The organism is Clostridium sp. YIM B02500 (assembly GCF_022324665.1).
In the GTDB taxonomy this organism is placed as follows: Bacteria; Bacillota; Clostridia; order Clostridiales; family Clostridiaceae; genus Clostridium; species Clostridium beijerinckii.
The window spans coordinates 173,015-288,357 of record NZ_JAKGTE010000003.1 but is presented as its reverse complement, the minus strand read 5'-3'; the positions used below and the strand labels follow the sequence as shown (position 1 = coordinate 288,357).

Below are 115,343 nucleotides of genomic sequence, written 5' to 3'. Positions count from 1 at the left end.
CAATTTCTCTACTGAATTTCTGTAAACTAACTCTGCATTATCTCCCGCTTTCTTTCTTAGACCTCTTGCCTTGACTACTTTCACTAATCCATACATTACTACTGCAATTACAGCTATAGGTACCAATGTTCTAATTCCTATTCCATTTCCACTGGCAAATCCTAATTTTGAGCAAACAACATACATTGATACCATCAAGAATAATACTACTCCACAAGCTTCATAACGATATTTCCATGGCTTAATATCTACTACTTTATTGTCTTTTAACACATATTCCTTTTCTCTTGGTTTTATTTTACCAATAATTAGCATAATCATACATGTGATTACAAATAAGATTCCTAATTGATGAAGGAAATGCATTTCTGGTTTTATTATTAATTGAAGTGTTCCATAAGTTAATACAAAGAATACTATTGATATCTTTGCTGCTATAGCTGGAACCTTTTTAGTTACATAACCTATAAATACTATTGTGAATATAGGCACATTGAAGAAACCATTTACTGTTTGTAAGTATTGGAATAAGCCTTGTGGCGCATACATTATAAATGGTGCTATAGTCATTGAAATTATAGCTAATACAAGTCCAAATATCTTACCCTTTGATATTATTTCTTTATCAGATTTTCCTCTTCCAAATACAGGACTATATACATTTAATGCAAATAAGGTAGATGCACTATTTAATACTCCATTAAATACACTTAATACTGATCCAAACATAGCTGCTGCAAAGAAACCAATTAAAGGTTTTGGCAATACATCGTTTACTAGTCTTGAATATAATAAGTCTGGATTTTCAACACCTGCTCCATATATATGAAAAGCTACTATTCCTGGAACTATAACTATTAATGGTGTTAATACTTTTAAAAGTCCCGCAAAAATTATTCCCTTTTGCCCTTCTGCTAAATTTTTAGCTGCTAATGCTCTTTGAATGATTGCTTGATCAGTTCCCCAATAATAAAGGTTAACTAAAAGCATACCTGTAAATAAAGTTCCAAAAGGTATAGGATCTTGTGATGTTCCTATTGCATTGAATTTATCTGAATGATTAACCAATATATTTGATAGTCCTGTAGAAAAGCTGCCATGACCAAAATATATTATTCCGAATACAGGTACCATTAATCCGCCAATAGCTAGTCCTATACCATTTAATGTATCGGATACAGCAACTGCTTTTAATCCCCCAAGTATAGCGTAAACAAATCCTATTATACCGATAACCCAAACCATAATCCAAATACTAGCTGTATAGCTTATTCCAAAAGTTTCTTGAACATTAAATATTTGAGCTAATGCAATAGCTCCTGAATAAAGAGTTATTGGAAGCAAATTAGAAACATAACCTAATAGAAATAATATTGAAACTATCTTTTTAACACCTGAATCAAAACGTTCTTCAAGAAAATCAGGCACAGTTGTAACCCCTTGTTTTAAATATCTTGGAAGTAAAAATAAAGCTACAATTACAAGAGTAATACCAGAACCTACTTCCCAACCCATAACACTCATATTACTTGAGTAAGCTTGAGCACTCATCCCTACAAAATTAGATGCACTTAGATTTGTAAGTAGTAAAGATGCCCCTATCACACCACCTGTTAAACTACGTCCACCTAAGAAATAAGAATCCTTTGAATTATTTTTTTGCCCCTTTAGCTTACGATAAGTAATTGTTGCTACTAGTGCGATACAAAATAAAAATGAGATAACGGTTAACATGCTTTTTCCTCCTTTAAAATCACGAACGTTTACATCCTCTACAGAATTCCACCATTACTTTTAATAAGTGCCCTAAATATAAACTGTTCATATTTCCGTAAACTACAGTATGTTATTGTTTTCTGTAATCGTTAATCACATTATATTGAAATCGTTCCATTATAAAAATCTTAAATATTAACTTTTCTTATAAAATATTAACTTAATTAAAAATAAATTTTATATATCCCTCTTTCATAGTTGGTTTTAAAAAATAATAAACATTTCTTTACTCCGATTTCCATACAGCACTCAATTAAAAATATTCATCATTTTTAATTTAAGATATATTCTACACCACATCTCTAATTTATAATTAGCCAGTACATAAATTTAAATCCACTATTAAGTACATACCTTCACTAGAATTCCTATACTCTTAGTGCTATAATTTCCTATGGTGATGATCAATGAAGGTAAAAAAAATCACAAAGATAAGAAATCGAATAACTATATATTTTTCAATTATAATACTTGGATTAACTTTAGCTGTTACGTCCTCTATAAGTTCTATTTTTTCTAAAGAAATAATTAAACAATATAATAACGTTGCTACTGAGAAAATAACTGTAATTTCTAAAATCCTTAATGAAAATTTAGATTCTATAAGACATGATTCTTATATGATTGAAAATGATAAAAATATTTATGATTATATGTCTAAAGTTAATAGAAATAACTCTGCAACTCCAGAAACTAATGCAGAATTTTTTAATACTCTTTCAGAATATTGTAAATGGAGTAACTATATAATTTCTATAATTCCTTTAACAACAGATAAAAAAATAATGGATCCTCTTTATTCACAATATCCTTATAGTGAATTAATTTATGGAAATAAAGAATTGGACAACTTTATTGAAAGTGGATATTCAAATAAATTTTCTTCTCCTAATACTTTTCCATTCAATTATGAGAATGCCGACTATGAAAAAAGAACAACTATAACTTATTTTTCTAGGTATTTGGATAAAGAAAACTACTCCCTTATCGGCTACCTTATGATCAATATAAAGAAAAAGAATTTATTTATGAACATAGATGATTACTGCCATGGAGTCTTTGATAGCACTTTTATTGTTGATAAAAATGGTAATCTGATTTATAAAATAGGAAATATTGATTATGACAATATAATGCTTGAAAAAGTTAATAATGATACTGTAAATGTTAATAACGTAAAGTATATGGAATTTAATAGTGTTATAGAAGCATATCCAGAATGGAGAGTCATTGGATTAATATCTTTGGACTCTTTAACCAGAAACCTTGATTCTATTCTATGGTTAATTTATTGTATTGGTATTTTTAGTATTGCAGTTGTACTTTTTATCAGCCACTTTACTTCAAAGAAAATTACAGATCCTATATATGATATTACAAAAGCAATGAATAAGTTTGAAAATGGAGAATGGCCAGACAAACTAGAAGCCAAAACCGAAGACGAACTTAAGTATCTTATAATTAGTTTTAATAAAATGATTTACAATATAAAAAATCTAATTGAACAAATCTATAAGGAAGAAGAGGAAAACAAAAAGCTTGAAGTTGAATCCATGAAAACCCAACTGGATTTACTGCAATCACAAATAAATCCTCATTTTATACATAATACACTAAATACAATAAACTATTTGGCTATAAAAAATAATCAAAATGAAATAAGAGAACTTATTCAATCATTTAATGGTCTGCTAAGACAAAGCATATCAACAAGTAAAAAGCTTATAACGTTAAAAGATGAACTTACATGCACTCAAAATTATCTGAAGATACAGAAGTATAGATATGGAGATATAGTTAAACTAGTATGTAATATTCCTGAAGAATTGAATAACTGTTTAGTGCCCAAACTTATTCTTCAGCCACTTATTGAAAATTCTCTTTATCATGGAATAGTACCTAAAGGTTGTGCTGGGACTATAAAAATAGATATATTGCCACAAAAAGATTTTATAAAAATAAAAGTTATCGATGATGGCGTAGGAATTAGTAAGAGAAAATCAACTCACAAAGGCTTTAATGGTATAAGCCTAGATAACATAAGCGAAAGACTCAGACTATATTTTGGAAGCGAATATGACTTAAAAGTATATAGCAAAACTGGAATTGGAACTTGTATAGAATTCAATATTCCATACATTTACTAGAGCACATTCGGGAAATAACAAGTCAGTGTGCCTTAATTCTAAAAAAGGAGGCAAATAGCATGTATAAAGTAATGATTGTAGACGATGAAATACCTGCACGAGAAATTCTCTTGTACATCATAAATTGGGAAGACACTGATTTTAGAATAGTATATAGCGCTTCAAATGGTAAAGACGCACTGGGCAAATATACTGATATAAAACCAGATCTTATTATTACAGATATACAAATGCCTATTATAGATGGTTTAGATTTAATAGAAGAAGTACAGAAAATAAATAAATCTCAAAAATTTTTGATATTAAGCTGCTATGAGGACTTTACGTATGCGCAAAGAGCTATGAAAATGGGCGTAACAGACTACTTGATAAAAGATTTAATAACACCTAATGATCTATATGGAATATTAGCAAAAACTAAAACTGATCTTGATAATATAACTATAAAAAAGAGTGAAATAAAAAAAGAACATAAACTTTTAAATTTCCTAAAGGAAAATAAGGATATTGCACTAAGAAAGCTTATATTTAATGATATAAGTCAAGATGATTGTTATAACCTTATTGAAAACCTTAACCTTAATCTAAACGGAAAACTTTTTGTTCTTTTCCTTATCCAGATAGATAACTTTTTTAAATATATAGAAGATGAGAATTTCTATACAAATACCCTTAATGAAATAATAAAAAATGTTTCTGAAACCATCGAAGAACTCAATATTGGTGAATGTTTTTATAGTGAAAATGGAGAATTCACAGCTATTGTACGCTTGTCGCCAACCATTAGTGAAGCGGATATAATAAATGAGTGTTATTATTTAGCGCAGGAAATAAGAAAAAGGATTTCCCTCATGCATAATATCAGCTTAACAATAAGTGTGAGCTCAACATTTAAAAAGCCATTTAAAATAAAGAAATACTTTGATGAAGCATTTAAACTTTCTAAAATGAAGGTATTCCTAGGCAATGATACTATAATTTTAAATAATACCTTTGTAAAAAATTTAGATTTAGATACTGATACTTTAGCAAAAAGAATTAATGCCATTAATATAGCTATTGAACAAAATAATATTGAAAACTTAAAATCAGAGTTAACTCACTTATATGATAAAGATATACGAGGATTTATGCAGTTTAATTATCTAAATTATATAAACTCCTCTCTCCTAGATTTAGTAGTAAGAACCTGTAATAGATATTCTATAGCTTATGAAGATATTTTTTCAACTTCATACCTACCTATAGAAATATTATCAACAAAAGAAACCGTTGAAGAAATGAGCGGATGGTTTATTGAGATCTTTACTAAAATAATAAATATTAATTTTAATAACTCTTTTAAAAATAAATATAGTAAAAAGGTTGCTGATTCCATAGATTACATAAACAAAAATCTCTTTAATCAATCTCTTAGTCTAACAGATATAGCAGAAAACATTAATGTCCATAAAGTTTATTTATGCAGAATCTTTAAAGAAGAAACAGGTGAAAATGTTACGCAGTATATTTTAAAAGCTAGAATTGACAAATCTAAAGAAATAATTTTATCAACTAACTATAAGCTTTATGAAATATCAGACAAACTTGGATTTAATAGTCCTCAACAATTTAGTATTTTATTTAAAAAAGTTACAGGTATCACTCCGAACCAATTTAGAGACTCTTATTTTAAAAATCTATAGTTGGGTAATGGCTTATAACTACTCCAAATATACATTTTAAAAATTTTGAAAGGAATTTATATTTACATGAATAAGAAAATACTTTTAGTTGTAATAATAATTTTATCTAGTTTTGCTTTCTCTTGTGATACTACAACTTCTAAACAGAGCTCAAAAAAATCTGATTTAGTTATTGCCGTTATTTACAAAACTTTAGATGAAGCTTGGTTTCAGGAAGAAAGTGAGGCTGCTAAAAATAAGGCTTTAGCTATGGGGGCTAAAGATGTAATTACTATAGATGCTAAAATGAATCCTGATGTGTATTTATCTGCTTTGGATAATTTAATTACTCAAAAAGTAGATGGTATATTAATATGCGTTCCTGATCAAAAATTAAGTAAAATCACTATAGATAGATGTAAGAAATCAAATATTGCTGTTATAGCCTGCGACGATCCTCTTACTGATGATGAAGGTAATTATATTGCACCATTTGTCGGAATAGATTCTAATCAAATTGGACGGGATATGACTAGTCTCATGGTAGATTATTTAGAAAAGAATAATAAATTAAGTGATCCTAATTCTTCAGGACTTCTGCTTATGTCAATGGATTCTGTATCTAGCTGCATACCTAGAACTGAAGGACAGTTAGAAACATTTAAAGATAGACTTCCAAGCTTTCCAAGAGAAAATATTTTTCAAGCCGAATATAATGGACAATCAGAAAAAAGTTTTTATTCTGCCGCATCAACTATAACGTCTAATAAAAATATAAAGAATTGGTTTGTCATGTCTGCAAATGAAGCTGGCACCATTGGTGCAATAAAAGCACTGGATCAATCTGGTCTTGCAGAAAATGCTGTTGCTGTAGGGGTAGGTGGATATGTAGCAAAGGATGAATTTCAAAAAGAAAACTCTCCTCTTATAGCGTCTGCATACATAAGTGCTACAGAAGTTGGAGAAATTGCTGCTCAGGAACTTATGGAAAATCTTTTGCTTAATAAAAATATTCCTGATAAATATTTGGTAAAAGATAAAGTGATTACAAAAGATAATTATAAAAATCTTGTGATTAAATAATTTAACAATAAAATAACTCCATTCACATAATAATTTCTCAACTGTTACATGAATGGAGTTCTACCAACTTAAATTTAATTATTATCTTTTTAATTTAACATTTTGATATTAAATTGTTATCAACCAAAATTTTCAAAGAAAAACTTCTAAAAATTCCATCATCAAACTTCAATTTAATCTTATCTTTGTCATTTTCATCAAATCCAGTAATCTCTCCAACACCATAAGTTCTATGGGCTACTTTATTTCCAATCTCGTATCCATAAGTGTCAACAGGCATATCATTTAATTTTCCTTCAATAATAAACCTCGAAACGTCCTTAAATTGGCCTTTCCTGTTTCTTGGAGAAAATAGATACAGGTTATCTATTGCCCTAGTTATTCCAACATAAAATAATCTTCGTTCTTCCTCAATATTTTCCTTTATACTTGATGCATGAGGTATAGTTTCTTCTACACAATTTATAACATAGACATTTTTGAACTCCATTCCTTTCACGCCATGTATAGTACTTAAGATAACGCCTTCTCTCTTAGTTTTTCTTTTACTTTCCTCTATACTTTGTTTTACTTCCTCTATATGTTCTAGAAATTCAAATATAGTTTTATATCCTTCTGCTGATAATTTAAATTCTTCTATTATATCTTCTAAATCCTCAAAACTTTGATTAAATTTATTAGCATATTCCTGAAGATAATCTCTATATCCTAGATCCATTACTATATATGCAATTGCTGATGATAAAGATATCTTATTTAAATAGTTTATATCTTTTCTTAACTCATCAAGCTTTTTCTTTTGAAATGGTGGTGTATCTTCTTTGCTAATAATTATAGTAAATGGACTCTCTTCTCTATCATAATTTTTTATATAAAATAAATTTCCCTTACTTATATATCTGAAAGGCCTATTTATTATTTGTAAGAAGCTATTTCTATCAAATTCATCTACACTTAATCTTAAATATGAGATTAAATCCCTGCAAATAAAATGCTCAAAAAAATTATATTCTCTATCAAGCAGCGTAAATGGAATCTTCCTTTTAGTTAATACATCAATAATAGACATAGACTCTATATTAGTTCTATACAATATTGCATTATCTTCATAATTAGTCCCTAAAGTTTTATTATTTATAACTATATCAGTCAAACTTTCTGCCTGCATCTTTTCATTATATGGATTAAACCACTTAACAATCCCCTCACACTCTTTATCCCATTTTATAGCTTTATTATTTCGCTTTTCATTATATGCTATTACAGTTTTTGATTTATCAACTATATTCATTCTACTTCTATAATTTATCGATAAATAATATTTTTTCCCACCTATAAATATTTTATCAAAGTTGACCATATACTCTGGCTTTGAGCCTCTAAAAGAATAAATACATTGATCTTCATCTCCCACTGCAAAAAGATTATTATCTTCCCCCTGATTTATTAACCTTAAAAAATCTATTTGCATTTCATCACAATCTTGAAATTCATCAACTAAAACATACTTGAATAATTTCCTATAAGACATTAGCATATTCTTATCATTCTTTAGCAATTCTAATACTTCTATAGCTAGATCATCAAAATCTCTTTTATTGTGTTCTTTTTTATATTCCTCATATTTTTCCAATGCTTCTTCAAAAATTTCTTTTGCAATTGATGGCTTAAATTCATTTAAAGGAACTCTTGAAGTTTTATACAATGAAATGTTATTTATTGCCTCTTTAATTTTATCTTCATTAACTTCATCAAAGTATTTTCCTAAAATATTACTAACTATTTTGTGAACAACGGCCCCATCAACTATGTCTATATTTCTTCCACATCTCAAAAGTATCTTATAAAATAAGCCATGGAATGTCCCAAAAAAAGGTGAACTGTTCGTATTGAATTTAGATACATATCTATTCTTCATATTCTGCGCTGCCGCTTTTGTAAATGTAATTACTATTATATTTCCATTAGCTACTCTTTTATGCTTTACTAGATAATCAACTCTATTTATTATAACCGTAGTTTTTCCAGATCCAGGTGCTGCAACTATCAAGACATTTTTTTCTTCTGCCTTTACTGCATCCATCTGATATTTATCAAGATCGTACCCCACTGTAATGCTCCTTCTTTCATTCCTATTTACATTTCAGCATTTATGAATTTCTTTATATAAGACTTACATATTTTAAATTCTTTCCATATTTACTATATGAATTTCATTTTCCTCTCATAATACTGAATATTTTCTACTTAACTTCAAAAAATTAATATATGTCTGATTTTAAGTTATAAGCAACTATATTGTAATCAAACTCTTATAGATGTACAATAGTTTTATGCATTTTAATTTATAATGGATTAAACTATAATTATAAAATAAAATTATTTACATGTTTTTTAAAGGAGATTATTATGGATAATAAATCTAGTTTTAATGTTAAGGATGAACGAAATTTAACGATGTTAGTTGATTTTTATGAATTGACTATGGGTAATGGTTATTTCCGTAAAGGACTTAAAGACAAAATAGCATACTTTGATATGTTCTTTAGGCGAATCCCCGATGATGGCGGATACTGTATAATGGCTGGAGTTGAACAATTAATCGATTATTTAAGCACTTTAAAATTTACTGACGACGATATTACTTATCTAAGAGATAAACACGCCTTCTCCGAAGAATTTCTTGACTATCTAAGGGACTTCGATTTTAGTTGCGATGTTTGGGCTGTTCCAGAAGGAAACCCAGTATTTCCAAACGAACCTCTTGTAACTGTTCGTGGCCCTGTAATTCAAGCTCAATTCCTTGAAACAATGATTCTTTTAACAATAAATCATCAGACACTAATTGCTACAAAAGCTAATAGAATTTGTAGAGCAGCAGATGGGCGTCCTGTAATGGAATTTGGTTCAAGAAGAGCTCAAGGTTATGACGGCGCAATTTATGGTGCTAGAGCAGCTATTATAGGTGGATGTAGTTCAACAGCCTGCACTATGTCAGACAGAATGTTTAATATCCCTGCTGTTGGAACTATGGCTCATAGTTGGGTTCAATTATACGATACAGAATATGATGCTTTTAAAGCATGGGCTGAAATTTATCCAGATGATTGTGTATTACTTATTGATACCTACAATGTCATAAAGTCAGGAATTCCAAATGCAATAAAAGTATTTAATGAAGTTTTAAAACCTCTTGGCAAGAGACCTCGTGGCGTAAGAATAGATTCTGGTGATATTACTTATCTAACAAGAAAATGCAGAAAGATGTTAGATGAAGCTGGATATGAAGATTGTGGAATTGTAGTTTCTAACTCTCTTGATGAGCATATTATAAAAGATGTATTAGATCAAGGTGCATGTATAAACTCTTTTGGAGTTGGTGAGCGACTTATAACTGCTAAGTCAGAACCAGTTTTTGGCGGCGTTTATAAATTAGTTGCATTGGAAGGTGATAATGACATTATCCCTAAAATTAAAATAAGCGAAAATGAAGAAAAAATAACAAATCCAGGTTTTAAGAAGATAATAAGAATATTTGATAAAAACTCTCACAAGGCCATTGCGGATTTAATTACTTTAAGAGATGAAAACATTAACGAGAATGAACCATTAATAATATTCGACCCTATTCATACATGGAAGAGAAAAAAAATCAAGAATTATTACACTAAAGAACTTCAAGCACCAATATTCAAAAGTGGAAAGTGCGTGTATGAATCTCCTACAGTTTTAGAAATAAAAGATTTTTCAAAACTTGAAACTGATAAGCTGTGGCCTGAAGTACTTAGATTTGAAAATCCTCATACTTATTATGTTGATTTATCCCAAAATTTATGGTCTTTAAAACATTCTCTTCTTCATAAATATACAAACTCTTATGAAGCACAAGAGTAAAACTCTACAAAACTAAGTTAATTCGCGAACTTATCTATAAATATTATAATATTTTTATAGATCAAATAAACATATACTTCTTTTATCAATAAAAATATAGATTAGAATATTTTCATATATTCTAATCTATATTTCTTTAGCATTAATAGTTAATATTTGTTCTCTTTTCGTCATCATATATAGACAAATTTAGAAAACCGTAGTCTTCTTTCATAATTTCCTTAAAATCGATACTGCTTGACTCACTACATTCATTAAAAATGCAAAGCTTATCATCTTGCCCTTTTAATGATTCACTTTTTATAGGGCATTCACTATAACACTCCACTTTCTCTTTTGTTGTTGACCAAAATGGACACCTACTCATAAAACCCGCCATCCTTTTCTCATCCTAATAATTTATAAATCTCATAAATTTATGAATTCATTATATTACAAACGCCCTTAAAAGTAAAGATTTTACAATGGAATTCTATGTAAAATTAAGGAGCATTTTTTATAATGCTCCTTAATTTTTATAATTATATTTGACAAATATTCTTAACAACTGATATATTTATAAGTTCATTTTGGAATGCTCTAAGTAATGCCTTTTCCAAAACTTTTTCTTTATCAAAGTTCTCTATGTCTCTACATTCAGAAAAAACTTTATTTTTCTCGCCTTTAACATTTTTATAAGTTAATGTCACATATGGCTTGTCATATTCTACTTCTAATATTTTTATTCCCCAAGATATTTGTGCGAAGTCTCCATCAACAGTTAATTTTGTTAATTCCTTTAACTTCTCATTATCCTTGCTTGGATCATTTACAATTATTAATTCGTCCCCAACTTTATATTTTCCCACAAAAATACGCCTCCTCATCAATTTCTATTTATATTTTTATCATAGGCTAAATGATTTTGATTAAGTCTGTAATAAAAATTATCATTTTTTTGTAGAAATAGTAATTATAATTACTATAGTATGTTAATTAATTAACATACTCTGCTTAGTTATATTTTAACAGACTTTTCTTTAATGTACAACAAATTTTTGATATTTTCATTCAATTATCAGAAAATTAATTGAAATTGCGTGTTTATTTATAATTAAATGTTCAAATTAAGCAAACTCAATCTTTTTCTTTGCATTTTTATTAACAATATTTCTCTAAATAATAATAATTGTTTAAAAATAGTATTAATTAATTAGTTGACTCTTTCTTTATTTCTATGCTATAATCGATACATAAAACTAATAGAAGTGAGGTTTTTAAAATGGATCAAATAGCTTCAGTTTTCAAAGAAAAAAAGCTAAAATTAACTCCTCAACGACTTGCAGTATATAACTATTTAATTAATACTACTTCTCATCCTTCAGCAGACGTTATTTATTCTGATATTCATATCCAATATCCAACTATGAGTTTAGCTACTGTATATAAAGCATTAAAAACATTAGTTGATGTAGGATTAATTCAAGAAATAAATGTTGGTGAAGGAAACTTTAGATATGATGGTAATTCATTACCTCATCCTCACTTACAATGCTTAAGTTGCGGAAGAGTAGATGATTTTAAAGATCTATCTCTAGATAATCTTAATGCTTTGGCAAAAGAGCATACTGATTATCAGATTGTTTCAAATAAGGTTTATTTTTATGGTTATTGTAGCAACTGCAAATAATTGTTATTTTTTTCATCCTGATCATAACTTAGGCAAAAAATATTTTGCGTGAAGTTATGGTCTTTTTTTATTTTATCGCTTTTATATTATTAATATGCATCACTATATCAACATATAATTTATTGAGGTGATACATAATGAAAATCATAATATTAAAGAAAAGGATTTTAGTAAACTCAGCACTATATATATCAGCATTATTTTTAATTTTAGGTATGGTTTACTTTGTTTCTAATAAGTTTAAATCTTTACAAACTATATCTCCAATAAACATTACCCAAAATACACAATATGACTTAACAGGTGATGGCAAAAAAGATACTTTTCAATTATTAAGCTCACAAAATAAGGTTGATTTTAATATAAATTGTTTTGATAATGATCATTATCTTTCCAATCAACTTAGTGACAAAACACTTTTCACGACTAATCTTCATTTTGAGCCTAAAGTTTATTTTCATAATCTTTCTAGAGATAATATTCCTGAAATTATACTTCTTGGCTCTAAAAATGATAAGTCTATGTCTTATGTATTTAAGTGGAATAAAAAAAACTTTAATTTGCTCTATTCAAGTAATAATAATATTTTTGGTATATTGGATTGTAAAAATTCTAAGACTCCTCAATGTTATTCAATATCATCATCAGAAGGGCTTTCTTCATTAAATAGCTTTATGCTCATTAATAATGATATTTTAGATACTAGTAAGGATAATGCAAATCTTCCTTCATTAGATTCTGCAACGAGTTTTATTAATTTAGTTGAGCTTCCTTACGTAGTTGATGATCTTCCAGATATCTTCTCTTCTACAATTGACAAAGAGAATTTATCTTTACTTTGGAGTTTAGATAAAGATAATTATTCGTATACTTTTCAAAATGCCTTTTTTTATGATTATAAGTGGACTGAGTCATTAGAGCCCTCAGCTATAAGGTGGAGACTATCTTTTGAAAAAAGCAATCTTAAAGGTACAAATAATAAAAGTGAGTTGATATTATTAATAGATTTTGAAAAGCAAGGTTCTTCTTATAAAATAAATAGTATACAAAAAGCTAAATAAATATAAAAGGCCGCATTAGCGGCCTAAAGGGGGATGAGGGGTTACTTAATGAAGTAAAAAATTTATCCGATAGTTGAACTGCCATTAACACATCAAACTCTTTAAATGTTAACCAAACGGCATTAAACTTCTGGATAAGCTTAACTAGATTTTAGATGGAAATACCTCTCTAAATCAAGTCTTACTTAATAATCCATTAAGTTTGTAAGAGAATACTTTCTCTATTACATTAATATTATTGACATGATTTCTTTTTGTATACACAATTTAAAAAATAATTTTTATTTTTTTATGCTTCTTTGAGTTCTCCATTCTTATAAGCTTCAATGATTCTATCAATAAACTTTATTCTATCCGGATGAGCATAACTTCTAATTGCCATTAAAAATTCTAAGTTCGCATCCTTATCCTTAATATTTCTATTTGTTGCAACATTGTTCTTTTTAACACCTTTATCTTCATTTAGATTTTCAGAATTTTTAGGATTCGTATTGCTAGAATATTCTTTAGGATTTGAATACATATTCTTATTATTTACATTGCTTTGACTTCCACTCATATTTCCTTGAAATAAGTTATTATCTAAATTTAACCCCATCATTTGAGCTATTGAATTTAAATTTCCCAAATTAAATCCATTTGTATTCATTGAAGCTAACATATTCCCCATATTATTCATATCAAAATTTCCACCTAGTAATCCCATTAACTGCATAGGATCAATTCCGAAAGGTGCATTTCTAGCATTATCATTAATATTAGAACTAGTATCATTTGATGTTTGATCTTGTTCTCTATGTTTATGCTTAGCCATTTTAAAATCCTCTCACTTAAAATTGTCTCTTTTTAATATATGTATATCATTCTAAAAATGTTTATGTTTTTACGCATTTTTTTAGAGGGCCATTAAAGCCCTCTATCCACTATCCTAGCAGCAGCAATTACTTTCTCCTCGTCCGCCTCCTAAAAGATTAGAGAAGCATCCACCACATAATATAAATAGTAAAATAATTAAATATGATTTGTTACAGTTTAATAAACCTGACCCGCATGCTATTAATAGAAATATGATTGGTGTACAACCACTTCCTAATAAACCATCTGAAGCATTTGATCTTGGCTCATAGCAGCAACATTCATTGTGTCTTTTTTCACAGCAACATTTATTCTTCCTTTTAGACATATTTATCTCTCCTTCCTAAAAATTAAGAATCTTAACAATTAGCAGCACAACCAAAATTATTACCGAAAGGACTTACTCCTCCGCCAAATCCACAATTGTTAAATCCTCCGCCTATTCCATTGTTATTATTGCAAAGGAATAATAGTACTAATATAAACAAATATGGTGCACAACTACCTAAGAATCCACTATTAGCTCCGCCTTTGTTGCAACAGCAATCTTTCTTTTCACAGCAGCAATCGCACTTTTTCTCACAGCAGCAATCACTTCCTACATTACCTCTTCCTAAATTATTTCTTCCACAGCCACAATAGAATAATATTAATAAAATCCAAATCCAGCTGTTAAATCCGCAACCACCATTATTGAATCCTTGTCCACAGCCTCCTATACCCCCTGGAAAACCTCCGATTCCTGGTCCACCAAAGTTTGGCCCGCAACCACAATTGTTAGAACTTGAATCTGAACAATCATCATCACATGAATTTAAACCATTTAGGATATCATTCATCTCCATTTTTATTCCTCCTTGGAAATATTTTTTTCTTTTTTATACTATATATTATTCCTACCTAAAATTTTTGACACTATTTTTTATAACTTATAATTATTTAAATTTTTTATCAGCTATTTTAATAAATAATATCATTACTTAAATAGAAATAACCTCTTACAAATATTATATCTGTAAGAGGTTATTTGTTTACTATTATATAAAAATTTATAAAAAATATTTTACTAATCTAAATCTGTCGCAAATTCTAAGAAAAGATTATCTATTAGTTCATCTTTCCCATCTTTATTTAATGATGAGAAAAAATATAATTTGTCATCTGAATTTAATTTGAGTGTTTCTTTTATAACTTTCTCATTTTTCTTTAATTCATTCCGTGTAAGTTTATCGCTCTTTGTAGCGACTACTATAACGTCATAACCAAAATGTTTTATCCATTCATGCATAATTATATCATCACCCGTTGGCTTATGCCTAGAATCTACAAGCAAGACAACTCTTTTTAGCTGTTCTCTACCAGTCAAATACATTTCAACAGTTTTCCCCCAGCTATCCTTCTCCGCCTTCGAAACTTTTGCATATCCATATCCAGGCAAATCAACTAAATAAAAATCATCATTTATAAGAAAAAAGTTAACTAATCTAGTTTTTCCTGGAGTCTGACTAACCTTTGCAAGTTTTTTTCTATTGGTTAATGAATTTATCAGCGAACTCTTTCCTACATTAGATCTTCCAACAAATGCAACTTCCACTCTATTATCTATGGGATATTGATTCTTCTTTACTGCTGACGTAATAAAATCTGATTTCTTAATTCTCATTAGTATCCTCTCCAATTAGTGCATTTTTCAATACCTCATTAACTTCTTTAGCAGAAATAATATTCAAGCTATTTCTAATCGAATTTGGTATCTTATCTATATCTTTCTCATTTTCTTTAGGAATTATTATAGTATCTACTCCTGCTCTAAATGCTGCTAAAGATTTTTCCTTTAGCCCACCAATCGGAAGCACTCTTCCTGTTAATGTAACTTCACCTGTCATTGCTACATTATGCTTAACCTTCTTACCGGATAGTGCTGATACAAGTGCAGTTACCATAGTCACGCCTGCCGATGGACCATCCTTAGGCACTGCACCTTCTGGTGCATGAATATGGATATCCTTTTCTTTATAAAAAGTTTCATTTATCCCAAACTTAATTGCATTAGCTCTAACATAACTGTACGCTGTCCTTGCCGACTCTTGCATAACATCTCCAAGCTTACCTGTAAGTTCAAGTTTTCCTGATCCAGTCATAACCATAGCTTCTATTGGAAGCGTATCGCCTCCATATGCAGTCCATGCCATTCCTGTAACTACTCCAACCTTGTCCACTTTATCAATTTGATCAAAATCAAACGTCTTCTTACCTAATAATTTTTCAACACTTTCATTATTAATTAGGAATTCCTTTTGTTCTCTTTTTAACATTTCTGCTAATACTTTTCTTATTAAAGAACTTAATTTTCTTTCTAATCCACGAACTCCTGATTCTCTTGTATATCCCTCGATAACCATTCTAATAGAATCGTCTTCTATATCAATTTTATCTTGCGGAATATCAAGTTCTTTAAATATCTTAGGAATAAGATGATTTTTAGCTATATTGAATTTTTCTTCATACGTATATCCCGATACTTCAATAACTTCCATTCTATCTAAAAGCGGCCTTGGTATGGTTTCTAAAGAATTTGCTGTTGCTATAAACATAACCTTAGACAAATCCATCGGTACTTCTAAATAACTATCTCTAAAATCTTTGTTTTGCTCACTATCTAATATTTCTAATAATGCATCAGATGGATCACCTTTATAGCTCGAACTAATTTTATCTATCTCATCAAAAAGCATTAATGGATTCATAGATTTTGCCTCTTTCATTGCATAGACTATTCTACCTGGAATTGCACCAACATATGTCTTTCTATGACCTCTTATTTCAGCTTCATCCTTCATTCCACCTACGGATATTCTTGTATATTTTCTATTAATGGCATTAGCTATAGATTTTGCTATAGATGTCTTTCCCACACCTGGAGGGCCAACTAAACAAAGAATAGGTCCTTTTTGGGACTTACTGAATTGTTTTACTGCTAAATACTCTATAATTCTATCTTTAACGTCTTCCAATCCATAGTGCTCATTATCTAAAACTTCTCTTGCTTTAGTAACATCAATATTTTCCTTTGTATTCTTACCCCAAGGGATATCCAATACCCAGTCTAAATATGCCTTTACAACATTGCCTTCTGATGACGTAGGACTCATATTTTTAAGTCTTGATAACTCGTAATTAACCTTTTCTTTAACTTCATTAGGAAGTTTAGCTTTCTTGATTTTTTCTTCATACTTAGCTATTTCTTTCTTGTCCTCATCATCTTCACCCAATTCTTCTTGAATTGCGCGCAATTGCTCTCTTAGATAAAATTCCTTCTGCTCTTTTGCAACTGTATTCTTTACTTTATTAGCAATTTTTTTTTGGATTTTTGCTATAGAAATCTCTATTTTAATTCTTTCTAGTACTTTCTCTACTCTCTTGATTATATCTACTATTTCCAAAATTTCTTGTTTAAGCTTTTCATCAGTTATTGCATAAGAAGCTACCATGTCTACAAACTGACTTGGTTTTTCAAGTGAATCTATTGATTTAACTGCTTCTCCAAAATTATCTTCACTTAACTTAAGTAGTTTCATAAATTCTTTATCCAAGAATTTAATATAGGCGTCTAATTCCTCATTCTTAACCACTTTATCATCTAATTTTTTTACTGAAACTTTTATATAATTTTCTTCTTCCTCTATATATTTAACTATTTTACCTCTTTCTTGGCCTTCCACAAGAACTCTAATAGTATTATCAGACATCTTTAAGATTTGCTTTATTTTACATATGGTTCCAATCGAATATATTTCATCTTGATTAGGTTCTTCTATCATTGAATCTTTTTGCCCTACAAGAAAAACTTCTTGTTCATCTAACATAGCTTGTTCAATAGCTGCTATGGATTTTTCTCTTCCCACATCAAAATGTACAACCACACTAGGAAAAACAGTCAATCCTCTTAAAGGAATTAGCGGAATCGTATATAGCTTTTTCATAGTACTATTTCCCCCCATATCTTAATTACATTATTTATTTTGACTTATCTAGTATACACATAATAAATATTTTTTTCAATGATTCTAAAAATAAAAAACTCATTATATATTGTAGAGTTTACAAAACAAGTATACCTAGTCACTTGCTTTGTAAACTTATAATAATTTTGTTTAATCAAACAGCATATATACTACTATAAATACTCTTTAGTTTATCTATTATAACATAATATATTAATTTTAAAAGAAAAAGTGTAAAAATATTAAGATTTATTCATATTTTACTGTACTAATTAAAAATATAACTTTACAAGTTATTCAAAATGTTATTGCCTTCAGCTGATAATATTTCTCGTTCGCTTTCATTAATTATATCTTCTTCTATAGCCAACTTAATTACCTCTTTAAAATTTGTTACAGGAATTATTTCTATTTCACATATTTCATGTAGTGATTCATCATAATTTTCTTGTGGAATTATAACTTTTTTTGCACCAGCTTTAAAGGCTGCAGATATTTTAGCCTTCACTCCTCCTATCGCTTTTACAGATCCTAATATGCTTATTTCTCCAGTCATAGCAACAAACCTATTTATTTTCTGCTTAGTTATAGCGCTATAGATCGCTGTTGCAATACTTATACCAGCTGATGGGCCATCAACTGGAATTCCTCCTGATATATTTACATGTATATCATATCTATCAGTTGATAAATCGAATAAATTATCTAATACTGTAAGCACATTTTGAACAGATGCAAAAGCAGTGCTTTTCATTTTTATTTTTTTATTGTTATTAGTTATCTCTTCCTCTTCAACTATTCCAGTTATTTTAAGTTCCCCTCTTCTACTTGTAACTTTCTTACAACTAACTTCAAGAGGCATTAACATTCCAATGTTTGCTCCATATACTGCTAATCCATTAACAACCCCAACTCTAGATTGAGATGGTATCTTATTTGAAATTATTTTGTTATACTGTCCATTCTCTAATACCCATTTAATATCATCTAATGTAATCTCACTTCTATCTTCATTAATAGCAATTCCAGACGCCAACTGAATCAAATTTATTACTTCTCTACCATTTGTGCAATATTTACTTACTTCTTCAACACCATCTTTTGAAATTTGCAATCCAACTTTATTAACACAATTTTCAGCTATTTTCTCTATTTCTTCAGGCAATAATGCCCTAAAAAAGATTTCAACACATCTTGATCTTATAGCTGGTATGATTTCATGTGGCGCTCTTGTTGTTGCTCCTATTAATCTAAAATCAGCAGGAAGCCCATTATCAAATACTTCCTTTATGTACTTAGGCATATTAGTATCTTCTGAACTATAGTATGAACTATCTAAAAACACTTTTCTATCTTCTAATACCTTCAATAACTTATTTAACTCAATTGGATGAAGCTCTCCAATCTCATCTAAAAATAATACACCCCCATGAGCTTTTGTAACAGCTCCTGCCTTTGGTTGTGGAATTCCAGCTATACCTAAAGAACCAGCGCCTTGATAAATCGGATCATGCACTGAACCTATTAGTGGATCTGCTATTCCTCTCTCATCAAATCTCAATGTGGTTGCATCTAACTCAACAAATTTTGACTTTTCTGTAAATGGCGATAGTTTGGATTTTCTAGCTTCCTCCAACACCAATCTAGCTGCTGCCGTCTTTCCAACCCCTGGTGGTCCGTAAATTATAACATGTTGAGGATTCGGCCCGCAAAGAGCTGCCTTTAATGCTTTAATCCCTTTTTCTTGCCCTATTACCTCATCAAAACTAGATGGTCTACTTTTTTCAGTAAGTGGCTTAGATAAACTTATTTGTCTTAATCTATTTAGATTATTTAATTCCTTAGTATTTTCCCTATCAATTATTATCTCCCTATTTTTTTGTGGTTTACTTATTGCATTACACATAACATAAACCATGAGAATTAGAACTATAATTTGCAAAATCATTAATATATTTGTCATAATCTTTAAATATACTTACCTTTACTAATATATACATTTTATTTCCTTATTATTACTAAAGTAAATATACTTTGCCTCCTTCAATTTTTATTATTAGTATTATTTGCTTATTATTACAAATATATTCTTGATTTTGAAATATAAATAAAAACAATCCAATATTTAAAATACTAAAAACTTGTAAAAAACGCTAAATAAGTCAGTATATATAAAAAAATATATACTGACTTATTATTCTCGCTAATATTAAGCTGATTCAATATCTTTCTTAGTTCTAGCTTTTACTAAAGTAGGTCTAATCTTTCCTTCTTCTACTCTTTCAATTCTAGGCTGCTTTTTCTCTTTAATAGCCTCTTCAGTTATTATAACATTAGTTATTCTATTATCAGAAGGTATCTCATACATTATTTCATTCATTATATCTTCAATAATAGCTCTTAAACCTCTGGCGCCTGTCTGTCTGCTAATCGCTTCTTCTGCTATTGCGATTAATGACTTTTCGTCAAACTCTAACTTAACATCATCTAGCTCGAATAATTTCTTATATTGCTTTACAAGAGCATTTTTAGGTTTAGTTAAAATTTGAATTAAAGCTTCTTTATCTAAAGACTCTAAAGTAACTAGTATTGGAAGTCTTCCAACAAATTCAGGAATTAACCCAAACTTCAATAAGTCTGCTGGCATAATTTCTTTTAGTAAGCTTCCAACATCCTTTTCATGTTTAGCTTGAATTTGTGCTCCAAATCCCATAGAACTCTTTCTTGTTCTATTTTCTATTATCTTATCAACACCATCAAAAGCTCCACCACAGATAAATAATATATTAGAAGTATTTATTTGGATAAACTCTTGATGAGGATGCTTTCTTCCACCTTGTGGAGGAACAGATGCAACAGTTCCTTCTAGTATCTTTAACAATGCTTGTTGAACACCTTCACCTGATACATCACGAGTAATAGATGGATTTTCTGATTTTCTAGCAATTTTATCTATTTCATCTATATAAATAATGCCTCTTTCAGCTTTTTCTACATCATAATCTGCATTCTGTATTAGTTTAAGAAGAATATTTTCTACATCTTCTCCAACATATCCAGCTTCTGTTAATGTTGTAGCATCAGCAATTGCAAAAGGTACATTTAAAAATCTTGCTAATGTTTGAGCAAGTAGTGTTTTTCCTGAACCAGTTGGTCCTAGTAGTAAAATGTTACTTTTTGATAATTCAACATCAATATCTTCTTTATTAGTATTAATTCTTTTATAATGATTATAAACTGCTACTGCTAAAGATTTTTTTGCTCTTTCTTGCCCAATGACATAAGAATCTAAGTATTCTTTAATCTCATTTGGCTTTGGTACACTTTTAGGGTCAAAATCAACAGTTTCTTGGAATTCATCTGCTATAATTTCAGAACATAAATCAATACATTCATCACAAATATATACTCCTGGACCTGCAATTAATCTTTTTACTTGTTCTTGAGTTTTGCCGCAGAAAGAACACTTTAACTGCTTCTTTTCATCATATTTAGCCATACATTCACCTCACTTAAAAACGTATAAATTTAAAATTCAATCTTATTTATCTTTTCCTATTTTATGCGTAGTTATTACTTCATCAACTAACCCATAAGCTTTAGCTTCTTCTGCAGACATGAAGTTATCTCTTTCTACATCTGCTTTAATTGTTTCTAAAGGCTTACCAGTATTTTCACTTAAAATTCTATTTAAAGTTTCTTTCATCTTTAATATTCTTTTAGCATGTATTTCAAAATCTGTTGCTTGACCTTGAAAACCGCCTAGTGGTTGATGTATCATAACTTCAGCGTTTGGAAGTGCAAATCTCTTTCCTTTTGTTCCAGAAGAAAGTAAAAATGCTCCCATTGAAGCTGCCATACCTATACATATTGTTGATACGTCGCACTTAATATATTGCATAGTATCATATATAGCATTTCCAGCTGTTATTGATCCTCCTGGACTATTTATATATATATATATATCTTTATCTGGATCTTCACTTTCTAAAAATAATAATTGTGCTACTATTAAATTAGCACTATCATCATTCACTTCTCCACTTAACATGATTATTCTTTCTTTTAATAATCTTGAAAATATATCATAGGAACGTTCTCCTCTACTTGTTTGTTCTACAACCATAGGTACTAAAGCCATATAAATCCTCCTTTTACTATTATACTTTTTCTAATTCTAATTATATATTTTTTTTATTACTTTGTTAATTATTATTTGAATAAATTGCCAGAAAAAAATTTTTTTCTGGCAATTTATAATTAGCATTCTTATTTTATATTATATATTAAAATAAATTATTTGCAATTTTCTTTTAAGAATTTTAAAGTATTTTCTAATATTATGTCTTTTTCAATCATGTTTCTTTGAGACTTAACTAAGATTTTAGCCATTTTTTCTGGGTCTTTTGGTCCATAAATCTTTCCTAATTCTAAAGCTCTTGCATTTAACTCTTCTTCAGTTGCTTTAATTTCTTCTGTTTTTGCAATAGCTTCAAGAACTAAATCAGCTTTAACTTTTCTTTCTGCATTTTCTTTCATAAAGTCTCTCATTTTTTCAGTTGTATTTCCTGTGAATTCCATATATTGTTCTAAGCTTAAACCTTGATATTTTAATCTTCCTTCAAGATCTTGCATCATGGCATCAATTTCTTTATTTACCATAACTTCTGGAATATCCATTTTTGAGTTTTCAATTACTGCAGTTATAACAGCTTCTTCGAATTCTCTTTCTGCCTTTTCATCGTTATTTTTTTCTAATGTCTTTTTAAGATTTTCTTTTAATTCTGCAAATGTGTCAACTGCTGATACATCTTTAGCAAATTCATCATCTAATTCTGGCAATTCTTTAACTTTAATTGACTTAATTTCAACTTCAAACATTGCTGGTTTTCCGTTTAATTCTTCTTTTCCGTAAGCTTCTGGGAAAGTAACATTTACTTCTTTTTTGTCCCCAACTGCTAAACCGATTAATTGTTCTTCAAAATTATCAATGAAAGTACCAGAACCTATTTCTAAAGAATAATCAGAGCCTTCTCCACCTTCAAAAGCAACTCCATCTATGTATCCTTTGAAATCAATAACAGCTATATCCCCTTTAGCTATATTTCCCTCTGTTTTAACTTCTATTCTAGCATTTTTTTCTTGCATTTCTTTAATTTGCTTATCTATTTCAGTATCTTCTACTTCATATATAGGCTTCTTTATATCTAATCCTTTATACTCTCCAAGTTCTACTTCTGGATAAGTAGTAACTGTAGCAGTATAAACTAATTCTTTACCTTCTCCTAATTCTACTATATCAACTTGTGGGTAATCTACAGGTTTAATATTTTCTGCATTTAATGCTTCTGGATATGATTCATCTATAGCAAAATTAACAGCGTCATCATAGAATACTTCAACTCCATAGAACTTTTTAACCATTGCCATAGGAACTTTTCCTTTTCTAAATCCAGGTATATTATATCTGCCCTTATTCTTATTATAAGCTTTAGTTAACGCTGCATCGAATTTTTCAGCTTCAACCCTTATTTCTAATTTTATCACATTTGTTTCTATTTTTTCCACTTTAGCTTTCATTTTATTCTTTCCTCCTAAATAGTGTGCATCTAATTTAACTAAGTCATTATACCATAAACACTTAAATCTTATCAAATAATTTATTAATATTATCTCTATTGAATATAATTACCATTTACATCGATAAAATATACTCTACCATCAACAGTAATTTTAACGCCTTTTTCTTCCTTTTCACCAATTTCTATATTAGCTCCAGCTAAATCCCACATAACCTTATCTTCATTAGTTGAAATATCAGTCATCCATAGATACTTTTTAAGATTTCCAGCTCCAAAATATGGCCTATTAGTTAAAAATATTATTTTATCTTCACTAATAAATTTTGGATTCTGATTCCATAAGTATTTTGGATTTGATTGAATTGTAGCTTCTTTAGTAAAAACACTTCCACTTGTAGATACATATTGATCTTTTGATATCACCTTGTTTGTTCCATCTAAATTATATAGAGTAATTACTGAATTTGTATCTTCCACAATTATTTCCTTACCAGATGGACTTATGCTGTAACTAACACCATTATCGCTAGTATCTAAAGTTTTAAAAACTTTTCCTGTATTAGCATCATCTACATAAATTGCTTTTGCAACATTTCCACTCGCTAGAGTTATATTTATATATTCTTCCACCGGTTTTTGAGGTTCTTCTTGAACTACTTCCTCATCTTTTTTTTCGTCAGATGTTTCTTGTTTTTCTGCTTTAGTCTGTTCTGAAGAATTATTAGTATCACTATCAATCCATGCCTGTATATTTTGTTTAATATTTTTATAATCTATTGGATTATACGCTATTTTAATTGATAGCGCAGATGTTATTAATATTATTGCCAAAAATATTATTATCGCATTTCTTCTTCTTCGCTTCATCCTTTTTTCATATTCTCTACTAAAAATACTTGGCTTTCCCAAAGATGGCCCCCTCCAAATCTTTCTAATGTATTATAATATAAACAAATTCATTATATATTATTCTTTTGTTTAAATCTACAACATATTTTATATTTTTATAATCATATAATCCTAGATCAAAAAATAATATTATTTTTTACAACTGTTCTTACTATTGCAGCTTGAGCAATTACCTTTTTTATTTTCTCCCTTTAAGCAGCAACCTCCACATTCCAATAACCCTTCTTTTTTAAGTTCTTCTAGTGTTAATTTACAAACATTTTCTGAATACTCTTCATAATCTATGGTATTTTTCAACAATTCTTCTTTATATATTTTAATCATTTCATTCTCCTACACATATTATTTTATTTTGTAATTATATATTGCAATATTAAATTTATATATTAATATAATAATTTAATATTTTCATTCTTAATCTACATTAAATTCAAGTTAGTTTCTACATAATATCTATATTATACACCTATAAATTTCTTATAATTTTTTCTATATACTAAAGCCTTTATTTAGCAACATAAACTTTACTTATTTCTCTTATATTTTAATTGTCATAATATAAAAAATTATTGTTTTTTTTTGTGATTATTGTATAATTAAATTATCAATATTGTAACAAATAGCCCATACACTTTATGGTTTATCGCCATAAAATTTTATAAACCCACAATAACATGTTCATTTATTTCCTTTCTCGAGTGGACATGCGAAAACCTGTACTATATATACAGGTTTTCTTTTTTATGTTTAATATTATAAGTATTCTTGCCTATAATTAATAAAAAATTTACTTTGTGTTTACCTAATATTATAATACTCAACTTATAATTGACAATCAACCGTTAAAATTTTGTAATTCTAAAACTTATGTTATTCAGATTTCCGCATCTTAACATCAAAAAAAGGATTGCTCAGACAAACAATCCTACTTTTATACTTATAATACCGCTTAATTACAAATAGAATTTATTTAAACATTTGTTATCGGTTTTCTTTCACCTTTAAAATTATTAATTTTAGTTCTCCTCTTTTCCAATTCTGCTCCTACTTCTTCAATTGAAATATCCATTTGAGCTATTAGAACAAGTAAGTGATAAGTAAGATCACAAATCTCATTTATCTGTTCTTCTTTATTATTTTCTTTACAACTAATTATAACTTCCGTGCATTCTTCTCCAACTTTTTTTAGTATCTTGTTTGTTCCCTTTTCAAAAAGATACTTCGTATAGGATCCCTCTTCACCTTCTGTTTTCCTTTTTAGTATAGTCTCATATAAAGCCTTTATATTTTCATCCATTTTTAATCCTCCAATGCTTCTCATATATAAATTACAAATCCCTATAAAAACAAGTTCTATTTCCTGTATGGCATGCCGCTCCAACTTGCTCAGCTAATATCAAAATGGTATCATTATCACAATCTATTTTTATTTCTTTCACATACTGAAAATGTCCCGAAGTTGCTCCTTTATTCCAAAGTTCATCCCTACTTCTACTGTAAAACCAAGTTGTATTATCCTCTAATGTCTTATTTAAACTTTCTTTTGACATATAGGCTAACATTAAAACCTCTTTAGTTTTATAATCTTGAACTATAGTTGGAATCAATCCATTCATCTTTTCAAAATCAACTTGCTCCACTCTCTTGCAAATCTCCATACAATTTTTCTCCCTTCAGATATATACTAGCTATTTGCTTTTTATATAATCTTAAACTTATATACGTACTGAAATATTTTTATCATGTAAATATCTTTTAACCTCATCAACAGTTAACTCCCCATAGTGAAAAAGAGAAGCGGCAAGTGCTGCATCCGCTATATTACTTTTAAATACATCATAAAAATCTTCTAAACAACCGCATCCACCTGAAGCTATTACCGGAACATTAGTTATATCACTTACAGCTTTTGTCAATTCCAAATCAAAGCCTTTTTTAGTTCCATCTGCATCCATAGATGTTAAAAGAATTTCTCCAGTTCCAAGCGCTGTTGCTTCCTCAATCCACTTTAGCAGATCTAATCCTGTATCAATTCTTCCTCCGTTTATTACAACATTCCATCCTGTATTATCAGATCTTTTCTTTGCATCAGCTGCCAATACTATACACTGACTTCCAAAATAGAAAGCTCCTTCTTTTATAAGCATTTTATTTCTAACAGCTGCTGAGTTTAAACTCACCTTATCTGCTCCTGCTCTAAGTATTGACTTTATATCATCTAAAGTCTGAAGTCCTCCACCTACTGTAAATGGGATGAAAATTTTTTCAGCTACACTTTGAACAACTTTTTCCATTATGCCACGTTTTTCATGAGTTGCTGTTATATCTAAAAATACTAATTCATCCGCTCCTTGCTTATTATAATATTCTGCAAGTGCAACAGGATCACCTACATCGACCAATCCCTCAAAATTAATTCCTTTAACAACTCTTCCTTCTTTTACATCAAGGCATGGAATAATTCTCTTAGTATGCATCCAGTTATCTCCCCTCTTTAGAAATTTCTATTGCTTTTTCTAAAGACAATGTTTTAGCATATATAGCTTTACCTGTTATTGCCCCATATAAGTCTATGTTTTTTAATTCTTTAATATTTTTAATATCCTTAATTCCACCAGAAGCTGTAATATCAATACTTACTGTTCTCTTAAGTTTTTTAAGCATTTCTGCATTAGGTCCTTCTAATGTTCCATCTTTACTAATATCGGTTACTATTATATTCCTAACACCAATATTCTCCATCTTTTTAGCAAATTCTATATAATCAAGGTCACTGGCCGCAAGCCATCCCCTTCCATATACTTTGCCATCTTTACAGTCTATTCCAACTGCTATTTTGCTATCATATATTGCTATTGCCTTTTTTAGTAACTCTTCATCTTCCATTGCTATAGTTCCAAGAATTACTCTTGCTACTCCATTATCTAAAAGATATTTAATAGTTTCAAAAGATCTTATTCCTCCACCTAGTTCCACAGGAATATTAAGCTCATTAGCAATTTTAATTACTAGCTCATGATTTTGATTACTTCCACTTTTAGCCCCATCTAAATCTACTAAATGTATATATTCTGCTCCCATATCTTGAAAAGATTTTGCTGTTTCAAATACATCATCTGCAACAATTTCTTTTTTATTATAATCTCCCTGATACAATCTTACTGGCTTGCCATCAATTATATCAATTGCTGGTAAAATTATCATTTAATCAACTCCCCAAAATTTTTTAAAATGGCCAAACCTACAGATCCACTTTTTTCCGGATGAAATTGAGCTCCTATTACATTTTTGCACCTAACTACACCTGGTATCTTATTTTCCCCATATTCGCTGTATGCTACCAAATCTTCATCATTATAACCTTGTGCAAAATAAGAATGCACATAATAAACAAATCCCCCTTCATCTATACCTCTGAAAAGTTCATCGCTTCTACTAAAAACCAAATCATTCCAACCAATATGTGGGATCTTTATATTATTAACTTTATCATCTTTCATTTTAATAATACTACCTTTTAATAAGCCGAGCCCTTTTCTTTCAATTCCTTCAAATCCATTTTCAAATAATAATTGCATACCGAGACATATTCCAAGAAGCGGTTTATTCCTTCTTACTTCTTCTGATATTATTTTATCTAAAGATAATTTTTCAATAGTCTCCATAGCATCTGGGAATGCTCCAACGCCTGGTAATATTAATGCATCCGCATCTCTGATTTCATCTTCACTACATGAGATCTTATTCTCAATCCCAAGATAATCCAGGGCATTCTTAACGCTTTTTAAGTTTCCCATTCCATAGTCTATTATAACTATCATTATATAACCCCCTCCTATAATAAAGATCAAAATGAATAACAAATGATAAGTTAGCATCTCTATTCCCCAAACTTTACAGATATTTTACTAAATAATCATCATTATTCATTTTTCTCTTTTATAATTTTTTATAAGCTTCCTTTAGTAGATGGTATATCATTATCACTACTTCTAGATATAGCTTCTTTAATTGCTCTTCCAAAAGCTTTAAATAAAGCTTCTATTTTATGATGATCATTTTCACCATATAAAGCTTTTAAATGAAGTGTTATTCCAGCATTAAATGCAAAGGCTCTGAAAAACTCAACCACCATTTCAGTTGACATTTCACCAACTTTTTCTCTCTTAAAATCACAATCAAAAACCAAAAAGGGTCTATTGCTCACATCAATTGACGCTAAAGCAAGCGTTTCATCCATTGGTACATAAAAAGTTCCATATCTGTTTATGCCATGCTTATCTCCTAGTGATTCTTTAAATGCTTCTCCTAATGTTATTCCGATATCTTCTATTGTATGATGATCGCATACATAAGAATCTCCTTTAGCAAATACATCCAAGTCAACCTTACTATTAAATGAAAACAAAGTTAACATGTGGTCTAGAAATCCAATCCCTGTATTTATTTCACTATTCCCGTTTCCATCTAAGTCAATTTCTACTCTAACACTAGTTTCTTTAGTTATTCTTTCTCTTCTTGAGCTTCTATCTGACATACTAATTCTCCTTAAAACGAATAATTGTATTTTAAATATAGTTTTCCAAAAGAATTCTATAAATTAATAATATCTATATAAAACATAATCTTTCTATAGTCAAGCATATCTAAGAAAATAATATACAAATGATATAATTATTTTTTATTGAGTCAAATATTATCCCTTTAAATAAATCAATATACCAACTTATTATTTTTCCTAAACATGCCAAGTATTTATACATATATAAAAATCTTTTTTATTCCTTCAACTACTTTCCTATTTTGCATTGGTGAACCAACTGTAATTCTGAAACTGTCATCATTAAAATTTCTAATTATTATCCCCATACTCTCAAGTCCCTTAATAAGAGCTTCCTTATGAGGTGTTCGTCCAAAGATGTAGTTTCCCTTTGACGGATAGAATTGTATTTTCATTGCGGCATTTTTTTCAACCTCTTTTAAATTCTCATATAATTCTTCTCTTTGTTTAACTATTTGTTTTGCATTTTTTACAACATTTTCTGGGTATCTCAAAGCCATTGAGGCCAGATTTTGCGAAAACGAACTTATTGTATATGGAATTTTATAATTTAATAATTCAGAAATATTACTCTCATGAGTTATCAAAAATCCTACTCTCAACGATGCAAGCCCCCAAGCCTTTGACAAGGTTCTTGTAACAACCAAGTTTTTATATTTATTTATATATGGAATCATTGATTTTCCGTAGAATTCATAATAAGCCTCATCTACAAGAACAACAGTATTTTTAAAAACTTCTAAAATATTAACTATATCTTCTAACTCTATTCCAATTCCAGTAGGATTATTGGGATTTGAAAAGATAATTAGATCTACGGCTTCTTGTTTTCCTATATTTATAAATTCCTGAACATTAAAATTCATAGTTTTGCCTATATCATATTTCTTTAATTCTCCACCAAATCTTGAAACCAAAAAATCATACATTGTAAAATCTGGTCCTAGAGTTAATGCCTTCTTTCCATTTTTAATAGCCTTACTTACAACAAGTTCAAGCATCTCATCAGACCCATTTCCTACAATTATATTTTTGCTCTCTATATTTGCATAATTTGCATATAATTCTTTAATTGTAGTCATCTCATTTGTAGGATACCTATGGAAAAGTACATTAGTTAAGCAAGATTTCATTTTCATTAGTATCTTTGGGTCCATCTCTAGATAAATTTCATTGCTATCTAGATTTATTGTATACTCATCATACGAATTTATATACTCATTATAAGTTCCCATTCTCTAATCTCACTTTCACAGAATTAGCATGAGCTGTAAGTCCTTCCTTGCTTGCTAATGTTATAATTTTTTCTCCATTTTCCATAAGTGCTTCTTCTGAATAATAAATGAAAGAAGATTTTTTTATAAAACTATCAACTGATAACGGTGAAAAGAACCTTGCTGTACCACTTGTAGGTAATACATGATTTGTCCCCCCAAAATAATCTCCTATAGGCTCTGGACAGTATCTTCCTAAAAATACAGACCCCGCATTTCTAACCATACCTAAATATTTCATTGGATCATCTACCATTAGTTCTAAATGCTCTGGAGCTATAGAATTAGAAATGTCAATACATTCTTCTATTGTTCTACAAATTATTGTACTTCCAAAATTTTCAAGGGAGGTTCTTATTATTTCTTCTCTTTCAAGAGCCTTTACTTGTCGTTCTAGCTCCATCTCAACTCTCTTGTGTAATTCTTTTGATGTTGTGATTAATATTGATGATGCTAATTTATCATGCTCTGCCTGTGACATTAAATCTGCTGCTACAAAACACGGATTAGATTTCTCATCAGCAATAACTAATATTTCACTGGGCCCTGCAATCATATCTATATCAACTTCTCCAAATACTAATTTCTTTGCAGTAGCAACAAATATATTTCCTGGTCCAACAATTTTATCAACCTTTTTAATGCTCTCTGTTCCATAAGCCAAAGCTGCAACAGCTTGTGCTCCTCCAACTTTATATATTTTATTAATTCCTGCTATTCTTGCAGCCACTCCAATATATGGATTAATTCCTCCATTTTTATCTGGTGGAGTTACCATAACAATTTCATCTACTCCTGCTACTTTTGCAGGTATTACATTCATAAGCACTGATGATGGATAAGCAGCAGTTCCACCTGGAACATAAACTCCAACTCTTTCTAAAGGCAATACTCTCTGCCCTAGGTATACTCCTTTATCTTTTGTCATTAAAAATCCATTTGATTTTTGTTTTTCGTGATACTCTTTTATATTTGCTTTAGCTTCTTCTAATGCTTCAATGAACTCTTTCTCCACTTTATTAAAACATTCATCAATTTCAAAAGTTGATACTTCTAAAGTTTTAAGTTCAACCTTATCAAATGACTTCGTAAGTTCAAATAAAGCTTTATCCCCATCTTTTTTCACTCTTGATAGAATACTATTTACACTTGAGATTATCTCTTGTTCCGTTTCTGTAACTCTACCTTTAAGTTCACTAATTAAGCTTTCTTTATTACTCTCGGTAATCTCCATTAAATTTAACATATAATTAATAGCCCCCCTTTGACTTGATAAAAAAGTAATAACAACAAAAAATACTCTTTAAATTTTATTTATTATTTTTTGTTAATTACTCAAGATATCATAATCAATTTTATCAACATCTCACGAATTTTGTCAATTATTAATCACTTTCTTAATCCTATCTATAAAATCCCATATTTCATTCTGCTTCATTTTAAAACTAGCTTTATTCACTATCAATCTAGCACTTATTTCACAAATCCTATCTATAACAACTAAACCATTTTCCTTTAAAGTTGTTCCGGTTTCCATGATATCCACAATTCCATCACATAGGCCTAATATTGGTGCAAGTTCTACTGATCCCTCTATTTTTATAACTTCTACATCCATCCCTTTCTTTTTAAAATAATCCTTTGCAACTTTTGGATATTTACTTCCTATTTTTATATGACCAACTTTTTTGAAAATATCACTTTCTGGTAATGATGCTACTATGAATCCACACTTTCCAAATCCCAAATCCAAAACTTCATAGCAATTGTTATCACTTTCCAAAATAGTATCTTTTCCAACTACTCCAAGATCAGCTACACCATGTTCAACATAAGTTATTGAATCTGCTGCCTTTACCAAAAAATAATTTATATCCTGCGTTTTATCTTTAAACACAAGTTTTCTACCTTTGCTTTTTAATTCTGAAGGATCAAATTTCGCCTTATCTAAGATCTTTATGGTTTCTTCTTCTAATCTTCCCTTTGTTAATGCTATGCTTATGCTCATTTTTAATATTCCCCACCCTTAACTACTTTTATTTCTTTCATATCTTCATTTGGTAATAAATCAACGATATACCCTTGATTCCTAAGCTCTTCACTTTTTTTAATAGCTTCAATTCTAGTATTTTTATTATAGTATATCTTATATATATTTTCCTTTTCACTTGCTATTTTATTGAACTTTACAGTTGGAATCACAGCATCAATATCTATCGAAAATCCTACTGCTGGAACACATTTTTCTGAAAGCTCAATTAAATTATCATATCGCCCACCTCTCAGTAACGTATTGCCAACACCTTCACCATAACCTCTAAAAATAATTCCTGTGTAATAATTCAGTCTCGGAACCATTCCTAAATCAAATGTCACATTTTTACCATAGCCCAACAAATCTAGTTCCTGGTATAATGCCTCCAGATAATCAAGATTTTTTCTTAACTCTTCATTAAATGCTAACTTTTTAGCCTCTTCCAAAATCTGTTTATCCCCAAACATCCAAGGCAACTTATTAAAAAATGCCTTATACTCTTCCTTTATATCTAAATCCTCTAAATAATCCTCCAAACTTTTCATGTTTTTATCCTCTATAAACTGCGCAATAGCCTCTTTATATTCCTGCTCTATTTCTAAATTTTTAAATGCCCCATTAAAAAAACCGATATTTCCTATTTCAAGCTTAAAATCATTTAATCCTAATTTCTTCAAAGCTTCTAATGCCAATACTAATATTTCTAAATCAGATTTTTCATCTTCAAGTCCTATAAATTCAACACCGCAATCTGTATATTCATTCCTCTTTCCCCCAAGACTCGCATGCACTCTAAAAACATTCGAGGTATACCTAAGCTTTATCGGTAATTCTACATCTTTGAGCTTAGTTTCTACAACTCTTGCTATTGGAATTGTCATATCTGGCCTCAAAATTAATATACGCCCCCTATTATCGAAGAACTTGTACATATCTTCTTCTCTTAGAGTTTGTGAATTATAGTTGAAAGTTTCATAAAACTCCAGCGTCGGTGTTATAACTTCTTTATATCCCCATTTTTCAAAAAGTTTATCAATGTCTTTTTCTAAAATACGTTTTACTGCACATTCATCTAATACTAAATCCCTTGTTCCTTCTGGAAGTATGTTCTTCTTATTCATTTTCCACCCCACCTATTCTTATTGCTTAATCTCTATATCATTTTATCGTTTTATCAGTTTAGCGTGCTAAATTATCATTTAATTTATGATAACTTATTTTTTCTACCATGTCAATCATTTCAAAAACCTTTATATAATTATTTATAAGTTATATGTTAAATATTCTTATATCCTTAATTTTAACTATATAGAAATTAGTGTTATAATATAATAGTTTATTTGTAAAAGTATTTTTAATACTGGAAATATATTGAAAGGAGACTTTTTACATTGATTACTAAAGATATACACATAAACGCAATAAAAAAAATGCACATCCATACCAAAACTTCTGAATCAGTACGCCTTGGTATTCTCCTTGCAATTGTTGGAGGTTTCTTAGATGCTTACACCTTTGTCTGCAGAGGTGAAGTTTTTGCTAATGCTCAGACTGGTAACCTTGTTTTACTTGGAATAGCTCTTACGAAGAGAAATCCTGGCCAAGCAATTACAGCTTTACTGCCTATTTTAGCATTCGTGCTTGGGGTGATATTTACCGAAAGGATAAAAGATATTAAAGTTCCATCAATGACTTTTGCTACAAATGCGGAACGTATAATTTTGATTATTGAAATTATTGTGCTTTTTATTATAGGATTTATACCAACTACGGTCCCTAACATATTTGTAACAGTTCCAATTTCATTTGTGTCATCAGTTCAAATCGCATCTTTTGGAAAACTGATTGACTCTCCATATAGTACAGCTATGTGCACAGGTAATTTGCGTTCCGCATCTCAAGCTGCCTATAAAGCATTTATAGAAAAAGACAAAAAACTTGCTTTCAAAAGTATTCGCTACTTAGTTATAATCTTTTTCTTTATTGTTGGAGCTTATTTAGGCGGAATCTTAACTTTACACGTTGGTGGCAAATCAATTTGGTTCGCCGTAGTAATATTAATTATTTCAGTAGGCTTATTTAGCTTTGATAAATATATTTTTGATCATAACAGCAAAGAACAAATAACAAGTGAAACTTAGAATGTCATTAAAATATTTAAATTATATAAAAAAATACCTCAGGTAAAATAAACCTGAGGTATTTTTCTAAAATGTTGCAACTTCAATATTTTCAATTGATTTTTGTACTAATTCATCCACATTTAATTTTTCTTCTTCTTTCATTATTGCATCAAGTTTTGGATTTGTCTTCGGATGCTTTGGAACAAATATTGTACAACAGTCTTCATAAGGCAAAATTGAAGTCTCATAGGTTCCTATTTTTCTTGCTATTTCCATTATATCTGTTTTATCCATTGCAATTAACGGCCTAAATGCTGGTCTATCAGCACAATTATCACTTACAATAAGACCATCCATAGTCTGACTTGCAACTTGGCCTATACTTTCTCCCGTACTTACTGAATTTATTCCATACTTATCTGCAAGTTTACATGCTATCCTCATCATAAATCTTCTCATTATTATTGTAAGTTCATCTTCTCTACATTTATTTATAATTTCCATTTGAATATCTGTAAAAGGAACTATGTACAAATTAATTTTTTCTGTATATTGAGCTAATATTTTCGCTAAATCTTTAACTTTATCCTTTGCTCTTTCTGATGTATATGGGTGGCTGTGATAATAAACACAACTTACTTCAACACCTCTTTTAGCCATCATGTATCCTGCCACTGGGGAATCAATACCACCAGATAACATTAACATTGTACTACCATTCATTCCATACGGAAGACCTGCTGCGCCCTTTGTTATATCAGTATTTGCCCAAACATAAGCATAATTATTTCTTATTTCAATATTTATTAAAATATCTGGATTTTTAACATCAACATTTATTTCTCCATCTAAATTAGTAAGAACATATGCTCCTACTTTCCTTGAAACTTCCATAGAATTCAATTCAAATTTTTTATTAGCTCTATTTGTAATAATCTTAAAAGTATTTCCTTCTGATTGTCTAACCTTTTCTAACGCAACCTCTTGTATACTATTAAAATCTATGTCAACTTCTCTAACTAAACATACTTCAAGTATCCCAAAAACTTTACTGATCCTATTAATACTTTCTTCTATTTCATCAGTTTTTATAAAATATCTTCCACTATCGTGTATAAATTCAGCTTTTATCCCATCAAGTTTTTTAGCTATATTATCTCTTAATTTTCTTTCAAATTTACCTCTGTTTAACCCCTTTAAAAATATTTCTGGTGCGTACTTTACTAAAATAAGTTCTCTCATTATTTTTTTATCCTCCTTAAAAATTTAAGTCCTTTTTCTAAAATGTCTACTACATAATCTATCTCTGATTCATCATTATCATCCGAAAAAGAAAATCTAATTCCTCCTGATATTTCATCCTTAGTTAATCCTAAAGATTTTAACACATAACTACCACCAATTCTCTCTCTTTCCTTAGAAGAACACGCTGATCCTGTAGACACATATATTCCTGATTCCTCTAAATAATGAAGCAATACTTCGCCTCTTACACCTCTAAAAGAAACATTCAATATATAAGGTGAAAAATCATTATTTAATAGACTATTTATCTTTATATTATCGATATTACTTAATTTATCAACGAATTTTTTCTTTATCTGAAATACCTTTCCGTAATTTTCTTTCATATTATCATTTGAAATCTTAGAAGCTAAAGCCATTCCCATAATTCCGGGTATATTTTGTGTACCCGCTCTTATTCCAAACTCTTGAGATCCACCTTCTATCAACGGTGATAAAGAACTAGTATTTTTTATATATATAAATCCTACACCTTTAGGTCCATGAAATTTATGAGCACTCACTGTTAGAAAATCTATATTCATTTTCTTTACGTCTATAGGTAATTTACCATAGCTTTGAACTGCATCAACATGAAATTTAGTTCTATTGCTACTTGCTCTTATTATGTCTCCTATTTCTTTTAGATCTTGGATTACTCCAACTTCATTATTTACATGCATTATTGAAACCAATACAGTTTCCTTAGTTATAGCTTTTTTTAGCTGTTCCAAGTTAATCTTACCATCTTCATTTATCTCTAAAAATGTTACTTTAATATTATTTTCTTCTAATTTCTTTATAGTATTCAAAATAGAAGCATGTTCAAAAGGAGTTGTAATAAGATGAGTTCCGCTTTTCAAAAGCCCCTTTAGAACTAAATTATTTCCTTCACTTCCACCCGAAGTAAAATGTATTTCATTTTCACTTGCGTTTATAGTTTTAGCTAATATACCTCTGCATTCTTTAAGTTTTCTTTCACTTTTCAACCCTAAATTATGTAAGGAAGACGGATTTCCGTAAAATTCCTTCATACCAAAACTCACTTCATCTATTACCTCATCAAGCGGCTTTGTTGTTGAACTATTATCAAAATAAACTTCCATATAAGTCTTCTTCCTTTCAAGTTTATAGACGTCTAAAGATCAATTATAAAATATATTCTTCCCTTATTATCTTATAAACTTACTATGTAATATACATGTTTTATTATAACAAAAAAATAATCCCTGCATAGTATTTTTTTAAATATATAAAATGAAGCAGTAAATAAGAATTTCTTACTTACTGCTTCTGATAGAGAGAGAAAATTAATAAGGGATAATTTCTTAGTATTAATTTTTGCTATACTTTTCGTAATATTTAATAAGACCTTGAGTTCCTAGATCACCCAAATTATCGTTATCTAATGTTTTATACATTTTTAGCACTTCATTTAATACGCCTAAATTTATGGAATTATCCGTAGACTCTTCTATTGCTAAATTCATATCCTTAATAAAATGTTTTATATAAAAACCAGGGTCAAAATCTCCTTTTAACATACGAGGAGCCATATTTTTCATTTGCCAACTTCCCGCTGCACCTTCACTTATACTATCAAGCATTGTCTGAACATCTAATCCTGCTCCTTTTGCATACGTAATTGCTTCGCACACTCCAGCTATCGCACCAGCTAAAGCTATCTGATTTGCCATTTTAGTATGCTGTCCATTCCCAGCTTTTCCTTCATAAATTATATTGGTTCCAAGTGCAGATAAAGCATCTTTGTGTTTTTCAAAAACTTCTAAATCTCCACCAACCATTATAGATAATGTAGCATTCTTTGCACCTACATCTCCTCCTGATACTGGCGCATCCAAAGCATATATTTCTCTCTTTTTAGCCTCATTATAAATTTTTATAGAAAGCTTCGGACTTGTAGTAGTCATGTCAATTATACAAGACTCTTTTTTAGCATTCTCTAAAATGCCATTTTCCCCAAAATAAACTTCTTCTACATCTTTAGGATATCCTACAATTGTTATTATGACATCTCTATTATTTGCACAACTTTTAACATCGTCGCACCATTTAGCACCTTCATTTATAACATCAAGAACTTTTTCTTTTGTCCTTGTATAAATAGATACCTCATATCCTTTCTTCATTAGGTTTCTAACCATAGATTTTCCCATTACACCTACACCTATAAATCCAATTGTCTTCACTTCAAACTCCTCCATTTTTAGTTATAATATTTTGTATCCTCATATTTAACTTCTTAAAATTAGTATTAAGAATCTTTTTCTACGTCAATCCATGTCATTTTACTTTTTAATCTATTAATTTCTGCTTCCTGATCTTTTATTATTGTTTTATAATAAACTTCTTTATCTCCCCACTCTTTACTTAAATTGTTTATTAATGATGCCATTTCGTCAGCACTTCCTACAATTCTATTAAAGAGCATTAAGTTGGACTTAAGTATTTCCGGAATTTCATTATGGGAATATCTTAACCTATGATCTATTTCCCCATATCCTTCCTCAAAAATTGTTCTAACCTGTATCTCCGCTATTACCTTTTCATTGATTGGATAAAATTCAACTAAATAATGAACTGATCGATATCCAGAGGCTTTTGACCTTACTTCTATAATAGGATCATCAAAAACATCTATATTATCTCCTTCTCTTACATTTGCAGTAATCTCAGTTACATTCCAAGTTTTTATTATAAAATCATGTATCCCCTGCCATTGGTCTTTAAATATATGTATAACTCTAATTCCTATTAAATCATTTATTTCATTTCTATAATTATTTACTGTAAATTCAAAATCATCTCCGTATTTATTTTTTCTATCTTCTGTCTTTCTTATAACTTTTTCTATTAATCTCTCAGGATCTTTAATCCTTGATTTAACAGAATGCACCATTCTCTGCGATCGTAAAATGTTTGCTATAAATGCAGCCTGGCTTTCATAAGAAGTTTTATAATTTATGTAGTCTTCGTAGATTTCCTTAAGATTTTCAATATTAATATTATTTTTAGAAATTATTTCTTTAGCCTGAGGATATTTTTCCAAAAATATATCTATGTTAAAACTTTTTTTCATTCTGCATACTCCTCTATAAATTCCATTAATTTCGATACTATATAGATTATACTACATTAGGCATAATCAAAAAATAACAAATCCATCTGCCACATCTATTTTCCATCATACTGCATCAGCAGATTGCCTACTAGCTTGCTATGAGCCCACTCTACTTTCTTGCCTGATGAAAAATAATCATAGCATTTTGACCTTGTTATTTTCTTTCATATGCCTTAATTAAAAATTATTTCAAAAAACTTCAACCAAAATAAGATTGAAGTTTTTTATTAAAATTATATGGTTTATAATAACTAATAGTTTAGATTAAATTTCTATGAAATAGTCCTTTTCAAGGTATATAAATGTAAATTGTTTATTATAGCCCAAATTTTTGTATGCAAAATACTTGTAAAGAATATGCTATCCAGCTTCTAATTTAATTCTTAGCAAATTTTCCAGTTCTATTTCTTGTCTATAAATTTTGATATTATCATTGTACAGACAGTATTTCCTGATGAATTTAATAATGTCGCTGGCGCATCAATTATTGTAGCTATTACAAGCATTATAGCTAATGCTTCCTGTGGAAATCCAAATATACTTAAAATGAGCATTTCACCAATCGCCCCACCTCCTGGCACCGCCCCAACTACTGCACCAATGAGAAGCCCTGCTCCTAATATAGGAAATAAGGAACTAATAGTATTCATGTCTCTGCCAAATATAGCAAACAAGAACATTATTTTATATATTCCTCCAATCACTGAACCATCCTTATGAATGTTAACTCCAAGAGGCATTATTATATTAGCCAAGGTATCTGATACCCCCATATTTTTAGCTGCTTTTATATTTACTGGTATGCAGGCAGCACTAGAGCATGTTGCTAATGCAGTTATTGAAGGTTCTGCTGCATTTTTCCAAAACAATTTCACGCCTTCTTTTCTACTTGCTATATAAGCATATATACTGAAGAATACAAAGAAGTATATTATGGAGACAACCAAGTATAGTATAAATATTTTTGCATACCCACTTAATATTTGTCCTCCTAATTGTCCAATTACATTTGCAAAATAAGCTCCAAGTCCAATTGGTGCATAATACATAATTATATTTACAACTTTCATTGTCACTGTAGCTCCACTGCTTAAAAATGACGCAAAAGCCTTGCCTTGTTCCTTAGAAATCATAGTTCCAAAACCTATTAATATAGAAAATAATATTAGTGCTAACAAATTATTTCTGGATAAAAGTTCAGAAAAATCCCCTACACTTATACTCGAAACAATCTTTTCTAAAACTCCTACACTTTTAGGTGTATCTATACTATTAGTGGTCATTAGATTATTAAACATTGATGGGTCCAACCCAACTGCTGGATTAAACATTTTGAAACTAATTACTCCTATTATGCCTGAAATAATTGCAGTAATTCCAAATGTAATCAATGTTATTATAAATATTCTTCCGAGCCTTTTTGATTTATCCATATTAGCTATCGCAGAAGCAATACTAAAGAATACTATAGGAACTAACATTGTAAATATTAAATTCAAAAATAAATTTCCTAGTGGAGCAAATATTTTAGCTTTATCTCCCATTATAATACCTATCGCCCCGCCTAATAATATCGATAACACTAGAATCAATGACGATTTATAGTTCTTTAAAAATCTCAATTTTCTCGCCCCCTAAATTTTGATGCTTAAATTATAAATATTAGCACTATCCAAGAGCTTTCCTAACAACTTCCCTATCATCAAAATATATTTTATCCTTACCTATTATCTGATAATCTTCATGTCCTTTTCCTGCTATTATTAATAAATCATCGTCTTTTAAAAGTTTTAATCCTTTTTCAATAGCTTTCTTTCTATCAACGATTTTCTCATAAGTTGAATTTATGACTTCCATTCCTTCTTCAATGTCTTCAATTATTTTTATCGGATCTTCTGTTCTTGGATTATCTGATGTTATTATGCAATAATCTGATAAAATTCCTGCTGCCATTCCCATTACTTTTCTCTTACTCTTATCTCTATCTCCACCACAACCAAATACAGTAATAAGTTTGCCTTTAGTCGTCTCTCTTGCCATCATCAATAGTCTTTCTAGCGCATCCGGAGTGTGTGCGTAATCAACTATTATATTTTTATTTAAATTATTTTTTATCATTTCTAGTCTTCCCGGAACATGTTTTAGATTAGATAAACAGCTTATAATGTCACCCATATCCATGCCAAGACCTATACAAGCTCCTATAGCAGCCAAAACATTATATACAGTTATTTTTCCAGTAATATTTACTTTTACATTTGTAATACACCACCAGCGCCATTTTATGTCCCTAAATTTGATTTTGAATATTATACAATCATTTCTGTATCTAATCTCAGTTGCTCTAATATCAGCCTCTTTATTTATTCCATAAGTTAAAATCTTACAACTAGCCTTTTGTATAATTTCTTCTGCTATTCCATCATCTAGATTTATAACTCCTAGCTCACATTTTTTAAACAATTTTATCTTTTCATTCTTATAATTCTCCATTGTTCCATGTTCTTCAAGATGATCTTGAGATAGATTTGTAAATACTCCAACTTTAAAATCACAATGCTCAACTCTCTGTTTTGCTAATGCAGACGAAGTAACTTCCATTATAATATTTTCAGCACCTTTACTAATAAATTCTCTAAATAATCCTTGTAATTCTAATGATTCAGGTGTTGTAGGATTAACCTTTTGTATGCTTGCTTTTTCTTTATTAAATTCATATCCCAAAGTTCCTATTATAGCTGTTCTTTTTTTATATGACTCTAATATGTCTTTTATATAATGTATAACTGTAGTCTTTCCGTTGGTACCTGTTACTCCAACCAAATTAATTTCTTTAGAAGGTTCATTATAAAACACGTTAGCTATACTTGCTAAAGCTAACTTAGTATTTCTTACTTTTATTACTGTTATATTTTCATTATCTATTTTAATTTCTTCCTGTATCACTATTGCTAAAGCGCCACTTTTTACTGCTTCATCTATATAGTCGTGACCATCTGCATTAGCCCCCTTTATGCAGATAAACACTGAATCTCCTTTCACTTTTCTAGAATCATAACTAACACTCCTAGCATCTATATCAACACTGCCGCTAATTATTTCGTAATCTAAATCTTTTAATAAATTGTATAACTTCATTTTTATTCCTCCAAGAATTACTTAACTTCTTATATCTTCATTATATACAACATTTTCGCATTAAATAGTGCATATATTGCTTGATATACTGCAAAAAGTGCTTTATGATTTTAATATATATGTTGCAATTGAATTTTTACATTATTATTATAATTGTGCACTTAGCTTACTGGAATTTTAAATGTAAGTTCATTATTGCTACATATATAAAACTAAAATTTATATATACACATCTTAGAGTTAATTGAATATATATTTATATCTTATATTTTTAATTAATACATTTGTAATTAAAGTTATTTCAAGGGAGTTTTCAACTATGAATAAAAATAGTAATAAATCAGGCTACTTAAACAATGATTTTCAATTATTTCATTTAAAAGATAAAAAAAATCAAGAATTTGAGTTCCATTATCACGACTTTAATAAAATAATAATTTTTTTATCTGGAAAAGTAACTTATTTAATTGAAGGAAAAGCATACAACTTAAAACCATGGGATATTCTACTTGTAAATAATCATGATGTTCATAAACCTATTATTGATTCTTCTGAAATTTATGAAAGAATTATTATTTGGGCGAATTCTGATTTTATAGAAAACCATAACTATGAAAATTGTGATTTATCTACTTGTTTTAGACTAGCGAATGAAAAAAGTTTCAATCTTATTAGACTTAATAGTAAATTGCAAGATAACATTAAGTTTATAATAGATTCACTAATGACTTCATTTAATTCAAAAGATTTTGGTAGTAAACTTTTGAGCAATTCATTATTTATTCAATTGCTTGTATACTTAAATAGAGTTCATCTTAACAACATGTATATAAATGATGAAGGATCTCTCAAATATGATAAGCAAATTGAAAAAATCTTGAAATATATAAATAATAATTTATCTGAAAATCTTTCTACAGAAACTTTATCTCAAAAGTTTTATATTAGTAAATATTATCTTATGCATAAGTTTAAAAAAGAGACTGGATATACTCTTCATAACTATGTAAATCAAAAGAGATTACTAATGGCAAAGGACCTTATAATTAGTGGTGAGCAAATTACGAAAGTTTATTTACAATGTGGATTTAATGATTATACATGTTTTCTACGTTCATTTAAAAACCTGTTTAAAAAATCTCCAAGTGAGTTTTCCCCAAAAACAAAAAAACTATCTTAAAATAGTTTTCTATTCTTAAGATAGTTTTTAATAAGTTACCAGTATAAATATGCTAACTCATTGATATTAATTAAATTTAATATGGCAATAACCAGTAGGATTTTTTTCTAAATAATCTTGGTGATATTCTTCTGCTGTGTAGTATTTCTTTAACGGTTTTACCTCAGTTACAACTTGAACATCGCATTTTTCTTGAATACTTGCTTTACTTCTATTAATTGTATCAGCATCAGATTCATCAATATAATAAATTCCACTTCTATATTGAGTACCAACATCTCCAGCTTGTTTATTTAATGTCGTAGGATCGATGATACTCCAAAACTTATCTAATAATTTATCAAGCGAAACTTTTTTTTCATCGTATGTTATGTAGCATACCTCAACAAAGTCTGTATCATTTTTGCAAACTTCTTCATATGTTGGATTTTCTGTTTTTCCATTTGCATATCCTACTTCTGTTTCTAATACTCCTGGTATCATAGAAAAGAATTTCTCTACACCCCAGAAGCAGCCTCCGCCAAAAACTATTTTTTTCATATTTAACACATCCTTTAACAGCATTATAAACCCAAATAATAGTACTTTGCAATTATATATATTATAATTGAGTTTCTAAATTTTTATCTTAATTGCGCCATTGGCTTAGCATAATAATGAATGTAGATTTATCATTTCAATAATTTTACCTATTGAAATAGTGTGCCTTATAAAATCAAGTTTTCTTTTCACTATTAACTCTATCCATCCAATTTAAAATATCCTTATATACCTGCAATTTATTTACTTCGTGTAAAAGATCATGATATTTATCTGAATACATTTTAGTAAAGACTTTCTCATATCCTATTCTTTTCATAAACCTTGTTAATTCATTAAATCTTTTTTCACTTATAATAACTATATCCTCTTCCCCTGCAATAGATAGAATTGGGAGATTTAAGTTTCTTTTTATCCAGTCTTTTTTGCTATAATCAATTTTTATTAAGTTACATAGATTTTCAAAGCCATTTATTGTGAAAATAAATCCACAGCCTTCATCATTCGTAAACTTATCTCTTTCTATTTCTGACGTCGTTATAACATTATCGCCTATTCCTCGAAGTATTTTATGTATAAAAATTGACCTATAATGATCTCCCTTTATCTTTTCTATAATTTTACACAATTTTTTAATATACGGGATGACTTTGTTCTTTACTGGTGAACCACAAAGTATAAGACCATCTAACTCATAATCATATTTTTTTAAGTACGCTCTTGCAATTAATGATCCCATACTAAATCCAAATAAAAAGTAAGGATATTTCTTGTACCTTTGCTTCATATATAATGTTATCTGATGTAAATCCTCTACGAGATTTGTGGTTCCGTTGTTATAAAAATACCCATAATCATCTTTAGTAATGACACTTTCACCATGACCTATGTGATCATGGACTATAGAAATATAGCCATTGCTGCCTAAATAATCCATGAACTGTATATAGCGTTTTCTATGCTCCATCATACCATGACTAATTTGAAATATTCCCTTTATTTCGCCCTTAGGTACATAAAGCGTTATACCTAGATTTATATTGTCTTGCATAGATTTTATCTTAAAATCCTTAAATTTTTTAGAATAATCTTTTACTTCATTTTCATAAGATAATTTATTCATAAATTCCTCTTTATTAAAAAGCTTATTTTTTATATGTTTCCCTTATTTATAGAAATTTAAAATACTTATGAAAGAAATCTATAAAACTCCAATGTCTTGCTTTATGTTTCTTACAAAACAAAATACCCAAAAGCTCATTTAAGATTCTTTCAGGCATTTTAAATTTCCTAATTTAATATAATAAATTTTTATTATAAATTCTCATATACTGCCTTATCATATAAATAAATAATTGCGAATAAATAATCCTTTAAACTTATAATCGCTTTACAAAAAGCACTAACTTCAATATCTATATATACGAAAGCCATGATACTATATTATCATTTTTCTGTTCACTAACACTCTCTCCAACTGTTTAGATAACAATTTAATCTCGCTAGTAAGCTCACTGATTTCTTTTTCCTTTTCTTTTATTCTAGTATCCTTAAGCTTTAATTGCTCTTTTAGTAATTTTAATTCTTTATTAAAACCTTCAATATAATTATGAGAAATAGCTTGTAATTGAGAACGTGAGATTCCTATTTCTAAATCGTTGTATACATTATGTTTAAGCTCACTAAATATCTTATCCCTGTTGCCATACTCTATATATGATATTAATTCCTCATTAATTTCTCTATTTCCATTTAGAACTCTAAAAAATACATTAGTTATTATATTTAATATCTCTATTCCAGAGCCATAAATTTTATTATTCTTATCAGATACAATAAATGTATTAATTTTACTCTGAACATTATCTTGCATACTTAAATTAATATTTCTATTGTTATATATATCAAAGAAATTTTGCATTATACTACAATTTCTATTTCCTACTTTTGCTTCAATAACTATCCCACCTGATTCTCCATCATTCTTAGTAATAAATGAATAGAACTTCTTTAAAAGTCTTTTTGTCACTATTGAATACGAATCATCTGATTCATTTAAATTTTGCTTAATTGAGCTTGAAATTATTTTGAATCTTAATCTGCTAATCAATGTTGGTAATTTATTTACAAACTCACTTATTATAATTTTATCAATATTCTTGTATACTTCCTCTTTTAATATTATATTATCCATTGGTATATTTGCATCACTATCCAGAAGACATTCTTTCTTATACTCATTTAATTTTCTTTTCAATTCACATTCACTGTTTTTCCAATCGATGCAATAATCATATTCAAAAATCAACCCTACCATTGAGAAATTTCCGCTTTTATCTAAACTTCTAATTCCCCTTTCATCAATAAACATTACATATTTTTTCCCCATATAAACTTCTCCCCTTCACTAATTACTCTTTAACCTAATATACCCAATATTCTTTACAACGCACAACAACAGATACATCCTTATAACTATCCTAAGCATGCTTTTTTACATATAATTTATTAAACATCATCGTACTAATGCGATTTTTTAAAGGAAATATATTTTTTATTACCCTACTACTCAAAATTAAATTCTCCTCTATTTTTTGATACGTCGAAATAGCAAATACAATCACAAAATAAGTTTAAATTTATCTTGCAATTGTATCCGTTAATACTAAATAAATATATGGCATACTTCTATAGATTTAGAACTTAGATTACTAAATTTATGAAAAATATTTTTCTAGTATTCTAGAGCTCTTAAAATATTTATAGAGACAGGACAATTTACTCGTTAAAATTATCCTGTCTCTATAGAAAATATATCAGTTTAGATTACTGTCTATTTATTTTTGTCATTTCCCTTACCTTTGGAATCTGAATTGCCATTATTACTTTTCTCTGACTTTGATGAGTTGCTATTTCCCTGAGTTCCAGCACCCTTTTTTTCGGATCCATTTGAAGCCTTTTCATATTTCCTGTCTTGGTCTTCTTCTTGATTAATGTCTGCATTACTATTTTCTTCTTTTTTCAAATTACCATTATTACTTTTCTCATTCCATGAATTATTGCCTTTTTCTGTCTTAGCTTCTTTAGTTTTTTGATCTCCTATTGATGATTGTGTAAATGTAATATCTTCTTCTGTTGATCCAGACGCTACATTAGCATCCTGATTACTAGTGCTTGTGTTTGTATCTGTTCCAGTGTTAGTATTGGTATTACTATCTGTAACATTCGTATTAGTATCTACAGAATTATTTACATCAACAGCATCATTATCATTTCTAGTCATTTTTCTCAATTCTTTAGTTTTCTTTTGAATTTCCTTAACCGAAATCGATTTATAATCGTCTACCTTAATATTTGGATCTAGTGCTTGAAGCTTTTGTATAAGATTTAATTTTCCTGGAGTTATTCCGAGTTGCCTTGCTTCATCTCTTCTTGCAAGTGCTACTTTATCAGTTTCAACTTCTGCTTCCAAATCATTATTTTTTAATGTTTCATCTGCAGTTTCTTTTAAAGATTCATTTAACTTATCTGCTAAACCATCCTTATCTGTAGATACTGTAATTTCAACTGCTGCAGCTGTAGTTACATTTGTACTATCTTCCTTTATGTAACCATCTGATATGGCATTTGTTATTACTGTGCTGACTGCATTGTCAACTTTAGTGTTTACCAGATTAGTTCCTTCTAGAACTTTTTCACCATCTTCATTATATGCTTCTGCAGATACCACTGTATCAAAAGCGTTTACTCCTAGCTCAACACTCGGATTAATATCTAAACTGACATATGCTACCGGAGTTTTAGCATAAGCATATACTCCTCCTCCTAAACTAAATACTACTGCTATCGATGCAGCTAAAGCAATTTTTCTCTTCATATAAGTTCCCCCTAAAATATTTTTCATCTTATTGTTAAATGTATTTTTCTTGCTTAAGTATCCCGCTTTTTTCTTTACAGATTCTTCAATACGTTGTCTAGAAGACAAGTCCATAGATAGGTTAATATTTTCATTCAATAATAAATCAGTATCACTAATGTTTAAGTCATCTAATAATTCAAATAATTTGTCATCCAATTTATCTCCCACCTCCCAATAATTTTTTTAATTTTTCCATACACCTAGAAACTTTTTTATCAATTGTATTAACCTTTAAACCCAGATCACTGGAAATGTCTTTCGAGCTTTGATGCAAGTAATATTTTCTTATAATTATTTCACTATCAGGTTCTCCTAATGATTTTATAGCACTTATAAGCTCAGAATTGCTTTCTTTTAATAAAATCGAATGTGCTGCATCATCTACAACACTATGTAATTCTTGGGCTACATCATCTATTGGAAGATGATTATTATTTTTATTTTTTCTATACATATCTATAGCTTTTCTTTTTGCTATAATTGCTAAAAAGGCTTTGATTGATCCCTTATCTAAATCAATTCTATTTTTATAATGAAATACTTCAAAAAACACATCACTTACACATTCTTCTATATCTTCTTTTGAATACATTCCAGAAAGTTTATTAAATATTATTGTGTAAATAAGTGCCACATAGTTATCCATCAGCTTTTTAAGGCCTATTTCCGGCTTCTCATCCAAAAGTTTTAGTAATTCAATATCCGAAATCAAAACGCACCTTCTTCCCCTAAAATTTCGTTATATATTATACAATTCGTAATACATAAATAAAATCTGACAATAAATTTCAAAAAATATAATAATTTTTACATTATCAATATCAAATACTTATATTTTCTTTTCTCTCCTGTTCTATGTAATATATATCAAATATATAGATAAATCCTATTAATGCTATTACTAGTGATTCTTCAATAATAATTTTTTATACTATTTCACGATATATTCCAATTAAATTTATACATTCTGTTCCTCCACTGGATTTAATGAAACTCTAAATTCAAATTGATTATCGCAAAAAAATGAGTAGCTATTATTATTTTCTATATTAGCTACTCATTTTAAACTATTTAATTATTTTTATTTTTATCCTTATTACCATTCTGCGAGTTTGAATTACCGTTATCACTTTGTTTTTGAGTTTTAGCTGAATTATCTTTTGATTTTTCAACTGCTGTAGCATTTTCTTCTTTTTTACTAGATGAATCACTATTTTCTTCTTTCTTGACACTTCCATTTCCATTTGATTTAGAAGAAGAATTGCTTATTTTATCTTCTGTAACTGCATCTTGATTAGCATCACTCTCTATGTTTCCACCAGTATTTGCATCATCTTTAACTGTAGTCTCTTCATTATTATTGATCTTCTTTAATTCTTTAGTCTTCTTTTGTATATCTTTTACAGAACTTGATTTATAATCTTCTACGCTTATAGTTGGATCTAATTCCTGTAGTTTTTGTATCAGGTTTAGTTTACCTGGAGTTATTCCTAACGTTCTTGCTTCATCTCTTCTTGCAAGAGCAACATTCTGAGTTTCAACTGTTGCTTCTATATTATTTTCCTCTAATGATTTGTCAGCAATTTGTTTTAAAGATTCATCTAACTTCGTTGCTACATTATCTTTATCCGTAGCTGTAGTAATTTCAACTGCCGATGTACCGTCTTCCTTTATATATCCATCTGAAACTGCATTTGTAATAATATTCTTAACTGCATCATCAACATCGCTATTTACTAGGTTAGTATCTTCCAACACTTTTTCACCATCTTCATTATATGCCTCTGCAGAAATAACTTGATCAAATGTATTTACTGATAGTTCAATACTTGGATTAATATCTACACTAACATATGCTACAGGAGTGGTCTTTGCATGAGCATATACACCTCCCCCTAAACTTGAAAGCGCTACAACAGATAGTACTAAAGCTATTTTTCTTTTCATGTAAATTCCCCCTAAAATATAATTCATTTTTTCTTTAAAAGTATTATTTGATTTATAATAACCAGTTTTTTTGCTAACTAATTTTTCAATTCTTTTTATAGTGATATCATCTAATGATAACTTTATATCTTTAGATAGCAACAAATTAGTATCACTAATATTTAAATCATCCAATTTTTCAACTAGTTTATTCTCCAAATTATAAAATCCCTCCCAATAGTTATTTTTTTGTACACAAATCAACTATTTTTTTCTTTACTCTTCTTAATAATTTTAAAACCCTGGTTTTAATAAGTACTGTAAAACTTCTGTCAGTTGTTTTTTGCTTTTCATAATATAATTCGTATTGTTATTATGAAATCTGACAATACTGCTGATAGAATTTAAATAAATTTAATTAGAACAAAATCGCAGGCGACTGTGTTTAAGTTCCGTATTGTGCTTCGCACTCTTTTCATATGTGTAGATTTTTTCACGCATCTGCCTTTTCGAACGTATGTGAAAAAAATCTGCACATCAGAAATGGCAGCTATGCACTTATAAAAAGAGTAGCTATGCTACAATACTGAACTATTCTGCATATAAGAACATTTTATGCAGGCGAATAAGATTTCTTTTTTATTTTTTTAATACCAAAACTAGTCAATCAACTTTTTTTAAGTTATCCGCAGACTTTATTAAAATATAAATTCCTGAAAAATAAAAAAAGAGCCCTATTTATTTGGCTCTTTTCTTACGGGTTTATATTTTGAATTTGGATCATTTGGATTTATGTAATCATAATCTCCATTTTCAGTCTTTCTTAATCCTAATGATGCCATTTGCTTTTTAGTGACTTTACGTTTATTAGTCATAATTATCTCTCCTTACACTTCTTTAGATTTAACTCATATTAAAAATTTGCATCAGTAAGCCACATAATGATATGTAAATATTATTTCTAAATAACATATAAACTAACGTGGCTAAATATTATCATCATCAATCTATATTATATAAGGTATATAGATCTAAAATCTTCTTTTGTAATATCTTATGTACTTATATCTAAATTTCTATTTTGCATATTATTCTTGACTTTAGTATACGCACTCATTCTAAGTTTATACTAATTTATGATTCATCTTATTATGCATTAAGCTGCTCATAAAACTACTTAAGACAGCTCCATAATACTGTGAAGCATAAATCTCCTACTAATCTTAAGACTTCTTTAAATGAATCAGTCTTCTCGTGATTTATACCCGCAACGAATCAACTCAATGTCCACCAATTTGGCTTCATATAGATAACTAAGGAATAAAAAAAACAAACTCAGAAATATTTGTAACTTCTAAGTCTGCATCTCTTAATAATTTAATATAAGTTTTAGTTCATAACAATAATGAAATCTAGACAATAAAATTCTCATTCTTAATTTGATATATGTTGGGAGAAAGATCTATCTATATAATTTCTACTTTTATTTAGGAATTTGCTCTCTATTTCCCTATCCCAAAACTTCATAGCTGGTTTTTCGATAAAATTAATTCTCATCCCTTCAATAACCATGCATATGAAAAATACAAGAGAAATAGTAATTATAGCATGAAGCGACAACCATCTTGAATTGTAAAAGGAATTATTTTTAGCAATATGTTCCCATAAGTAACTCCGAACAAGATTATTATCATGAATCAAATATATTCCAAATGTAGTTAAAGATATACTATTAATTATCTTTTTAGATCCAATATCTAATTTTTTAAAATAAAGAAATAATGAAATCGAGCAAATAAACATTGGTAGGGAATTCATCTCTCTTAAGAATGTAGGATCAATAGGAAAATCATTTATTCTTAGAGATAACACATCTAGTATAACTACTGAGAACATTATTAATATATAGCTGCTAGTAAATATCACTAAAAGTAATTTCGTCTTATCAAAAAACTTATGTTGATATTTCCTTATATAACATGCAACTAAATACAAAAATACAAACCAAGATAAATTATCAATTTCAAGTAATGAATTTGAAAAAGTAGGTATGACTGATAACACTACAATCAGTATGGTAATCAATATCTTATTCTCTTTTTGCGTACAATAATTGATAAGCTTATTTAAATATGGGGATAGTATATATAATTCCACATATGTAGTAGCAAACCAATACTTAGAAAATATTATAGGAAAAAATGATTTAGCAGTTTCTCTAATTCCTATATGAGATATTCCGAATAATTTAAAAATCAGCATTATAACTACAGAATAAAAGAAAACTTGTCCTACAATTTTAGCAAACTTTTTTATATTAAATTTTGAATTAATCATAAAGTATCCTGTAATTAAAACAAAGCAATTAACACCTAATTTCCCACCTAAACTTAAAAATTGGACAATTATCCTGTTGTAACTTAGTTCGTTAGGAATATCCCATCCACCATGAACAGAATAATGATGTGCAATAATCATTATTATCGCCAAAATTCTTAGTAACTCCAAATTAGAGCTTCTTCCTATTTTTCTTTCAAACATATTAATCTTCGAGTCAATTTCTGTATTTTCCACCGCATACACCTCATGTCAATAAAACTAACTTAATAGTCTTATACTTAAACTTTCTATTATCACTGGTAAATTATATCATAATTTACTGTTATAATAGCATTTATTTTCAACTTATATTTTTACTGAATATTAACTATATCACGCCTAATGACTATATATAGTTAATATTCTAAAATTTTTAAGAATATTTCAACATTCTTTAAATTTTTATTAATAGAAATCACTTTATTATCTTACAAAATACATCCCCAAGCTATCCCCTATACATTTCTAATGGGGTCTATCTATTTGGAACTAATTCTCCTTTTTTTTATTTATATGTTTTTAGCTTATTGATATTACGCAAAAAATTGGAAACTCAACTTTAAGTAATCTATACTTCTCATCCTCTAATAATATCGACTACAACTATATTCATTATGGCAACGTAATTACTAATCAATCTTACCAGATACATTTACTTTATATTCATTAATTCCTAGTATTCATATTAATCTTCTAACATATTTCTGTTATATATTTTATCTAAATTCTAATAATAAAATTTGAGCGGTTCAATATTCGAATTTAAATTATGAAAGGTGGCTAAATAATGAAAAAATTTACTTTTATACTTTCTATTATTTTACTAATCACATTTAATATTAATAAAACGACTGCCACTGCTGCATCTCTCCCTCAAAACTTTTCAGAAGGATTCTACACTATATCAGATTTAAGTATAATGCAAAATGTTATGTATAATGTTCAGAACCTTTCTCCTAACGAAGTTTTTATGATTATTTTCGATAGTAATAAAAGAATTCAACAATCTATAAGGTTCGAAGGACATTCAATGAAATATGTAATGCGTCCTATGAAATATGATTATAAAATTATAATAATTGGTGATGGCAGCATATCATTTTCACCAATCAATATAAATGGCAGATAAATACTCTTTATAATTACAAATGTATATACAAGCTCCTCCTTTATAGGAGCTTGTCTGAAATTTAAGCATTTTTCTACTGATCATGAACAAGGAGGTATACGCCACGCTTAGTTGTATCATTTTGAAATTTCCACATTACTTAATTCCTTTAAATAATCCAATTTTATAACCTAACATCTTTATAATTCCATACAACAATAAGGCTATTTTTATTTTATATTTTTGAAGACTTTGCCTTTATCAGTGATCCTGTAACACAAAAAAGAGCCTTAACTATAAGACTCTTAATTCCACATTATTTTTAAACCCATAATTCATGACTTTCTCTTTTTAGTGAATATTGACATTTTCCTAATAGTTTAGAGCTTAACTCACTCTTAGCATTTCTATGAATATGCTCATAAGCATCATATACATAGAGAATGTCCAAATCTAAATCTTTAGTATGTTTATTTAAAGTACTTTCTGCATATAAAAAGTGCTTTTGTAAAGATGGTTGAACTATCCACCTAGATTTTTCTTCTCTTAATTTAATAGATTTGTCATTATTCTCAATCATTGATTTAATATCTTTTAAACACATAAATTTAAATTTTTCTGTAGGAATTCTATTGATTATAAGATAATTTTCTAATCTCTTATAAAGATTTTTCTCAACAGAAATGTAGATATTTTCTTTACTTCTTATTCCTTCTTCTATGTAATTATATAAATTAACAATTAAATGCTGCTCTCCATAGTAGTGTAAAATAGAATCTCTTTCACCAGTATTTCTTCGATTGGAACTATATAAATTGCTTGTGTTGCAAAATATACAGTCAGATATTAAATCATCAATAGATTGACTTAAGCAAATTACTTCATCATCCAATAAGTTATTTTGCTTTTTAGCTAACAAATCATCAAGCCTTTCCTTCCATTCCTTAATATGACACTTTAAACCACAATTATTACATAATACTCTCATTATCTCACCCCATTTTTATTTTAAAACCCTTTTACAATAAAATTATAACATCTTTCTATGTAAATTTATGTCATTACTTGTAAGTTAAAAAAATAATTGTATTTTTTGTAGTTTAAACATACTGGAATTTTCTAAACTCTTCAATATTTTTGTATTTTTTTTAATTCATCTTGAAATAAATAATTATAGAGTTTATACTGAATTGTTTTTTTATTTCAGGCATTCATATATTCCCCTCTTTATGCTATAATAAAATCAAATAAGTTAGAGTTCAAACTTTCCACTTTGCTTTCTCTAATTATTGATAGGCACTCATAACGAGTGCCTTTTATTTATATTGGCAAAAATTTCAACATATGAGTCATAGGAAAACGAAGTTTGTCTTTTCATTAAAAAATATATAATGTTTACTTCTATATAATTTTAGTCATCACTTTTTAGTAGTTTCTTAATTCCCAAATTATTATATTTTCTTGGTTTATTCCAACCGGTATTTCAAACAGAGAGAACTCAACCACCATGTCAATTAAAGAATTTTGTGATATATAATCTATAACTTTAGATAATCCACTTATTGGCGGATCTCTTTTTTCTTTTAAATCGTAATTATAAATATTGTATACTGGCTTTTCCATTGCAATTCTATTTGATATTCCTTTTATATCACTTAACGATGCTCTCATAATAAAATCTCTGTCTATCTCTATGTCACCTTGTAATATTAATCTATCATCCGCAATAGCTAAACTCTCATATACTGCATATCTTTTGTATTTTTTGCTTTTTAGCAACACCTGATCTTTGGTAAGCATATATAAAAACTTACCGCCTGATACAGATTTATCTCTTATATTATAATATTTATAGGTATTCTCTTCTAAATAACTTTTAAGTTCATCTAAAGTTGAATTATACGTAAATATCTTTTCTGACATTCTATTTAATCCAAGCTTTTTAATCATATAATCACTTTCATATTTATTTCTAATCATGAAATCACTCCATTTTAATTTTGTGTAATAAAAAACACACCTCCATTTCTGAATAATGTGCCATTTCTAATCTTTATAGTTACTATAAAACCTTCCTTGTTGCATATAGAACTTGTCTCTACTGACTTTAATTTATTCTAGCATATTTTTGAACAGATTTTATATTTTATTGATATTTTTTAAATTTATATAATTAAAATAGGAAGGTTTCCCTTCCTATTCCATTCCTATAAATTCAACTTTTTCAACATTTCTTATGTTAAGCAAACCCTCTGTCAATGTTTTTATATCTCCATCTACTGTAGACAAATCTATGGTTATACTCAAATTAGCATAACCATTTAACGGTATGCCTTGATTTATTGTTAAAATGTCTCCGCCTTTTTCTGTAATATAATTACTTATATTCGATAAAAGCCCTTTTTCATTCTTAAATATAATATTATAGGTAACTTTTCTACCCTCTGAAGTTTCTGCAAAATCAAATACGAAATCTCTATATTTATAATAAACACTTCTACTTATTCCTGCTATTTTTACTGCTTCAGTTATTTCTTTTACTTTTCCATCTTTTAATAATTTTTTTGCAAAAAGAACTTTTTCATAAACATCAGGCAAAACCCTTTTATCTATAACTAAGTAATCTCCACTCATCATTTTGTACCTTCTATAATGGTTGCCCCCGCATTATCTAAAGATAACCCTAATATATTCCATTCCAATCCTTTTATTTGCAAGAATTCTTTAAGCTTATTGCTAAAGCGCTCATCCTTTTCATCGATAATCGCCATGATTGTAGGACCTGCTCCACTTAGATAGCAAGCTAGAGCTCCTAATTCATAACTCTTATTATACACCTCTTCAAAACCAGGAATTAATTTACTCCTGTAATTTTGGTGAAAGGCATCTTTACATGCATACCTTAATAATTCATATTTTCCGCTAGAAAAACATGCAACCATAAGAGCTGCTCTTGATACATTATATACTCCATCCTTTAAACTTATTTCCTTCGGAAGCACTTTTCTTGCTTCCTCAGTTGATAATCTAAAATTAGGAATTATCGAAATAAACTTAATTCCATTTTTTACATCTATCTTATCATAATAGGTCTTGTTTTCATCAACTATTGCAACAACCATGCCCCCAAGTAAGGCTGGTGCAACATTGTCTGGATGCCCTTCAATTTCTACAGCCATCTCCAACAACTCTTCTTCTGAAAACTTCTTCCCCAAGATTTCGTTAGCTCCTACTAGTCCCCCAACTATACATGTAGAGCTACTTCCAAGACCTCTAGATACTGGAACATCTTGTTTAATTTCACTTATTTCTAATCCTTTTATTTTATAGCCCGCTTTATCAAAACAATATTTCATTGCTTTGTAAATAATATTATCTTCATTACAAAACTCTTCTGGCATTCCATTAAACTTCAAACCATCTTCCATTTCCCTGAACCCAAAATCATTGTATAAATTTAATGCTATTCCAAGCGTGTCAAATCCAGGTCCCATATTTGCTGATGTAGCTGGTACTCTAACTGTAATCATATATTTATCACCTATGAATCCAAATAAGATAATAGAGCATTTCTCATTTCACTCTTATCCCAAACTTCATCATGTATTACTTTTGCATTTTCCAAAGTACTTAAACTATTTGGTATTTTATTATTTGTTGAATCAGATAATTTATTTAATACTTTGAAATCATCTAATCCCTCTACATCAATATCAAGTGCATTACAAATACTTCTTGGGAATTTAAACGGACTTGCTGTTGAAAGTATTAAAGTTGGTTTGTCGTCTTTAGTTTCTTCTATATACTTCTTTTTAACTACATATGCCACTGCTGTATGAGTATCCATCAAGTAATTATCTTTCTTATAAACTTCCTTTATAGCATCATACACTTCTTCTGTAGTCGCAAAGTTTCCATAAAATTCTTTTATGAAGCTTTTAATTTTTTCGTTTACTTCATAAACACCTTTAGTAGTTAGATCTTCCATTAATTTGCTAACAACTTCAGTATCTCTACCGCTTGCTTCAAATAATAATCTTTCAAGATTAGATGAAACAAGTATATCCATAGACGGTGATTCTGTTAAAATAAGTTCTCTTTTCTTGTCATATACCCCAGTTTCAAAGAAATCTGTAAGAACTTTATTTTCATTTGATGCACATATAAATTTATCTATTGGTAATCCCATTTGCTTAGCATAATATCCTGCTAATATGTTTCCAAAATTTCCTGTAGGAACTACAACATTTATAGGATCATCTTTTTGTATTACTCCTTGGTTCACTAAATTAAAATATCCATAAAAATAATACACTATTTGAGGTACTAATCTTCCAATATTAATGGAGTTTGCCGATGATAAGATAAATCCTTTTTGAGATAGCCCTTCTCTGAATTCATTATCTCCGAAGATTTCTTTTACGCCTGTCTGAGCATCATCGAAATTCCCCTTTATTCCAATGACCTTAACATTGTTTCCTTCTTGACTTGACATTTGTCTTTCCTGAATTGCACTAACACCATTCTTAGGATAATAAACTACAACTTTAAAACCATCAATATTTTTAAAACCTTCAAGTGCAGCTTTTCCTGTATCTCCTGAAGTTGCTGTAAGAATTGTTATATCCTCTTTAACATCACAAATCTTTTTAGCTCTTTTCATGATTTGTGGTAAAAATAATAACGCTGCATCCTTAAATGCACAAGTTGGTCCATGATATAATTCTAAAAAATTGTTCTTTACTTCCACACTAAATCTATCATTATATGCGTCATTAATTGCCCCAGTTAATTCCGCATCATCAATATCTGTGAAAAACTCATTGATAACTTTAAATGCTAGATCTTCATATTTAATATGCGTATCTTCCTTCAATTCATCATAGACTTTAGGAAATTCATCTGGAACATACAATCCGCCATCTTTTGAAATTCCATTAATTATTGCTCTAGCAGATTCTATATTCTTATCCAGACCCCTAGTACTTCTAAACTTCATCTAATATCACCTCAAAATTGTATTAAATATGAAAATATATCTTTATTAATTAACAAATTTAAGTATATATAAACATATTCCACCTGTAATATATATTATCATGTATTCTATAGATAAACAAGTGTTTTTCCATAAAACACATGAAAATCATAATATTTTTTTACATGTAAATGTTTAATGGCATTATTTGGATTGCGCAATCATTAATTCTTAAATCTGGGCACTCTGGTACAAAAATATTATTTTTCTCTAAACACTCTATAAGAGGAGTAAATTGCTCAAAAAACTTTTCATAAAACTGTTCTTGGCCAGTTTTTCTAAGTAAACTTATAGAATCTTGTTCTTCAGTGCACGTTTTTATTACTTTTCCTATGACCCTACACGGACAATTTATATTATCAAATATATTAAATTTATTATTCATGAAATTATCTTTATTGACGTTTAGTATTATTGTTCCATTTCCACATTTCATAATTAAATCTGTAGTGTTATTATTTTCTAAAATACTTTTCATATAAGTCAGCATTTTTAAGCACATTGAAAAATTTATTTTCACATTACATTCTTTAGTTAGATCATCCAAGTATTCCGCTCCAAATATTGTTATCAAATTAATTAGAGTTTCAATATAAGACATAATGCTTTTATTTGTAATTGTTCCTTCAATCTCAATTAGATCTCCTGGATATATATTATTATTTTCTATATCTTTTTCATTTTTATGCTGCAACTGTTTATTTTCATTAAAGTAGTTAATTAAACTTCCATTTAATACGAATGTAGTATAAGTAGTTTTAACTTGTCTTTCCTCTCTTACACATTGCCTTGCATCTATTTCTTTATCAATATGATGATGCTCAAAATTATTATTAGCATCTAATTCATTTTTATCCTTAAATCCTTTTCTCTCAATTCTTGTAACACTTCCTTGATTAGAATTTTCTATTCTATCTCCCTCATGAAACCCTGCTGATAATGTTCTATCAAAAGCTTGAGTTCTAGTTATTGTTTCTATGAATCCAGTTAACACTAAAGAGGATAAATTTCTAACTAAAATTTCATCTAAATAAACAAGTATACCAAAAGGATTGCTCATATATACTCCTTTCAAAAAGGTTAATATCTATTCGTTTCTTCTTATATATTATTCATATTCATACTAATATAAAATATTATTTATACTTTTATTTTTATTAAAAATGCATCTATTTTTTCCCAATAAATTGCAAATTTCTTAATTTGCGAATTATTTGAATCTTTTGTAATATAAATTTATAGTATAAATTTATATTAATATAGAAATTCTAATATAGTCTTTAGGTGTACTTAAACGCTTGTTTTCTATACACATTTTTTAGATTGCCTATATTAGTATTTTAATATTATAAAATCTTTTCAGAAAGGAGATATGCCTAAATTATTATAAATACCCGAATAAATTTTATTGATTATTAGGCATATGGTATTTAATGAAGAAGTTTTTTAAAAGGTTTTTCTTAATTTTATTTATTGTACTTTTTGTTTTTAGTTTGTTTTTTTACAAAAGAATTATGTTATCGTATAGAATTGCTGATAAGTATATTTCTTTAAAAAATCATGTATGGACAATACAGGAATTCAATACTCAAAAGTCATCAAGTTCAATGAATTACAAAGATGTTATTTATAAAAATACTAATGGTGTCCCATTAAAACTAGATATTTACGGTCCAATAAATCAAGTATATAAATCTTCACCAGTACTTGTATATGTTCATGGTGGAAGCTGGGCTTATGGAGATAAAAATATTCCTGATGCATTGAGTCCAGTACTCGATACTTTTAGAGAACAAGGTTATACAATTATAAGTACTTCCTATGAGCTTATGAAAGAAAAGGAAAATTTCAACAAACAAATTTCCGATGTCAAGGATACAATAAGATGGATAAATAAGAATCAGTATTCCTATAATCTTAATACAAGTGAAATAGGCATTATTGGTGTTTCATCCGGCGCGCATCTTTCTCTCATGGCAAGTTACAGTGGTGATGATGAATTTATAGATGATAACGAATTAAGCAATTATTCTTCAAAAGTAAAATACTTAATTGATTTTGCAGGACCAACTGATTTAAGTCTATTAAATACTCAAAATTTAAATTATGATTTATCAAAAATTTTTGCTTCTATTTCAAATAAAGAAGATGTAATAAAAAAATATAATCCCATAACTTACGTCAACAAAGCAACTCCAAATACTTTGATAATTCATAGCAATTCAGATAATATGGTTCCTTATGAAAGTTCAAAGGAGCTTTACGATAAATGTGTTCAGGAACACTCAAAAGCTAAGCTGATTACATTAAATAGCAGCGCTCATGATTTATCGGATATCTCTAAAGATGATGTTATAGATATTTCCGAGGGATTACTTAAATTTGTAATATTCAATTCACCTTTATAGAGTAAATATTTATAGAAATCGTAGGTAATGTGATGCAACAAATCTAATCCTCAACTGTAATTCGTATATCTGATGCAAGACTTTACCTTCGGTTTCCTTCAGATTATACTTCACGTCGGACATTCTTCTCCTAGACTAATTATTGATACTATCAGCCAAATTACAGGCTATCATCATTAGTACTTTCCAACTCTTTACACATAGGTATAAAAAAATCGCAGGGACTGTGGAGCCGGAGATTTTTTTCACGCATCTGCCTTTTCGAACGCATGTGAGAAAAATCTGCACATCAGAAATGGTAGCTATGCTACATATAAGAACATTTTATGAAGGCGAATAAGATTTCTTTTTTATTCTTTTTAAAATACAAAAACTAGTCAATCAACTTTTTTTAAATTATCCACAGATTTTATCGGAATATAAATTCCTAAAGAATAAAAAAATAAAGGGTATGCCCTAATTTCTTTATGGCTCACCCTTAACTTTTTAATGTCCTAAAATATACATCTTATAAAGCGCAGCTATGCACTTATGAAAAGAGCAGATATACTGCAATACAGAACTTTTCTGCACATAAGAACATTCTATGATAATTGGGACTTGTTATATAATTTCATCTACTTTATCTGACACTTCACCTAGAAAATTAATATTCGTAATTTTTTACATTTTCACATATTACTATATTTATTTTCTTATCCTCTATTACTTTTTTATATGAGCATAAAAATTCATTTAACTCATTATCATTTAAGTCTATACTTTTCTCACTAACTAATATAACCTCTAAATTCTCTAGAAGTACTTTCAAATCATTTTTCTCGTTTTTTATGAAATATTCTGACATTGTTTTATTAGATATTCTGCTTTTGTATTTTTCCTGAAACCCCATTGTCTTTTTAATAGTCTGATAGTCTAAGTTGCTTCCACCCGTATCAAATCCGGGTATTTTAAATTGCCCCTGAATTAAAGAAGGATCTACCCCATATCTTTCTAGAAACTTTTTTTGTATATTTATTAATTTATCTTGTGATATATTATTTTCTTCCATGTAAGCTAATATATTTTTGGAGAAATCAGACATATTCATTTTGCCCTCAGCCAGTTTATAATACATAGAATAAATATACTCTTCGAATTTATCTATGTCTTTATCTTTGACCTTATTTTTTAATTCATTAAAATCTATAATTTTATCAGACACATTAATCCTCTCCTTTGTATTATTATATAATATTAAGTATTTATCTGTTGTACTTTTTTTATTATATTTTATTTAATAATTGCTTACTTATTTTTTTCATTATCATCGTTCATTCTTTCATTTTTAGAAAATACGCATCCACAATAATCTTGCCTATATAATTTATATTGTTTAGAAAGCTCTATAGAACGTTTATACCCTTCTTTCTTCTTAAAGTCAGAATATAAATATTTTACATCATGTTCTTCAGATAAACTTTTACCAATTTCGTTTAATTTAGCAGAATTTTTATGAGGGCTTATAGATAATGTTGTTGTAAAATAGTCATAGCCTTTTTCCTTGGCCATTATAGCAGCTTCATTAAGTCTTAATTCATAACAATTAAAACATCTAACTCCACCTTCTTTTTCCTCTTCCAAACCTTTAGTTAACTTATAAAAACTTTCCGTATCATATTTTCCTTCAATAAATCTTATTTCATTTTTGACTTTCATTTCTGATATAAGACCCTTTTGTTCCGCAACTCTTCTACTATACTCCTCCATTGGGTATATATTAGGATTATAAAAGAAGATAGTTATCTTAAAATATTGTGACAAATATTCCAAAACATAGCTGCTGCAAGGTGCACAGCAACTATGAAGCAGTAAAGTTGGAACCTCTTCATTTTTTACCAAATTTTCAATTAAGTAATCTAATTCCTTTTGATAATTAATTTTATTCATATGTAAGTCATTCCTTTTATAAGTTTATTAATGCATTTTATTATAAACTCATTTTATTTTCATTTGATGCAAACTCTTCAAATGCTTTTAAGAAAGCATCTATATGACTTTCTTTATGTTGTACACTTAAAAATAATGCTTCAAATTGTGACGGAGGTAAATTAAATCCTGATTTTAACATATGTTCAAAATATCTATTAAATCTATTCACATCACATTTCTTAACATCATCATAAGTTCTAACTTCTTTTAAATCATTAAAGAATAAAGTCATCATTCCTCCAACTCTATTCATTACAACCGGAAGATCATATTTTTTTGATATATTTATTATACCTTCTTCAAGTCTAGCTCCTATATTTTCGATGTGATCATAATAATTCTGATTATTTTTTAACTTATTTAAAGTTGCTATACCTGCTGCCATAACAATTGGATTTCCTGACATAGTTCCAGCTTGATAGACTCCGCCTAAAGGGGATAGATTCTTCATTATTTCTTTTCTTCCACCATATGCACCACATGGAAGTCCGCCACCCATAATCTTAGCATAAGTAACCAAATCTGGCTTAACGTTAAATAGTGATTGTGCTCCTTTAAATGCTACTCTAAATCCACTCATTACTTCATCAAATATTAGTAGTGAACCATATTGATTACAAAGATCTCTTAGAGTTTCCATAAAATCATTTTCTGACTTTATTACTCCCATATTTCCAGCTACCGGCTCAATAATAACTCCCGCAATTTCATTACCATATTTTTTAAATAATTCTGTAATTTGTTCCTTATCATTATATATACCAATTAACGTATTTTCTATGCTTTCATTAGGTACACCAAGTGAACCTGGTATTCCTCCTGTCATCACTCCTGATCCAGCTTCAATTAAAAAACCATCAAAATGTCCATGATAACATCCTGCAAACTTAACAATTCTTTTTCTCTTTGTGTATCCTCTTGCAAGTTTAACTGCACTCATAGTAGCTTCTGTTCCCGAATTGACCATTCTAATCATCTCAACATTATCCAGATTAGTGCATATAAATTTTGCTAAATCTAATTCTAATTTTGTTGGTGCTCCAAAAGCCAATGCCATTGAACTAACTTCCTTAATAGCTTCTACAACATCATCGTCGCAATGTCCTAGAATTAATGGTCCCCAGGCTAATACGAAATCTATATATTCATTATCTTCCTCATCTTTGATTATTACGCCTTTACCGCTTTTTATAATAGGCGGATTTAAATTAACTCCCTTAAAGGCTCTAACCGGACTGTTAACTCCACCAGGCATGTATTCCTCTGATTCTTTAAATATATCAACGTTTTTCAATTTAACTCCTCCTTAGCCCGCATAAAATCTATAAATATTTATATATGTTTATATTTTTATTGTTTCATATTTACATATTATTATATTTAAATTGTAAAAAATTTATATATTTAAATATATATGTTGCAATGCACAATTCACAATTACGACTAAAATTCTTGTAATATTTTTAGAATTATGGTGAATAATTATTTTTACAATATATAAATTTTTTAATTACTATCTATTTGTGTTCTTTTATCTTCTTAGAACTTTTGCTGCCTCTAATGCATGATAAGTAATAATTATATCTGCTCCAGCTCTCTTAATCGATGTTAAAGTTTCCATCATTACTCTTTCTTCATCAATAACGCCAAGCTTTCCAGCTGCTTTAATCATAGCATACTCACCACTTACATTATAAGCCACAAGAGGAAGATTGAAATTTTCTTTACAATCTCTTATTATGTCTAGGTAAGAAAGTGCCGGCTTAACCATAATGAAATCTGCTCCTTCTTCTACATCCATTTGCGTTTCACGAATGGCTTCCATTCTATTTCCTGGATCCATTTGATATGTCTTTCTATCTCCAAATTGTGGTGCTGAATTTGCAGCATCTCTGAACGGTCCATAAAAAGCCGAGCAATATTTAGCAGAATAACTCATTATACTAACATTCTTAAAGTTATTCTCATCTAATGCACTTCTTAATGATCCAATTCTTCCATCCATCATATCTGAAGGAGCTATAATATCTGCACCTGCCTTCGCATGTGATACTGCTATTTTACTTAAATATTCTAATGTTTCATCATTGTCTACATATTCATCATGAATTATTCCACAATGTCCATGTGAAGTATATTCACACATGCAGACATCAGTAATAATAAGCAATTCTTTATCAAGCTTCTTTATTTCTCTTATTGCCTGTTGAACAATTCCATTATCATTATAACTTTCAGAACCACACTCATCTTTATGGTTTGGAATTCCAAAAAGTAATACTCCAGAAATATTAGCTTCTCTAACTTCTTCAACTACTTCATACAGCCTATCAACTGAATAATGATAAACACCTGGCAATGATGAAATTTCATTTTTTATATTATCTCCCTCAACAACAAAAATAGGATAAATAAAATCCTTTGAATTTAAACTTGTTTCTCTAACCATATCTCTAATGGCAGCACTAACTCTAAGTCTTCTACCTCTTTTAATCATAACAAACTCCTCCATTATTTTAGCCATCTTCAAAGATGTCCCTCATTTTATTTAATATCTAAATTTATATATTAATTATTTTAAAAATCTATTTCCTCTATTGCAGTAAATTTTCTATCTCTTTTAGAAATCCTTCCTCTGAGTGTTCTTTACATACGTATGCTTTTATTCCATACTTTTCTAAAGGTTCATTAGTCTTTGGTCCTATAGCTATAACCTGCTTTTTCTTAATTTCCTCAATCCCTAACATATCAATCATGTTTTCAACTGTTGACGGACTTGTGAAGAATACTATGTCAACTTCATCAAAAGATCTCTTATTAACTACTGATCCACAAATCGTATCATATATATATACTTTATCTACACTTGCACCACAATTTGTTAGTTCTTCATAAATATATTTCCTACTTTTTGCAGAACACGGCAAAAGTAGAGTTTGGTTATCTTTCAAATGAGGTTTTAATATGCTCACTAAACCTTCACCAACAAATTCTCTGGCCTTTGCAAAACAGATAATTCCTCTTTGTTTTAAAGAATTTGCAGTAGCAGCGCCTATTGCGGATATTTTAGCTTTAATTCTTCTTATATCATAATCTTTTTCAATAAGATAATCAAAAAATATTTCTACACTATTAACTGAAGTAAATACTATATGATCATAATTTTCTATCTTCTCTATATAATCATTTAAGTTTTCCGCACTGCTTTCTATCTTAATCGAATTAAAACTTGTAACTTCCGCTCCTAAGTCAACTAATTTATTTTTTAATTTCTCAGATTGTCTCCTTGATCTTGTAATACATATATTCTTTCCAAACAAAGGTTTATTTTCATACCAGTTCAAATCTTTATTTAAATTTACAACTTCACCAACAACAATTATACATGGAGATTGTAATTTAGCATCTTTTACTTTTTGTGAAATATTCTCAAGCGTTCCTACTACCTTTTTTTGCTTAGCTGAAGTTCCTCTCATCACTACCGCACATGGAAACGTTGGTTCTTTTCCATTATTAATAAGCTCCTCCACTATATTATCTAAATTGCCTAATCCCATCATAAATACTAATGTGCCTTCTTCTTTAGCTAGAGCCTTAAAATTCACATTTAAATCTTGCGCAGATTTTCCTGTTATAACATGAAAACTTTGTGCTATCTTTCTGTGAGTTATTGGGATTCCTGCATAATTTAAAACTGCAATAGGAGATGTTACCCCTGGTATCACCTCAAATTCTATATTTTCATCAACTAAAGCCAATACCTCTTCTCCGCCTCTTCCAAAAACATATGGGTCTCCACCTTTAATTCTTCCAACTGTATGCCCTTCTTTTGCAAGTTTAACTAAAAGTTCATTAATCTCCTCTTGAGTTTTTGAATGAGCTCCTGGTTCCTTTCCACAATAATAAATTTCACAATTTGGTTCTAGATAATTCAAAACATTATTTGAAACCAATCTATCATAAAGGACAGCTGTACACCTTTTTAATACCTTGACAGCCTTTAATGTTAATAACTCTTCATCTCCTGGACCTGTACCTATTATATATACTTTACTCATATTCCTTCTCTCCTATATCTCTAATATCTTATTTGCCAATTTTCTTCCTAATTCAATATGATCGTTTTTATCTCCTAAAATATCTTTTTTAACTATTCTTCCGCCTATGTCATATATACCAATCATATATAAATCATTACCTTGAATTTCAGAATAAGCTCCGATAAGGCTGTGACAATCACCATTTAGCATTCTCATAAAGCTTCGTTCAGCCTCAACTGTTAACTTAGCATTTGAATCTTCCATTTTTTCAAAATATCTTTTAGCACTGCTAGCTTTTAGACATTCTATTCCCAAAGCTCCTTGAGCCACTGCTGGTATAAATACTTTAGGATCAAAATACTCAGTGATTATATCTTCTTCATTTAATCTTTTTAATCCTGCCGAAGCTAGTATGATTCCATCTAAATTCTGTTCTTTCATTTTCTCTAATCTAGTTTGAACATTTCCTCTAATTGGAACTATCTCCAAATCATTTCTCATAAGCTTTAGCTGACAAGCTCTTCTTATACTGCTAGTTCCGATTATTGCACCTTTTCTAAGCTCTTTAAATGGTATATTATCTTTAGAAATTAATACATCCCTTATATCTTCTCTTTCCGTTATAGCCGCTATTTCAAATTCGTGACTCAATTCATAAGGTACATCCTTCATACTATGAACTGCGCCATCAGCTCTTTTTTCTAAAAGTGCAATTTCTATATCTTTTACGAATAATCCCTTTCCGCCTATCTTTGCCAAAGAAACATCTAATTTTCTATCTCCTTCAGTAACAATAAGCATTTTTTCACTATCTATATTAAATTTATCCTTTAAACTTCTCATTATTATTTCTGTTTGTGTCTGTGCTAATTTACTTTTTCTTGTTGCTATAGTCAATTTATTCATTAATTTAATTCTACCTCCAAAATTCATTTATCTACAAATCCATTTAAAAATTGATTAAATAATCTACAATTTCCTTCGAAAATCTGCTTCTTAATGCTTTTTCAGCTTCACCATTATCAAAAGATTTTTTAAATTCATCATTTCCAATAAACGAAGTTATTTGCATTTTAAACTCTGGAAATGACTTTGCTTTGTTTCGTATTAATCCTATATATCTAATAAATTCATCATATTCTTTTATAGTCTTTTCTACTTTGTTAGAAAGTAAAACTGCCCCTTTTGGATTTCCATAATTAGTGTTTAAAGCAAATACTACATTTTCTGTACTTCTTTGAATCGGAACAACTCCCATTCCACTTATAAAATCAGATGAATCTATATATATCTTATAATTCTCTTCACAGTATTTCTTCACTATGTTTTTTAAATTTTCATCATCTAATGCAATAATTATAAGGTGCTTATCACTTAAAAATTCATAGCTTAAATCTTCATTTTTAAGTGTAAGTATTTCTGAAAATTCTTTGGAAAGTTCTATTAATTCTCCATCAAAAGTTTTAGAGATTACCTCAACACAGCATTTATTTTTCACAAAATGTCTTGCTTTTATTGTTCCCGCTTTACCTCCGCCAACTATTCCAACTCTTAGTTTTTTAGAAATTAATGAAATATAAGAATACTCTATTCCTTTGTTATAAATATTTTCTCTATTATCCCTATCCATTCTTCACCACATCCCTTTAGAGTCTCTTCTTTAATAACTTCAATTGCCCTATTTATGTAAAAATCAGATGTACTTTTAATTAATTTATGTGCTAAAGCAATATCATTTTTATCTTTGCTTTTATGTGAAAAAGTTTGAACTCTTTTCTCGTAAACATTATTTCCAACAGTTTTTAAGTTTTTGATTACATGAGAAATACTTCTTAATTTTAACCATTCATCGTATTCCTTTAAGTATTTATTCATTATATGTCTATTTTCTTCCATCTTGTCTTTTCTTAATTTTTTATTTGCATCATCTATACGGCTTATTGTATCAATATTATAAACTTCAGTCCTAGATAATAACGCCACCTCTTTTTCCACATCTCTTGGAACTGATAAATCATATATTACTAACCTATTTCCGCTTTCACTAATATCTTCTGTTTTTACAACTGGATGTGGTGCTGAAGTACAACTTATTATACATTCTATACTATTAATATATTTATTCTTTTCTTCAAAAGTAATTACTTTTACTCGTTCATCCTGTATTTCATCTTTTATTTTAGGATTTCTAACAACCAAGTAGACAGTTTGGATTTTATGTGAAAGCAAATATTTCATTACAAGCTGTCCAACTTCCCCATAACCTAAAACCATAAATTTAGTACATTCACGCTTAATAGCTTCGCTAACCACTATCGAAGAAGATGATACTGGTATTTCAAATAACTTAGCTTCTTTTCTGAACCGCTTTCCACAAGTAATAGCTTCCTGAAATAATCTATGCAATTCCAATGAAACAGCTTTAAATTCTAAAGCTTCTTCATAAGCATCCTTAACTTGCCCCAGAATTTGATCTTCTCCTAATATTTTCGAATGAAATCCGGAGCAAACTTCAAACAAATGCCTATAAGCATCCTTATTATTAGTTATAAAAACATATTTTTTATATTCATAATCCCAATTAAAAATATCAAAAATCTTTTTTAATAATTCTTCTTCATTTAAAGAAGCATTAAAATAAATTTCTGTTCTATTACATGTAGCTAAAATAACTACTTCATTTAGCTCCTTTAATAATTCTCCAAAATACTCGTTATATTTTTTAGACTTAACTATAAATTTTTCTCTAATTTCCAATGGAGTATTTTTTCTTATGCCTATTAAGCCTATCACGTATTGACACCTCACATACTTTTTTATTTGCATTTTCTATTTATTTCCAAACACTACATTCTCACAAGGAGAAAATGCAGTAACCAAATATAAAATTTGGATCTTCACTTTTGGACTCATTAGCTGAAACTCGACTCACATTCGTTCGCTGAGTAAGTTCGAGTTGCCAAATGATACATTCTCGCAATGAGAAAGTTCAGTAGCCAAATGTAAAATTTGGATCTTCACTTTTGGACTCTCACTTAAGTTTATCAGATAGAGATTGTTTTTTCCAAGCAATTCTTATAGGAATTATAGATTAACTCCGAATAATATAGATAATGAAAAATATTTTTCTTGCTCTCCATCTAATAAAATTCTAGTCAAGGTATATTCCTTAGAATGTATAAAATCAACATTAATCAAAAAAATTTCTAACCTCAGATAAACATCTTGTTCTGCTAATATTTTAGTATATACTATTTTCGCTCAAAAAACATTTAATTTATAATTAATTATTAAATATTTATAATCAGCTCATATAACTTAATAACTTATTCTTCATAGTGATACAGCTCTTTATAAATATTATTATATTAATTAAATGTATTTTTTATTTCTGACATATTTTTGACACATTTCAGGATTATACTAATATCGTAAAGTAGTTAATTATTTACCCCTTATTAATTAATAGAAGTCGTTTATATATTAATGACTCGCCCTAAGCATAGGATCCCCTAAACTTGTGCTTAGGGTTTTTATTTTTTAAGTTTATATAAAACCTATGTTTCTAAATATGCTTTTCCTTTTTTTATAAATGAGTACTTTTTCACCTACTTTCTTAGCTTCGCTTAATAAGTTCCGAATTGTGCTTCGCACTCTTTTCATCTAAGATCTTGGTTGCGCTTAGCAAGTTCCTAATTGTGCTCCGCACTCTTTTCATATGTGCGCGCTTTTTTCATTTAAGTTCTTAATTGCGCTTCGCGCTTTTTTCATCTAAGTTCTTAATTGCGCTTCGCGCTTTTTTCATCAGTGTGTATTTTTTTGGATTAATTGGGTTATACTCTTAAAAGCAATATCAAATTTGAGAGGTGAAAAAATTATGCGAATCCCAAAACACATAGGCATCATTCCTGATGGAAATAGACGTTGGGCTTTATCTAACTCATTAGGCAAAGATAAGGGATATGATCACGGAATAAATCCAGGACTTGAGGTCTTTAAATTATGCCAAAAAGAAAATATTCAGGAAGTAACCTTTTATGGATTCACAATTGATAATACCAAACGTCCTAGCGATCAAAAAATAGCATTTACTAAAGCTTGCATTGATTCTGTTATGCTTTTAACAAAAGAAGATTGCGAAATATTAGTCTTAGGTAATACTGAGTCTAGTTGCTTTCCAAAAGAATTATTGCCCTTCACTAAAAGAAAAAAGTTTGGTTCAGGTGGAATAAAGGCAAACTTTTTAATAAATTACGGTTGGGAATGGGATTTAAATCTACTAAAAAATGCAGATATATCAAAAAAACATATTCAACCACATTTACAATCAAAGGATATTTCTAGAATAGATCTTATAATTAGATGGGGTGGGCGAAGAAGATTAAGTGGCTTGCTGCCAGTTCAATCAGTTTACTCAGATTTTTATATTTTAGATAATTACTGGCCTGATTTTAAAAAGGAAGACTTTTATAATGCTTTATCTTGGTACAATGAGCAAGATGTAACTTTAGGCGGCTAATGTCATAGATTCAAAAATAAGCAATACTAATAAAATTTCGTAAATCTAACTTCTTTTACTTCATATCTCTATATTTTGTGCTTCAGTATGAATTATGTTATCATTAATATTAATTTATATTTAATGATATATTGGAGTGAAATTTATGTTAAAAGTCGTATTTACATATTTATTGATTATTAACCTTCTAGGATTTCTTATTATGTTTATAGATAAACAAAGAGCTATTCATAAAGAATGGAGAATACCTGAAAAAACACTCATTGGTATCTCTATTTTTGGAGGATCTATTGGAATGCTTATTGGAATGTCTAGTTTTAGGCACAAAACAAAGCATAAGAAGTTTACAATTGGAGTTCCATTCATACTTCTTATGCAAATTTTCATAGCTATACTATATTTAAATTATTAAAATAGCATGCTAATATTCAAATTTTATTGGACAAAGTATCACTGCTTTGTCTTTAATAAATTCTCATGATATTTTCCTACCGTTAATACTGAAACCATTGAGCCTAAAAGTGCAAAGATCATATCCCACTGAGTATCCCAAATATCTCCTTGAGTTCCTAAAAAAGCAGTTGCACTTTCGCCAGTAATTAATGCTACAATAAATTCTATTATTTCATAAGAAGCACTAATAGCAAGACAAATTGATATTGTAATAAAATTTGTCCATGCTATATTTTTAACAATTTTGTTTCTTATGAAAATTTCTCTAATAATTATTGCTGGTATAAATCCTTGTGCAAAATGCCCAAGCCTATCATAGTAATTTCTACTCAAGTCAAAAGTATCTCTTAGCCAATTAAATAAAGGCATTTCTGCATATGTATAATGACCACCCACTATTAATATAACTGCATGAAACCAAATAAGAATATACGTTAAGTTAGTAAATACGAATTTATTATAAGTAGTTATTAAGACCATAACGCCTATCACTGCCGGAATAACCTCTAATACCCATGTAAATCTATCATGAGGATTTATTCCCGACGCAACTAAAATTGCAAATATACTTATTAATAATATTAAATGAAAATTCTTTTCCTTCATCAATATCTCCTTATATAAGATTCACAAAATTTAAGAACAAAATCATAAGTGCTTTAAAAGCACTTATGATTTATTCATAAAATTTCTAAAGAGTATTAAGATCAAAAGGTGTATTTTGGTATACACAATAATTTAGCCAGTTTCCAAAAACTATGCTAGCAGGACCTCTCCATGTGTACAACGGTTTTTGATTTATGTCATCATTTCTAAAATAATTTTTAGGTAAAGCTATTTCATCGCCTTTTTCTTTATCTCTTATATATTCATCCATCAATGTATTTCTATCATATTCCATATGTCCAGTTACAAACACATTTCTCCTATCTTTTGTTGCAACTATGAATACTCCAGCTTCCTCAGATTCGGATAAAATTTCAAGATTTGAAACTTTCTCTATATCTTCACGTTTGACTTCAGTGTGTCTAGAGTGTGGTGCATAAAACACATCATCTAATCCTCTTGTCAAATCAGCTTTCTCATCATTAACCCAATGTGAGAACACACCAAACATTTTTTCATCTAAATCATATTTAGGTATATCATAGTGATAATATAAACCTGCCTGTGCTCCCCAACAAATATAGAATGTTGAAAATACATGAGTCTTGCTCCATTCCATTATTTCAGTAAGCTCTTTCCAGTATGTAACCTCTTCAAAAGCCATTTGTTCAACTGGAGCCCCAGTTATTATAAGTCCATCAAATTTTTCTTGCTTTATATCATCAAAATAGCTATAAAATTTATTTAGATGCTCCGGTGGTGTATTGTGTGAAGTATAACTCTTAGTCTGTATTAGACTTACCTCTACTTGTAGTGGCGTGTTAGATAAATATCTTAATAATTGATTTTCTGTTACTATTTTTTTTGGCATTAAATTAAGAATTGCTATTTTTAGCGGTCTGATATCTTGAGTATTAGCCCTCTCATTATTCATTACGAATATGTTTTCATCAGATAAAACCTGAAATGCAGGCAATTCTATAGGAATCTTTATTGGCATATTTGTTTCCCCCCAATGTGATTATTGCTTATTTTAGATTATTATTTAATTATTTTTGTATATAAGTATTATTATATCAAAATTCCACCTCTTATCAACATTATAAAAATAAATATAATACTAAAATTATGTAACCTTAAATAAAACATTTTCATTTATATCATTTTCAGAAGTTAAACTCCAAGCATCTAACATAAATTCTTTAATCAGGTGTATATAGTTTTGTTGTTTACTTTTATAAACATAATTAATAACAGCAATCGCTATTAATAAATAGCAAAGTTATTCTGTTTACAGTTTATAGATGTTTACAATTAACCATTTACAAAAATTTACTATTATTTAATTGTATTTTGACATTAATAATTATACACAATTATTAATTTTTTTTATTTCTTCCACTACTATAATTAAATGATTAAAATCAATAGCTCTCTGCAAAATTTCATAAATATCTTTTACTTCCATTTATGCTATACTAATAGATATACAATAAAAGGGGGCATATATAATGGTACTAAAAGAAAATATTTCAGTTGGATTTATTGGAACTTATACCAAAAATGAAAGTAAAGGAATCTATAGAATTAATTTTGATACAATTTCAGGCAATATTGAAAATATCAATTTAGCTTACAATATAGAGAATCCTACATATCTAACTCTAGATAGAGAACGACACATTCTTTATTCAACATGTAAAATCAAGGAAAAAGCTGGGGTATCTTCATTTAAATATTGGAAAGAAGATAATAAACTACACTTAATAAACTCTAATCTTTCAGAAGAAAAACCACCTTGTCATGTAAGTCTAAATAACAGTCATGAGATTTTAATTTCTTCAAACTATCATGAAAACAAGATGTTTGTCTACAAAACTTTAGATGGCTTAATTTTAAATTCTCCTATGCTTGGAAGTCATAGTGGCTCTAGTGTAAATCAATTGAGACAAGAAAAACCTCATATTCATTGCTCAATGTTTACTGATGATGACAAATATATTTTATCTATTGATTTAGGGATTGATAAAATGATAGTTTCTTCAATAAAAGATGGAAAACTATATCAAAATGAAAATTTAAGCTATACATTCCCTGCCGGCACAGGGCCAAGACATATTACTTATGCTAATGGAAAACACTATTACTACGTTTTAAGTGAGTTAACTTCTGAAATATTTGTTTTTGATTATAAAGCAAAATCAAATATTGCTTTTGAAAATATTCAAACTTTAAGTTCATTACCAAAGGACTACAAAGGGACAAAATCTGGTTCCGCAATTCGTATACACAAGAATAATAAATTTCTCTATACTTCGGATAGAGGAAATAATTCTTTAAGTTTATTCCATATAAATTCAGATAATGGAAAGCTAAAGTATATCGACACTATTTCTTGTAATGGTGATTCTCCTAGAGATTTTCAATTGGATCCATCTGGTAAATTCCTACTTTGTGCTAATGAAAATTCTGATAATATATCTATATTTTCTATTAATTCAATAACAGGAGAATTAACTTTTATAAAATCTGAAAACATCCCAACTCCAACATGTATAGAATTTATTTAGTTAAATAATTAATCATATAACTAAAAGTTAGGTGCATATTATAATTAAGCTTATAATATGCACCTAACTTCCTTATCTCCATATTATGTATAAAACCTTTATATCTAAACGTTATCAAAAGTAAAAATATATTTTTTTTATTTGTAAACATTTTTACTTTTGACAATATTCACAAATTTCAATTATAATAAGGCAATATATTTTTTAGACACAGTGAATATAACTAATAAAATTCGTAATAAGGAGGACTTTTATTTGAATAAAGATACATTAATAAATCACATTAAAGCTTCTAATAGAAGTGTAAAATGTGATCTCGTAATTAAAAATGTTACCATAATTGATGTTTTTAATAAGAATAGATTCGTAGATACTATTGGTATTAAAGATGGATATATTGTTGGTATTGGTGACTATGATGGGTATGAAATTGTAGATGGAACTAACAAATATATTTGTCCTGGACTTATTGATTCCCATTGCCATATAGAATCCAGTTTGGTCACACCTACTGAATACAGCAAGCTGGCATTATTAAACGGAATCACATCTGTTATTGCAGATCCTCATGAAATCTCAAATGTTATGGGAACTGATGGTATAAATTTCATGCTTAATTCTTCACAAAACATCCCATTTGATATATATTTTATGCTTCCATCATGTGTTCCTGGTACCAGCTTCGAAAGCTCTGGTGCAACTTTGCTCTCTAAGGACTTAAAAGATTTTTATAAAAATGATAAAGTTTTAGGTTTAGCTGAAGTTATGGATTATCCTTCTGTCTCAGAATGTGATGATAAGATAATTGATAAGATATGCGATTCAATTACTAATAATAAAGTTATTGATGGTCATGGAGCTGGCTTCACATCTATGATGACAAACACCTATAGGACCGCCAATATTTTAACTGATCACGAATGTAATAATGCTGAAGAAGCTCTTGATAAGATCCGACGTGGTATGTATATTCTAATTAGAGAAGGTACCGTTGCTAAAAACTTAAAAGAATTATTACCTGCAGTCAATGAATCTAATAGTAATAGATTTTGCTTCTGCACTGATGATAAGCATATTGACGATATTGCTGCCAATGGATCAATTAATAGCTCAATTATTTATACTATAAACAACTCTAATTTAAATCCAGAAACAGCTATTCAAATGGCAACACTAAATCCATCTCTCTTATATAAACTAAATAACAAAGGAGCAATTGCCCCTGGATACATTGCAGATTTTATATTATTAGATGACCTAGAAAGATTTAATATATCTCAAGTTTATAAAGAAGGTAAATTAGTTGTAAACAATAATGAACTTATTAATTTCAATACAGATTTATCAAAAAACGCAAATAATAATGCTTTTTATAATTCTATAAATCTTCCACCGCTAAGTGAAGATAGTTTCAAAATTAATATACCAAATAAAGATGTAAATATATTAAATGCAATAGAAATAATTCCGAACAAATTAGAAAGCATTCACTTAAAGCTCAATATTTCAGATATTAATTCAATAAAGGACAATGATTATAAATTTTTCACTTCCTCAACTAAAGATGACTTATTAAAAATTGCAGTTATTGAAAGGCATAAGGCTTCTGGCAATTTAGGACTTGGAATCTTAAAAGGTTTAGGAATTTCAGAAGGTGCAATTGGAACCACCATTGCTCATGATTCCCATAATTTAATAATTGCTGGAACAAATGATAAAGATATGCTATTTGCTGCTAAGGAATTGGAGCGAATGGGCGGCGGTATAATTGTAGTTAAAGATAAAAATATTCTTGCTCATATTAAACTTGAAATTGGTGGGCTTATGACAAATAGAACATATGGTGAAATTGAGTTTGATTTAAAAAATCTCCATTCAGCTATCAAAATCATAGCACCACAAATTGATTTCAATCCATTTTTAACATTATCATTTTTATCATTACCAGTAATACCAGATTTAAAGATTACAGATAAAGGTTTATTTGATGTTATCAATTTTAAGTTTATTGACATTTTTGAATAGTTATAAAGGCAATCTTTAGATTAAGATTGCCTTTATATGCTTATACTAATCAATTTCATATTTCACCCCAGTAATAACTATTGAAATTTCTTTTATAAGATCAATTTTCATACTAATTCTACTTACCCTAGGACTTTCTATTACTCTTACAGTTGGTCTGAGCGGGAATCCTGGTATTGTTTCTTCAACCACAGCAACTTCTTCTGTGCTTAATTCCACAATAGTTCCTTTTGGATATGGAATTACTATTCTACAAAATATATTAACTATATTATAATCAAACATTGTTCCTGCATTCGACATTAAATATTCCAGTACATCACTTGGAAACATTGCTCTTTTATTCGGCAAGTCTGTTGATAAATTATCATATACATTGGCAATACTTACAATATTACTTAGTTCAATAATATTATCCTTAGTTAATCCATCTGGACATCCATTTCCATCTGGTCTTTCATGATGTTGAAGGACTATTAATTTACTTAGACTATTAATATTATAAGTAGTTGATAAATACTTATATCCAAGTCTTGGATGTTGTTTTAATATTTCTTTTTCTTCTTCACTTAAACTTCCCTGTTTATCAAATATCTCTCTAGGTACTAATGATTTTCCAATGTCATGTATCAATGCTCCTATACATAGAGCTTCTAATTTCTTTTTTGATAGTTGAAGCGCAATTCCTATAGTAAGTGATATTACTGCAACATTTACAGAATGAGAATACATATAATTATTCATACTTCGTATATCTACTAATGCAAGCATTACATCCCTTCGATTTAAGATATCATCAATTAAATCTACTGCCATCTTTCCAATATTATAAAAATAACTCTGCTCTTGCCAAGTATAATCACTTTCTTTATTCCTTACTGAATTATTATTAAGTCTTCCTATGTTAGAAAAAGCTTCTTTTATCGTTATAATCGCTTTTTGTCTAAGTTCTGGCTTAATAATATCTTCAATTTCTTCATTACTATATTTATCAACTATATAGATCGATAAAATATTTATTTCCTTTATTTTTGCAATTGTATTTTCTCTTAAAACTACTCCAGCTCTAAGTAGAATTCTACCATTAATGTCATACAGCGATTTTCCAAGTACTGTGTTTGGCTTTACGTTTTCAATTGGGACTAATCTCAAAGCTTATATTCCCCCTAAATAAATCATTATTATTTATACCATACCCCTAAATATAGACCATATGTAAATAGCCTTTCTTTATGTAACACCTATAATAATAACCAAACAATTAATTTAATTTTTTAATTATTAAGTAAATTAATCCTACCGTATAGGTACATAAATATATTATATTACCTTAAACATCAAATTTCATTAATTAAATATATTTATTTTATATTGTTTTGGTTCTTTTTATCCCTCACTTGCGCAGGAGCTATTATATTAATTATACTCACAAGCCGCACAATGTCCATATATTTCACCGTATTATAATTTTCTTGCGAAAATAAAACAACTTTCATTATACTCTGTGAGGGATTTGCCTTGATAGGCAGTTCCTAAAGAATAAAAAGAAATTGTTTTATATCGCCTATCAAAATGTGGTTTAGGCAATAGAAATAAAACAATTTCCTATAGATTCCTACTTAGATTCACTTAAAATAAATTTTTCTATTACTCTTACTATTCCATCTTCATCGTTTGAATCAGTAATAAAATTTGCAGCTTGTTTAATTTCTTCAGTAGCATTCCCCATTGCTACACCAAGGCCAGCATACTTTACCATTGATAAATCATTACCAGCATCTCCACATGCAATTATTTCTTCTTGTTTTATCCCAAGATATTCGCCAAGTTTTTTTAATCCAAGTCCTTTATCTACTTCCTTATGAGTAAATTCCAAAAAGTAAGGTGCACTTTTAAACACACTATATTTCTCATAAATTTCACTAGGTAATTCCTTTATGGCTGGATCTAATATTTCTTGTGGATCTATCATCATGACTTTTATAATATCTTCATTGTCATCAACTTCATTGAAGTCCTTAATAGTAATATCAATTCCATTCATTGTAGCTTCATACTCCGTATATTGACTAGTTTTAGGCGTTATTAATCCATCCTTTGCAGAAAAAGCATGTATATTTACATTAAGTTTCTTGCTTATTTCATATATATATTTTAAATCATTTCCCTTTAAGCATACCTTTGAGACAATTTTTCCTCTAGTATTTTGAACTAATCCGCCATTAAAGCTAAGTACATAGTCCTCACCTTTTATTAAATCAAGCTCTTCTAAATACCTATTTAATCCATCTAATGGCCTTCCTGATGCTAATACTATCTTAACACCCTTTTTTTCTGCAGCTTTTATAGCTGCCTCAGTATTTTTTGAAACCTTCTTATCCGTTGTAAGTAAAGTTCCATCCATATCTAGTGCAAGTAATTTATACATTTTATTCCTCCATTTATATAATATAATTTACAGCATATTTATTGGTATTTTTTTTAGATATAATATGTTGCGATTAGATTGCTACATTATAAATATTTAAATTACCAAAGGCTATATATATGAATATGTTATTACAACAATATATTATATATTCACTGTTACTATTTCTTATAGTTTACAGGGATTCTATAGGAATTTCAATTATTATTAATAAATCTATTCCAAAATAATATAAAACCTCAAAATTTGTAACTAATAGTAGTTTTCTTTCATATCATGAATTGTATCTAAAACTTATGAGGTAATAGTTATGCTTGAGTCTTTATTATTAGTATCTTCGTTATGCATAGATTCTTTTGTTGCAAGTATTGCTTATGGTACTTCGAAAATTCGTATTCCACCCATATGCGCAGTAGTAATAAATTTAGTATGCACCATTACACTTGCTTGTTCTTTACTTATTGGCTCAATAGTTAAAAGCATACTCCCAAGTAACCTTCCCGCAATTTTAGGATTTGTACTTTTGATGTTACTTGGAATATATAGATTATTTGAATATATTTTTAAATCATATATTTCAAAATGCTCAAAATCCGATAGTCCCTTAACATTTAAGATCTTTGATTTTCAATTTGTCCTACAAGTTTATGCAGATGAAATAAAAGCTGACTTTGATAACTCAAAATGCCTAAATATTAAAGAATCATTTTATCTAGGTTTAGCATTATCATTAGATAGTCTTGCAGTAGGAATTGGGTCTAGCCTATGTAACATTAACTATACGGAAGTTTTAGTATTATGCTTTATCATAGGAGTTTCTCTAGTATCTCTTGGGGTAGTTATTGGACGAAAATTTGCTCAAAAAGTACACCTTGAATTATCTTGGTTATCAGGAGCTCTACTTATATTATTAGCAATACTTAGAGTATTAAAATGATAAATTTATACCCAGTTCATATAGTATATTATTACATGAATACTATAAAAACTGGGTATAAAAATTGCATCTATTATTTTCTTTATTCTTTAGAATACATATATGCTCTATTTATCTAAATTTATTTCTAATGCTTAAAATCGCAATTATTACCTCTTAACTACAACCTGCTCTGCTTAATAATTATTTTTAACTTAATACTATAAATTTACAAACCTATTGAACTGCTTATCTAATTCCTCTAGGTCTGATTGTAGAAACTTATGAAAGGTCTCCTTTTCTAACCTATATGAAAATATTGGAGAATTTAAAAACTTTAAATACTTTTCTGTTACCTCCATAATTTCTTCGTCTGGGATTTTATAAACTTCTCTAAGAAGATCAAAAAACGTACCACCTTCATACTGCTTTAACCTTCTTTCAGCTGCATACATAACACTCGTATACTTATCCCCACCAAATAAATCTACCTGTTCTTGTATTGATCCATATCCTTTTTTAAGCATATCAATATATTCATCTATAATAGCATCTTTGGAATTTCCTATATTTTTTCTAGCTATTATATTCTTTAAAACCTCATATGCCTTTTCTTCAGATATCCAAAACGCTTGCTCTAATATATCCGTCATCTTATAGAAAGTTTTACCTCTAACATTTGCTCTTGCGCGTTCTTCTATATATTCTAATAATCTCTCTTCAGTAGCCGTTAACATCTCTATCCCCTTCTTCCTAAAGTTCCATTATTTTTCTCAACTGATATATATCTATATTTTCTTCAAAAAGTTTAGATAATCTATCATATTCATTATCTTTATATTCATTTACTTTTTCTATAATTATATCTTCTGTAACAACAATATCGTTGTTCTCTTTAAGAGATTTAACAAATGAACTTATAAATTCTTCTGAATCAAACATACCATGAAGATAAGTTCCTGCAACAATTCTTTCTTTGTCGCATACACCTACAATATCACCGTCTAAATCCTTAATAAAAGGTATTGCTTTCTTACCAATCTTGCTTATTCCATTATGAATTTCATAGCCACTTATAGTGCTACCTTCTATAGACTTAATTGATTTTAGATCACATAAAATATTTCCCTTAGTCTGCTTTGTAACTTTCGTCTCATTAAATCGTGTCTTTATATCCAAAAATCCGAAACCATCCTCTTGAGATATATTACCCTCAACGCCTAATTTATCGAGTATCAACGTTCCAAGCATTTGATACCCTCCACAAATTCCTAAAATGGGTGTACCACTCTCTTTTAATTCTTTTATTTTATCAAATAATTTATTTTCTTTCATACTTCTTAAATCTTCAATTGTATTCTTTGTTCCAGGTATTATAATTAAATTTGGATTTTTTAATTCACTAGGTTTATCCACATATCGTATAGTCACATCTGGAATTCTATCTAAAATACTAAAATCAGTAAAGTTTGACATATGAGAAAGCCTGATAATAGCAATATCTAAAGTTCCAACTTCTTCTTTGTTCCTAATTCTTTCAGTTACACTATCTTCATCATCAATATCAAATTTTTCATATGGCATAACTCCAAGGACTGGAATATTTATAATATCCTCCAACTGTTTTATTGCAGGTTTAAATAGTTCTATATTACCTCTAAACTTATTAATTATTACCCCTTTTATTCTTTCACGCTCTGATTCGGGTAATAATTGAATTGTACCAACTATAGATGCAAAAACTCCACCTCTATCAATATCGGATACTAAAATTACAGGTGCATCAGCAATTTCTGCCATAGCCATATTAGATATATCGCTATCTTTCAAATTTATTTCGGCACAACTCCCAGATCCCTCCAGTACAATTACATCGTGCTTTTTGCTTAGCTTATCATAAGCTTTCTTAACTCTGACCTTTAAAGTTTCATTAAGTTCCTTGTATTTATAAGGCTCAATATTACAAAAAACTTTTCCATCTGCTATTACTTGTGTATATTCACCACTTGGTTTTAGCAAAACCGGATTCATCAATGCATCTGGCTCTAATTTGCAAGCCTCTGCTTGAACTACTTGAGCTCGTCCCATTTCTAATCCATCTTTTGTTACATAAGAATTTAATGAAATATTTAAGGCCTTAAAAGGAGCTACATTTAACCCTTGATTTTTTAAATATCTACATAGGGCTGTTACTAAAGTACTTTTACCAACAGAAGACGCTGTACCTAAAAACATTATACTTTTTTTATCCATTTCTTTACTCCCCTCAAATTCGAGTTCCAATATTTAACATTTATTTTTAATCTCTGATTTCCAACATTTGAATTCAAATTTTGAATTATTTTTCTAATTTATATCTTTAATCTAATAATCCGTTTACTGTTAAATATCCATAATTCTCTGTAATCTCTGTACCACTCTTATTAAATTTGATTGAACTCTTAAATATAGGACCATCAAAAACTAATGTATGATATTCTCCATTTTCTCCACAAGGATCACATCCTAAGTTTTTTATTTCATTAACAATATCTTTTGTTAATTCTTTTCCTAAGAACTCTATTCCTAGCGCCTTTAGATTTACCTTTTTAATTATAGCCTTAAAACCACAATCTATAAATTCATTAGTAAGCTTTTCCCTATTTTCTTGCCATAAAGGGAATACTCCTTTAATTTCTGCTGCCTTGCACCTATCTAAACACCAACCTCTATGTGCTTCTATATCTATATCTCCAAATACACAAATTTCAGCACCTTTATCTTTTGAAACTTTTAATGCCATCTCAAATTCTTCTTCATAATTATTCTTATTGCTACAATCTATTTCAATAAGTGGAATTTCCAATTCTTTAGAAATATCCTGAAAAACATTCCTTGGTATTTTATGAAAATACGAATCTTTTTTGCTTTCAAACGTAACTAATAATCCTATTATTTTATAACCACTTTTAATCATCCTATACAAGGCTAAAGTACAATCTTTTCCCCCGCTGAATGAAACTACAACTTTTTCTTTATCCATACTACCCCTCTTATTTGTTTTTACTTTAATTCAAATTCAGCAGCACATTTTCCGCTAAACTTTACTATTCTATATTTCCCAGCAGTTAAATTTTCAAAATTTTCTAGAGAAATAACTTGACTACTTGTTTTTCCCGGCTCTAAATTATAAGCGATTTCTATAAACATTTGTTCTTCTTTAAAAGGGACTTTACTCCATTTATTATCTACAAATTTTTCAACTGCATATTCTACTCCATAATAAGCTGATTGTTTTCCATTGTTTGTGATATACACAGTAATTTCTTCAGTATTTAGACCATATTCAGTTTTTTCTGTTTTCATAGTAATATTATTTTTAGATTCATCATTAACTTCCGTCACATCATTAGTTGAGTTTTTTTCAACCCAAGATCCATCTACTCCTAAATAGTATCCATCCACAGTATCATTGGAAACCATTTCTCCATTTTGGCTTAAATAATACCAAGCTCCTTTATACTGAACCCAGCCTGTTTTCATAGCTCCAGATTCACTCATATAATACCACTTGTTATTAACATTAATCCATCCTACAGCCATATTCCCATCGTCTTTAAGGTAATAAAAATCCCCCTTATCATTTACCCATCCAGTCTTTACACTGCCATTTTCATAATAACTCCAGCCATTATTGTTATTAATCCAGCCATTGTTAATTTCTGCATTAACTTTATTAGAGATTCCTACACTCATCCCTACAAACACGCTCATTATTGAAGCAATAAATTTTCTATTCATATCCTGCTCCTCTCATTATCAAAGCTTAATATTTCATCTGATTCCAACAATAAAATTATCCTATACATAACTTAAATTATTGTTCAGTTCTGTGCATTTTAAATATATTTTTCATTATTTTTATCAGTCTGTAATTCTCTTCATGACTTCGTACAGCAACTCTATAATATCTATTATCTAATCCAACATAATTGCTACAACTTCTAATTAATATATTATTCTTTAATAGTTCTTTTTTCAAATCTATTTTTATCAGAGTCTTTAATAAAATAAAATTCACACTTGGTTCAAAGACTTTAATTCCATCTATTTCTCTTATTTCATTATAAAGGTATTTTTTTTCATGGTCTATAAATTCTATAGATTTCTTTATATAATTCTTTTCATTAAGTGCTGCTTTTGTTGCTATTTCTGCCAAGATATTTATATTCCAAGCTGGAGATATAGATTCTATCTTCTCTTTTAATGTTAAATCACTGCAAATAGCATAACCAATTCTTATACCTGGAAGTGCAAAAAGTTTGGTCAAAGATTTTATTATAATTAAATTTTTATATTCATCTATATATGGAATCATAGAAAAGCTTTTTTTTCCAAAATCCAAAAATGATTCGTCTATTATTACCCTAACATTATTTATCTCTGCTTTGTCCAAAATTCTTTTTAATAAATCTATTTCAGTTATAACACCTGTTGGATTATTTGGATTACATATAAATATTAAATCTAAGTTTTCATTTATATCCTGTAGAATATCTTCTTTTATATTAAAATCATTTTCCTCTTTCAAATTATAATAAATAATATTACTATTTATTGCCCTTGCTGCCTCTTCATACTCTGAAAAAGTTGGAGCCAAAATTAATGAATTCTTTGGATTAACTCCTCTTACTGCATTAAATAAAACTTCCGCTGCTCCATTACCTAAAATCAAATTTTCTTTGCTAACATTTTCAAACTTTTCTATTGAATCCTTGAGTTCAAAATAAGTTATATCAGGATATTTCTCAATTTCATCTATACCTTCAATAATCGCATCTTTTACCCCCCTTGGCATTCCCAATGGATTAATATTAGCTGAAAAATCAATTATGTCTTTGTAATTTATTTTGTTTTCTCTACTTATTTCTTTAGCATTTCCACCATGTCCAAAGCTTGCCATGACTTTCCTCCCTATGCATAGTGCATATATGTTTCAATTAAATTTCTCCACTTCAATCTTAATTTATTTTTAGCTTGCTATACGCTTAAATATAAATTTATTATTTCAATATATACATTAATTTCAATTTAATATTAACTCTCACATCTCTATATTATAATATTCGTTAACCACTCAAATTTCTGACATTTAAAACATTGTTATCATTAGCTTTCTAAATATTAAAGTGAACACAAATCCTATAAAAAATGATAAATAAAGAACCTTAGCAGTCTTCTTAACATCATTAATATCAATTTCTTTAATTTTATCTCCTATTGTAGGCTTACTTACAAGTTTTCCAAAATAATAATTGGCCCCTCCAAGCTGTACCCCTAATGCACCAGCTATAGCTGCTTCTGGATGTGCACTATTAGGGCTTGTATGATTATATCTATCTCTTCTATATATCTTAAAGCTATTTTTATAATCATATCCTAGAAATGCAGAAGCTAATATTATCAACATGCCCGTTATCCTGGCTGGAATAAAATTAAAAACATCATCCAATTTAGCCGGGAAATATCCAAACTCTATGTATTCCTCGTTCTTATATCCAAACATCGAATCTAATGTATTCACCGCTTTATATGCAAATGCAAGAGGCGCTCCAAAAATCATAGCATAAAATAACGGAGCTATGACTCCATCTGCCATATTTTCTGCTATAGTTTCAACAACTGCTCTTATTATTCCTTCTTTGCTCAAACTTGCAGTGTCTCTCCCAACTATAAATGATAACTGCTTTCTTGCACCATCTAAGTCATTTATTAATAAAAACTTAACTACTTTATATCCTTCAACAACTAATGCTTTCGATGATATACAAAAATATATCAAAATTCCCTCTAAAATAATTCCAACGTAAATATTAAATTCTCTTGATAAGTTAACAATTGCGAATACAATTGCAAATATTATTGACACAGTAAGAATCCATACAATAAGACCTGCTGCTTTTAAATGCTTTCTAAGGATTCTTCTAAACATTGCTTCAAGTTTTTTAGCCACATATCCAATTCCTCTAACTGGATGAAACGGATTATTAGGATCCCCAATTAATAAATCCAAAACAAATCCTATACTAAGTTCAATCATATAGTTCTCCTCGTTATTTTCTTTCGCATCTCAAAAATAATTCTAATCATATTTTCTCACTATATTTGGGATACATTTTTTATTTCAAATTGTCCATCTTCTCTAATTTTTATTGTAAGTTCGTACCCTTCTCCATTGCTAGGCTGCCACTCATAGAATTTTTTCTTATTATCATAAAACATTTCTAATAGTATACCTATACTTCCTCCATGAATAACTCCAAAAGCAGTATCTATATTTTCTTTAATGAGATAATTTATAAGCTCCACAAATCCATCATTAACTCTTTTTCTAAATTCTGCTCTGCTCTCTCCGCTTGGACATTTTACATTTCCTTCTTTGTCTTCTATCCAAGTTATATACTCTTTTAAAAGTTTTAGTTCTTCATATGGTCTTAATTCAAAATCACCAAAATCATACTCAAAAAACTTGTTTAAAATTTTATACTTATTCTGCGGACAAATAATTTCTAATGTTTCATTTGCTCTCTTTGCCCCACTTGTAAAGTAAAAATCACACTTTGTATATTTAACCCTTCTAGAAATTTCCCTTAATTGCTCTTTCCCTCTTTCACTTAATTCAACATCACTACTACCACAATATAATTTTCTTTCATTGCAATAAGTTTTTCCATGCCTGACCAAATATAACTTAATTTCATTCATACGTTAATCGCTATAGTTTTTCAATTGAACCTATAACTAATTTACCTCTTTCTTTAAATTGTATTATTTTTCAATTCCTCTTCAATTCCAAAAAATATTCTACATACATGAGAAGAATGCTTTGCTAGAAACTGAAGTAAGCGCCCAGTTTCTTCTCTCCATATTCTATCAATTTTTTCGATTGGAACAATTCCGGAATTTATTTCATCACATATTATTATTTTATTTTCTAACAAATCCATTTTATCTTTTAAAGCTTCTATTGGGTTAAGCTTATTAGAAATACACGCTTTAACAAAAATATGTAATCCACATATGATTTCCTTATTATATTCTATATTTTCATCTCTACAGAAAAATATTTGTTCATGACTTACTTTATATTTTTCTTTTACATAATCTAATTTTCCATTATAGGCTCCACCAAAAATTAATTTCATAAATGCCCCTTCCCCTTACGGAATTATTCCTAGTATTAATATTCCAACTACCTCACCTATGACCAAAGCAAATCCAGCAACATCTCCAGATATTCCACCAAATTCTTTTCTGCATTTTTCTACTGACAATTTAATTCCTAAACTTATTAATAAAACTAATATTATTCCATAAATATTTAATAAAATTACTGATATTATTAATGTTATTATCAATGTTATTATCATAATAAGCTTATCATAAACATTAGTCCCTTTTTTAAAGTAAGTCCCTAAAGTACTTTCTTTTATAGTTGCTCTGCTTAAAAGATAATACGCTACAACACTTCTGCTTATTATTGGAATCAAAATTAATGTATAAAGAGAATTATTCTTTTCTAAAATAGAATATACCCCTCCAAATTGTAAAAAGAACAAAATCACTAGGGATATTACTGCAAACGCTCCTGTAGCTGAATCTTTAAGTATTCTGAGTTTCTCTTCCTTACTTCTCCTTGAAAGAATTGCATCGCAAACATCCATAAAACCATCTAAATGCAGCATTCCTGTTATTATAAATGGTACTATGGTAATTATCGAACTCTTTAAAATTATTGAGATATTTAATATACTCGCTAAATAATATATTATACTCCACAAGATTCCAATTATTAATCCAATCAGTGGGTAAAATTTCATCATATTTTTTACTCCATCATCGTCCCATTCAACATATGGAGTTGGAAGTATCGTAAACATGCTTAATGCCATAATAAATCCTTTGTATAATTTCTTCATAAAGTTACTTTCTCCTCATGTTTAATATACTTAATTAATCCGAAGCTACATTCTATAACATTCTCACAATACTTTGTTAACCCCCTATTTATAATAGCTAGTTCTTTCTTGAAATTTTCAGTTATCTCATCATATTGTATCGCATCATTAAATATGTAATCACTCACAATAACAACGTTCTTTGCATTATTCATAACTTGCTTTATATCACTTAATATCTTATGAGAAGGATTCTTTATAATTTGATTTTCAACAAACATCTCATTAGTCAAAAGTGAAGTTATACTATCTATAAGTACAGTATCCTTGCAATTGATCATATTAATCACACTATCCAAATCTCGAGGAACTTCTAGTGTCTTAAAATTCAATCCTTCTCTACTTTTTTTATGTTTCTCTATTCTCTCTTCATCTTCTCTATCATATGGATTCATAGTGGCAATATATATAACTTCATTTCTATTTAAGGATAGAGCTATTCTTTCTCCAACTTCTGATTTACCACTCTTAGAACCTCCAATTATTAAATAATTCATATACTCTAATTTAAGCCCAAAATACTAATAAAAATAAATTACTTCTCTATACCTATCCTTGAGCCTATTCCTTTCTCATATGGATGTTTTACAGCTTTAATTTCTGAAACATAATCTGCAAGTCCAACTAACTTTTCATTAGGATTCCTTCCAGTTAGAACAACTTCTAATTCTTTAGGTTTGTTTTCCAAAAAATCTATTACCTTACTTAAAGAAATTAAATCTAAATTAGTAGATGCAATCACTTCATCTAATATTAATAAATCAAAATTTTCTTCTATCGCCTTCTTAGTAACTTTAGAAAATCTTTCCTCATGCTCTCTTTTAGTCTCTATCTGCTCTTCTTCACTCATAAATTTAAAAAATTTCTTTACTGGAGCACCTTTAAAAACTTCAAAGTCATTTCCTAGCTTATCAATAGAATTTAATTCACCCGTTTCATTATCCTTTAAAAATTGTGTTAACAAAACTTTCTTTTGACGTCCAACAGCTCTCATTCCGAGGCCCATAGCCGCTGTTGTCTTTCCCTTTCCATCTCCACAATAAATATGAATAAGTCCTAATTCCATAAACACTCTCCTTTCTTATTCATAAAAATAAGTAATTTTATATTCGAAAATGCTGCTTAATCATTACTCTATAAGCATTTGTCAAAACAAATATATTATTATCAAATTATTAAAACATAATATCATAAGTTTTAACCGCTTTACATACTCATGTTTTCATAGAGTATACAGTTATTATAACATATTCTTTAAATTCCATATTAACCCCACTATGATGATCTTTTACTTCCTCGCACGACTAGAAATATACCACTTATAAAAAACAGCTATACGCTTATGAAAAGAGCATCTATACTGCAATACGGAACTTTTCTACAAAAAAACATTCCTTAGTAGTTTTTTACTTATTATTTACTTTCATGTGCCTTATTAAATTATAAATAGTTAATTTAATCCCCTACAATCATTTAAATATTTATCATTTATTCATAGCCTTAAGTTCATCTAAATAACTGTCGTTAATTTCTGCTTCTTCAAAAGTTGCCATGTTATTCATAACCGCACATGCAGATTTCATTATTGAAAATGCTAATGGGCATCCACTTCCTTCTCCAAGTCCCATATCTAAGTCTAATATTGGACTTAAGCTTAGCTCTTTCATTGCAACTTTAAATCCTAATTCTTTTGAGTCATGTGAAGTAAACATATAATCTCTAGCTTTTGAATTTAATTTAAATGCTATAAGTGCAGCAACTGCTGATATAAAGCCATCAATAACAACTGGAACTTTATAATAAGCAGAGCCTAAAAAAACTCCTGCCATAGCTGCTAAGTCAAAACCTCCAACTTTCGAAACTACGTCTATTGGATCATCTTTTGCTGGATTGTTCACCTTTATTGCTTTCTTAATAACTTCCTTCTTTTTCTCAAATGCTTCGTCTGTGATTCCAGCACCTCTTCCTACAACTATTTCCACTCTTACGTCTGTTAATGCTGACAACACGGCACTACTAGTAGAAGTATTGCCAATCCCCATCTCTCCAACACCAAGAATTTCATAGCCTAGTTCTTTCGCATTTTTAACAGACTCTATTCCAATTAAAATTGCTTTCTCTGCTTCTTCACGTGTCATTGCAGGCCCCTTTGCAATATTATTAGTTCCTTTTCTTATCTTTTTATTAATTACACCAGGATAGCTAAAATCACAGTTAATGCCAACATCTATCACCATAAGCTCAGTATCATTTTCTTTTGCAAGAACTGCTACTCCCGTTAATCCTTTTGTGAAGTTAATTGTTTGTGCTAACGTTACCGATTGAGGCGCAGAAGCAACTCCTTCTTCAACCACCCCATTATCTGAGGACATTATTATAACCATTTTTTTTGTTATGTTATTTTTCACTTTTCCTGTAATGCCCGCAAGTTTTATAGCAATTTCTTCTAGCTTTCCTAAACTCTTAAGCGGCTTTGCAAGTGATGTCATTCTTCTATCTGCTTCAGCGATTACATAAGCATCTGCTTTTCTTATACTATTAATAATATCTCTTAATTCTTTAGAATTAATGTTCATTTCATTTCCCCCAATTATATACGCTATTATTTTTTGTTTTAATATAACATAAATTCATAAAAAATGTGTATAATTTATTTTTTATCTTTAAAATAATTCATTTCACATTCGAAATCTAAAAGCTGAAGATTTTGTTCTTGAATAACTCCTATCAGAAGTTTCGAATAAATTTCTTCTCCCTTGTCATTTTCAACTGTACTATATCCAGCCTTTTCTATAGCATTAGCCTGATCTAGATAATCAGCCGCCTGGAAAACTCCACTTTGTTTATATCTTTTATTATTGCTGAGAAATTCCCCATAATCTTTCATGGAATCTTCTTTACTACTATATACCCGAAAGTAATCCTCGATTTTTTGTTTATAATACTCTGAAGTACTCATTTTAATTTTTTTCCCTGTCCATCCTGAATCTGCTTTTATTCCAAATAGATTATTGGCTTTGGTACTTAAATCGGATTTTCCCCAGCCACTTTCTAATATCGCCTGAGAAATAGTTATAGAAGGAAGAATACCATACTTATCATATATCTCAATTGCCTCTGGATATAAATCATTAATAAATCCTTGCTTAGATTCATCTTTTAAATTATTCTTTTGAGATCCAATATATTTTAAATCATCTAAATACTTATATACTTTTTCTTTTTGTTCTTTATCAAAAGATAGCTTATCTAACACTGTATCCAAGTCAACGAGCTTATATTGACTATTTTTAATTTTAATGCTTGTACTACTATTTTTATCTATGAACATATTAGCTAATTGATTTATGCTACTATCTGTTGCTTTAGAAAAATCATTTTTATATCTAACACCATCAATAGCCGCCATGAACTTCCAATTTACTTGAAGTTTACCTTTGCTCGCATCATCTGCATCCTGTATATACATTTTTGTGTTTAAATCCTTAAGGTTTATATTATTATATTTTGCCATATAGCCGCTATAAACTCCAAAAATAGCAAAGGCTATAATACCAAATGCTATAATATTTAGTATAACTCTTTTAAATCCTCTTTTTCTTTTTCTCGTGTTCATAATAATTCTCCCTTTCATCCCACATAAAAAATATATGATTATAAATGAACAATCATAGCCAAAAAAACTTCTCTTAATAAGCTATAAAATGTTATGCTAAAATAATAAAATTACATTCGGAATTTCAGTAACCCAATGTTTAATGATAACTTATATTATCTATAAGTTATATATTTAAATTATATAATGTAAATATAAATTTCAGATAACTATTTTTATTAAACTTCTATTACTTTTTAAATAATATTTCGACAATCACTTATTCTTTTAAATATATTTTCAAGTGTAATTACTAAAAAAATTATTAATGAACTAACAGCTAGCTTCTTTAACATAAAATCGTATATATGTTGCAATTCATAATTCATAATGTAGATTTCACAATTCGCAATTACTGCTAAAATTCTTTCAATATTTTCAGAATTATGATAAAGAATTATTTTTGCAATATATATTCGCAAAAAAATAAAGAGCCTCTTTTTGTGATATCATCATTATCCCAAGAGTACTCTTCAATTTAATTATCATGTATATTAGTTTGCTGGCTCCCATTTGCAGCGAACTGGTGATATAATAGCGCTTTCTTTCTTTAATTCCTTGAATGCATTATCAATTTCTTTACGATCTAAACCAGATAACTTTTCAACCTCACCTGCGCTAACTGGCTTTCCAGCCTCTCTCATAACTTCTAAAACTTTTTCTTTAACGCTCATTACTTTAACTCCCTTCAGTATGAATTATTTATTTTCTTTGATTATATTCCAAAAAGATAATTTAATCAATAATCATTTTCCAATAAAATCTATTATTGATTTTAGATATTCTTTCTTGTGTACACAAAATTCATGAGCTCTTATATTAAATTTTAACTTTTCATCAATTGAAAAAGCCATAATATAGTCATAGCGACCTAATACCAGCTTCTTAAATTCACTAACTGATAGCTTTACAATCTTCTCCACTTCAGATCCAATATTAAATTTAGGATCTTTTATATTATATAAATATACTTCACATATTTCATTATTTAAGAAGCTATTTAGATTAAGTTTTTCTCTTATACTTCCAACAAATCTTAAGTTCCTAGAATTAATTTCTATTCCTATTTCTTCCTTAACTTCACGTTTTAATGCATTTTCTATTTCCTCTCCAATATCAACATGTCCTGCTGCTGATATATCATATAATCCTGGAAAATCTTTTTTCTTATATGATCTCTGTTGAAGATATATCCATTTTTCATTGCTAGACTCATCTACTATCCAACAATGAACAACCTTATGTAGAAGTCCATTTGCATGTATTTCTGAACGAGAAGCTATACCAATTTCATTTAATTCTTCATCGTAAAATGACAGTTTCTCTTCACTTTCCGTAAGAATCTCCCCCTTTTATCTATTTTCTTTCAATGAAAACACTTTTATAGCTATATTAACATCCCATAACAAATACAAATTCCAGCATTCACTTTTAAGTAATTTTGAAATTAATATATCATTTTTTATCTTTCATCAGAAACTCTACTAATTTTTCTTCATGATTAAATACTAATTCATAATTAAATTTTGGTTTCTCTATTACTATTAACTTAATCTTGGCTTCCCGAACTGCCTTAAGCTTTTCTAGAACTCCACCTTCTTTACCACTGTCTTTAGTCAAAATTGCCTTAATATTATATTGGCGAATAAATGCTTTCTCCAGTTCATAAGATATGGGACCTTGAAGTGCTATAATATCTTTAATATTAATTCCCTTCTCGACTATCTTTTCCAATACTTTAGGTGATGGTAAAATTCTATGTATCACTCTATGGTTAAACTCTAAATTTACAAACTTAGAAACATTATTTCCGCCTGTAGTATTTAAAATATTTCCGTCTATATTTTTTATAATTTTAATAGCCTCGTCATAATCTTTAACTCTTACTATATCTTCTCCAGTAATACGCTCAAGAGCACCTAATCTTTCATATCTTATATACTTAATCTTAAGATAATTTGCGCACTCTAATGCAGTCTTTGTAACTTCTTGTGCATAAGGATGAGAGGCATCAACTAGCATATCAATTTGATTGACCTCTATCCATTTTAGCATTTCTTCTGCATTCAAAGGCTTTGTGTTTAGCTGCTTTATATTAAATTCCTTGAGTAACTCTCCTCCATACGCTGTAGCAGTTGTAACAGCAATATCATTAGTGTATTTATTTATTAACGATAAAATTTTTCTTCCTTCTGAAGTTCCTAAGATAAATCCAATCATACTTTCTCCATTCCAGATTGCCAAGACACATTTTAAAAAGCAATAAGCCAACCATGCTAATTTATTTCAAATTTATGTAGTTCATCATCAACTCATTATTTTCTTTCATATGCCTAAATACAAACTATCTCTATCTTTTATTTTCATAACCTCTAGGTGTTATAAAGCTTTCATCTTTATAATAACTTTTTGAATTTCCTACTATTACAATAGACATCATATCTACTATATCTTCATCAAAATCTTTGATAGTAAATAATTTATAACTTTGCCCTTCTCTAAGTGCATGTCTTACTACTGCCACTGGAGTGCTATCCGTTCTAAACTCTCTTATTATATCAATACACTCTCTTAAATAGTCAGGTCTTCCTTTACTTTTAGGATTATATAAAGATATTACAAAGTCTCCTTCTGCTGCAAGTTTTACTCTCTTCTTTATATCTTCATAAGGTGTCATTAGGTCACTTAAGCTAATATTGCAATTATCATGCATAAGAGGCGCCCCAACTACAGAACCTGCTGCACTACTTGCAGTAATACCTGGAATTATCTCCACATCCTCATCTTTTTTAAGTTCAAGTATCAATCCAGCCATTCCATAAATACCTGCATCTCCAGTACTTATTAATGCAACATTCTTATCTTTACATAAATTTAAAGCTTCCTTGCATCTAGCTTCTTCACCTTTCATTCCTGTCGAATATAACTCTTTATCTTTAACTAAGTCTTTTATCATGTCAATATATTTGTTATATCCTACGACAACATCACTATCTTCAATGGCCTTTAATGCTCTCAAGCTCATATTCTCAATGCTTCCAGGCCCTATTCCTATTACTCTTAATTTTCCCATACTTCAATCAACCTCTTTCGCTTCATTTTTATCCTTTGAATAAAATCTAATTCTTATTATCTAATTCTATATTATAGCATTTCACTCTAATATAGGTAAGATAGCATTTGCAATCTTAAAATGCAACTTACCTATTGTATATTTTTCTCATCGAAACAATTTTGATCATATGATATTCCATTACCTGAAATAAAATATTATATTTTGAAATATTGCTTTTTCTCTACTCACATTTCTATATTTATGGGATATATTAGCTACGAATTTAATAGAATTACCTTTTTGTAATGAATACTTTTGATCATCAATATCTATCTCTACTTCACCTTGAGTTACTATAATATATTCTTCAACACCATCACTATGTGGAGTAGATACATGATTGCACCCTGGTTCTAATTCAATAGTGAAAATTTCAAAACCTCTATTTGCATCAAAAGGAAATATGGGATATAACTTCATTCTGGCATCGTCTTCTATAATCGGATCAATATTATTTTGATCCACTATCTCTAATTCATCCTGCTCTTCATCAATAAAAAAGGAAAATGATACCTTTAATCCAGTTGAAATTTTCCATAAAGTCGATACTGTCGGATTTGATTGTCCTCTCTCTATTTGACCTAACATAGCTTTACTAACTCCAGTCAATTTTGCTGCTTCATCCAAACTTAATTCTCTCTTATTTCTGATTTCCTTTAATTTGCTTCCAATAATCGAATTTAAATTTCTCATATTCTACTCCTTTACTCGAAAGTATTGTATGTTATAACATATACATAAATAATATATTGTACAAAATATTATTCCCGTATATAATATAACATATCTTACTAATTAGATTCACAACTTAATTTCAAATATTTTAGATAAGGAGTCTTTTAAATGGCAAAAGCATTTCTATTAGGAGTCGCAGCATCATTTTTCTTTGCATTCACATTTATATTAAATCAACAAATGAATATTTCTGGCGGAAGCTTTTTATGGAGTTCATCACTTCGATATATCTTTATGTTGCCACTCTTGCTTATTATTATGATTATAAATAGACAATTAAATCCTGTATTAAATGATATAATTAATAAACCTATTCAATGGATTACTTGGAGCACAATAGGCTTTGGATTATTTTACGCTCCTTTAAGCTTTGCATCTGCATATGGTGCATCATGGCTAGTTGCTGGAACTTGGCAATTAACTATAATTGCTGGTGCTCTTATGTCTCCATTATTTTTTAAAAATATTAAAACACCTGCTGGAATATGCAAAGTAAGAAATACACTTCCGAAAAAATCCCTATTAATGTCCTCTTTAATATTACTAGGTATATTTTTAATGCAGCTTGAACAATCAAAAAATGTCTCTTTTTCAGAAATAATCTCTGTAGTTATTCCCGTTATTCTAGCTGCATTTGCTTACCCACTTGGTAATCGCAAGATGATGGAAATCTGCGATGATAAATTTAATACCTTTCAGAGAGTATTCGGAATGACTTTATGTAGTATGCCCTTTTGGATATTAATATCAATATTCGGTGTATTATCTGCTGGTATGCCAAGTAAAGGGCAATTACTTCAATCCCTAGTGGTTGCTATTTCTTCTGGAATTATCGCCACAATACTTTTTTTTAAGGCAACCGACATAGTAAGTAATGATACACATAAGTTAGCCGTTGTAGAATCAACACAATCCGGGGAAGTAATATTTACTCTTATAGGTGGAGTTTTTATATTTCATGATAAATATCCAACATTTGTTGGACTAGCAGGCATAATATTAATAGTAATAGGCATGATTTTAAATAGTATTGTGGAATCATAAAATCATTGGTTTAACAAAAAGGTAGGCTTTGACCATTTATACTTATCATCAATTAGTATCATTACTTTTTACGACTAGAAATTTTTATATTTTCATTTTTGTAAAAAACAAGAAGAGATGTTGCTTCTTCTACTTGTCAATAAGTATTTTTCACAACATCTCTTAATATTTCTTATTCTTCTGCTGGCTTGAAAGTTCCTTCAATAAATTTATTAGGATTAAATATATGCTCTATTCTTGGTAGTGAAATCCCCAAGGTTTCTCTTAGAACATCTTCTACTGTTTCTACTGCTATAATAGTTAATTGTTCCTTAACTTCTTGTGGAACCTCATTTAAATCAACTACATTATCCTTTGGAATTAGTACTTTTGTAATTCCGGCTCTTTGAGCTCCTAATAATTTTTCTTTAAGTCCTCCTATTGGAAGAACAGCTCCCCTTAGAGTTATTTCTCCTGTCATTGCAAGTTTTGAATCCACTTTTATGCCTGTAACAAGTGATGCAAGTGCAGTAAATAATGCAATTCCTGCTGATGGTCCATCTTTAGGAACAGATCCTGATGGAACATGAATATGAATATCTCTTTCTCTAAAGTTTATGGCATTAATCGGCAATCTTGATTTTAATAAACTTAAAGATATTTGCGCAGATTCTTTCATAACATCCCCTAGCTGTCCAGTTAAGACAATTTGTCCACTTCCTAGCATTCCTGTCGCTTCAATGAAAAGTATTTCTCCACCTACAGATGTCCACGCTAGTCCAGTTACAACCCCTGGAACATTATCATCTTGAGCCTTATCATGGCTTGAAACCTTTCTTCCTAATAAGTCCTCTAAATCATCTTCTTTAACTTTAAAAGGTAATTCCACCTTATTAGATACAATCTTTTCTGATGCAATTCTTGCAATAGTTGCTATTTGCTTTTTAAGCCCTCTTACTCCGGCCTCTAGAGTATATTCACTTATAATTCTTTCTAATGCTGCATCTTCTATAACAAGCTGAGTATCATTTAATCCGTGTTCTTCAAGAACTGCTGATATTAAGTGATTCTTTCCTATATGGAATTTCTCATTCATAGTATAACTAGAAATTTGAATTACTTCCATCCTATCTAATAAAGGCCTTGGTATAGTATCTAGAGAGTTCGCTGTAGCAATAAAGAATACATTAGATAAATCATAAGGTACATCTAAATAGTGATCAGTAAAAGTATCATTTTGTTCTGGGTCTAATACTTCTAATAATGCACTTGCTGGGTCTCCATTATAGCTAGCCATCAACTTATCTACTTCATCTAAAACCATAACTGGATTTATTTCTCCTGCTTTCTTTATACTTTGAATAATTCTTCCTGGCATTGCACCTACATAAGTTCTTCTATGCCCTCTTATTTCAGCCTCATCACGAACTCCACCTAAGCTTAATCTTACATATTTTCTATTTAAAGCTTCTGCAATACTCTTTCCTAAGCTTGTCTTTCCTACTCCTGGAGGACCTACTAATAATAGAATAGAACCCTTTTTATCATTTTTAAGCTGCATAACTGCTAAATGTTGTATTATTCTATCTTTAACTTTTTCTAATCCATAATGCTGTTCATCTAATATTCTTCTTGCTTCTTCTAAATCAATGTCCTTAAATTCTTGTTTTTTCCAAGGAAGCTGAATTAATAATTCTAAGTAGTTTTTAATCACATTGTATTCAGCACTATTTGGACTTTGGCTTTCTAATTTTCCTAATTCTTCTAAAGCAACTTCTTTTATCTCATCCGGCATCTGAGCCTCTTCAATTCTATTTAAGTAGTTCTTGTCCTTTTTAGAAGGTGAGCTTTTTCCTTCATTTAATTCTTCTTGGATAGCTTTTAACTGCTCTCTTAATACTGTTTCCCTATAATTCTTATTAGCTTTTTCTGTGAATTTTTCTGCTAATTCAAATTGTAATTTTAAAGATTCTTTTTGTTTTAATAAATAATCTATAAATTTAAGACCTCTATCCTTTAATGATTGAGTTTCCAACAAATCATATTTTTCCTCACTTGAAATTTGCATGAAATGAGATAAATATCCCATAAGCTTATTCAAATCTTTTTGACCTTCTACAGCCAACATAAACCTTTCTGATCCTTTAAAATTCTCACTAATTTCACGAGTAACTTTTTTAATATACTCTACCATTTCATCCTTACTTTTTTCTGTAAGATCAATAATATCGGGTGCAAATTCGAATTCAGCTTTAACAAAATCTTCTTCAATACTAAATGTTTTAATTTCAACTCTATCTAATATTTTAATTTCAGCTTTATATCCCTTTTCTGTTTTTTCAATTGCATTTACTTGAAATGTAACACCAACTCTATGAAAATCTTCTTCCTTTAACTTACTTTGACCAAAGTTTTGTTTTAAAGGTAATGCAATATTAACTATATCTTCATCTGATAAACTTTCAATCTGAGTTTCACTAAATTTATTAAATTTTAGTGTATGGTACATTCCAGGTAATAACACTATATCTGATACAGGAATTACTTTTCCTATATTATTTTTATTATCTAAATTTATCATCATAATCATCCTTCCTATTAGAACATTCTTAAACGAGCATTCATTTAAAGATTAGTTAAGCAATAGCGAGATACTTCTGCAATTATATTTCACAAAATCTCTCGCACTAAAAAACAGTCCTTTTAATTATATAAGTAATGCCTCTTGCACTATTCTAATGAGTTCCTTTAGCAACTCAATTTTTTCATTTTCATCAATACATGAATTAATAGCAATTGATTTTACTGGATAAAAAAGTATTGCTCTTAAATTATCATTTTGAAGATTCTTAAAAACTTTTCTTTCTTTCATTTCATCAAGAAAATTATTTAGGTTATTTATTCCCCTCTTAGTCAAGCATTGATTTGATAAAGCTGGACAATTAGCAAATTGATCTACGAAATGAAAGACTTCTCCATGCTCCCTAATATAAATAAAATACTCTTTAACAATAATTTCAATAACTTGCTGACCATTCATCTTATTGTTAAGTTTACTGAGTATGTAATCAAAAATATCTTCAGAATATTCAAGATATATGTCTTGTAACATGACTTCTTTATTTTCATAATAAATATATACTGTAGCAGGTGATACCCCTGCCTCTTTTGCTATCTTCGAAATAGACGTACCGTGAAAGCCTTCTTTAAGAATTAATTTAATAACTGCTTCCTTTATGTTCTTTTGCTTTTCATCGTCTTTCCTTCTCATTTAAACACCTCTATTATTATATTTCTATAATAAATGAACATTCTTTTATTGTCAATATATATTCCACCAATTTTATCTTATTAAATGTTAATTTTCTTTTAAAATCTACATAAAGAAACTAAAACATAATTTATCTGTTTTTAATCTAGTAAAAAATACATCACTCCTAATTATCAAAAGCATTAAAAATCGCTATTCAACTTTAAAATAGCGATTTTTAATACTTTCCAAACTTTTATGTTTAAAACAAGAAGTAACTTAAATCAAACAATGCCTTACATATTCAATACGTGTCTACATTCACTAGCACATTGACTACATACATCAGCACAAGTTTGACAATGTTCATCATTAAATCTTCCGCATTCTTTTGCACAGCTTTCACATACGGCAGCACATACAGTAGCTATTTCTCTTATATGACCACTTCCTCTTGAAATAAAACAAGCTGTTGTAGAGCAAATTTCAGCACAATCTTGAAGTGATTTAATACAATACATCCTATCTCTAGCATCACTATGTTGTAAACATAAATTTAAGCATTCCTCACATATTTGCACACATTTACTGCAAGCATCAATGCAATATTGCATTGGGTTTCCTTCCGATATTAATGAATTTGAATGTCTGGTCATAGTTGCTTCCATTTTTGTTTCCTCCTTTATTATTTTATTGATAACAAAATATATTTTCTTCTAACGCACTAAAAATATACTTTGTAATTTCTGCTTAAGTCGCCTATAAAATTCAAAAAGGATACATTAATATATTGATAATTTTTTGTATACACTTTTTAGTTTATACTTATTATATTTTAAATATCTTTGTACTGAATATATTTATGCATCAAAAACAGGAGCAGATTAAGTAACATCTGCTCCTAATTTATATATGTTCTATATTTAAATTCTTTTATACAAGCTAACGACATGTACTTCCCAAAACTCATCTACCCATAAACCAACTATTGTATCAACCGAAAAATTCCAATTTTTAATCAAATTTGTGGCTTCTTCTATTTGCTTATAATGCACCTCAGCATCCACTGGATTCGCAGCACAGTCATAATGACCTACCAATCCAATTATTTTGGATTTATGAGCCTTAACTGAAATATTAATCTTATCTTTTAATCTACTTGAATAAAACGGATTCCCTTCTGACACTATCTTGTCCATGCCAGGCTCAGTTATTAAATCCACATACTCCACATTAAAATTTTCTTTTATCCAATTTATTACTGGAATCTGAGTCCTTCCGTCAATACAATTTAAAACTGTCCCAAAGCTTTTTTTCATTCATACCACCTAAAACTATTATTCTTAGGTAAGATATGAATATAAGTTAGCGTTTGCTATCAATCTCTTCAAATAAAGATGATAAATGAAATCTATATTTCATTTTTATCTCTAAATTCAATTTCTGTACCCTCAGGAGCCTTCATTTTAAATAAGAAACTATCCTCAACTTTATATATTACTTCATTATTTTTAACCCTAAAATTGTTATAACCTAAACTTTTAATCCTATTAAATTCTTCCTGAACATTATCCACTAAAAAGCACATATGAACTATTCCTTCGCTTAACTTATTCCACTTAGAAAGATCTTCTCCCTTCTTGCTGGTTTGTAACTCAATCATGAACGTTCCTAGTTTTAACCATGTATTATAATCTCTAGTATGGAAATTCTTTGTCTCTTCCACAATCTCAAACCCAAGAATATTTTTATAGAATTCAAGTGATTCTTTGTAACTATTGGTTTGAATGCACACATGGTGCATAGCTTTTATTCCCATTATTTATCCTCCATAATAAATCTATTTATACTTGTAAATTTAGCCCTAATTATTCTATTTAAATATAACATATTGCCCCTCGTACTCTGCAAAAACAGTTTCCTTATTTTTAATAACAACCTTAAGATCTAATCTACTCTTGTTATGTTTCGTGTATGTTTCGAGAAATTCTCTTCTTGTTTCATCTCCCAAAATTTCACATTCTGCAGTAAAATCTTCACGTATAGGAGCTCTATAATTTATATTACTTTTTTTAATTACTATCTGAGCCTTTGGATCAATTTCTTTAATATTTACAAAAACCATAGACCATCCGCATATTGTCATCAAAGTATTTATACTTCCTCCAAACGCTGTTAATTTATCATTTATATTAGGTTTTAATTTAGCAGCAAGTATAACTCTCGACTTAGTAAACTCTGTAACACTTATGCCCATAGCTTCTGTAATTGGTATATTGGTATGTAAAAACTGCTCAAACTCATTCTCACTCATTATCTTACCTCCGATGTTCATCTACATGTATTGTAGACAAAATATAATATTTATAAATTTTATCATATAACTCAATTCAAATCCAATATATGACATAATATTAGAATCAAATGATTATTATTCTAATATTTAAATATAATTGTCTTAACTTGTCAGACATGCTATTGTTATCTATATAAATTCTAATATTAAAGGAGCAATTATGAGAAATATTACACATTATTTATTAGTTTCATTTATTTTAATTTTATTATCATTCATAATGTTTTTTATTCACTATTTAGTATTTGGTCAATTGGAAAACACGATTTATTACTCTTTTATGAGTCTCTGTTTTATCCCTATAAATATATTAGTCGTAACCCTAGTATTTGATAAACTTGTAGAAAGACGTACTAAACTCGAACGCTTAAGTAAATTAAATATGCTAGTCGGATTATTTTTTAGTGATATTGGTTTTACTCTATTGGAAATAATAGTAGCTGGTGATGCGAATATACAATATTTAAATCTAGATTTTACAGACTTAAAAACTTCTAATAATAAACTAAAATCTTATGAACACATAATAGCCTTTGAAAAAATTAATTATCCTAGGCTTGAAAAACTAGTTCTCGAAAGTAGAGATATTTTATCTAACCTTATAAGTAATGAGAATATATTAGAGCATGAAACCTTTGCCGATTTACTTATGTCTCTAATGCATTTAAGAGATGAAATAGTATTTTTACAATATAAAACACTGACAAAAGATGACTCTACTCACATAAAAGGGGATATTTGCAGAGTTTATAGGGCATTAACTTCTCAATGGATAAATTACCTTTCTCACTTAAAGCAATTTTATCCTTATCAATATAATGGTGCCATCAAATTCAATCCATTTACAGTTACTAGCAGATAATAATTAAAGCAGGAGCTTTAAATTCTCCTGCTACGATTTCTATAATCATTAATTTAAAGTTTAAATCTTATTTTACAATATTATGTTTATTTCCTCACCACATTTTTGGCACTTATTGTCTTTTATAAATACATTAGTTGAATAACCATTCCTCTCAATAAGAAGTTCATTGCAATTATCACAATAAGTATTATTATCCACTCCTTGAACATTTCCTACATATACATGTTTCAAGTATTTCTTTGCTTCATTTTGAGCTTCAGTTATCTTTTCTATTTTGGTAGCCTTATTCTCCATCTTATATCTTGGAAAATATCTGCTTAAATGAAGAGGTATATTTTCATCAACACTAGCTACAAATTCAGCTATTTGCCTTGCTTCTTCTAAAGAATCGTTTTCTTCACTGACAAGCAAAGTGGTAATTTCCACATGACAGTATTCACTGCACCTTTTTATAGTTTCTAGAACAGGCTCAAGTTTTGCACCACAAATATTATTATAATATCTATTTGTATATCCTTTTAAGTCTATATTCATAGCATCTACATAAGGAAGGAGCTTCTTAAGCGGCTCTTCATTAATATAGCCATTAGTAACAACCACAACACTCGTATCAGTATTATTCTCTTTTATGCCCTTTGCAGCATCATACATATATTCATACCACATGAAAGGTTCATTATAAGTAAATGCAATACCAATATTATTTTCTATGGTAGGGATAATGCCTATTAGTTTTTCAACGCTTATATATTGGGTTTGTGGCTTTCCCTGGGATATCTCATAATTTTGGCAAAAGCTACAAGTCATATTACACCCAAAGCTTCCAATTGATAAAATATCTTTTGATGGTTTGAAATGATATAAGGGTTTCTTCTCAATGGGATCAACTCCCATTGAAGTTACTTCTCCATAATTTATGGCAATAGGGACTTTAGATTTCAACGTTCTAACTCCACAAATTCCAAACTTATCTTCATCTATTAAACAATTATGCGGACATATCCTACATATCACTTTAGCCTTAACTTCCTCATAAAACGGTATTTTTTTTTCCACTCTTTATCACCTTCTTTAAATAAAGCATAAGTTATTCATAAATATCTTTGATTTTTAAAACTATACTATTAAAATCTTTAACTTTAAATAGATTTATTGTCTATCCTTCCTTATATCTTACAACTTCAAATCTTTCTATCTTATAATCCTCGTCAAAATCTATATTTGCCTTATCACATGCAATTTGTAATTGTTCATCTACAGTATTCACACCTTCAAGATCCGGAAGCAATAACCCTCGTCTCATTCCTAAAGAAACAATGACTCCATATTTTTTAGGATCTAAATCTTCCTTATTACATGGTTCCGAATCCATGAGAACATCTACAGATATATCAATATCATCCATTTCATCTTCTGAAACTTCTGGAAATCTTGGATCACTCATAGCTGCTTCTATAGAATTTCTTATTATTTCTTCACCCACAGAACCCGTTGTTGGTGCAATTGTTCCTATACATCCCCTGAGATTACCAAACTTCTTTAAAGATACAAAAACACCGTGTCTTTCATTTAAGAGTTCTTTTGGCAAATTAGAAATATCTTCTATACTTTTTCTGTGAGAAAAATAATGATTTAAATTTTCCCTTGCAAGTTTTACATAGGCATTACTCTCATTTAGCTTTACCTTCAATTTTTCTTCTTTATATTTTGTTAGCTCGTCTAAATAGTTCCTATCTTTCTGCTGCCTGCTAAGTTTCATTACTCCATATCCCACTCCAAAAGTTCCTTCATATGATAAAAGCTCTCCTTTTATTTCTTTGCCTTCCATTGCTCCAAGAAGTATATAAACTGAATTTAACCCACATTGTCCAGCCTCACTAATCATAGTTTTATTCATATTAAAAGCGCCTAAAACATCTCCTTTTTCAAGTTTGCCCAAAAGAGCTTTGTCAAATAATTCTCCATATGGTGAATATGAATATGGTCCTTCCTCTTTAAGTTTATGCGAAAGATCTCCACTTGCTATAATAACAGCTCTCCTATTTAATTTTTCTGCTACATTTTTCATCTCCATACCAAATTTATACAAATTGATATCCCCTATCATTGAATAAGTAATATGAACCAATTTATAATCGTTATAATATTTATTAATGAAATATAGTGGTACTATACTTCCATGATCTAATTCATAATTAACATTATATCTACGTAATAATTCTGAATCTACAAGGACTGACGGAATTCCCTCTACATGACATGCGGTGCCAAGTTTAATATTAAACTCCTTATCTATAGGAATATCCATCTTTATGTTTGTACATCTAAATTGACTTAAATCTCCCGAAATTTTTTCCTCATCTGATATGGCTATTGCATCAGAAAACATTGTGGCATGAGGTGTTATAATTATTATCGTATCTGGTTTAATATCTGCTACTTCTCTCCCTATTTTATTACATGCTAAGTTTGTTTCCTGTATTTTCTTTTCTTCACCTTTACCTATGTCTGGTATAATTATTGGTGGATGTGGCATTAAATAATAACCTAGTATATTTTCCATGTTCTCACCTCGTAATTAGAACTATTCTTTTTCTCTAGATTTTTCATTTTCCTTAACCTTTTCTAAATAGTTTCTTTGATTTACTATATTTTCTTCGAAATTTTCTACTGCATGTTTAGTGAAATTTCCAACACTCATAATATTCTTAAATTTATTGCCTTCACTATTTCTACTCATTAGTTAAATTCTCCTTTCTAAAGAATTATTTAAGCTAATTTTCTCTAAATATATATGTTGCAATTCACAATTCACAATTACGGCTAAAATCCTTTCAATATTTTTAGAATTATAATGAATTATTATTTTTGCAATATATATAAGTTTTTAACCAAAACAGTTTCAAAGAAAATCACTTATCTCTCAATTTTATTATCCTTTTTATTACTAATTTTTTTAATTTCTTCCCCAGAATAGTGGAAATTCTGAATTGCTGTAGTCAAATCACTTCCTAAACTACTAATACTGTTTCTTTTATCATAAGGCTTATTCTTCATAAATTTATCTCCCCGAACTCTGATTTATTTTTAAAAATTGGGTAAATTATTTTTATAGATATAAATTTCTGTAACAAATTATTTCGTTTTTATTATTTCTATAAATATATTTATTATGCTTGCAGCATAATAAACTCATAAGCGAACAACTTATTATTAGCTTCTTATCAATATTAGTCTAAATCCTCATATAAGGGCTAAAATCCTATGGATTTGGCACTATTCACTGTATTATCTAATTTTTAATGGTTTGACTAATATTTTTTAACAATGTTATTATAATAATTATTCTTAAAATAATTATTAATTTACCTACTTTACATATTAAAAGTAAATTAGACAAGTATTTAAATTTCATTTTTTTAATTTTAGGAATTATATATAACTATATTTGATGTAAAGGATGATTAATTTGAAATCAACTACGAAACATGGAGATGTTGCAAAACTGAGTGCTGGAGGAATACTTATAGCACTAGGTGTAGTTTACGGAGATATTGGAACTTCACCACTTTATGTAATGAAATCAATTATTGAAGGTAATGGTGGCTTGAAGAATATATCTGAAAACTTTATTCTTGGATCATTATCTCTAATTTTTTGGACAATTACAATTTTAACAACAATAAAATATGTCCTTATAACTTTAAATGCAGATAATAATGGTGAGGGTGGAATCTTTTCACTATTTACCTTGGTTAGAAATCGTGCAAAATGGCTTATCATTCCAGCAATGATTGGTGGATCAGCATTGCTGGCTGACGGAACGCTAACTCCTGCTGTAACTGTAACTTCAGCAATTGAAGGATTAGATTTAATTCCAAGTTTTAGTGCTGTTTTAGGAAGTCAAGTTGATATTGTTACGATTGTAATAATAATATTAAGTGCTCTTTTCTTCATTCAGCACTTTGGGACTGATTTGATTGGAAAAATGTTTGGTCCAATAATGTTTGTCTGGTTCTCTGTATTAGCTATATGGGGAATTATCGGTATTTCCCACAATTGGACATTATTGCGTGCCCTATCTCCATATTATGCAATTAACACTCTTTTTAGCAGTGAAAATAAAGCAGGTTTCTTTATACTTGGTAGCATATTTTTAGCAACAACAGGTGCCGAAGCTCTTTACTCAGATCTTGGGCATGTTGGTAAATATAATATTTATGGTTCTTGGCCATTTGTTAAGATATGTTTACTATTGAACTACTTTGGCCAAGGAGCCTGGTTATTATCAGCTAGACATAATCCCACTTTTACAAATATGGAAGGTTTAAATCCATTTTTCCAATTGATTCCACCTTCTTTTTTAATTTTTGGTATAATAATTTCAACTTTAGCGGCAATTATTGCTTCACAAGCGCTAATTTCAGGTTCTTTTACCCTTGTTTCTGAAGCAATTAAGCTTAATTTATTTCCAAGATTACATATTATGTATCCATCTAGCACTAAAGGACAACTTTACATACCTTCCATCAATAAATTTTTATGGATTGTCTGTATCGGAATTGTTCTATACTTTGGAAACTCTGCAAGAATGGAAGCAGCTTACGGATTATCGATTACTGTTACTATGTTAATGACTACTATTCTTTTATTTAATTACTTATTGAAGAAAAAAACACCGCTCATTGCTGCTGTATTAATCCTTGTTTTCTTTAGTGCATTTGAGTTTTCTTTCTTCATTGCAAATATCATTAAATTTACTCACGGAGGATTTATTGCTGCTTTAATTGCTCTTGCAATCTTAAGCGTTATGTATATTTGGATTAAAGGCTATTATATCAAGATGCGTTTATTAGAACATGTCCCAATTGAAAATTATAAAACCCAACTTAATCAATTACGCCAAGATAGTGACCGTCCTAAGTATACAACTAACCTTGTATGTTTAACTAGCAGCCATGATCCTGAACAAATCGAAAGAAAAATAATGTATTCTATTTTAGACAAAAGACCTAAAAAAGCAGATGTTTATTGGTTTGTTAATATTGCTGTTACTGATGAGCCTTATGTAGCAGAATATTCAGTAGATACTTTAGGAACATTATATATTGTAAGGGTTCAAATAAGACTTGGATTTAGAGTAGAACAAAAATTGAATGTCTTTCTACGACAAATTTCAACTGAGTTAGTTGAAAATGGTGAAATAAAGATTCAATCTAGAAACTATACAACTATGCCAGACAGAAAAGTCGGAGATTTTCGTTTCCTTCTAATTCAAGAACAGCTTTCATATGAAACAGATTTGAATTTCTGGGAAGAATTAATACTTAAAGCAAAACTATTCATAAAAAGATATACTGTTTCACCAACAAAGTGGTTTGGCCTTGAAAATAGTGATGTTGATGTTGAAAAAGTACCTTTATTCATAGGAAAATATAATCATGCAACTTTAAAACGAACTCCAAAATAACATTACTGAATTAACTTTTTATTTAAATATAACTGTCCACAATTTGGTGGACAGTTATATTTTTCCTTTCAATCTTTAGTTAATTTCTGCAATTTCTTTTTTCTATAGCTTTATATATAAATATAAGAATTGTTCCTATTAAATATGAAATGATATCGCAAAAATCAAAAGTTGATCCAAGAATTATTTTTGCTATTTTAAAATCTTCCATGTGCAAAAGAGAAACCAAATTAAAATACTGTCCTATCTCAATTAAGCAAGCAAATATGAAAACATATATTGGCGAAACCTTCTTAGTAAACACTCCTATAAAAAAATAAATTAAGCATACAACTAATACATCTCCAATAAAAGGTCTAATTATATTATCATGTATAAAAGCTCCAATATATACTTCTATTAAAAATAAGGCTATGAAAATGTATAAATATTTGTAATTTACTCTCATATGAATCCCTCCCATTAATCTGGCTTAAATATATAATTTTTTACGTATCCATTAAAATAATTTATATCAGCATAAACCAATCCTAGACTACTGTGGTCAAGTTCAGTATTGTGCTCCCCAATATTTTCATTATAATTTGTTAAGGCTTTGCCTTCATGAACAGTTCCTAGAGAATAAAAAACAATAAGGATAGAATCACCAAGTTTCTATCCTTATCATATATTCTAAATTGATTTATGTCTTATATTATACTCTAATCCCCTATAAAAGCTTCTTTAAAGTATTCTTCTTGCTGCGTAAAAGTTATATACTGGACCAACCTTAACAACATCACCTGTTTGTGGTGCATGAATCATTTGTCCATTTCCAACATATATTCCAACATGTCCAGCATGAGGGAATACTAAATCTCCAGGTTGAAGTTGATCCTCACTAACAGGTCGTCCAACATCAATCTGTGTATAAGTTGTTCTTGAAATATCTATCCCTGTAGCATGCTCATAAACATATTCTGTAAATCCTGAACAATCAAATGTACTTGGTCCTGTTGCTCCCCATACATAAGATGCTCCTAAATGCTTATATGCCTCATTAAGAACTGCTTGTGCACTACCTCCAGATGGCGCAGCTACAGATGAACTTGATTTCTGACTACTCTTTGATTGGACACTTGATTGTACATTTGAAGCTACTACTGATTGCTTTACACTTTCTGCAGCAATCCTATCTTCCTCTTGCTTCTTTTTAGCCGCGGCTGTCTTTCCTTTTTCTATTTTATCATTGATTTCCTTAGTAACAATTGGGCTCTTAATTTGACTATCCCTAATACTAATTAACTGGTTAACTGCGCCTTGAATCTCTGTTGATGAACTATTTGAACTATCAATTACATCAAACTGATACTTTACAGCGTCTCTTTCAAGTTGTGATAAATACTGTTCATCAAATTTACTTTTTTCTGCCTTAGCCTGATTAGCTAATTGTTCTTCTTCTTTCTTTTTTTGTGATAACTGATTTAAATTATCTTGTGTTTCTTTGTTAAGCTTGCTAATTTCAGCTTTTTTATCGTCTAATGACTTTATTTTAGCATTTAATTCATTTTTCTTGTTATTGATATCTTCTATGTAAGACTTGTCTTTCCCTACAATCTTACTAACAGCCTGCAATCTCGAAAAAAATTCAGTTGTTGAATCCGAGTTAACGACAAAATTTAAATAATTAAATTCCAAATCTCCTGATGCATACATAACTTTAACTCTTTGTCCTAAAGCTAGATCTAAATCATTGATGTCTTTTTTGTATTGCTCAATATCCTTTTTTGTCTTCTCAGTAATTTTATTAATATTATCTATCTCTATTTTATTTTTATCCACAGTTGCTTGTAATGGCTCCATCTGAGTATCTAAATCATAAATTTTATTTTCAATATCTTTTATGTTATTTTCTATTTCCGCATATTTCTGTCTAGAAGCATCCAACTGTGCATTATCAGGTGCTGCAAAAGCAGCTATGGAACTACTTGTAGTGATTACTGTTGCTAATATAAGTGCTAAAACCTTATTTTTCATAATACCGTCGGTTGTTACAACCCTTTCCCCCTTTGTCATCCCCTGTTATACATAATTATAGCACTTTTAGCAACCGTCAACAAACCTCATATATGCTGTGATAATACATTAAATTAGTTTTTCTTCTCTATTCTTCTATTCTCCTTAAAAATTTGGTAAAATATTCACATTTACTTAAGTTAAAGTTTATAAATATTTTTATATACGTTAGCATATTTTATATGAGAATGCAGACTTTTACGATAAGAATATTTTTTGATTCGCCACTACTTTTTCTATAATTTCACTATTAAATTTATTACTCAAAAAACTACTCCATTAATATTATTTTGATTTTTCACCTTTATGTTTTCCTAGTTAACAAAGTATTTATATTCATTAGATTTTAGTCTCATAAAAGAAAAAAAGCACTAACTTCCATATAAAGAACAGTTGTGCTTTCATTAAAATACTTCACAATTTATGACCAATACTATTTTAAACTAATTTGGGAAGCGTAGTCGCTCCATGGGGCATAAGATTAATCGTAGGATTTTTATTTTGATTATTATAAGAAATTTTAAGTGCCTCCTCTAACGTTCTAACAACAATAATTTTTGTATTCTTTAGCAAATCAGGATCAATTTCTGAAACCAAAATTAACCTATACTTTTCCCCTGTTTCACAGAAGAAGTACCCTACATATTTTGAGATAGTATAATTCTCTCTGAGGTCTCTTTCTCTATCAAGCATATTGTCAAAATTTAATATCATATCATTAATATCTTTAATTTCTCCAATTCCCTCACTGCACTCAGCAAGTACTATAATGGTACCTCCTTCTACAACTGCTTCTTTTGCATTTATCAAAGTTTTTATTGATTGATAAAGATTTATGTCTTTTGGTGCCCCTCCCGCACTTGCAATAACTATATCTGATTTACTTCTTATATTGACACCATCAATACTATCCACCAATTTTCTTCCTGCCTCATGAGCTGTTATATAGTCTCCAGCAAACGCCCCCGCTATATTTCCATCAGGTCCCATGACTACATTAAACATAAATGTTGGTTTTACCATTGCAGCTGCTTGCATCATATCATCATGTACTGGATTTTCTATAATATTGCCTGAGCACACACTCTCTCTTGTCCCGCTTCCAAATCCATTATTCAAGGAAAGTGAATGGTTTGCTGATATTGTTTTAAATGATGCAATACCAGGAAGTATAGATTTTTTCCCTCCTGACCAGCCTACAAGAAAATGATAAACTATAGCTCCTGTAATAACTATATGATCACATTCAACAGCTTTTTTATTTAACATAACAGGAGTGCCATAGCTTGTATCCCCTAGATATGTCATATTTTCTTCATCGAAGCAATCATGATCGTAAACTTCAAATCTTTTTGATAGCTTTTCTCCAAGAAGTATTTCATGTTCTTCTCTTGTCTGTTTTCTATGAGTCCCCTGAGCAGATAAAAATATAATATCTTCGTCTTTAACTCCGCCTTCATTTAGTTCCTCTACGATTTTATATAAAAATTTATATGGCTTTTGCCAACTTCTTGTAATATCTGAAATTATTATACAAACTTTTTCTCCTTCATGTACAATATCTTTAAGTCTTTCGCTGTCAATAGGATTATACAATGCCTCAGCTATAATTTCATCTTCTGTCTTACTCTTCTTAAAATCGTTGCTTTCAATTATCTCCAAAAGATTTTTTTCTTCAATAAAAGCCCTCATTTTATCTCTTCCATATTTCATATTAATTTCTTTCATTTATAGCCCCCCAATAACGAATTTGTTAATGCTTTTGAATTTTTATTGCCAATTTATCAAAGTTTTCCACCTACTTTTAATATAATACAAATTTTAACTATAGTCAAATTAGAATTTAGAAATAGTCTTTTATTCTAACGCACCTCTTTAGCCTCAAACATATTCAATTTTATATTAACAAGTAAGAAACAGAATTGCTTGATATTACTAAAATAATAAATCCACTATTCATTGATGCATAGTCACAATATATAGTGATAGATCGTGAACTTCATGATAATATTCAAAATATTTACTTATCCCTTTCTAGAATGTATACAAAAAATTAAAACCATAGAGAAACTCAAATCTCTATGGCTTTAATTTTATATATTATAATTTATTACAAGTATAATAAAATATCATATTTAATTTTGAAAATTCACTTTTTCTATATAGTGGCAATTAACATCAATATGATTTAAAAATAATAATAATCTCTCATAAAGCGGATGAACCTTATCACCATATTTTGCTTCTAGACTTTCTCCGATGTCTTTTACATTTTTCCTTCCATCTATCTGCAATAATATCCAGCTTCCATATTCATCTAAAGAAATCTTTTTATACTCTGGAATTCTGAATTTAAGTTTTCTAAAGAACCTTTGTACCTTATGGTCTTGTTTTAAAAGTATAGTCACAATATTATCTTTATCCACTTCATACTCTAAATCATCAGATATTTTATATACTAACTCTAAAACATCTTTATTATTTTCCAGCATTTTTTACCTTACTCTTTAGAATCGGTATTGCAGTTGCTATTACCAAAATTATTAGTAATATAAATGCCATTCCATTAGAAGCAGCAAATCCACTTGGCTCAGCTCCACCTACAAGACCTGATATTTGGAATATTATTCCTATAAGTCCAAGAATAGAGCCTCCAGCAACTAGTCCAGAAGATAAGCTTATACCATTTGAAACTTTAGCTTCTTTTTCCTTTTCAGATTTAGAATTCTTTTCTATAAATAGACGTACCAATGCTCCTGCCAATATTATAGTAGTTGTAGATATAGGTAAATAGAATCCTATAGCAACTGCCATTATAGGAAGGTTTAACATAAATAAAACAAGTCCCATAACAACACCAGCAATTACCATTACCCAAGGTAATTGGCCTGACATTATTCCAGCAGTTAATGTAGACATTAAGTTAGCTTGTGGCAATGCAAACGGAACATTATCACCAGTTATTGCAAGTTGATCTGAAAGTAATAATATAGTACCAACAACTACCGCAACACCTAAAATTCCAGCTATTGCAAAGTACTTTTCCATTTCTCTTTTATCGCCACCTATTACAAAAGTAACCTTTTGAGATTGTGAGTAACCGCCTGCTACTGATATAGCAGTAACAATAAATGTCCCAAATAAAAGTAGTGATTTGTTGCTTTCAGGGCTCTTCCATCCCATTACAACAAATAATGATGTCACAATAACTATAGAGGCTATAGTCATTCCTGATACAGGAAGATTTGAAGTTCCTATAGTACCAGTCAAACGACCAGAAACTATAACAAATAATAATGATAAAAACATTGATAAAATAGAAGCAAGTATTGCCATTACTATATTACCATTAGATGCTACAAATCCACCTACAAATCCTAATATTATACCACCAAGTAGTATCATATTTTCAACAGATGAACTCTTTCCACTATTTGAAGCTTTAGCATTAAGAGTTTCTTTTATAGAAGATATTATAGTCGGAATAAGTTTTATAGCTCCTATTAAACCACCAGAAAGCATCATTCCTGCCCCAATATATTTTACATAGCTACCAGCTATATCTTTTACTTGCATAGCATTTATAGCAACATTAGGATTATTCCACACAGATCCTCCGTCTTTTCCAAGACTTGAGAAGTATCCTATTAATGGCATAATACCAAAGTTAGCTAGTATAGCTCCAGCAAACATAGTTAAAGAAACCTCCATACCAACTATGAACCCTATTCCTAATAGTAGAGGATTAACTTCAACTTCGAATTTCCACTTATAAAACGACTCATTTACATAACTTATAACATTGTTAACTAAATTCAAAAATGAACTTGTTATAACAGTTATAATACCGCCTATTCCAAAACCAATTCCCATGAACTTCATTGATTCTCCAGCACCTTCTGAAGCAACAAGTGTTTCAGATATAGCCATTGATTCTGGATACATTAATTTACCATGTTCTTCAACAATTAAGTAATTGTAAACAAGAGAAGCTATTCCTATACCAAATAAAACTCCAGCTGCTCCAACAGAAAAACCTTCTATGAAACTAACTTTAGAGCCTATTAAAAGAATTGCTGGTAATACGAATATTACACCACTAGCAACAGATTCTCCACCACTTGACATACCTTGAACTAAATTTTTACCAAGTATACCTTTTTGCTTTGCAAATACAGCTATAAACCCAGACCCTATTATAGATCCTGGTATACCAGCAGCGACTGTAAGTCCTGACTTCATTCCTGAGTAAGCCGTTGATGCTGCAAATAGAACAGCCAATATAATACCGATTATCAAAACTGAAACGTTTCCACCCGACTTCGAACCATTAGAAATGTATGGAACATAGCTCTTACCAGCTACACCGCCATATGCATCTTTGGACAATTTATTATTCATAAGGGCACCTCCTTTTATATTTCACAAGCAATATTATAACACGATTTTCATATAATACTATATTTTTTCTCTTCAATTATTTATATTTTTTTAAATATTTTTAGCAAAATATTTAATTTTTTTGAAGATTTCCACACATAATAGATAAGTTTAACAATATAAGACCATTACACTTTAATTCATCTAGTTTTAGA

At 29.0% G+C, this 115,343-nt stretch carries 108 protein-coding genes (1 of these 108 cut by a window edge); 18 read left to right on the top strand and 90 right to left on the bottom strand.

What is annotated here, in order from left to right; genetic code table 11:
* Window positions 1-1,734, bottom strand: the 5' portion of a protein-coding gene (locus L1S46_RS03975; RefSeq protein ID WP_238899264.1) for a solute:sodium symporter family transporter. Its footprint begins 9 nt before the window's first position; 1,734 of the gene's 1,743 nt are visible here — the first part of the coding sequence; the start codon lies at window positions 1,732-1,734; the stop codon falls past the left edge of the window.
* Between the two features lie 449 nt (window positions 1,735-2,183).
* Between L1S46_RS03975 and L1S46_RS03970 the strand changes: the two genes are divergently transcribed.
* The 3 genes from L1S46_RS03970 to L1S46_RS03960 all read left to right on the top strand — a co-directional run bounded on the left by L1S46_RS03970 (window position 2,184) and on the right by L1S46_RS03960 (window position 6,670).
* Window positions 2,184-3,923 (top strand): sensor histidine kinase, encoded by a 1,740-nt coding sequence (locus tag L1S46_RS03970; RefSeq protein ID WP_238899263.1) that lies wholly within the window; start codon window positions 2,184-2,186, stop codon window positions 3,921-3,923.
* 59 nt (window positions 3,924-3,982) lie between these two features.
* Window positions 3,983-5,608: a response regulator gene (locus L1S46_RS03965; RefSeq protein WP_238899262.1), complete on the top strand. Its 1,626-nt coding sequence runs from the start codon at window positions 3,983-3,985 to the stop codon at window positions 5,606-5,608.
* A gap of 66 nt (window positions 5,609-5,674) precedes the next feature.
* Entirely contained in the window at window positions 5,675-6,670 is a 996-nt protein-coding gene (locus L1S46_RS03960) for an arabinose ABC transporter substrate-binding protein (RefSeq protein ID WP_238899261.1), read from the top strand.
* Window positions 6,671-6,764: 94 nt separating this feature from the next.
* On the opposite strand, the gene L1S46_RS03955 is transcribed toward L1S46_RS03960, so the two are convergent.
* On the bottom strand, window positions 6,765-8,780 hold the full coding sequence (locus tag L1S46_RS03955; protein ID WP_238899260.1) for an ATP-dependent helicase: 2,016 nt from the start codon (window positions 8,778-8,780) through the stop codon (window positions 6,765-6,767).
* Between the two features lie 299 nt (window positions 8,781-9,079).
* Between L1S46_RS03955 and L1S46_RS03950 the strand changes: the two genes are divergently transcribed.
* The gene (locus L1S46_RS03950) at window positions 9,080-10,564 is read left to right on the top strand and encodes a nicotinate phosphoribosyltransferase (protein ID WP_011968672.1); all 1,485 of its coding nucleotides are present in this window, start codon (window positions 9,080-9,082) and stop codon (window positions 10,562-10,564) included.
* 142 nt (window positions 10,565-10,706) lie between these two features.
* Here the strand turns inward: L1S46_RS03950 and L1S46_RS03945 are convergent, their stop codons facing one another.
* Window positions 10,707-10,943: a hypothetical protein gene (locus L1S46_RS03945; protein WP_238858556.1), complete on the bottom strand. Its 237-nt coding sequence runs from the start codon at window positions 10,941-10,943 to the stop codon at window positions 10,707-10,709.
* A gap of 142 nt (window positions 10,944-11,085) precedes the next feature.
* A complete protein-coding gene (locus L1S46_RS03940) occupies window positions 11,086-11,412 on the bottom strand; it encodes a hypothetical protein (RefSeq protein ID WP_011968671.1) in 327 nt (108 codons plus the stop codon).
* 413 nt (window positions 11,413-11,825) lie between these two features.
* Here L1S46_RS03940 and L1S46_RS03935 point away from each other — a divergent pair, with 413 nt between their 5' ends.
* On the top strand, window positions 11,826-12,233 hold the full coding sequence (locus tag L1S46_RS03935) for a Fur family transcriptional regulator (RefSeq protein ID WP_011968670.1): 408 nt from the start codon (window positions 11,826-11,828) through the stop codon (window positions 12,231-12,233).
* A 137-nt stretch (window positions 12,234-12,370) separates the two neighbouring features.
* The gene (locus L1S46_RS03930; protein WP_238899259.1) at window positions 12,371-13,294 is read left to right on the top strand and encodes a hypothetical protein; all 924 of its coding nucleotides are present in this window, start codon (window positions 12,371-12,373) and stop codon (window positions 13,292-13,294) included.
* Between the two features lie 289 nt (window positions 13,295-13,583).
* Here L1S46_RS03930 and L1S46_RS03925 read toward each other — a convergent pair whose 3' ends face one another.
* The 21 genes from L1S46_RS03925 to hisZ form a co-directional block, all read right to left on the bottom strand.
* Window positions 13,584-14,108 (bottom strand): hypothetical protein, encoded by a 525-nt coding sequence (locus L1S46_RS03925; protein ID WP_011968668.1) that lies wholly within the window; start codon window positions 14,106-14,108, stop codon window positions 13,584-13,586.
* Between the two features lie 114 nt (window positions 14,109-14,222).
* A complete protein-coding gene (locus L1S46_RS03920) occupies window positions 14,223-14,477 on the bottom strand; it encodes a hypothetical protein (protein WP_011968667.1) in 255 nt (84 codons plus the stop codon).
* 31 nt (window positions 14,478-14,508) lie between these two features.
* Entirely contained in the window at window positions 14,509-14,994 is a 486-nt protein-coding gene (locus L1S46_RS03915; protein WP_011968666.1) for a hypothetical protein, read from the bottom strand.
* 221 nt (window positions 14,995-15,215) lie between these two features.
* On the bottom strand, window positions 15,216-15,812 hold the full coding sequence (yihA, locus tag L1S46_RS03910; protein ID WP_011968665.1) for a ribosome biogenesis GTP-binding protein YihA/YsxC: 597 nt from the start codon (window positions 15,810-15,812) through the stop codon (window positions 15,216-15,218).
* Window positions 15,802-18,132 (bottom strand): endopeptidase La, encoded by a 2,331-nt coding sequence (gene lon / locus L1S46_RS03905; RefSeq protein ID WP_011968664.1) that lies wholly within the window; start codon window positions 18,130-18,132, stop codon window positions 15,802-15,804. Before lon (L1S46_RS03905) ends, yihA begins: the two co-directional genes overlap by 11 nt.
* 307 nt (window positions 18,133-18,439) lie before the next feature.
* A complete protein-coding gene (gene lonB / locus L1S46_RS03900; protein ID WP_011968663.1) occupies window positions 18,440-20,116 on the bottom strand; it encodes an ATP-dependent protease LonB in 1,677 nt (558 codons plus the stop codon).
* Between the two features lie 246 nt (window positions 20,117-20,362).
* Window positions 20,363-21,652 (bottom strand): ATP-dependent Clp protease ATP-binding subunit ClpX, encoded by a 1,290-nt coding sequence (clpX, locus tag L1S46_RS03895; protein WP_011968662.1) that lies wholly within the window; start codon window positions 21,650-21,652, stop codon window positions 20,363-20,365.
* A gap of 42 nt (window positions 21,653-21,694) precedes the next feature.
* The gene (clpP, locus tag L1S46_RS03890; RefSeq protein WP_011968661.1) at window positions 21,695-22,294 is read right to left on the bottom strand and encodes an ATP-dependent Clp endopeptidase proteolytic subunit ClpP; all 600 of its coding nucleotides are present in this window, start codon (window positions 22,292-22,294) and stop codon (window positions 21,695-21,697) included.
* A 155-nt stretch (window positions 22,295-22,449) separates the two neighbouring features.
* Window positions 22,450-23,733: a trigger factor gene (tig, locus tag L1S46_RS03885; protein WP_011968660.1), complete on the bottom strand. Its 1,284-nt coding sequence runs from the start codon at window positions 23,731-23,733 to the stop codon at window positions 22,450-22,452.
* Between the two features lie 95 nt (window positions 23,734-23,828).
* Window positions 23,829-24,644 carry a hypothetical protein gene (locus L1S46_RS03880; RefSeq protein ID WP_238899258.1) on the bottom strand — a complete coding sequence of 272 codons (816 nt, stop codon included), beginning with the start codon at window positions 24,642-24,644 and terminating at the stop codon, window positions 23,829-23,831.
* Between the two features lie 129 nt (window positions 24,645-24,773).
* A complete protein-coding gene (locus tag L1S46_RS03875; RefSeq protein ID WP_017211518.1) occupies window positions 24,774-24,968 on the bottom strand; it encodes a hypothetical protein in 195 nt (64 codons plus the stop codon).
* Between the two features lie 646 nt (window positions 24,969-25,614).
* Window positions 25,615-25,941, bottom strand: coding sequence for a phosphoribosyl-ATP diphosphatase (gene hisE, locus L1S46_RS03870; protein WP_238899257.1), 327 nt, complete (start codon window positions 25,939-25,941; stop codon window positions 25,615-25,617).
* A gap of 31 nt (window positions 25,942-25,972) precedes the next feature.
* Entirely contained in the window at window positions 25,973-26,302 is a 330-nt protein-coding gene (gene hisI / locus L1S46_RS03865) for a phosphoribosyl-AMP cyclohydrolase (RefSeq protein ID WP_011968657.1), read from the bottom strand.
* A 57-nt stretch (window positions 26,303-26,359) separates the two neighbouring features.
* Window positions 26,360-27,121, bottom strand: coding sequence for an imidazole glycerol phosphate synthase subunit HisF (hisF, locus tag L1S46_RS03860; RefSeq protein ID WP_238858559.1), 762 nt, complete (start codon window positions 27,119-27,121; stop codon window positions 26,360-26,362).
* Window positions 27,122-27,125: 4 nt separating this feature from the next.
* The gene (gene hisA, locus L1S46_RS03855; RefSeq protein ID WP_238899256.1) at window positions 27,126-27,848 is read right to left on the bottom strand and encodes a 1-(5-phosphoribosyl)-5-[(5-phosphoribosylamino)methylideneamino]imidazole-4-carboxamide isomerase; all 723 of its coding nucleotides are present in this window, start codon (window positions 27,846-27,848) and stop codon (window positions 27,126-27,128) included.
* Entirely contained in the window at window positions 27,845-28,465 is a 621-nt protein-coding gene (gene hisH / locus L1S46_RS03850; RefSeq protein WP_065415838.1) for an imidazole glycerol phosphate synthase subunit HisH, read from the bottom strand. The genes hisA and hisH overlap by 4 nt, the downstream gene beginning before the upstream one ends.
* Window positions 28,466-28,593: 128 nt before the next feature.
* Entirely contained in the window at window positions 28,594-29,181 is a 588-nt protein-coding gene (gene hisB / locus L1S46_RS03845; protein ID WP_238899255.1) for an imidazoleglycerol-phosphate dehydratase HisB, read from the bottom strand.
* 218 nt (window positions 29,182-29,399) lie between these two features.
* Window positions 29,400-30,440, bottom strand: a complete 1,041-nt coding sequence (locus L1S46_RS03840) for an aminotransferase class I/II-fold pyridoxal phosphate-dependent enzyme (protein WP_238899254.1) — start codon at window positions 30,438-30,440, stop codon at window positions 29,400-29,402.
* Window positions 30,427-31,725, bottom strand: a complete 1,299-nt coding sequence (hisD, locus tag L1S46_RS03835; RefSeq protein WP_238899253.1) for a histidinol dehydrogenase — start codon at window positions 31,723-31,725, stop codon at window positions 30,427-30,429. Before hisD ends, L1S46_RS03840 begins: the two co-directional genes overlap by 14 nt.
* Window positions 31,726-31,857: 132 nt before the next feature.
* The gene (hisG, locus tag L1S46_RS03830) at window positions 31,858-32,487 is read right to left on the bottom strand and encodes an ATP phosphoribosyltransferase (protein WP_011968650.1); all 630 of its coding nucleotides are present in this window, start codon (window positions 32,485-32,487) and stop codon (window positions 31,858-31,860) included.
* 2 nt (window positions 32,488-32,489) lie between these two features.
* Window positions 32,490-33,635 (bottom strand): ATP phosphoribosyltransferase regulatory subunit, encoded by a 1,146-nt coding sequence (hisZ, locus tag L1S46_RS03825; RefSeq protein ID WP_236895132.1) that lies wholly within the window; start codon window positions 33,633-33,635, stop codon window positions 32,490-32,492.
* Window positions 33,636-33,905: 270 nt separating this feature from the next.
* Between hisZ and L1S46_RS03820 the strand changes: the two genes are divergently transcribed.
* The gene (locus L1S46_RS03820) at window positions 33,906-34,655 is read left to right on the top strand and encodes a YoaK family protein (RefSeq protein ID WP_238899252.1); all 750 of its coding nucleotides are present in this window, start codon (window positions 33,906-33,908) and stop codon (window positions 34,653-34,655) included.
* A gap of 66 nt (window positions 34,656-34,721) precedes the next feature.
* On the opposite strand, the gene thiI is transcribed toward L1S46_RS03820, so the two are convergent.
* The 6 genes from thiI to L1S46_RS03790 form a co-directional block, all read right to left on the bottom strand.
* Window positions 34,722-35,879 (bottom strand): tRNA uracil 4-sulfurtransferase ThiI, encoded by a 1,158-nt coding sequence (gene thiI / locus L1S46_RS03815; RefSeq protein ID WP_077830146.1) that lies wholly within the window; start codon window positions 35,877-35,879, stop codon window positions 34,722-34,724.
* Window positions 35,879-37,027, bottom strand: a complete 1,149-nt coding sequence (locus L1S46_RS03810; protein WP_171788664.1) for a cysteine desulfurase family protein — start codon at window positions 37,025-37,027, stop codon at window positions 35,879-35,881. Before L1S46_RS03810 ends, thiI begins: the two co-directional genes overlap by 1 nt.
* Window positions 37,028-37,255: 228 nt before the next feature.
* Window positions 37,256-38,146: an NAD(P)-dependent oxidoreductase gene (locus L1S46_RS03805; RefSeq protein WP_275298955.1), complete on the bottom strand. Its 891-nt coding sequence runs from the start codon at window positions 38,144-38,146 to the stop codon at window positions 37,256-37,258.
* Between the two features lie 50 nt (window positions 38,147-38,196).
* Window positions 38,197-39,021, bottom strand: coding sequence for a RelA/SpoT domain-containing protein (locus tag L1S46_RS03800; RefSeq protein ID WP_011968644.1), 825 nt, complete (start codon window positions 39,019-39,021; stop codon window positions 38,197-38,199).
* Window positions 39,022-39,464: 443 nt separating this feature from the next.
* Window positions 39,465-40,685: a dicarboxylate/amino acid:cation symporter gene (locus L1S46_RS03795; RefSeq protein WP_238899250.1), complete on the bottom strand. Its 1,221-nt coding sequence runs from the start codon at window positions 40,683-40,685 to the stop codon at window positions 39,465-39,467.
* Between the two features lie 46 nt (window positions 40,686-40,731).
* Entirely contained in the window at window positions 40,732-42,201 is a 1,470-nt protein-coding gene (locus L1S46_RS03790; protein WP_238899249.1) for a UDP-N-acetylmuramoyl-L-alanyl-D-glutamate--2,6-diaminopimelate ligase, read from the bottom strand.
* Window positions 42,202-42,520: 319 nt separating this feature from the next.
* On the opposite strand from L1S46_RS03790, the gene L1S46_RS03785 reads away from it, so the two are divergent.
* Window positions 42,521-43,381 carry an AraC family transcriptional regulator gene (locus L1S46_RS03785; RefSeq protein ID WP_238858569.1) on the top strand — a complete coding sequence of 287 codons (861 nt, stop codon included), beginning with the start codon at window positions 42,521-42,523 and terminating at the stop codon, window positions 43,379-43,381.
* 66 nt (window positions 43,382-43,447) lie between these two features.
* Here L1S46_RS03785 and msrA read toward each other — a convergent pair whose 3' ends face one another.
* The 8 genes from msrA to L1S46_RS03745 all read right to left on the bottom strand — a co-directional run bounded on the left by msrA (window position 43,448) and on the right by L1S46_RS03745 (window position 52,340).
* Window positions 43,448-43,921, bottom strand: a complete 474-nt coding sequence (gene msrA, locus L1S46_RS03780) for a peptide-methionine (S)-S-oxide reductase MsrA (protein ID WP_238858570.1) — start codon at window positions 43,919-43,921, stop codon at window positions 43,448-43,450.
* 175 nt (window positions 43,922-44,096) lie between these two features.
* A complete protein-coding gene (locus L1S46_RS03775; RefSeq protein WP_238899248.1) occupies window positions 44,097-45,044 on the bottom strand; it encodes an alpha/beta fold hydrolase in 948 nt (315 codons plus the stop codon).
* A 315-nt stretch (window positions 45,045-45,359) separates the two neighbouring features.
* Window positions 45,360-46,310 carry a DUF3800 domain-containing protein gene (locus L1S46_RS03770; protein ID WP_238899247.1) on the bottom strand — a complete coding sequence of 317 codons (951 nt, stop codon included), beginning with the start codon at window positions 46,308-46,310 and terminating at the stop codon, window positions 45,360-45,362.
* Between the two features lie 444 nt (window positions 46,311-46,754).
* A complete protein-coding gene (locus L1S46_RS03765) occupies window positions 46,755-47,996 on the bottom strand; it encodes a hypothetical protein (RefSeq protein ID WP_238899246.1) in 1,242 nt (413 codons plus the stop codon).
* 1 nt (window position 47,997) lies between these two features.
* On the bottom strand, window positions 47,998-48,552 hold the full coding sequence (locus L1S46_RS03760) for a sigma-70 family RNA polymerase sigma factor (RefSeq protein ID WP_077831215.1): 555 nt from the start codon (window positions 48,550-48,552) through the stop codon (window positions 47,998-48,000).
* A 359-nt stretch (window positions 48,553-48,911) separates the two neighbouring features.
* The gene (locus L1S46_RS03755) at window positions 48,912-49,985 is read right to left on the bottom strand and encodes a hypothetical protein (protein ID WP_077305390.1); all 1,074 of its coding nucleotides are present in this window, start codon (window positions 49,983-49,985) and stop codon (window positions 48,912-48,914) included.
* A gap of 515 nt (window positions 49,986-50,500) precedes the next feature.
* A complete protein-coding gene (locus L1S46_RS03750; RefSeq protein WP_011968634.1) occupies window positions 50,501-50,641 on the bottom strand; it encodes a hypothetical protein in 141 nt (46 codons plus the stop codon).
* A gap of 559 nt (window positions 50,642-51,200) precedes the next feature.
* Window positions 51,201-52,340, bottom strand: coding sequence for an acyltransferase (locus L1S46_RS03745; protein ID WP_171788673.1), 1,140 nt, complete (start codon window positions 52,338-52,340; stop codon window positions 51,201-51,203).
* Window positions 52,341-52,932: 592 nt separating this feature from the next.
* On the opposite strand from L1S46_RS03745, the gene L1S46_RS03740 reads away from it, so the two are divergent.
* Window positions 52,933-53,274: a hypothetical protein gene (locus L1S46_RS03740; RefSeq protein ID WP_011968632.1), complete on the top strand. Its 342-nt coding sequence runs from the start codon at window positions 52,933-52,935 to the stop codon at window positions 53,272-53,274.
* A gap of 301 nt (window positions 53,275-53,575) precedes the next feature.
* Here the strand turns inward: L1S46_RS03740 and L1S46_RS03735 are convergent, their stop codons facing one another.
* The 6 genes from L1S46_RS03735 to L1S46_RS03710 all read right to left on the bottom strand — a co-directional run bounded on the left by L1S46_RS03735 (window position 53,576) and on the right by L1S46_RS03710 (window position 59,351).
* Window positions 53,576-54,241: a hypothetical protein gene (locus L1S46_RS03735; protein ID WP_238899245.1), complete on the bottom strand. Its 666-nt coding sequence runs from the start codon at window positions 54,239-54,241 to the stop codon at window positions 53,576-53,578.
* Window positions 54,242-54,678: 437 nt separating this feature from the next.
* Window positions 54,679-55,233, bottom strand: a complete 555-nt coding sequence (locus tag L1S46_RS03730; protein WP_039772063.1) for a hypothetical protein — start codon at window positions 55,231-55,233, stop codon at window positions 54,679-54,681.
* Between the two features lie 216 nt (window positions 55,234-55,449).
* Window positions 55,450-55,887, bottom strand: coding sequence for an ACT domain-containing protein (locus tag L1S46_RS03725; RefSeq protein ID WP_023974269.1), 438 nt, complete (start codon window positions 55,885-55,887; stop codon window positions 55,450-55,452).
* Window positions 55,887-56,783: a homoserine kinase gene (thrB, locus tag L1S46_RS03720; RefSeq protein WP_238899244.1), complete on the bottom strand. Its 897-nt coding sequence runs from the start codon at window positions 56,781-56,783 to the stop codon at window positions 55,887-55,889. Before thrB ends, L1S46_RS03725 begins: the two co-directional genes overlap by 1 nt.
* Before the next feature lie 11 nt (window positions 56,784-56,794).
* Window positions 56,795-58,252 (bottom strand): threonine synthase, encoded by a 1,458-nt coding sequence (thrC, locus tag L1S46_RS03715; protein WP_011968627.1) that lies wholly within the window; start codon window positions 58,250-58,252, stop codon window positions 56,795-56,797.
* Window positions 58,253-58,412: 160 nt separating this feature from the next.
* The gene (locus tag L1S46_RS03710) at window positions 58,413-59,351 is read right to left on the bottom strand and encodes a hypothetical protein (protein ID WP_011968626.1); all 939 of its coding nucleotides are present in this window, start codon (window positions 59,349-59,351) and stop codon (window positions 58,413-58,415) included.
* A 373-nt stretch (window positions 59,352-59,724) separates the two neighbouring features.
* Here L1S46_RS03710 and L1S46_RS03705 point away from each other — a divergent pair, with 373 nt between their 5' ends.
* Window positions 59,725-60,699, top strand: coding sequence for an alpha/beta hydrolase (locus L1S46_RS03705; protein ID WP_038457281.1), 975 nt, complete (start codon window positions 59,725-59,727; stop codon window positions 60,697-60,699).
* 646 nt (window positions 60,700-61,345) lie between these two features.
* Here the strand turns inward: L1S46_RS03705 and L1S46_RS03700 are convergent.
* The 8 genes from L1S46_RS03700 to hemA form a co-directional block, all read right to left on the bottom strand.
* Window positions 61,346-61,903 carry a DUF3867 domain-containing protein gene (locus L1S46_RS03700; protein ID WP_077831521.1) on the bottom strand — a complete coding sequence of 186 codons (558 nt, stop codon included), beginning with the start codon at window positions 61,901-61,903 and terminating at the stop codon, window positions 61,346-61,348.
* Between the two features lie 83 nt (window positions 61,904-61,986).
* Window positions 61,987-62,628 carry an epoxyqueuosine reductase QueH gene (locus L1S46_RS03695; protein ID WP_238899243.1) on the bottom strand — a complete coding sequence of 214 codons (642 nt, stop codon included), beginning with the start codon at window positions 62,626-62,628 and terminating at the stop codon, window positions 61,987-61,989.
* Between the two features lie 40 nt (window positions 62,629-62,668).
* Window positions 62,669-63,964, bottom strand: a complete 1,296-nt coding sequence (gene hemL / locus L1S46_RS03690; RefSeq protein ID WP_077831519.1) for a glutamate-1-semialdehyde 2,1-aminomutase — start codon at window positions 63,962-63,964, stop codon at window positions 62,669-62,671.
* 237 nt (window positions 63,965-64,201) lie between these two features.
* Complete coding sequence (hemB, locus tag L1S46_RS03685; protein WP_236895168.1) at window positions 64,202-65,167, bottom strand: porphobilinogen synthase; 966 nt, start codon at window positions 65,165-65,167, stop codon at window positions 64,202-64,204.
* 97 nt (window positions 65,168-65,264) lie between these two features.
* On the bottom strand, window positions 65,265-66,728 hold the full coding sequence (cobA, locus tag L1S46_RS03680; protein ID WP_238899242.1) for a uroporphyrinogen-III C-methyltransferase: 1,464 nt from the start codon (window positions 66,726-66,728) through the stop codon (window positions 65,265-65,267).
* A gap of 12 nt (window positions 66,729-66,740) precedes the next feature.
* Window positions 66,741-67,616 (bottom strand): hydroxymethylbilane synthase, encoded by an 876-nt coding sequence (gene hemC, locus L1S46_RS03675; protein WP_171788680.1) that lies wholly within the window; start codon window positions 67,614-67,616, stop codon window positions 66,741-66,743.
* Window positions 67,617-67,659: 43 nt separating this feature from the next.
* A complete protein-coding gene (locus tag L1S46_RS03670; protein ID WP_171788681.1) occupies window positions 67,660-68,340 on the bottom strand; it encodes an NAD(P)-dependent oxidoreductase in 681 nt (226 codons plus the stop codon).
* Window positions 68,298-69,503 (bottom strand): glutamyl-tRNA reductase, encoded by a 1,206-nt coding sequence (gene hemA, locus L1S46_RS03665; RefSeq protein ID WP_238899241.1) that lies wholly within the window; start codon window positions 69,501-69,503, stop codon window positions 68,298-68,300. Before hemA ends, L1S46_RS03670 begins: the two co-directional genes overlap by 43 nt.
* A 1,084-nt stretch (window positions 69,504-70,587) precedes the next feature.
* Here hemA and L1S46_RS03660 point away from each other — a divergent pair.
* Together L1S46_RS03660 and L1S46_RS03655 are read left to right on the top strand one after the other, a co-directional pair.
* Window positions 70,588-71,229 (top strand): undecaprenyl diphosphate synthase family protein, encoded by a 642-nt coding sequence (locus tag L1S46_RS03660; RefSeq protein ID WP_011968616.1) that lies wholly within the window; start codon window positions 70,588-70,590, stop codon window positions 71,227-71,229.
* A 145-nt stretch (window positions 71,230-71,374) separates the two neighbouring features.
* The gene (locus L1S46_RS03655; protein WP_038457279.1) at window positions 71,375-71,641 is read left to right on the top strand and encodes a DUF1294 domain-containing protein; all 267 of its coding nucleotides are present in this window, start codon (window positions 71,375-71,377) and stop codon (window positions 71,639-71,641) included.
* A 38-nt stretch (window positions 71,642-71,679) separates the two neighbouring features.
* On the opposite strand, the gene L1S46_RS03650 is transcribed toward L1S46_RS03655, so the two are convergent.
* Window positions 71,680-72,288, bottom strand: coding sequence for a DUF2238 domain-containing protein (locus tag L1S46_RS03650; RefSeq protein ID WP_236895176.1), 609 nt, complete (start codon window positions 72,286-72,288; stop codon window positions 71,680-71,682).
* Window positions 72,289-72,373: 85 nt separating this feature from the next.
* On the bottom strand, window positions 72,374-73,288 hold the full coding sequence (metA, locus tag L1S46_RS03645) for a homoserine O-succinyltransferase (RefSeq protein WP_011968613.1): 915 nt from the start codon (window positions 73,286-73,288) through the stop codon (window positions 72,374-72,376).
* Between the two features lie 511 nt (window positions 73,289-73,799).
* Here metA and L1S46_RS03640 point away from each other — a divergent pair.
* Entirely contained in the window at window positions 73,800-74,858 is a 1,059-nt protein-coding gene (locus tag L1S46_RS03640; RefSeq protein WP_238899240.1) for a lactonase family protein, read from the top strand.
* A gap of 255 nt (window positions 74,859-75,113) precedes the next feature.
* On the top strand, window positions 75,114-76,883 hold the full coding sequence (gene ade / locus L1S46_RS03635; protein WP_077869230.1) for an adenine deaminase: 1,770 nt from the start codon (window positions 75,114-75,116) through the stop codon (window positions 76,881-76,883).
* A 45-nt stretch (window positions 76,884-76,928) separates the two neighbouring features.
* Here ade and L1S46_RS03630 read toward each other — a convergent pair whose 3' ends face one another.
* Both L1S46_RS03630 and yidA read right to left on the bottom strand, forming a co-directional pair.
* A complete protein-coding gene (locus L1S46_RS03630) occupies window positions 76,929-78,035 on the bottom strand; it encodes an HD-GYP domain-containing protein (RefSeq protein WP_238899239.1) in 1,107 nt (368 codons plus the stop codon).
* 463 nt (window positions 78,036-78,498) lie between these two features.
* Complete coding sequence (gene yidA, locus L1S46_RS03625; RefSeq protein WP_238899238.1) at window positions 78,499-79,311, bottom strand: sugar-phosphatase; 813 nt, start codon at window positions 79,309-79,311, stop codon at window positions 78,499-78,501.
* 310 nt (window positions 79,312-79,621) lie between these two features.
* On the opposite strand from yidA, the gene ytaF reads away from it, so the two are divergent.
* Entirely contained in the window at window positions 79,622-80,248 is a 627-nt protein-coding gene (gene ytaF / locus L1S46_RS03620) for a sporulation membrane protein YtaF (RefSeq protein WP_011968608.1), read from the top strand.
* A gap of 200 nt (window positions 80,249-80,448) precedes the next feature.
* Here the strand turns inward: ytaF and L1S46_RS03615 are convergent, their stop codons facing one another.
* The 18 genes from L1S46_RS03615 to L1S46_RS03530 form a co-directional block, all read right to left on the bottom strand.
* On the bottom strand, window positions 80,449-80,964 hold the full coding sequence (locus tag L1S46_RS03615) for a hypothetical protein (protein WP_077830304.1): 516 nt from the start codon (window positions 80,962-80,964) through the stop codon (window positions 80,449-80,451).
* Window positions 80,965-80,980: 16 nt separating this feature from the next.
* Window positions 80,981-82,480, bottom strand: coding sequence for a cobyric acid synthase (locus L1S46_RS03610; protein ID WP_077830305.1), 1,500 nt, complete (start codon window positions 82,478-82,480; stop codon window positions 80,981-80,983).
* Between the two features lie 106 nt (window positions 82,481-82,586).
* On the bottom strand, window positions 82,587-83,249 hold the full coding sequence (locus tag L1S46_RS03605) for a diphthine--ammonia ligase (protein WP_238858580.1): 663 nt from the start codon (window positions 83,247-83,249) through the stop codon (window positions 82,587-82,589).
* 20 nt (window positions 83,250-83,269) lie between these two features.
* Window positions 83,270-84,007 carry an immunoglobulin-like domain-containing protein gene (locus L1S46_RS03600; RefSeq protein ID WP_238899237.1) on the bottom strand — a complete coding sequence of 246 codons (738 nt, stop codon included), beginning with the start codon at window positions 84,005-84,007 and terminating at the stop codon, window positions 83,270-83,272.
* Window positions 84,008-84,083: 76 nt separating this feature from the next.
* Window positions 84,084-85,169 carry a threonine-phosphate decarboxylase CobD gene (cobD, locus tag L1S46_RS03595; protein WP_238899236.1) on the bottom strand — a complete coding sequence of 362 codons (1,086 nt, stop codon included), beginning with the start codon at window positions 85,167-85,169 and terminating at the stop codon, window positions 84,084-84,086.
* Between the two features lie 189 nt (window positions 85,170-85,358).
* Entirely contained in the window at window positions 85,359-86,306 is a 948-nt protein-coding gene (cbiB, locus tag L1S46_RS03590) for an adenosylcobinamide-phosphate synthase CbiB (RefSeq protein ID WP_238899235.1), read from the bottom strand.
* A gap of 59 nt (window positions 86,307-86,365) precedes the next feature.
* Window positions 86,366-86,971, bottom strand: coding sequence for a phosphoglycerate mutase family protein (locus L1S46_RS03585; RefSeq protein ID WP_238899234.1), 606 nt, complete (start codon window positions 86,969-86,971; stop codon window positions 86,366-86,368).
* Between the two features lie 53 nt (window positions 86,972-87,024).
* Window positions 87,025-87,411 (bottom strand): bifunctional adenosylcobinamide kinase/adenosylcobinamide-phosphate guanylyltransferase, encoded by a 387-nt coding sequence (locus L1S46_RS03580; protein WP_238899233.1) that lies wholly within the window; start codon window positions 87,409-87,411, stop codon window positions 87,025-87,027.
* Between the two features lie 15 nt (window positions 87,412-87,426).
* A complete protein-coding gene (locus L1S46_RS03575) occupies window positions 87,427-88,185 on the bottom strand; it encodes an adenosylcobinamide-GDP ribazoletransferase (RefSeq protein WP_171788693.1) in 759 nt (252 codons plus the stop codon).
* Window positions 88,182-88,721, bottom strand: a complete 540-nt coding sequence (locus tag L1S46_RS03570; protein WP_238899232.1) for a bifunctional adenosylcobinamide kinase/adenosylcobinamide-phosphate guanylyltransferase — start codon at window positions 88,719-88,721, stop codon at window positions 88,182-88,184. Before L1S46_RS03570 ends, L1S46_RS03575 begins: the two co-directional genes overlap by 4 nt.
* 38 nt (window positions 88,722-88,759) lie before the next feature.
* On the bottom strand, window positions 88,760-89,290 hold the full coding sequence (locus L1S46_RS03565; protein ID WP_238899231.1) for a cob(I)yrinic acid a,c-diamide adenosyltransferase: 531 nt from the start codon (window positions 89,288-89,290) through the stop codon (window positions 88,760-88,762).
* 418 nt (window positions 89,291-89,708) lie between these two features.
* Window positions 89,709-90,800: a nicotinate-nucleotide--dimethylbenzimidazole phosphoribosyltransferase gene (cobT, locus tag L1S46_RS03560; RefSeq protein ID WP_171788696.1), complete on the bottom strand. Its 1,092-nt coding sequence runs from the start codon at window positions 90,798-90,800 to the stop codon at window positions 89,709-89,711.
* A 74-nt stretch (window positions 90,801-90,874) separates the two neighbouring features.
* The gene (locus L1S46_RS03555) at window positions 90,875-91,840 is read right to left on the bottom strand and encodes a glucosaminidase domain-containing protein (protein WP_238899230.1); all 966 of its coding nucleotides are present in this window, start codon (window positions 91,838-91,840) and stop codon (window positions 90,875-90,877) included.
* 533 nt (window positions 91,841-92,373) lie between these two features.
* Entirely contained in the window at window positions 92,374-92,553 is a 180-nt protein-coding gene (locus L1S46_RS03550) for a hypothetical protein (RefSeq protein ID WP_011968594.1), read from the bottom strand.
* Window positions 92,554-92,625: 72 nt separating this feature from the next.
* Window positions 92,626-93,144, bottom strand: a complete 519-nt coding sequence (locus L1S46_RS26270) for an NUDIX domain-containing protein (RefSeq protein WP_276325183.1) — start codon at window positions 93,142-93,144, stop codon at window positions 92,626-92,628.
* Window positions 93,145-93,334: 190 nt separating this feature from the next.
* Window positions 93,335-94,099 carry a cobalt-precorrin-6A reductase gene (locus tag L1S46_RS03540; protein WP_238858650.1) on the bottom strand — a complete coding sequence of 255 codons (765 nt, stop codon included), beginning with the start codon at window positions 94,097-94,099 and terminating at the stop codon, window positions 93,335-93,337.
* A 130-nt stretch (window positions 94,100-94,229) separates the two neighbouring features.
* Complete coding sequence (gene cobJ, locus L1S46_RS03535) at window positions 94,230-94,952, bottom strand: precorrin-3B C(17)-methyltransferase (RefSeq protein ID WP_023976664.1); 723 nt, start codon at window positions 94,950-94,952, stop codon at window positions 94,230-94,232.
* Window positions 94,953-95,132: 180 nt separating this feature from the next.
* Entirely contained in the window at window positions 95,133-95,687 is a 555-nt protein-coding gene (locus L1S46_RS03530) for an XRE family transcriptional regulator (RefSeq protein WP_023976665.1), read from the bottom strand.
* Window positions 95,688-95,837: 150 nt separating this feature from the next.
* Between L1S46_RS03530 and L1S46_RS03525 the strand changes: the two genes are divergently transcribed.
* The gene (locus tag L1S46_RS03525) at window positions 95,838-96,773 is read left to right on the top strand and encodes a multidrug resistance efflux transporter family protein (RefSeq protein ID WP_238899228.1); all 936 of its coding nucleotides are present in this window, start codon (window positions 95,838-95,840) and stop codon (window positions 96,771-96,773) included.
* Between the two features lie 172 nt (window positions 96,774-96,945).
* On the opposite strand, the gene lon (L1S46_RS03520) is transcribed toward L1S46_RS03525, so the two are convergent.
* The 6 genes from lon (L1S46_RS03520) to L1S46_RS03495 form a co-directional block, all read right to left on the bottom strand.
* Window positions 96,946-99,333 carry an endopeptidase La gene (gene lon, locus L1S46_RS03520; RefSeq protein ID WP_077830335.1) on the bottom strand — a complete coding sequence of 796 codons (2,388 nt, stop codon included), beginning with the start codon at window positions 99,331-99,333 and terminating at the stop codon, window positions 96,946-96,948.
* A gap of 126 nt (window positions 99,334-99,459) precedes the next feature.
* The gene (locus L1S46_RS03515; RefSeq protein ID WP_011968588.1) at window positions 99,460-100,023 is read right to left on the bottom strand and encodes a TetR/AcrR family transcriptional regulator; all 564 of its coding nucleotides are present in this window, start codon (window positions 100,021-100,023) and stop codon (window positions 99,460-99,462) included.
* A 275-nt stretch (window positions 100,024-100,298) separates the two neighbouring features.
* Window positions 100,299-100,670: a four-helix bundle copper-binding protein gene (locus L1S46_RS03510; RefSeq protein WP_011968587.1), complete on the bottom strand. Its 372-nt coding sequence runs from the start codon at window positions 100,668-100,670 to the stop codon at window positions 100,299-100,301.
* Between the two features lie 255 nt (window positions 100,671-100,925).
* The gene (locus L1S46_RS03505; RefSeq protein ID WP_017210011.1) at window positions 100,926-101,321 is read right to left on the bottom strand and encodes a carbonic anhydrase; all 396 of its coding nucleotides are present in this window, start codon (window positions 101,319-101,321) and stop codon (window positions 100,926-100,928) included.
* A 92-nt stretch (window positions 101,322-101,413) separates the two neighbouring features.
* Complete coding sequence (locus tag L1S46_RS03500) at window positions 101,414-101,821, bottom strand: VOC family protein (RefSeq protein WP_017210010.1); 408 nt, start codon at window positions 101,819-101,821, stop codon at window positions 101,414-101,416.
* 54 nt (window positions 101,822-101,875) lie between these two features.
* On the bottom strand, window positions 101,876-102,316 hold the full coding sequence (locus L1S46_RS03495) for a YiiD C-terminal domain-containing protein (protein WP_077830324.1): 441 nt from the start codon (window positions 102,314-102,316) through the stop codon (window positions 101,876-101,878).
* 202 nt (window positions 102,317-102,518) lie between these two features.
* On the opposite strand from L1S46_RS03495, the gene L1S46_RS03490 reads away from it, so the two are divergent.
* Window positions 102,519-103,220, top strand: a complete 702-nt coding sequence (locus tag L1S46_RS03490; protein WP_238899227.1) for a hypothetical protein — start codon at window positions 102,519-102,521, stop codon at window positions 103,218-103,220.
* Between the two features lie 72 nt (window positions 103,221-103,292).
* Here the strand turns inward: L1S46_RS03490 and amrS are convergent, their stop codons facing one another.
* The 4 genes from amrS to L1S46_RS03470 form a co-directional block, all read right to left on the bottom strand.
* Window positions 103,293-104,279 carry an AmmeMemoRadiSam system radical SAM enzyme gene (gene amrS, locus L1S46_RS03485; RefSeq protein ID WP_238899226.1) on the bottom strand — a complete coding sequence of 329 codons (987 nt, stop codon included), beginning with the start codon at window positions 104,277-104,279 and terminating at the stop codon, window positions 103,293-103,295.
* Window positions 104,280-104,379: 100 nt separating this feature from the next.
* Complete coding sequence (amrA, locus tag L1S46_RS03480; protein WP_238899225.1) at window positions 104,380-105,786, bottom strand: AmmeMemoRadiSam system protein A; 1,407 nt, start codon at window positions 105,784-105,786, stop codon at window positions 104,380-104,382.
* 21 nt (window positions 105,787-105,807) lie between these two features.
* Window positions 105,808-105,963: a hypothetical protein gene (locus tag L1S46_RS03475; protein ID WP_170816419.1), complete on the bottom strand. Its 156-nt coding sequence runs from the start codon at window positions 105,961-105,963 to the stop codon at window positions 105,808-105,810.
* Window positions 105,964-106,139: 176 nt separating this feature from the next.
* Window positions 106,140-106,280 carry a hypothetical protein gene (locus L1S46_RS03470; RefSeq protein WP_171788706.1) on the bottom strand — a complete coding sequence of 47 codons (141 nt, stop codon included), beginning with the start codon at window positions 106,278-106,280 and terminating at the stop codon, window positions 106,140-106,142.
* A 412-nt stretch (window positions 106,281-106,692) separates the two neighbouring features.
* On the opposite strand from L1S46_RS03470, the gene L1S46_RS03465 reads away from it, so the two are divergent.
* The gene (locus L1S46_RS03465; protein ID WP_038457273.1) at window positions 106,693-108,693 is read left to right on the top strand and encodes a KUP/HAK/KT family potassium transporter; all 2,001 of its coding nucleotides are present in this window, start codon (window positions 106,693-106,695) and stop codon (window positions 108,691-108,693) included.
* A 79-nt stretch (window positions 108,694-108,772) separates the two neighbouring features.
* On the opposite strand, the gene L1S46_RS03460 is transcribed toward L1S46_RS03465, so the two are convergent.
* The 5 genes from L1S46_RS03460 to L1S46_RS03440 form a co-directional block, all read right to left on the bottom strand.
* Window positions 108,773-109,141, bottom strand: coding sequence for a DUF2809 domain-containing protein (locus L1S46_RS03460; protein WP_238899224.1), 369 nt, complete (start codon window positions 109,139-109,141; stop codon window positions 108,773-108,775).
* Between the two features lie 275 nt (window positions 109,142-109,416).
* Window positions 109,417-110,709, bottom strand: coding sequence for a C40 family peptidase (locus L1S46_RS03455; protein WP_171788868.1), 1,293 nt, complete (start codon window positions 110,707-110,709; stop codon window positions 109,417-109,419).
* A 477-nt stretch (window positions 110,710-111,186) separates the two neighbouring features.
* On the bottom strand, window positions 111,187-112,476 hold the full coding sequence (gene larA / locus L1S46_RS03450) for a nickel-dependent lactate racemase (RefSeq protein ID WP_238899223.1): 1,290 nt from the start codon (window positions 112,474-112,476) through the stop codon (window positions 111,187-111,189).
* A gap of 407 nt (window positions 112,477-112,883) precedes the next feature.
* Window positions 112,884-113,240 (bottom strand): PqqD family protein, encoded by a 357-nt coding sequence (locus tag L1S46_RS03445; protein WP_238899222.1) that lies wholly within the window; start codon window positions 113,238-113,240, stop codon window positions 112,884-112,886.
* A complete protein-coding gene (locus L1S46_RS03440) occupies window positions 113,227-115,149 on the bottom strand; it encodes an OPT family oligopeptide transporter (protein WP_238899221.1) in 1,923 nt (640 codons plus the stop codon). The genes L1S46_RS03445 and L1S46_RS03440 overlap by 14 nt, the downstream gene beginning before the upstream one ends.
* Between the last annotated feature and the right edge of the window lie 194 nt (window positions 115,150-115,343).

What these genes read in the sequence shown, in the direction of transcription:
- L1S46_RS03970 (WP_238899263.1), top strand. Translation starts at nt 2,184, where the DNA reads ATGAAGGTAAAAAAAATCACAAAGATAAGAAATCGAATAACTATATAT.
- L1S46_RS03965 (WP_238899262.1), top strand. Translation starts at nt 3,983, where the DNA reads ATGTATAAAGTAATGATTGTAGACGATGAAATACCTGCACGAGAAATT.
- L1S46_RS03960 (WP_238899261.1), top strand. Translation starts at nt 5,675, where the DNA reads ATGAATAAGAAAATACTTTTAGTTGTAATAATAATTTTATCTAGTTTT.
- L1S46_RS03950 (WP_011968672.1), top strand. Translation starts at nt 9,080, where the DNA reads ATGGATAATAAATCTAGTTTTAATGTTAAGGATGAACGAAATTTAACG.
- L1S46_RS03945 (WP_238858556.1), bottom strand. Translation starts at nt 10,943, where the DNA reads ATGGCGGGTTTTATGAGTAGGTGTCCATTTTGGTCAACAACAAAAGAG.
- L1S46_RS03935 (WP_011968670.1), top strand. Translation starts at nt 11,826, where the DNA reads ATGGATCAAATAGCTTCAGTTTTCAAAGAAAAAAAGCTAAAATTAACT.
- L1S46_RS03930 (WP_238899259.1), top strand. Translation starts at nt 12,371, where the DNA reads ATGAAAATCATAATATTAAAGAAAAGGATTTTAGTAAACTCAGCACTA.
- L1S46_RS03925 (WP_011968668.1), bottom strand. Translation starts at nt 14,108, where the DNA reads ATGGCTAAGCATAAACATAGAGAACAAGATCAAACATCAAATGATACT.
- L1S46_RS03920 (WP_011968667.1), bottom strand. Translation starts at nt 14,477, where the DNA reads ATGTCTAAAAGGAAGAATAAATGTTGCTGTGAAAAAAGACACAATGAA.
- L1S46_RS03915 (WP_011968666.1), bottom strand. Translation starts at nt 14,994, where the DNA reads ATGGAGATGAATGATATCCTAAATGGTTTAAATTCATGTGATGATGAT.
- yihA (WP_011968665.1), bottom strand. Translation starts at nt 15,812, where the DNA reads ATGAGAATTAAGAAATCAGATTTTATTACGTCAGCAGTAAAGAAGAAT.
- lon (WP_011968664.1), bottom strand. Translation starts at nt 18,132, where the DNA reads ATGAAAAAGCTATATACGATTCCGCTAATTCCTTTAAGAGGATTGACT.
- lonB (WP_011968663.1), bottom strand. Translation starts at nt 20,116, where the DNA reads ATGACAAATATATTAATGATTTTGCAAATTATAGTTCTAATTCTCATG.
- clpX (WP_011968662.1), bottom strand. Translation starts at nt 21,652, where the DNA reads ATGGCTAAATATGATGAAAAGAAGCAGTTAAAGTGTTCTTTCTGCGGC.
- clpP (WP_011968661.1), bottom strand. Translation starts at nt 22,294, where the DNA reads ATGGCTTTAGTACCTATGGTTGTAGAACAAACAAGTAGAGGAGAACGT.
- tig (WP_011968660.1), bottom strand. Translation starts at nt 23,733, where the DNA reads ATGAAAGCTAAAGTGGAAAAAATAGAAACAAATGTGATAAAATTAGAA.
- L1S46_RS03875 (WP_017211518.1), bottom strand. Translation starts at nt 24,968, where the DNA reads ATGATTAAAATATATAAAGAAGAATTGTTGAAAAATACCATAGATTAT.
- hisE (WP_238899257.1), bottom strand. Translation starts at nt 25,941, where the DNA reads ATGGATGAAAATATAAAGGCTTTATATGAGACTATACTAAAAAGGAAA.
- hisI (WP_011968657.1), bottom strand. Translation starts at nt 26,302, where the DNA reads ATGGAGATTTGCAAGAGAGTGGAGCAAGTTGATTTTGAAAAGATGAAT.
- hisF (WP_238858559.1), bottom strand. Translation starts at nt 27,121, where the DNA reads ATGCATACTAAGAGAATTATTCCATGCCTTGATGTAAAAGAAGGAAGA.
- hisA (WP_238899256.1), bottom strand. Translation starts at nt 27,848, where the DNA reads ATGATAATTTTACCAGCAATTGATATAATTGATGGCAAGCCAGTAAGA.
- hisH (WP_065415838.1), bottom strand. Translation starts at nt 28,465, where the DNA reads ATGATAGTTATAATAGACTATGGAATGGGAAACTTAAAAAGCGTTAAG.
- hisB (WP_238899255.1), bottom strand. Translation starts at nt 29,181, where the DNA reads ATGTCAGATAGAAGCTCAAGAAGAGAAAGAATAACTAAAGAAACTAGT.
- L1S46_RS03840 (WP_238899254.1), bottom strand. Translation starts at nt 30,440, where the DNA reads ATGGGAACTTATAATGAGTATATAAATTCGTATGATGAGTATACAATA.
- hisD (WP_238899253.1), bottom strand. Translation starts at nt 31,725, where the DNA reads ATGTTAAATTTAATGGAGATTACCGAGAGTAATAAAGAAAGCTTAATT.
- hisG (WP_011968650.1), bottom strand. Translation starts at nt 32,487, where the DNA reads ATGAGCATAAGCATAGCATTAACAAAGGGAAGATTAGAAGAAGAAACC.
- hisZ (WP_236895132.1), bottom strand. Translation starts at nt 33,635, where the DNA reads ATGAATAAGAAGAACATACTTCCAGAAGGAACAAGGGATTTAGTATTA.
- thiI (WP_077830146.1), bottom strand. Translation starts at nt 35,879, where the DNA reads ATGAGAGAACTTATTTTAGTAAAGTACGCACCAGAAATATTTTTAAAG.
- L1S46_RS03810 (WP_171788664.1), bottom strand. Translation starts at nt 37,027, where the DNA reads ATGGAAGTTTATTTTGATAATAGTTCAACAACAAAGCCGCTTGATGAG.
- L1S46_RS03805 (WP_275298955.1), bottom strand. Translation starts at nt 38,146, where the DNA reads ATGGAGGAGTTTGAAGTGAAGACAATTGGATTTATAGGTGTAGGTGTA.
- L1S46_RS03800 (WP_011968644.1), bottom strand. Translation starts at nt 39,021, where the DNA reads ATGAAAAAAAGTTTTAACATAGATATATTTTTGGAAAAATATCCTCAG.
- L1S46_RS03790 (WP_238899249.1), bottom strand. Translation starts at nt 42,201, where the DNA reads ATGAAGTTATACAATTTATTAAAAGATTTAGATTACGAAATAATTAGC.
- L1S46_RS03785 (WP_238858569.1), top strand. Translation starts at nt 42,521, where the DNA reads ATGAATAAAAATAGTAATAAATCAGGCTACTTAAACAATGATTTTCAA.
- msrA (WP_238858570.1), bottom strand. Translation starts at nt 43,921, where the DNA reads ATGAAAAAAATAGTTTTTGGCGGAGGCTGCTTCTGGGGTGTAGAGAAA.
- L1S46_RS03775 (WP_238899248.1), bottom strand. Translation starts at nt 45,044, where the DNA reads ATGAATAAATTATCTTATGAAAATGAAGTAAAAGATTATTCTAAAAAA.
- L1S46_RS03770 (WP_238899247.1), bottom strand. Translation starts at nt 46,310, where the DNA reads ATGGGGAAAAAATATGTAATGTTTATTGATGAAAGGGGAATTAGAAGT.
- L1S46_RS03750 (WP_011968634.1), bottom strand. Translation starts at nt 50,641, where the DNA reads ATGACTAATAAACGTAAAGTCACTAAAAAGCAAATGGCATCATTAGGA.
- L1S46_RS03740 (WP_011968632.1), top strand. Translation starts at nt 52,933, where the DNA reads ATGAAAAAATTTACTTTTATACTTTCTATTATTTTACTAATCACATTT.
- L1S46_RS03735 (WP_238899245.1), bottom strand. Translation starts at nt 54,241, where the DNA reads ATGAGAGTATTATGTAATAATTGTGGTTTAAAGTGTCATATTAAGGAA.
- L1S46_RS03730 (WP_039772063.1), bottom strand. Translation starts at nt 55,233, where the DNA reads ATGATTAGAAATAAATATGAAAGTGATTATATGATTAAAAAGCTTGGA.
- L1S46_RS03725 (WP_023974269.1), bottom strand. Translation starts at nt 55,887, where the DNA reads ATGAGTGGAGATTACTTAGTTATAGATAAAAGGGTTTTGCCTGATGTT.
- thrB (WP_238899244.1), bottom strand. Translation starts at nt 56,783, where the DNA reads ATGATTACAGTTAGAGTACCAGCTACATCAGCAAATATGGGACCTGGA.
- thrC (WP_011968627.1), bottom strand. Translation starts at nt 58,252, where the DNA reads ATGAAGTTTAGAAGTACTAGGGGTCTGGATAAGAATATAGAATCTGCT.
- L1S46_RS03710 (WP_011968626.1), bottom strand. Translation starts at nt 59,351, where the DNA reads ATGAGCAATCCTTTTGGTATACTTGTTTATTTAGATGAAATTTTAGTT.
- L1S46_RS03705 (WP_038457281.1), top strand. Translation starts at nt 59,725, where the DNA reads ATGAAGAAGTTTTTTAAAAGGTTTTTCTTAATTTTATTTATTGTACTT.
- L1S46_RS03695 (WP_238899243.1), bottom strand. Translation starts at nt 62,628, where the DNA reads ATGAATAAAATTAATTATCAAAAGGAATTAGATTACTTAATTGAAAAT.
- hemB (WP_236895168.1), bottom strand. Translation starts at nt 65,167, where the DNA reads ATGATTAAAAGAGGTAGAAGACTTAGAGTTAGTGCTGCCATTAGAGAT.
- cobA (WP_238899242.1), bottom strand. Translation starts at nt 66,728, where the DNA reads ATGAGTAAAGTATATATAATAGGTACAGGTCCAGGAGATGAAGAGTTA.
- hemC (WP_171788680.1), bottom strand. Translation starts at nt 67,616, where the DNA reads ATGAATAAATTGACTATAGCAACAAGAAAAAGTAAATTAGCACAGACA.
- L1S46_RS03670 (WP_171788681.1), bottom strand. Translation starts at nt 68,340, where the DNA reads ATGGATAGGGATAATAGAGAAAATATTTATAACAAAGGAATAGAGTAT.
- L1S46_RS03660 (WP_011968616.1), top strand. Translation starts at nt 70,588, where the DNA reads ATGCGAATCCCAAAACACATAGGCATCATTCCTGATGGAAATAGACGT.
- L1S46_RS03655 (WP_038457279.1), top strand. Translation starts at nt 71,375, where the DNA reads ATGTTAAAAGTCGTATTTACATATTTATTGATTATTAACCTTCTAGGA.
- L1S46_RS03650 (WP_236895176.1), bottom strand. Translation starts at nt 72,288, where the DNA reads ATGAAGGAAAAGAATTTTCATTTAATATTATTAATAAGTATATTTGCA.
- metA (WP_011968613.1), bottom strand. Translation starts at nt 73,288, where the DNA reads ATGCCAATAAAGATTCCTATAGAATTGCCTGCATTTCAGGTTTTATCT.
- L1S46_RS03640 (WP_238899240.1), top strand. Translation starts at nt 73,800, where the DNA reads ATGGTACTAAAAGAAAATATTTCAGTTGGATTTATTGGAACTTATACC.
- yidA (WP_238899238.1), bottom strand. Translation starts at nt 79,311, where the DNA reads ATGTATAAATTACTTGCACTAGATATGGATGGAACTTTACTTACAACG.
- ytaF (WP_011968608.1), top strand. Translation starts at nt 79,622, where the DNA reads ATGCTTGAGTCTTTATTATTAGTATCTTCGTTATGCATAGATTCTTTT.
- L1S46_RS03615 (WP_077830304.1), bottom strand. Translation starts at nt 80,964, where the DNA reads ATGTTAACGGCTACTGAAGAGAGATTATTAGAATATATAGAAGAACGC.
- L1S46_RS03610 (WP_077830305.1), bottom strand. Translation starts at nt 82,480, where the DNA reads ATGGATAAAAAAAGTATAATGTTTTTAGGTACAGCGTCTTCTGTTGGT.
- L1S46_RS03605 (WP_238858580.1), bottom strand. Translation starts at nt 83,249, where the DNA reads ATGGATAAAGAAAAAGTTGTAGTTTCATTCAGCGGGGGAAAAGATTGT.
- L1S46_RS03600 (WP_238899237.1), bottom strand. Translation starts at nt 84,007, where the DNA reads ATGAATAGAAAATTTATTGCTTCAATAATGAGCGTGTTTGTAGGGATG.
- cobD (WP_238899236.1), bottom strand. Translation starts at nt 85,169, where the DNA reads ATGGCAAGCTTTGGACATGGTGGAAATGCTAAAGAAATAAGTAGAGAA.
- cbiB (WP_238899235.1), bottom strand. Translation starts at nt 86,306, where the DNA reads ATGATTGAACTTAGTATAGGATTTGTTTTGGATTTATTAATTGGGGAT.
- L1S46_RS03585 (WP_238899234.1), bottom strand. Translation starts at nt 86,971, where the DNA reads ATGAATGAAATTAAGTTATATTTGGTCAGGCATGGAAAAACTTATTGC.
- L1S46_RS03580 (WP_238899233.1), bottom strand. Translation starts at nt 87,411, where the DNA reads ATGAAATTAATTTTTGGTGGAGCCTATAATGGAAAATTAGATTATGTA.
- L1S46_RS03575 (WP_171788693.1), bottom strand. Translation starts at nt 88,185, where the DNA reads ATGAAGAAATTATACAAAGGATTTATTATGGCATTAAGCATGTTTACG.
- L1S46_RS03570 (WP_238899232.1), bottom strand. Translation starts at nt 88,721, where the DNA reads ATGAATTATTTAATAATTGGAGGTTCTAAGAGTGGTAAATCAGAAGTT.
- L1S46_RS03565 (WP_238899231.1), bottom strand. Translation starts at nt 89,290, where the DNA reads ATGGAATTAGGACTTATTCATATTTATTGTGGAGATGGAAAGGGAAAG.
- cobT (WP_171788696.1), bottom strand. Translation starts at nt 90,800, where the DNA reads ATGAACATTAATTCTAAAGAATTAAGAGATATTATTAATAGTATAAGA.
- L1S46_RS03555 (WP_238899230.1), bottom strand. Translation starts at nt 91,840, where the DNA reads ATGAACACGAGAAAAAGAAAAAGAGGATTTAAAAGAGTTATACTAAAT.
- L1S46_RS03550 (WP_011968594.1), bottom strand. Translation starts at nt 92,553, where the DNA reads ATGAGCGTTAAAGAAAAAGTTTTAGAAGTTATGAGAGAGGCTGGAAAG.
- L1S46_RS03540 (WP_238858650.1), bottom strand. Translation starts at nt 94,099, where the DNA reads ATGATTGGATTTATCTTAGGAACTTCAGAAGGAAGAAAAATTTTATCG.
- cobJ (WP_023976664.1), bottom strand. Translation starts at nt 94,952, where the DNA reads ATGGGAAAATTAAGAGTAATAGGAATAGGGCCTGGAAGCATTGAGAAT.
- L1S46_RS03530 (WP_023976665.1), bottom strand. Translation starts at nt 95,687, where the DNA reads ATGAGAAATTTAAATTCGATTATTGGAAGCAAATTAAAGGAAATCAGA.
- L1S46_RS03525 (WP_238899228.1), top strand. Translation starts at nt 95,838, where the DNA reads ATGGCAAAAGCATTTCTATTAGGAGTCGCAGCATCATTTTTCTTTGCA.
- lon (WP_077830335.1), bottom strand. Translation starts at nt 99,333, where the DNA reads ATGATAAATTTAGATAATAAAAATAATATAGGAAAAGTAATTCCTGTA.
- L1S46_RS03515 (WP_011968588.1), bottom strand. Translation starts at nt 100,023, where the DNA reads ATGAGAAGGAAAGACGATGAAAAGCAAAAGAACATAAAGGAAGCAGTT.
- L1S46_RS03510 (WP_011968587.1), bottom strand. Translation starts at nt 100,670, where the DNA reads ATGGAAGCAACTATGACCAGACATTCAAATTCATTAATATCGGAAGGA.
- L1S46_RS03505 (WP_017210011.1), bottom strand. Translation starts at nt 101,321, where the DNA reads ATGAAAAAAAGCTTTGGGACAGTTTTAAATTGTATTGACGGAAGGACT.
- L1S46_RS03500 (WP_017210010.1), bottom strand. Translation starts at nt 101,821, where the DNA reads ATGGGAATAAAAGCTATGCACCATGTGTGCATTCAAACCAATAGTTAC.
- L1S46_RS03495 (WP_077830324.1), bottom strand. Translation starts at nt 102,316, where the DNA reads ATGAGTGAGAATGAGTTTGAGCAGTTTTTACATACCAATATACCAATT.
- L1S46_RS03490 (WP_238899227.1), top strand. Translation starts at nt 102,519, where the DNA reads ATGAGAAATATTACACATTATTTATTAGTTTCATTTATTTTAATTTTA.
- amrA (WP_238899225.1), bottom strand. Translation starts at nt 105,786, where the DNA reads ATGGAAAATATACTAGGTTATTATTTAATGCCACATCCACCAATAATT.
- L1S46_RS03475 (WP_170816419.1), bottom strand. Translation starts at nt 105,963, where the DNA reads ATGAGTAGAAATAGTGAAGGCAATAAATTTAAGAATATTATGAGTGTT.
- L1S46_RS03470 (WP_171788706.1), bottom strand. Translation starts at nt 106,280, where the DNA reads ATGAAGAATAAGCCTTATGATAAAAGAAACAGTATTAGTAGTTTAGGA.
- L1S46_RS03460 (WP_238899224.1), bottom strand. Translation starts at nt 109,141, where the DNA reads ATGAGAGTAAATTACAAATATTTATACATTTTCATAGCCTTATTTTTA.
- L1S46_RS03455 (WP_171788868.1), bottom strand. Translation starts at nt 110,709, where the DNA reads ATGAAAAATAAGGTTTTAGCACTTATATTAGCAACAGTAATCACTACA.
- larA (WP_238899223.1), bottom strand. Translation starts at nt 112,476, where the DNA reads ATGAAAGAAATTAATATGAAATATGGAAGAGATAAAATGAGGGCTTTT.
- L1S46_RS03445 (WP_238899222.1), bottom strand. Translation starts at nt 113,240, where the DNA reads ATGCTGGAAAATAATAAAGATGTTTTAGAGTTAGTATATAAAATATCT.
- L1S46_RS03440 (WP_238899221.1), bottom strand. Translation starts at nt 115,149, where the DNA reads ATGAATAATAAATTGTCCAAAGATGCATATGGCGGTGTAGCTGGTAAG.